This is a genomic window from Nocardia violaceofusca NBRC 14427 (assembly GCF_963869435.1).
Lineage (GTDB): Bacteria > Actinomycetota > Actinomycetes > Mycobacteriales > Mycobacteriaceae > Nocardia > Nocardia aobensis.
The window spans coordinates 56,329-168,720 of record NZ_CAWMPM010000012.1 but is presented as its reverse complement, the minus strand read 5'-3'; the positions used below and the strand labels follow the sequence as shown (position 1 = coordinate 168,720).

Genomic DNA, 112,392 nt, shown 5'->3' with positions numbered 1-112,392 from the left:
ACCGACGGCGTGCGCGACGTCGCACCCGAGGCGTGGCGCCGGCATCTGACGGTCCTGCTCGACGGCTTACGCGCCGAGGCCGCCCACCCCCTGCCGGGCAGCGCGCTCGATCCCGAACAGGTCCGCGCGGCAATGACTCTCGGGTGAAAGACATTCGGCCGAAGACCCCCGGACAGAGCAGTCCCCGGTAGTCTCCATCGATACCTGAACTTCAGTCGTCGCTGATTGTTCTGGATATTCGACTGGCTTGCCGGGGGCCTGGCCAGATCCTGGAAACCATCTCGTGAGTCGTTCGACGTCTCGTCCGACTACGTGGTGATTTCCGGTGTTCCGGTGTATCACCTAGTTTCCTCCTGATTTTTCTCCAGTCAAGAGCTCAGGAAGGAAAAACTACAGCTTGGCGAGCACTTTTTGGACGGTGAGCCAGGTGCGGGTAGTGATGTCCTTGCCGTAGACGGTCTCCAGCCACGCCATGTGATTGGGAGTCCCGGCGACGGAGTTGTCGATGACCGCCAGCAGGGCCCGCGCCGGTTCGTCGAAGCGCACGATCCGCACGGCCGACGCCAGGTCGCCGGGGAGTTCAGGCGGCGCGGAGCCCGCGCGGTCCTTCACGAACGTCGCGGTGAGGTAGGTGCCGCGGCAGTGCGTGAGGCCGGGAAAGGGATCCGAATCGACCAGTTTCTGCACTTCCTCGCGGCTGCGGATGATGGTGCCGCCGGCGATGCCCAGCTCGGCCTGCAACGCCGCCTGAATACGCGATTCCATTGCGGTGATATCGGTTTCGGTGCTGCCGAAGACGATGTTCCCGCTCGCCAGCACCGACCCGACGCCCTCGTAGCCGAGTCCCTCGAAGACCGCCCGCACCTTCTCGTTGCGCATATTCGGGTTGCTGGGCATGATTCCCCGCAACCAGGCCGCATACCGGTTCATGAGCGGAAGGCTACCCGGCGCCACCGACACCGAAGCCCTCGATTCGACTCCGCGGACGAGGCTCGCGCGACGGCGTAGGTGAGGTGGGCCAGCCCCGCGCCCACCGTCCGGATACCGGTGAGACGCAGGGGCCGCGGTGTCACCGGCAGCGCGTCGTCCCCGTGCTCGAAGAGGCGACTGCCGGCGCCCACCACCACCGGGAACACGGCCAATCGCAGCTCGTCGACCAGGCCACTCGCCAGGAGGGCATGGACCAGTTCGGTGCTCGCGTAGACCCGGATCTCACCGTCGAGCAGATACCTCAACTTCGACACCTGCTCGGTGAGGTCGCCCCGCAGCACGGTCGTGTTGTTCCACTCGGGATCCGACAGCGCCGCGGACACAACGTATTTCGGCATACCGTTCATCCGGTCCGCGGTCGCGCCGGTGCGCCGCGGATACCGGGCGGCGAAGTATTCGTAACTGCGCCTGCCCAACAGCAGTGCCTGCGCGTCCAGCACATCCTCGTGAATCAGCCGGGCCCATTCCGCGCGGTCTTCCGGCGACAGCGCCGCACGCCAATCCGCGGTGCTGAAACCCTCCTCACCCGTCGGATCCTGGGTCACTCCATCGAGCGACACATTCTCGAAGACGACAATCTTTCCCATGGCGGTGCTCCTCTCGTAGGTGGCGAACTGCCACAGAGACAGACACCGCCGCATCGGCGGAAATGGTCGCGTCCGGACCGACACTTTCACCGCCGCCGCGGTGTCCATATTCGGTGGAGGTGTGTCATGACAGACGAAGAGGGTGACGTGGTGGCGACGGGCGACCTGATGGCCGCGGCGCGCGCCGGGGACGGTGCGGCGTTTCGGGCCTTGACCGGGCCGTACCGGGCTGAGTTACAGGTGCACTGCTATCGGATGCTCGGCTCGTTCCAGGATGCCGAGGACGCCCTGCAGGACACGCTTCTGGCCGCGTGGCAGGGCATCGGCGCATTTCAGGAGCGCTCCTCGTTGCGCACGTGGCTGTATCGGATCGCCACCAACCGGTGCCTGAACGCGCGCCGGGCCGCGGGCCGGCGCCGGGCGAAGGAGTGGGACGTGCCCGATGTGGAACCACCGGAGCCTTCCCGGCTCGGCGAGGTCGTGTGGTTGCAGCCCTGCCCCGACGCACTGCTCGAGCAGGCGCCTCCCGGCCCGGAGGCACGCTACGAGCAGCGCGAGTCCGTCTCGCTGGCATTCCTGACGGCACTGCAACTGCTGCCGCCGCGGCAGGTCGCCGTCCTCGTGCTGCGCGATGTCCTCGGATTCCGCGCGACCGAGACCGCCCGGATGCTCGACACCACCGCCGACTCGGTCAACAGTGCCCTCGCCCGGGCCCGCGCGGCACTCGAGCGCCGCCGCCCGACCGGCCGATCACCGGCCCCGGGATCGGCGGACGAGGAGGCCATCGTGGCGAGATTCGCGCACGCGTGGGAATCGGCCGATGTGGACGCGCTCGTGCGACTGCTGACCGACGACGTCTTCATCTCGATGCCGCCGATCCCGTTCGAATACGTGGGGCGTGCGGTCGCCGGGCGCTTCTGCGCCGACATCTTCGCCGCCGGGCGGCGATTCGACCTGGTTCCGACGCGGGCCAACGGCCAACCGGCGTTCGGCGCCTACCTGCGCGGCACGGACGGCAGCAGTCACGGGACCGGACTGTACGTACTGTCGCTCGCCGGTGAGAGCATCAGCGCCCTGGCCCGATTCGAGAGCACCGTGTTGCCGTGGTTCGGCCTGCCCCGCACGCTGCCGAGTCGTTAGGGCTTCGAGTACGACCGCGCCGCAGGTTCGCCGGATCAGTCCGATCCGGCGCCGACTCCAGCCTTCTTGCGTTCGATATCGGCCAGGGCGGCGGCATGCCGGGCCCGCTCCTCGGCGGCGTCGTCCCAGGCCTTCTTGCGGTTCTTGACCACCCGGGCCGGAGCGCCGACGGCGATACTGAAGTCGGGGATCTCACCCTTCACCACGGCATGGGCGCCGAGCACGCAGCCGCGGCCCACCCGGGTCTCGCGCAGCACGGTCACCTTGGCCGCGATCCAGGTGTCGGGGCCGATGCGGACCGGACTCTTCACGATGCCCTGATCCTTGATCGGCATCGTCACATCGTCCATCCGATGGTCGAAGTCGCAGATGTAGCACCAGTCCGCGACCAGGGTCGACTCGCCGATCTCGATATCGAGATAGGTGTTGACGACGTTGTCCTTACCGAAAACCACCTTGTCGCCGATGCGCAGCGAACCCTCGTGGCAGCGCAGCGCGTTGCCGTCGCCGATGTGCACCCATTTGCCGATCTCCATGCGGCCGAGCTCCGGGGTGGCGTGGATCTCCACATTGCGGCCCAGGAAGACCATGCCGCGCAGCACGATATGCGGATTCGCCAGCCGGAATTTGAACAGCCGGTAGTACCGCACCAGGTACCACGGCGTGTACGCCCGATTGGCGAGCACCCAGCGCAGCGACGCCACGGTCAGAAAGCGCGCCTGCTCCGGATCCCGGCGGCGCGAACCCCGCCAACGCGAACGCAACGGTGCGCCCCACATGCTCGTCACGGGCCAGCTCCCTTTCCTCGGGCGACGGTTACCTCGGTGGTCACCTGATCGAGGTACCAGCGTACTTTCGCACCGCGGACGCGCGCTTGCGCCCCGGGAAATCGGGTCGCCGCCACTCCCCGGCGGCCGGGGGGCCGGTCGCATTCTCACCCAGCACGCTGTCACGGCGGTGAATGTTCTAGTCTCGTGCAGGCCCGTTACGAACAGATGGGAGTCCAGCAGGTGCGAAGCGGCAGCCGGCGACCCGAGCGCAGCGAGCACGACCGCGGCGGACACCACCCGACGATCTTGCGCCACTCGGTGATTCGGGGAGGCGCCCCGAGGCGCGTGATCGCGGCGGTGGGCACCCTGGGCCTACTGATGCTGACCGGATGCGGCAGCAGCACCGTCGACGACATCAAGGTCGGCTCCGGCAAGGGCTGGCAGTCGGCGTTCCACGACGCCCGCAACAGCGGCGCGAGTTCGGTCACCGGCGCCCGCCATCTGAGTCTGAGCTGGTCGCGGCCGATCGGCGGCCCGCTGGCGAACGCGACCACGATCGGCCCGGACGGCCAGCTGTTCGTCACCTCCCGCACCACCACCGACTGTGTCGGCAAGCCGGGGACCACCGGCATGATCTTCTCCTTCCAGATGCCCACCGGGCGCAAGCGTTTCTGCAATGCGCTGGGACCGGATGCCGTCGCGGCGGCCTCGGCAGTCGACGGGGCGAGCAATGTGTACGTGGGTGACGACGGCGCGGTGTTCTCGTTCAACCCGCTGGGGCAACCGCGCTGGCGCACTCCCGTTGCCGGCGTTCCGGTCTCGGTGCAGTTCACCCACGACGGCACCGTGTTGTCGGTGTCGCAATCCGGTCAGGTCGACGTCCTTGACCGCCAGACCGGCGACCGCGAGGTGTCGACCTATCAGGTGCTGGGCGACCCCGACTTCCTCGCCCACCCGAATGTCACGCGCCCGCCGGACGGGCAGGGCATCGACGACTGCGCCGTCGGCGGTCCGCAGTGCGCGGTGGCGAACGTGTCTGCGCTCGACCCGAATTCGGGCCGCTTTTATCTGACCGCCTGGCGCACGGGCGCCCCTGCGGCGTCCCTGGTGGCGCTGCACTACGCCGACAAGAAGGTCACCCAGGACTGGAGCGTCGACATCCTCACCGACGGCAGCGCCACGAGCCCGGCGCTGTCGGCGGACGGGAAGACGCTGTACGTGGGTGACAACAGCGGACGGCTGCTCGCCGTCGACACCGCCGACGGCCACACGAAGTGGACGCAGCCGCTGGGCTTCGCTCCGCGCGGCGGCATCTCCCTGCTCGACGGCCTGCTGATTCCGGCCGGCGACGACGGACATCTGATGGCGTTGCGCGACACCGGCGACCGCGTCGATATCGCCTGGGAGCGCAAGGATCTCACGCTGCGCGGCCGCCCGGTGCAGACCGCCGGCGACACCGGCTACGTGGTGGTGCCGATGGGCGAGGCGCTGCACCTGCTGACCTTCGACACGAAGTCGGGTAAGACGATCGCCTCCGCCCCGCTGCCGGGTGCGCAGGGCACGACGGTGTCCACCGCGATCGGGCCCGACGGTCAGGTCGTGGTCGGCACCCGGATCGGCGAACTGTTCGCCTTCACACCGGACCGCTGATCTCCCCGCTCACCGGGCCGGCGGGGTTTCGCAGACGAATGCCGTTGCGGTCCGGCCGATCCGGGTGATCACCACGGTGTGCGGAGTGTCGCCCCGCGGTTTGATCCGGCGGCGCAGCGCATCGGGGTCGACGTCGACGCCGCGGATCAGGATCTCGAGCGGACCGCAGTCGCGGCGGTGCAATTCGGCGCGCAGCGCCTTCTCCCGGAATTCCAGCCGATCCAGGACACGAAACCCGCGCACCCCCGGCGGCACGATGTCGCCGGTGAGGTAGGCGATGCGCGGATCCAGTTGCCACAGGCCGTATCTCGCGGCGTAATGGCGGACCAGACCGGCCCGGACCACCGCGCCGTCCGGGTCGACGAGCCAGGTTCCGGGCTCCCGTTCGGGAAGGTCGTCGGGCTCGGCATCGGTCAGCGACCACGACGAACCGTCGCTACGCAATACCGTCGCCCGCCTGGTCACCCCGGCTTCGGTGAGACCGCGCGACCACAGGCAGGCTTCGCGCACGGCGCCGTCGAGGGAGACCACCTCGACCTCACCGTCCCAGGAGAGCCCCGCGTAGCCGTCGGCCGCCGTCCGGTCCGTTCGCGCGGGGAGGGGTTGCGTATCCGGCCGGCGCAGCGCGAAACGGTCGAAATCCAGTCCGGGAGCGCATTTCACGACCAGATGCCGGTCACGATGGACGGCCAGCAGCCGCTGTAACGGTGGTTGCAGCCGATCCGGATCGTGGGTACGTCGGCCTCCCTCGCGCCGCGCCGGATCGGCGATCACCACGGTGCCGGAACTGCACGGCCGCAGCGCATCGGCCTGCAGCAGAGCGACATTCGGCGCGTCGGCCAGATTGTGCGCGGCCATCGCCAGCCGCACCCGGTCCAGATCGCTGCCCAGCACCGCCGGGCATTCGCGCCGCAGCGCGGCCAGTTCCGCGCCGACCGAGCACGTGACGTCGTGCACGGGACGCCCCGCCAGCCGCCGGGCCCGATGCCGCGCCACGAGACTCGGCGTCGCCTGTTGCAGGGCGTCGTCGGTGAACAGCCACCCGGCCGCGTCGTCGAGTTTGGCCGCCGCGCGCCGGCGCAGCCGCACGGTCTCCACCAGTGCGGCGGTGCGGTCGCCGTAGTCACGCCGCAGAGTATCCAGATCCCGCAGCATCGTCGCGGGAGTCAGCGCGTGTTCTCCGACCGCGGACAGCGCGTCCCGGCCGGCCGCGCTGTCCAGATAGTCGACGTCTCGCGAGGTGAACGAATATCCCATCAGCGCGGCCCCGGCCGGTGCGAAACAGCCTGCCGCCCACTACTTTCCGGCGGCACCCGGCTTCACGCCGGTGATCATGGCGTTGTAGAAGAACTGGCGCGGCACCACGTGGCGCAGCACCTTCTCGTCGAGCTTGCTCAGACCGAGCCACGCCTTGTACTGGGCCATCCGGTAGCGCCAGGTCAGCTTCTCCTCCGGCACCGCGGCCTCGAAGGTGCGCACCGGCCAGCCCCACAGCGCGGCGGCGAATTCCTCGGTCTCGGCGTGCACCTGCACGGCGCCCGCGCTGCGGGCGATCTCCTCGAGTTCGGAGGGATCGAAGGTGTGCAGGTCGACGACGGCCTCCAGGGCCGCGGCCCGCGACGACTCGTCCAGTTCGGCCTGCGGTCGCCGCCAGTCGGACAGGAACGGCAGCTTGGTCACCTCGGTGGTGACCTTCCAGGTGATCTGGCCCAGTTTGCGGGCGTAGAAGTTGCCGATGGTGGTCGGCTCACCGGCGAAGACGAAGCGGCCGCCCGGCTTCAGCACCCGCAGGCATTCCCGCAGCGCCTGCTCCACGTCCGGAATGTGATGCAGCACAGCATGTCCCACGACCAGATCGAAGGTGTCGTCCTCGTAGGGGATGGTCTCGGCGTCGGCGACGCGGCCGTCGACATCCAGCCCCAGGTTCTGCGCGTTGCGGGTGGCCACCTTGACCATGCCCGGCGACAGGTCGGTCACCGAACCGGTTTTCGCCACTCCGGCCTGCATCAGATTCAACAGGAAGAAGCCGGTGCCGCAACCGAGTTCGAGGGCTCGCTCGTACGGCAGCGGCGCATTCGGGGCGACGGCGTCGAAGCGACCGCGCGCGTACTCGATGCACCGCTCGTCGTAGGAGATGGACCATTTGTCGTCGTAGGTCTCCGCCTCCCAATCGTGGTAGAGGACCTGCGCAAGCTTGTTGTCGGTGAGCGCGGCCTGGACCTCGGCCTCGGTGGCGTGCGGGTTCGGCGCGGGGTCGTCAAGACGTGCGGTCATGGTCGCACAGCGTATCGAGTGATCATGCGGAGTGGGTCAGCGGCCCAGGAATTTCGCGGCGCCCGGACCGGACGCCGAATAAGAACGTGTTCCTACGCTGCGGTCTTCTGTTTCGAACAGCTCCGCCCACTCGGCGCGGGCGCGGTCGAGGCCGTGCGGACCGGCCTCGAAGACCCGTTTCGCGGCGGCCAGCGCGCGGGCCGGACCGCTGGTGAACTGCCGCGCCCACCGCAGCGCCGCACCGAAGACGTCGTCGGGGGCGACCACCTCGTCGACCAGCCCGATCGCCGCCGCCTCCTCGGCATCGACATAGCGGCCGGTGTACACCAGATCCTTGGCCGGGCCCGGGCCCACGAGCAGCCCCAGCCGACGGATGCCCGCCACCGGGATCAGGCCCGCCCGGATCTGCGGCAAGCCCAGTTTCACGTTGTCACCGATCAACCGGCGGTCGGCGCCCAGAGCGAACTCGAGTCCCGCACCGACCGCGTACCCGGTGATCGCGGCGATCGTCGGCTGCGGAATCCGGGCCAGACAACCCAGCGCCTGCTGCAGATCCGCGGCCACGGCGCCGGCCTGCCCGGGCGTCCAGCGCGCGAGTTCGTCGACGTCGTCGCCCGCGCTGAAGATTCGCTCGTCGCCGTAGACGATCACGGCCCGCACCTCGTCGTCCGCCGCGAGGGCGTCGGCGGCCGCCGCGAGTTCCAGCGCCAGCTGCAGATCGATGAGATTCAGCGGCGGCCGCGCGAAACGCAGTACGGCGATTCCCGCCTCGACACGGTCCACGGTCACGAATTCGGCCACGGCGGCGAGCCTACTGTGCGCGGCGGGACGCACCGTACGTCGGGATGTTCGCGCCGGCTCAGTCTCGCTTCGAGCCCTGCAGCCGCGACGCGTCCGGCATATCGGCGAAATAGCGGGTGTTGTTCGGGAACTGCAGCATCGGCTGACCGTCGACCGGTTCGAAGATCGGCATGATCGGGCTGATCGCGCGGTCGGCCGCGAGAATCTCTGCCGTGGAGGCGAATTCGGCGATCGAGCTCAGCTGCGTCCAGGTCGGCGGCAGCAGGACGTCCTCGCCGGCCCGCCAGCGATCCAGCGCCTGCGCCGGGGTCCGCCACGCGACGTCGTGCGCCTCGGTGGTGGCGCCGTCGGCGCGCTGCCCCTCGGGCAGGACCGCGACGAAGAAGTAGGTGTCGTAGCGGCGCGGTTCCACCACCGGGGTGATCCAGTTGTCCCACGGGCGCAGCAGATCCGCGCGCAGGATCAGATTCTCGTTCGCCAGGAAATCGCCGAACGACAGTTCGCGGCGCTCGAGCTTCTCCCGGGCACTGCGGTAGGCGACGGTGTCGGAGACGACGGTGTCGGCGGTCGGGCCCGCCAGCAGCACACCGCATTCCTCGAAGGTCTCCCGGACCGCGGCACACACCAGCGCCTGCGCGCGAGCGCGGTCGACCCCGAAACGCTGCCCCCACCAGGTCGGGTCCGGCCCGGCCCAGCCGATTTCCGCATCGGCGTCGGAGGGGTCGACACCACCGCCGGGAAAGACCGTCATGCCGGCCGCGAAGGCCATCGCCTTGACCCGTCGTTGCAGGAAAACCTCCGGACCGGATGCGCCGTCACGCACGAGCACTACGGTCGAAGCGTCCTTCGGCGCCGGTGGTTCGGCCGGGGTTTCCGCAACAGATTCACTCACAATCGCACCATAACGCGCGCTCGGTACCGATCGGCAGCAGGTGTGGCGAAAGCGGCACCGGCGCCCGCCGCGCGATCGGGGTTCAGGCGCGGTGGCGGCCGAAGCGTTGCGAGCGCCTCGCGAAATACCGTCCGTCGATGCGATCGAGGGCGATGGACTGGCGGAAGGCCTCGCTGAGATTCTCCGCGGTCAGCACATCCGAGAGCAGGCCCTGCGCGATCACATCGCCCTCGTTGAGCAGCAGCGCGTGGGTGAAACCGGGCGGAATCTCCTCGACGTGATGGGTGACCAGCACGGTCGCCGGAGCATCCGGGTCGGCGGCCAGATCGCCCAGTTGCTCGACCAGTTCCTCGCGGCCACCCAGATCCAGGCCGGCCGCCGGTTCGTCGAGCAGCAGCAGTTCGGGATCGGTCATCAGGGCGCGGGCGATGAGGACGCGTTTGCGTTCACCCTCGGACAGGGTTCCGTAGGCCCGGTCGGAAAGGTGTTCGGCGCCCAGGCTTTCCAGGATGTCGACGGCGCGGTCGGTGTCGACCTCGTCGTAGCGCTCGCGCCAGCGGCCCATCACGGCGTACCCCGCCGACACCACCAGATCCGACACCTTCTCGTCCACCGGGATCCGGCTGGCCACCGCGGCCGACGACAGACCGATGCGCGGGCGCAGTTCGCTGATGTCGGTCTTGCCGAGCACCTCGCCCAGCAGCGTGGCCGACCCCGAGGTCGGATACAGCTCGGCGGCGGCCATCCGCAGCAGCGACGTCTTCCCGGCGCCGTTGGGGCCGAGCACGACCCAGCGTTCGTCGAGCTCCACCTGCCAGGTGACGGGACCCACCAGCGTGTGGCCCGACCGCCGGACGGTCACCTCGTTGAAGTCGATGAGCAGATCGGGATCCGGTTGCGGCACGAGCTCCATCTTTGCCGACGCGCTCGATCCGTTGCCAACGTGGTCGGTGTGCACGCTATCCGTCATAGTCGGCCTCCCGCTCCCTCACGATCCGAATCGGCCATTGCCGCAGTGAGATTCCGCACGTTTGAGCACCCTACGGTGCCACCGCGATCACCGTCATCGAACCCGGCGCCACTTCGGTGAATCCGGCATCCCGGACCGCGGCGATCGTCTCCGGCCCGGCGCCGGCGTTCACCCGGGCGCACAGCCGGGCCCAGTGATCCGGCTCCGCGTCACGGACCGCGCAGCGGAATCCGCGCTGCGCCCAGGCGAAGGCCTGTTCCACCGGCAGCGCACCGGCCAGCAACATGCTCGCGTGACCGACCTGCGCCGCCGCCTTGCCGACGGTCATCCCGAGAGCCGAATTCACCCACAGCACAGGCGATCCCGGGTCCGGTGGGCCGGGTTCGTCGTGTTCGAGGTCGGTGCCGCCGATCTGCAGTTTGCGGATGCGCGGGTCGACCTCGCCCACCGGGCCCGGCACCAGGGCGCGGGCCTGGGCGCCGTCCACGTCGATCGTGATGCCCTCGACATCTCCGGCCGAGATCCACTGCGCACCCCGAGCTCGCCGCGCCACCTTCCGGATCCGCGACCGCTTCCACGCGAGATAGCGCGGCTCCCACTCCCCGCCCGGGCCGACGCGTGGATCCAGGCACAGCGCGACGGCCGCAGCCGCGGCCGCCTCCAGCACCGCACTGCGCAGCGGCGGTTCGGCTTTCGGAATGTGCAGGACCATCTGCATCGCCTGCACCTGCGCGGGATCGTCCGGATCGCCGCCGCCACCGTAGCCGAGCGCCAGCTCCGCATGCCGGGCGCGGAAACCGGAATCCAGCACGAGCGGCGGTGCGGCGCCGGGGCCGGGCGCGTCGAGCTCGGGTTCGGTCATCAGCTCAGCGGCACCCGGCGCAGCAGACCGTCGCGGGCGTCCGCGGCCTCGACCTCGTCGCGGGTGACACCGAGGATGAACAACACCGCGTCCAGGAACGGGTGCGACAGCGCGGTGTCGGCGACCTCTCGCAGTGCGGGCTTGGCCTGGAAGGCGATACCCAGGCCGGCCGCGTTGAGCATGTCGATGTCGTTGGCGCCGTCGCCGACCGCGACGGTCTGTTCCATCGGCACACCGGCCTCGGCCGCGAAACGCCGCAGCGCCACCGCCTTTCCGGGCCGGTCGACGATCTCGCCGATGACCTGACCGGTGAGCTTGCCGTCGACCACCTCGAGGGTGTTGGCGTGCACGAAATCCAATTCCAGCTCGTGCGCCAGCGGTTCGATGACCTGCCGGAATCCGCCCGAGACCACACCGCAGCGGAATCCGAGCCGGCGCAGGGTGCGAATGGTGGTCCGCGCGCCGGGGGTCAGTTCGATCCGCTCGGCGACCTGATCGATCACCGTCTCGTCCAGCCCGGTGAGGGTGGCGACGCGCTGGCGCAGCGATTCGGCGAAGTCGATCTCCCCGCGCATCGCGGCCTCGGTGACCTTGCGGACCTCCTCCTCGACACCGGCGTGCGCGGCGAGCATCTCGATCACCTCGCCCTGGATGAGGGTGGAGTCGACGTCGAAGACGATGAGCCGCTTGGCCCGCCGGGCCAGCCCCGCACGCTCGACGGCGACATCGACCTTCTCCTTCGCGGCGACCTCGGCCAGCGCCGTGCGCAGGCGGGTCTCGGCCAGCGGGTCCTCGGTCGCCGGTGCGGTGACCATCAATTCGAGGCCGGTCACCGGGTAGTCGGCGATGCCGCGGATGGAGTCGATGTTGACCTCCTGCGCGGCCAGCGTGCGGGCGATCGTGCTGAACGCGCGAGCGGTCACCGGGCTGCCGAGCACCACCACCGCGTGCGTGGACAGCGGCGCCCCGGAGACCGAGTTGGCGCCGATCTCGACATCGACCTGCATGCCGACCGTCGCCATCGCGTCCTCGAGCTGATCCTGCAGGTCCTCCGGATCGCCCGGACTCGTCACCAGCACACCGAGGGTCAGCCGGCCCCGGATCACGACCTGCTCCACGTCCAGCAGGCTCACGCCGTGCCGGGACAGCGCCGCCAGCAGCACCGAGGTCACGCCCGGTTTATCGGGTCCGGTGACCGTGATCAGCACCGTCGTCTCGGTGGCGGTGCCACGATCGGACTCGGACGTGCCCACGCGCAACTCCATCTCTTCGTCACAGCTCCTCGCGCCGGCGATCGCGGTCCGCCGGCGGCCAGCGAACATTCTCTCAGGTCGGGTGCGGCCACCGGCGCGCACCGGTCACCGGAGGCACCACCACACCCTCCGGCCCGGCGTGGCACCCCCGAAACGCCGAACGCGGCGGCCGTCGCACTGGACGGCCGCCGCGCCGGGACTTCGCTACTCGATGCGGGGTACTAGCTCGACACCTTCTCGAGCTCGGCCACGTGATGGGACTTCGAGCCCCAGCCCACGTGCGCCTCGGCCCGCATGCGCTCCACCATGTGCGGGTAGTGCAGCTCGAACGCCGGACGCTCGGAGCGGATCCGCGGCAGCTCGTAGAAGTTGTGCCGCGGCGGCGGGCAGGTGGTGGCCCACTCCAGCGAGTTGCCGTAGCCCCACGGATCGTCCACGGTCACGACCTCGCCGTAGCGGTAGCTCTTGAAGACGTTCCAGATGAACGGCAGCGTCGAGGCACCGAGGATGAAGGCGCCGATCGTGGAGATCGTGTTCAGGGTGGTGAAACCGTCGGTCGGCAGGTAGTCCGCGTACCGGCGCGGCATGCCCTCGTTACCCAGCCAGTGCTGCACCAGGAAGGTGGTGTGGAAGCCGACCATGGTCGCCCAGAAGTGCCACTTGCCCAGGCGCTCGTCCAGCATGCGGCCGGTCATCTTCGGGAACCAGAAGTAGATACCGGCGAAGGTGGCGAACACGATGGTGCCGAAGAGCACGTAGTGGAAGTGCGCGACCACGAAGTAGGTGTCGGACACGTGGAAGTCCAGCGGCGGGCTGGCCAGGATGACGCCCGACAGACCACCGAAGAGGAACGTGACCAGGAAGCCGACCGAGAACAACATCGGTGATTCGAAGGTCAACTGCCCCTTCCACATCGTGCCGATCCAGTTGAAGAACTTCACACCGGTCGGAACCGCGATCAGGAAGGTCATGAACGAGAAGTACGGCAGCAGCACCGCACCGGTGGCGTACATGTGGTGCGCCCACACCGCGATCGACAGCGCGGCGATGCCCAGGGTCGCGTAGACCAGGGTGGTGTAACCGAAGATCGGCTTACGGCTGAAGACCGGGAAGATCTCGGACACGATGCCGAAGAACGGCAGCGCGATGATGTACACCTCGGGGTGGCCGAAGTACCAGAACAGGTGCTGGTAGAGCAGCGAACCGCCGGTGGCCGGGTCGTAGATGTGGCCGCCCAGGTGACGGTCGTAGGCCAGCGCCATCAGCGCGGCGGTCAGCAGCGGGAAGGCCAGCAGCACGAGGACGCTGGTGACGGCGATGTTCCAGGTGAAGATCGGCATCCGGAAGAGGGTCATACCCGGGCAGCGCAGGCAGACGACGGTGGTCAGCATGTTGACACCACCGAGGATGGTGCCCAGACCGGAGACGGCCAGACCCAGAATCCACAGGTCGGCGCCGACACCCGGGGAGTGCACGATGTCCGACAGCGGGGTGTAGGCGGTCCAGCCGAAGTCGGCGGCGCCACCGGGGGTGATGAAACCCGCGGTGGCCATGGTCGCGCCGAACAGGTACAGCCAGTAGCTGAACGCGTTCAGACGCGGGAAGGCGACGTCGGGCGCACCGATCTGCAGCGGCAGCACGATGTTGGCGAAGCCGAACACGATCGCGGTCGCATAGAACAGCAGCATGATCGTGCCGTGCATGGTGAACAGCTGGTTGAACTGCTCCGGCGACAGGAACTGCAGACCCGGACGAGCGAGCTCACCACGCATCAGCAGGGCCATCAGACCGCCGATCATGAAGAACGACATCGCGGTCACCAGGTACATCACACCGAGGACCTTCGGGTCCGTGGTGGTGACGGCCTTGTAGATGAACGAACCCTTCGGGCCCAGTCGTGCCGGATACGGCCGTGTCGCTTCCAGCTTGGGGACTGGCTGGGGCTCTACAGCAGTCACTGATCCTCCTGAAGGTGTGCCTTCTGCTCGTTTCGCACGCTCGTGCGTTCCGGCGCATGACGAAACGACGGTGGCTTGCGCTAGAGGCATCGTAAACCGTGGCGTCGCAGGCGTCCGACGGGGTCCTACTCTGTGTCGTATTCGCCGCGCGGACGGTGCCGCAATCATCCTGCACGTGGGCGCATGTACCCTACGCTGCATGCCGGTGAGCGAACGCGTCTCCACCCGAAAGCCCAAGACCCGCAAGCGCACCAGTGCGCGCCGGCTCGCGCTCGGCGGTGCGGCCGCGGGCGCCGTGGCCCTCCTGGTCACCGGCTGCGGCACCGGGGGCGACGACGCGTCGAGTTCGATCGTCCGGACCACCACCAATATCGCCGGCGCGAGCGTGGTCGGCATCGAGCGCGACACCACCCACGCCTGCGCCCTGCCCAGCGCCCCCGACCAGGCCTCGGGCACCCACACGGTGGCGGGAACCCAGGTGCCCGCGGATCCGAAACGCATTGTCGTGCTGGATACCGCCGCGCTGGACGCGGTCTGCGCGGTGGGCCTGTGGGAGCGGGTCGTCGGCGCGACCACCGCGGCCGGACCGGCGCCGCAGCCGAACTATCTGGGCACCGGCGTCCTGAAGATCCCGAGCGTGGGGTCCTCGGGGGCGGTGGACACGGCCAAAATCTCCGCGCTGCAACCGGATCTGATTCTCGGCGCCGCGGGTGACGGGGATCTCGCCGCACTGCGCGGGATCGCCCCGACCGTGCTGGTCGACCATCGCGGCTGGCAGGACGATTTCACCGCCTACGCCGAGGCTCTGGGACGCGGTTCGGCCGGCGCGAAGGCGCTCGCGGACTACCGCACCGACGCCCGCGAAACCGGGGCCTCGATCGCCGCCAACCTGTCGCAGGCATCGGTGATCCGCTTCTCTCCCAAGGATATTCAGGTCCAGGGCACCGACACGTTCGCGGGACAGGTACTCACCGACGCCGGCGTGCAGCGCCCCGGCGCCCAGCGCGATCGCTCGTTCACGGTGGACAGCCTCGCCACCGAAAGCGACCGCAACAAGATCGAGGGCGACATCATCTATCTGATGTTCGACGGCCCCGACGGTAAGAGCCACGGCGAATCAGTGATGAAGGGCGACGACTGGAAAGCGCTCGGCGCCGTCTCCGACAAGCGCGATTTCGCCGTCGAGGACGACCTCTGGCACGGTTCCGGGCTCACCGCCGCGCGGGCGATCCTCGACGACCTGCGCAAGACGCTCAACGGGTATGTGACGGACTGAGCCGGTGAGGCGCGGCACGCGGCGCGCCCCGGTTCAACGACCGTCCGCGTCGCCCGCCTGTCTCTCGATACGCGAGGACGTTTTCGGCCGGCCCGGCGGTGGTCGGCGCGGGTCGTCGACAGCCGCGCGTGGGCGTAGCGCGTAGGCGGGCACCAACTGGTCGGTGAGATGCAGCGGCGCCCGCCCGTCCGCGTAACAGACCGAGAAATTCACCCGGCCCAGCCATTCGCCGCTGAACGAGGGCACCCAGTGCGTCAACGTCCCCGGCCGCTCCCCCGTCATATCCAGCCCCGCCCCGTTGACGTGCCGGGGCGTGCCCGGATCCCGGATGAGAATCGCGTCCAACCGCACCCACACCGGTTTCGGCGGCTGCACGAGCACCCGGTAGTAATAGCCGGCCTCGTTCGGATACTGCAGCTGCGGTTCGGTCCCCTCGGTCCGCGGAACGCCGTCCGGAAGCCGTCGCGGCGCCCGGCCGGAGAACCCATCGCCCGTCCCCTCCGACGACACACCCCTACCGGCACTCGAACACATATTCGAATAATACCGAGCGGTCGGCCTGATCGACACTCACCCCACAACATCCGGGCCGCACCTCGTCCGCGCACGTCATGATGGGACGGGTGGGCAGACTTCTCGTGCTGGTGAACGGTCTTCCGGGTGCCGGCAAATCGACCGTCGGACAGGCGCTGGCGCGGGTCCTGGGCGCCCGATTCCTCTCGAAGGACACGGTCAAGGAGGGGCTGGCAGCCTGCGTCGACGACCCCGCCGATCTCCCGGATCTGGGCGGTGTCGCGATGGACGCGGTCTGGTCACTGGCGCGAACCAGTCCCACCTCGGTCGTCATCGATTCCTGGTGGTTCGCACCGCGCGAATCTCGTTCCACCCCAGCGCACTTGACCGATCACAGCGTCGGCGGCGCCCGGAACCTCCGCCCACCCGAGCCCCTCGGCGACGCGGACAACGTCGGAGCGCTTGCGCACAGCGCCTCAGCCTCGACTACACCTGTTGCCGCCATCCGATCGTCGACCGCGGAGCCCTCGGGATGTCACCAACCTCAGGCGCGGTCGTGAATGGTGACGGCATATCCGTCGGGATCGGCGAAGGTGAAGGTTCGCCCGAAGGGGCCGTCGACGGGTGCGGCGAGGATCGAGACTCCGGCCGCGGCCAGATGATCGTGCATGTGCTGCGCGTCGCCGGCGTGCAGCCACAGTGCGACACCGGCGCCCGGGCGCGGCGCGACGGCATCGAGATCGACGCCCGGCAGCGGCGTCCGCACCGCGAAAGACACCGGGACCGTGTCGAATACGACCGCACCGGGCGGGCTCGCCGGAGCGCGGCGCAATCCGAGATGCGTCTCGTAGAACTCGGCCGCCGCATCCACATCACGCACCTGCAGGGCGATGAAGTCGGGTCCGGTCACAGTAGACATGGGCTTTCTCCTTCTATGTCAGGGTTCTGACATAGAAGGATATGTCAGAATCCTGACATGTCGCAAGAGCAGGTGGACCTCGATTCGTCCGTGGGTTATGTCCTCAAACAGGCCGCCGCCGCCTTGCGCGGCGCCATGGACACCGCCCTGCGGCCGTTGGGCCTGAGCGTGCCGCAATACGCGTGCCTCGAACTGCTGGGTCAGCGACCGGGCCTGTCCGCCGCGGAGCTGGCTCGCGGCGCGTTCGTCACACGCCAGTCCATGCATACGGTGCTGCAAGGTCTGGAGGATCGCGGTCTCCTGGAACGTCCGTCCGCCGCACCGCACGGGCGGGCCTTACCGACTCGGCTCACCGACGAGGGCACCCGCCTGCTCGCACGGGCCAGTCACCTCGTCGCCGAGGTCGAAGGCCGGATGATCGCGGCCCTGCCCGCCGGCAACGCAGCACGCCTGCACCGAGACCTGACCACGTGCGCGGAAGCACTCGATCCGACGAAGCACTGAACGACTCCATCCACCCCGAGGGCCGACCGGCACACCGGCCCTCCCTACATAAGCGAAACCCGGACGTACGCAATGCGATACGCCCGGGTTCTCATGTGAGAGCGAAACTCAGAACTCCCAGTCCTCGTCTTCGGTGTTGACCGCCTTGCCGATGACATAGCTGGAACCGGAGCCGGAGAAGAAGTCGTGGTTCTCGTCGGCATTCGGGGACAGCGCCGAGAGGATCGCCGGGTTGACGTCGGTCTCGTCGCGCGGGAACAGCCCCTCGTAGCCGAGGTTCATCAGCGCCTTGTTGGCGTTGTAGCGCAGGAACTTCTTGACGTCCTCGGTGAGGCCGACCTCGTCGTAGAGGTCCTGGGTGTATTCGACCTCGTTCTCGTACAGCTCGAACAGCAACTCGAAGGTGTAGTTCTTGAGTTCGTCACGCTCGGGCTGAGTGAGATCCTCGAGACCCTTCTGATACTTGTAGCCGATGTAGTAGCCGTGCACGGCCTCGTCGCGGATGATCAGGCGGATCAGGTCGGCGGTGTTGGTGAGCTTGGCGCGCGAGGACCAGTACATCGGGAGGTAGAAACCGGAGTAGAACAGGAAGCTCTCCAGCAGCGTGGAGGCCACCTTGCGCTTGAGCGGCTCGTCGCCCCGGTAGTACTCGAGCACGATCTCGGCCTTGCGCTGCAGATTCGGGTTCTCCTCCGACCAGCGGAAGGCGTCGTCGATCTCACGGGTGGAGCACAGCGTGGAGAAGATGGAGCTGTAGCTCTTCGCGTGCACCGACTCCATGAACGCGATATTGGTGTACACCGCCTCCTCGTGCGGGGTGCGCGCGTCCGGAATCAGGCTCACCGCGCCGACGGTGCCCTGGATGGTGTCCAGCAGGGTCAAGCCCGTGAACACCCGCATGGTCAGCTGCTTCTCCTGCGCGTTCAGCGTGGCCCACGACGGAATGTCGTTGGATACCGGAACCTTCTCCGGCAACCAGAAGTTGCCGACGAGCCGGTCCCAGACCTCGGCATCCTTCTCGTCGGGCACCCGATTCCAGTTGATCGCAGACACTCGATCGATCAGCTTCACGCCCGCTCACTCACCCTTCCCGCTTCGCCGGTCATTGTACGCTCGGACACTACTCCTAGTGGACCTCCGCTCAGCACAGCACAAGAGCTTGTGTCTCCCATGTCCTGGGCAAATGCGTTCCGGGGTGGGAAGTTCCACACCGCGGCCGCGAGCGAATGACGAGCGCGCGATGCACAGGCTACTGCCGCCGCCACGATCGCAGCAATGATGCCGAGAGTTTGCCGGGGACGTGCCTGCCATTCGGCGCAGACCGCCACATGCCCGCAGGCATCGATGGTCCCGGACGGGGTTCGCTCCCGACCGAGACTCGGCACCTCGACCCGGCGACCGTTTCGCACACCGGTGGTATGCACTAATCGTGCAAACCTCGTCGGCTTCAGCAGTTTTCTCACATTTTCGCCGAGGTTTGCACGAAAAGTTCGCCCTACAGCACAGTTCGTTCCTACCTGTCGTGATGACACCCCGTTCATCGCGCCCCCGCGCCGAGAGGATGCCGTATGAACCCCGATCTCCGCGTACGTTTCGCTGTCGACGACGAAGCCCTCTCGCGGCTGCACGCGGACGCATTCGGCGGTGACCGGACAGTGGTGCCCTGGCAGGCGCGCCTGGAACGGCACAGCCGGTCATGGGTCGGCGCGTTCGTCGGTGAGCGACTCGTCGGGTTCGTGCACGCAGTATGGGACGGGGGAAACCACGCGTTTCTCCTCGACACCGCGGTCGCCCCGGATCTCCACCGGCAGAGCATCGGATCCGACCTGGTGAAGACCCTGGTCGGCGACCTGCGTGAACTCGGTATCGAATGGCTCCACGTCGATTTCGAACCTCACCTGCACAGCTTCTATCGCGACGCATGCGGATTTCGCGCCACCGACGCCGGCCTGCTACGACTGAACTGACACCGAACTCCGTTCGCCGAGCAGCAGTTCGGCCACGGCGTGCGGGGCCTCGTGCATCGCGTCGTGGCCGGTCGGGAGGTCGTGGACCAGCCATTCGGGGTCGGCTTGCAGGCGGGTGCGGAGGCCGGCGAAAGGGGTGTGGTCTTCCCAGCCGGAGCAGTAGACGAACTCTCGGCGCGGGACTCGGGCGAATGCCCCGGTGAGCCGGATCGTCTGCATGAAGGACGCGAGGGGGTGGGGGCGGCGGCGGGCGTCGCCGTTGCCGGGCGGGCGGACCGCGTAGCCGGTGGTCGCGGCGCCCGCGGCGAGGACCTCGCGGAAGTAGTCGTTCGTTGCGGACCAGCACGATTCGCCGTCGCGGGGGACGTACGCGTCGAGATGCACCAGGCGCGAGATCCGGCCGCCGGCGCGGTCGGCGGCCGCGGCGATCACCATTCCGCCGTAACTGTGACCGACCAGCGTCACGTCGGTGAGGCGGGCGCGGTCGAGGAACCGCACGACGTCGTCGGCGTGGGTGTCGAGGGTGGTCGTCGCGACCGTCGCGGCGTCGTCGTCCGGCCGCAGACCGGTCAGGGTCAAGGCGTGGACGGTGTGACCGGCTTGCTCCAGGAGTGGAACCACCGTCTCGAACGACCAGGAACCCTTCCAACCGCCGGGCACCAAAACGTATGTCCCCATGTGCTTTTCCCACTTTCTCCAGCCGCGGAGTCGAGGCACGCTACCTCGATCACTTCGCGTGGAGACAGTCTCACCGGCGAGGAGTGTGGCTTGCTACCGATAGAAAGCCATGTGATACCTGTTCGCCGCCAACCTCGGCGGGCGCCCTGTACCTGCTCCCGAAGTGCGCAGTCCCGGTTCAGATTCCCAGTACGAGTTTCGCGGTCGTGAAGTAGATGATCAGCCCGGTCGCATCGACCAGCGTCGTCACCATGGGCGCGGAGATGACCGCCGGGTCGATGCGTAATTTCTTGGCCAGCAACGGCATCGTGCCGCCGATGGTCGCCGCCCAGCCACAGATGATCACCAGGGTGATGCCGACGACCAGCGCGATCTGCGCGCCGACGAACGCCGCGCCGATGACCATGCCGACCACCGCGAGCATCGAGCCCAGCACCAATCCGACCCGGCATTCGCGCCAGATGACCTTCAGCAGATCCGACACCCGCACCTCGCCGACGGCCAAGGCCCGCACGCACGAGGTCGCCGCCTGCGCACCGGCATTGCCGCCAGCGCCGATCAGCAGCGGAATGAACAGCGCCAGATGCGCGGCCTGGGCCAGCGTCGCCTCGAACGCGTCGGTGACCGTGACCGTCAGGGTGGCCGCGACCAGCAGCAACAGCAACCACATCGCGCGGTAGCGGGCCAGCTGGAACACACCGGCGGCCATGTAATGCCCGGACCAGGGGCTGGCACCGGCCTGCCGTGCCACATCCTCGCTGTCGGCGGCCTCGATGACCTCGACCGCGTCGTCGATGGTCAGCAGTCCGACCAGCCGGTCCTCACTGTCGACGACCGGCAGGTTGATCAGGTTGGTCTCGCGCATGAGCCGCGCCGCCTTCTCCGCGGCATCGGTCGCGCGGGCGAAAACCGGTGCGCTGACGACGAGTTCGGTCAGCATCGTGCCGGGATCGCTGAGGACCAGTTCACGCATCTCGACCACGCCGGTGAGCCGGCGACCGCCGTCCACCACCGGCAGCGTGTACACGGTCTCCGCATGCGCGCCCTTGGCGCGAACCACCCGCAGCGCCTGTTCGACGGTCAGATCACAATGCAGCGCAACGACTTCCGGCGTCATGTAGCGACCGACCGAACCCTCGGGGTAGCCGAGCAGCGCCGCGGTCATCCGCCGTTCGCGCGGGCTCAGCCCGGCCAGCACCTTCTTCGCGACCGTGGCGGGGGCCTCGCGCAGCATCCGGGCCCGGTCGTCGGGGTCCATGCCTTCGACCAGTTCCCGGAAGCTCTGGTCGCGCATTCCGGACAGGATCTGCTGCTGGTCGACCGGCTCGAGCTCCTCGAACACCGCCAGCGCCCGGTCCTTGTCGAGCAGCCGGAACGCGATGCCGGCGTGCACGGCGTCCATGCGCGCGAGTTCGTCGGCGATCCGATGCGGGACGTGGTCGTCCAGCCAGTTCAGCGCGGCATCGACACGACGGTCGTCGATGAGGTCGCGGAGCGAGATGTGATCCGAATGCTGTTCGGTGACAGTCGTTTCGGCGGTGGCGGCACTGCGGACCGCCGTATCGGCCTGCGTAGGGGTGGCCGCGTGTCCGTCATCCGGGACATCAGGGCGTGCGGGCGCGGCAAAGAACAGATCGGTCGACATGACAGAACCTCGGCATACTGCGAGTGGGTACGGGGTCACGGATCACACCGCGAGGCACCGACCTCGCCACCGAAAGCTCTACCGGCAGAACAGGAGGACGGCGCCGCGCGGCCTTCGACTCGGGGGTTCGCTACGCACAGCCACCCACCTCCTCATCGCCAGCACTTCACCGTCAGAGAATTTTCCGATGCCATCCCGGCACCCCGATGACCTGCACCGTCGCCTGGTCACCGCCCGGACGCAGAGCGCCCGCATGCAGGTTACACCTCCGGTCGCCGCCGCGCCGAACCACGACAGTCGGCACGTGCCGTCGAACTACTCGGTGCCGTCGAACTACCCCGTGTTCGGTCATACGAACGGGCGCCCCGGCCGGAACCGGGGCGCCCGTCGACAACGTCACAACATGCAGCTGACGCAGCCCTCCACCTCGGTGCCCTCCAACGCCATTTGGCGGATGCGGATGTAGTAGAGGGTCTTGATTCCCTTGCGCCAGGCGTAGATCTGGGCCTTGTTGACATCGCGGGTGGTGGCGCTGTCCTTGAAGAACAAGGTCAGCGACAGGCCCTGGTCCACATGCTGGGTGGCCGCGGCGTAGGTGTCGATGATCTTCTCGTAGCCGATGTCGTAGGCGTCGGCGAAGTAGTCGAGATTGTCGTTGGTCAGGTAGGGGGCCGGGTAGTAGACGCGGCCGATCTTGCCTTCCTTGCGAATCTCGATCTTCGACGCCACCGGGTGAATCGAACTGGTGGAGTGGTTGATGTAGGAGATCGATCCGGTCGGCGGCACCGCCTGCAGGTTCTGGTTGTAGATGCCGTGCTCCATGACCGAGGCCTTCAGCTCGCGCCAGTCCTCCTGGGTCGGGATGTGCACGCCCGCTTCGGCGAAGATCTCCCGCACGCGGTCGGTCTTCGGCTCCCATGCCTGGTCGGTGTACTTGTCGAAGTATTCGCCGCTGGCGTACTTCGATTCCGGGAAACCACCGAAGGCGGTGCCGCGCTCGATGGCGAGCTTGTTGGACGCCCGCACCGCGTGGTAGGCGACGGTGTAGAAGTAGATGTTGGTGAAGTCCACACCTTCTTCGGATCCGTAGTGGACCCGTTCGCGCGCCAGATACCCGTGCAGGTTCATCTGGCCCAGGCCGATCGCGTGGGATTCGTTGTTGCCCTGTTCGATCGAGGGCACCGAATAGATGTGGGTCTGATCCGAGACCGCGGTGAGCGCCCGGATCGCGACCTCGATGGTCTGCCCGAAATCCGGTGAGTCCATGGCCTTGGCGATATTGAGCGAACCCAGGTTGCAGGAGATGTCCTTGCCGACCTTCGCGTAGGACAGGTCGTCGTTGAACACCGACGGCGTGGAGACCTGCAGGATCTCCGAGCACAGGTTGGAGTGGGTGATCTTGCCCTTGATCGGGTTGGCCCGGTTCACCGTGTCCTCGAACATGATGTAGGGGTAACCGGATTCGAACTGCAGCTCGGCGATGGTCTGGAAGAACTCGCGGGCGTTGATCTTCGACTTGCGGATGCGCTTGTCGTCGACCATCTCGTAGTACTTCTCGGTGACGTCGATATCGGCGAACGGCACACCGTAGATGCGCTCGACGTCGTAGGGCGAGAACAGGTACATGTCCTCGTTCTTCTTCGCCAGCTCGAAGGTGATGTCGGGAATCACCACACCCAGCGACAGCGTCTTGATGCGGATCTTCTCGTCCGCGTTCTCCCGCTTGGTGTCGAGGAAGCGGTAGATGTCGGGGTGGTGCGCGTGCAGGTACACCGCGCCCGCGCCCTGGCGCGCGCCGAGCTGATTGGCGTAGGAGAAGGAGTCCTCGAGCAGCTTCATGATGGGGATGACGCCGGAGGACTGGTTCTCGATCTTCTTGATCGGCGCGCCGTGCTCGCGAATGTTGCTCAGTAGCAACGCCACTCCGCCGCCACGCTTGGACAGCTGCAGCGCCGAGTTGATGGAGCGCCCGATGGACTCCATATTGTCCTCGATGCGCAGCAGGAAGCACGAGACCGGTTCGCCGCGCTGCTTCTTGCCCGAGTTCAGGAACGTCGGGGTGGCCGGCTGGAAGCGGCCGTCGATGATCTCCTCGACGAGCTGCTGGGCGAGGATCTCGTCACCCGCGGCCAGGGTCAGCGCGACCATGCAGACCCGGTCCTCGAACCGCTCCAGATAGCGCTTCCCGTCGAAGGTCTTCAGCGTGTAGGACGTGTAGTACTTGAAGGCGCCGAGGAAGGTCGGGAACCGGAACTTCTTGGCGTAGGCCTGCTGGAACAGCTTCTTGACGAAGGCCCGGCTGTACTGGTCGAGCACCTCGGGCTCGTAGTAGTTCTCCTCCACGAGGTAGTCGAGCTTCTCGTCGAGGTTGTGGAAGAACACGGTGTTCTGGTTGACATGCTGCAGGAAGTACTGCCGGGCGGCGGCGACATCCTTGTCGAACTGAATCTCGCCATTCGGTCCGTACAGATTCAGCATCGCGTTGAGCGCGTGATAGTCCAAGCCCTCCGTCGAGGTCTCGGTGCTGACCGGGCGCTCTAGGCGGGCCGTCTTTCCGGCCGGTGCTGTTGTCGTTGCCAAAACAATCCCAATCCCTCTCGGACGCGCTCGACGTCCTCGGCGGTTCCCATCAGTTCGAAGCGATACAGGTACGGCACCCCGCATTTGCGCGAGATCACCTCTCCCGCATAGCAATACGTATCGCCGAAGTTCGTGTTGCCGGCCGCGATCACCCCGCGCAACAGCGCACGATTATGCGGATCGTTGAGGAATTTCGCCACCTGCCTGGGGACGAATTCCTTGTCCGAACGCCCGGCTGCTCCCTCGCCGCGCTGCGCGTCGAACACATGCCGGCCGCCACCATAGGTGGGGCAGATCAGCACATAGGGCGTGTCGACGCGCAGCGAATCGGCGGTGTGGAGCGGAATGCGAACGGCCGGCAAACCCAGCCGTTCGACGAAGCGGTGCGTGTTCTCCGAAGCGCTCGAGAAGTAGACCAGAGCGGGCGTCGATTGGGTCCCTTCCCCGGACAACCCAGCCATCCCACTCTCCCTTCCCACGTCGGACGAACGGGCGACCGAAGCGGATCAGGCCGCGGCGGTCACCAGGGACTTGATGCGGTCCGGACGGAAACCGGACCAGTGCTCGTCGCCGGCGACGACAACGGGGGCCTGCAGATATCCCAGCGCCATCACATAGTCGCGGGCCTCGGGGTTCTCGGAGATATCGACGACGTCGTACTCCACACCCGCCTTGTCGAGCGCGCGGTAGGTGGCGTTGCACTGGACACAAGCGGGCTTGGTGTAGACCGTGATACTCATGGGTGACCCTCTCTCCTTGCCTTATCCGATGCAGCCTTGAATCGGTACGCCATCTGCTGTGAGCATCCGTACTGAGCACGATCCATCTGGTACTGCGCAAACCCCTGGAAGATGGAGCAGTAGGGGCAATCACGCTGCGGCGATCGGCTCGGAATCCCTCTCCCCTTCCAGTGCCGTAGACACTACACCTAGTGGCCGACAGATTCCTACAACACGACATGTTGCGAACCACAAAGATGAAATTCGGCGGCCGTAAGTACCAGGACAGTCGATTCGCAACCCGACACGACAGTGGCGCAGATCACGATTTCATGTCGCAGCTCTCTCCCAGCAAACCCAATGCCACCTCTGGTCACACCGGTCACACCGACCTCAGCAGGCGCGTTCGTGCACACCCGAAACGGCCGAATGCCGCGCCCGCCCGAGGGACGAACGCGGCATTCCGCCACCTACTCCGGCGTGTCGCAGCCGGACCGGATCAGCCCTGGCGAGCCTTGAACCGCGGCTCCTTCTTGTTGATCACATAGGTCTTGCCACGGCGTCGCACCACCTGGGCGCCCGGCTTGTCCTTCAGCGAACGCAGCGAGTTCCGCACCTTCATGACGACCTCCTATTGGAAATGGTTTTCATATCCTATAGCGCCGTGAGACGCGGCCGTTAGGACGCCCGTCACGTCACGCCCGACCTATGACCGGCCTCAACGCCACAGAGGGGCCGCACCGCCGGGTGCGACCCCTCGAAAGCTCGAGCCGATTACCGTCTCACACTCAGGCGTTGACCGATTCCCGCGCTGCGACCAGTTCGGTGATCGCGGCGGCGAGCTGGGTCAGAGCCTCGGCGTCCTCGCGCGGATGGGCCTCGCCGAAGCGCTGGCCGATGGTGCCGAAGTGCAGGTGCGCGCTCTCCACGACGGCGCCGCCGGCCACGCCGACCGCCTTCACCGTGTCACCGTGCGCCCACTTCGCGGCGTTCTGGCTGATCGAGGCGCTGATCACGGCGACCGGCTTGGCCTTGATCGAACCCGCGCCGTAGGGACGCGAGGCCCAGTCGATGGCGTTCTTGAGCACGGCCGGAATCGTGCCGTTGTATTCGGGCACGAACAGCACCAGCGCGTCGGCCGCGGCGACGGCGTCACGCAGCGCCTGCGCCGGCGCGGGCACCTGACCCGGTACGTCGATGTCCTCGTTGTAGAAAGGAATATTGCCGAGACCGTCGTAGATATCGACCTCGACACCTTCCGGTGCGGTCTGGGCGGCGGCCTCGGCCAGCTGCCGGTTGATCGAACCGGCACGCAAGCTGCCGACGAGAGCCAGAATGCGAGTCTGTGACATGATCACTCCTTGGGCGGTGGGGCGGCGGTGGCTTCCGCTTTCACGACACGTTAACCGGACTACGGTCCGCTTTCATTCCCGGGTCATGGGGTAACCGAACTGTGAACTGCGACACTCCGGATTCGCCATCGTCGAATTCGTCCCATTCGTCCGATCCGCACGCCTCGGATCCGGTCTTCGCCGCCGCGCCGCGTCCCGGCATGCTGCCGCTGGAGGCCGTGGCCATCGAACTGCCGCCGTCCGCGATCACCACCGCGCTGCCGGTAGCCGAACACTCCGAGCGCAGCGATGCCGTGCGCAACCGGCAACTGCTGCTCGACGCCGCCGAGGAACTCGTCCGCGAATTCGGCGCGGACGGCGTCACGATGGACGCGGTCGCCAAACGCGCGGGCGTCGGCAAGGGCACCGTGTTCCGGCGATTCGGCAATCGCTCCGGTCTCATGCTGGCGCTGCTCGACCAGTCCGAGCAGAAACTGCAGGCGGCGTTCATGTTCGGCCCGCCGCCGCTGGGTCCGGGCGCCCCGCCGCTGCAGCGGCTGATCGCCTACGGACGCGCCCGTCTGGCCGGGATCGAGGTGGAGGGCGAAATGCGCCGCGCCGCCGACGAATCCGGCCGCTACGCGAGCGCCCCGTACAACATCTCGAAAACCCATGTCTCGCTGCTGCTTCGGCAGCTCGAGGTGGGCGGCGATATCGCGCTGACGGCCGACACACTGCTGGCCATCCTCGACGCCGGCCTGGTGCTGCATCAGCTGCGGGTTCTGGGGTATCGGCCCGAACAGATCGCCGACCACTGGGAAAACGTGGTGCGCGCACTCGTGGCGCCCGCCCAGTAGAGTGGCCCCATGGGGAACCTGCGCGAACAGATCATCGCCGAATTGGGTGTCGCGGCCGGGATCGAGCCGAAGGTCGAGGTGCGACGCCGCGTCGAATTCCTGGCCGACTATCTGAGTTCCACGCCGGCAACGGGTTTCGTTCTCGGCATCAGCGGTGGTCAGGACAGCACCCTGACCGGCAAACTGTGCCAGCTGGCGGCCGAGGAGCTGCGGGCCCGGGGCCGGGAAGCCACCTTCGTCGCGGTCCGGCTCCCGTACGGCAGCCAGGCCGACGCCGAAGATGCCGAGGTGGCACTGGATTTCATCCGGCCCGATCGCTCGGTCGAGGTCAACGTGAAACCGGGCGCCGACGCGGTGGCGGCCGCCACCGCCGAGGGTGTGCGTGAGCTGCTCGGCGATCAGGCCCAGTTGCGCGATTTCGTTCGCGGCAACATCAAGGCCCGCGAGCGCATGGTGATCCAGTACGCGGTTGCCGGACAGCTGAATTTGCTGGTCGTGGGTACCGACCACGCCGCCGAAGCGGTGACGGGGTTCTTCACCAAGTACGGCGACGGTGGTGTGGACATCACTCCGCTGACCGGCCTGACCAAGCGGCAGGGAGCGGCGCTGCTGCAAGAGCTGGGCGCGCCGCCGCGGCTGTGGCAGAAGGTCCCGACCGCCGACCTCGAAGACGACCGCCCGGCCCTGCCGGACGAAGAGGCGCTGGGGCTGAAATACAGCCAGATCGACGACTACCTCGAGGGTAAGGACATCTCACCGGAGGTCGCCGAGCGCGTCGAGGAGATCTACCGCAACACCCGGCACAAGCGCGCCGTTCCGGTGTCGCCGCTGGACACGTGGTGGCAAGAGAGCTGATCCGGCGTCAGCCGCCCGCGAACGGCGGTAGTACGTCGACGCGAGCGGTCAGGCGCGTGCTGTCGTCGCGGGTGAGTTCCTCGCCGACGAGGTAGGCGCAGACCTTCAGCATCGGATCCAGGTCGGCGCCGTAGGCCGAGCGCAATGCGGAGCGCAGATCACCGACCGTTGCCGACTCGGGCAGGTCGAGATGTTCGCTGGATTTGCCGACCGCGTCGGCGATCGCGGCGAAATATCTGACCTCAACCACCGATGGCTCCCATCGTGCGTTCCGGGGGGACGAAATCGGCGGCGTCGATGCCGTGCCCGGCCCATTTGTTCCACATCGCGCCGCGCCACAGCTGCGCCAGGTCGTCGTCGCTCGCGCCGGCGCGCAGCAGTGAACGCAGATCGTATTCCTGGTCGCTGAACAGGCAGGATCGGATCATGCCGTCGGCGGTCAGGCGGGTGCGGTCGCAGTCGCCGCAGAATCGGCGGGTGACCGAGGCGATGATGCCGACCGTGGCCGGACCGCCGTTCACCAGCCAGGTCTCCGCCGGCGCGGACGGGTCGGCGCGCCCGGCCTCGGTGAGGGTGAAGGCCGTGCCGAGAACGTCGAGCAGTTCGGCCGCGGTGACCATGTTGGTCCGCGCCCATTCGTGATCGGCGTCGAGCGGCATCTCCTCGATGAAGCGCAGTTCGCATCCCTCGTTCAGACACCACCGCAGCAGATCGACCGCACCCGAGAGGGTTTCGCGCATCAGGACGGCATTGACCTTGACCGGGTAGAGCCCGGCGGCATGGGCGGCGCGGATGCCGGTCAACACCGAACCGAGCCGGTCCCGGCGGGTGAGGCGGGCGAATCCGGCAGGGTCGACGGTATCGAGGGAGATGTTGACCCGGCCGAGTCCCGCGGCCGCCAGCGCGCGAGCGCGATGTTCCAGCCCGACGCCGTTACTGGTCATGGCCAGCGGTGTGTCGGGAACGGCGGCATGGCATCCGGCGATGATCTGCTCGAGATCGCGCCGCATCAGCGGCTCGCCGCCGGTGAAGCGCACCTCGCGGACACCCAGCCGCCGCACCGCGAGTTCCACCAGCCGCACGATCTCCGTGGCCGAGAGCAATTCGTCGGCCGGAATGGCCGGCAGCCCCTCCTCCGGCATGCAGTACGTGCAACGCAACGAACACTTTTCGGTGATCGACACGCGCAGATCCCGGGCCGTGCGCCCGAATCTGTCGACGAGCAGGTCCGTGTCGGGCCGTCCGTCCAGCGAGGGCCGCCCGCCCCGGACGGCGGGAATCCCCATGAGAACGACGGTCACTCCTCCATTATGCGGGCCACCCCCACCTCACGTCCCGCAAGTCACCACCTGTGAGGTATGCGGGGCTCTGCCCGAAACCCCGCCGGAGCGAAGCGAAGGCCATATACACAGCTAGGCTGACCGTATGAGTCAGCCTGCCAAGACTGTGGCTCGGTCCGTCGAGGATCATCGGGAGCGGATCGAACAGTTGCTGCGACCGCTGGCGGCGCGGCAGGTGGAGCAGTTGGCGTTGCACGGGGCGCGGGGGCGGGTGCTGGCCGAGGATGTGCGGTCGCCGCTGGATCTGCCGGTGTTCCGCAATTCCGGGATGGACGGATATGCGGTCCGGGCGGAGTCGGTGGCGGTCACGCCTGTGACGCTGCCGGTGGCCGGTGTGGTGGCCGCCGGTCAGGGTGGCCCGGACCGATTGCCGGACGGGGCGGCGGTCAAGGTGATGACGGGTGCGCCGATTCCGCCGGGCGCCGATTGTGTGGTGCCGGTGGAGGACACCCGCGCCGTCGACGGCGGGGTATCGATCGAACGCGGCCGCAACGCGGGCGATTTCGTGCGCGAGGCGGGTACCGATATTCGGCGCGGCGAGTTGCTGGTGGCGGCCGGGTCGTCGTTGTCGCCGCATCGGATCGCGGCGCTGGCGGCGGTGGGCATCAGCTCGGTGGCGGCGGCGCGGCGGATCCGGGCGGCGGTCCTGACGACGGGCGACGAGCTGGTGTCGGCGGGTGTCGCGTTGCGCCCCGGTCAGATCTACAACTCGAACGGCATCGCGCTGGCTGCGGCGTTGGGCGCCAACGGTATCGATGTGGTGGACGTGTCGCACAGCCGTGACGATCCGGGCGAGTTCCGCCGCAAGTTGTCGGTCGCGACGGCGGCCGCGGATGTGGTGTTCACGTCGGGTGGGGTGTCGCAGGGCGATTTCGAAGTGGTCAAGGAGGTGCTGGCCGATTTCGGCGGCGAGTTCGGTTCGGTGGCCGTACAGCCCGGCGGTCCGCAGGGCGTCAGTGTGGTCGACGGGATTCCGATTCTGAGTTTTCCGGGTAATCCGGTGAGCACGATGGTGTCGTTCGAGGTGTTCGCCCGGCCGATCCTGCGGCAGCTGAGCGGTTTGGCTCCGGTGCCGAATTACGATGTGGCGCTGTTGGATCCGGTACGTTCCCCGGCGGGCCGGCGCCAGTTCCTGCGGGGCCGGCGCGAAGGTGCGGGGGTGCGTTCGGTGTCGGGCCCCGGGTCGCATCTGGTCGCGGCCATGGCCCAGGCGGATGTTCTGATCGAAATTCCGGCCGAGGTCACGTCGGTGGCGGCCGGCTCGCTGGTGAGGGTGCGCGAACTGTGAACGACCTGCCTGATACCGCGGCTTTGTCGCATGTCGATGCGGAAGGCCGGGCGCGCATGGTCGATGTGAGCGCCAAGGCCGAGACGACACGGGTGGCCGTCGCCGCCGGCCTGCTGCGCACGACGCCCGAGGTGGTGGCGCTGGTGCGCGCGGACGATTTGCCGAAGGCCGATGTGCTGTCGACGGCCCGCATCGCCGGTATCTCCGGGGCGAAGAAGACCTCGGAGCTGATTCCGCTGTGCCATCAGCTGGCGCTGTCGTCGGTGGATGTGCGCTTCGGTTTCGCCGAATCCGCCATCACCATCGAAGCGCGAGCGAAGACGAAGGGCCCCACCGGCGTCGAGATGGAGGCGCTCACGGCGGTCGCGATCGCCGGCCTCACGCTGCACGACATGGTGAAGGCGGTGGATCCGGCGGCCGTCCTGGACAGTGTGCGCCTGCTGACGAAAGACGGTGGTAAGCACGGTCATTGGGAGCGACCGGATAGGCCGCACGCCGCGCCCACGGCGGATACACAACACCACGCGCACCGAGCGGCGACCGAGGACCGGCCGATTCACCGTGACACGGAATCGCCCCGGGGCGCACACTCCCCTGCTGACCCGCGCCACGCGACGCACGCCGAGGGCTCCCGGACCGCGGTCGTGGTCGTCGCCTCGACCGGCGTCGCGGCCGGTACCAGGGTCGACAAAACCGGTCCGGTTCTGACGGAATGGCTTGCGGGACTGGGCTTTTCCGTACGCGGCCCGCTGGTCTACGCCGATGCCGAGATCGAGGCCGGCCTGCGCGACGCACTCGACGGCACGCCGGGACTGGTGATCACCACCGGCGGCACCGGCGCCTCGCCCTCCGATGCCACTCCGGAGGCGACGCTGGCGGTACTGGATCGGGAATTGCCGGGCGTGGCCGAGCTGATCCGCCAGCGCGGCACGGCCGCGTTTCCGTTGGCCGCCTTGAGCCGTGGCGTCGCCGGCCTGTCCGGCACTACGGTAATCGTGAATCTGCCCGGTTCGCCGGGTGGGGTCCGCGACGGGATCGCGGTCCTGGAACCGTTGCTGGATCATCTGCTGGCCCAGGTCGCCGGAGGAGACCGCCATGAGTGAGTACACGCCGCTCACCCGCATCAGCGATCAGCCGTTGCAGCCCGAGGAGGTCGAGCGCGCGGTCACCGGACCCGAATACGGCGCGGTCGTCGTCTTCACCGGCAAGGTCCGCGATCACGATGGCGGACAAGCGGTTTCGGCCCTGGAGTATTCGGCCCACCCCGAGGCGGGGAAGTTCTTGGCCCGGGTGTGCTCCGAGGTCGGGAAGTCCGCCGGCCTGCCGGTCGCGGCGGTGCACCGGGTGGGCGCGCTGACCGTCGGCGATCTGGCGATCACCGTGGCGGTCGCCGCACCGCACCGCCGCGAGGCCTTCGAGACGTGCGCGGAATTGGTCGACCGCATCAAGCACGAGGTGCCGATCTGGAAGCGCCAGCTGTTCGCCGACGGCATGTCCGAGTGGGTCAACGCCTGCGGCTAGGCCGGCGCAGTCAGCGTGCCTCCCGGTCGGGGTTCGCCTCGGCGGCGGGCGCGGTCTCGGTGAGATTCGCTTCGATGCGGCGCAGCGCCCGGAAGAGCGCGGCGCGTTCGGCGGCGCTGAACGATATCAGCGCCCGTTCGGTCAGCCGCGCACTCTCGGCTTCGATCTCGTGCTCCAGGTCGCGCCCGCGCGCGGTCAGGTGCAGACGGACCAGTCGGCGGTCGGTGGGATGCGGTTCGCGCCGGACCAGGCCGGCCGCTTCCATCCGGGTGGTCGCCCGGGTGACCGTGGGCGTCGCCAGGCCGAGTCGTTTGGCCACCTGACCGGGCGTCAGACCGTCTTCCTGCCAGAGCTGTCGCAGGATGAACTGCTGACCCTCGTACACACCGTGCCGGGCATAGGCGGCGGCCGCCGCCACGGCGAGGGCGTGTTTGGTGGACCAGAACGCGGTCTGGAAGTCGTCGTCGGTCATGGTGTGTTCAGCGTAGAGGTATTGTTTTCGTTAGCCGACTCACGTTATAGTCGTTGTCCGGCTAACAACATTGAACGGAAGACATACGTGAAAATCGGCATCGCACTCACCGACTTCTCCTGGCCGGTCCCGGGCAGCGGCATCGGTCCCGCGGTCTCGGAACTCGCGCAGGCTGCCGACGCGTCGGGAATCGACAGCCTCTGGGTGATGGACCACTTCTTCCAGATCGGCATCAGCGGCCATCCGCCGGAGTCGCCGATGCTCGAGGCCTATGCCGCGCTGGGATTTCTCGCCGGAATCACCGACCGCATCCGGCTCGGCACCCTGGTCACGGCGGTGCCGTATCGCCACCCCGGCGTGCTGATCAAATCCGCGACCACCCTCGACGTGCTCAGCGGCGGCCGCCTGATCTTCGGCGTCGGCGCCGGAGCGCCCTTCGATCCGGAACCGATGGGACCACGCACCACATTCGAGGCCGAGGGCCTGGGCATTCCGTTCCCGCGCCTGCCGCGACGCTTCGAACAGCTGGAGGAACTCCTGCAGATCGCACACCGCATGTGGAGCGAGGACGAGACGCCGTATCGGGGCAACCATTACGAATTGGCGCGGCCGCTCAATTCACCGAATTCGATCCAGCGCCCGCATCCGCCGATCCTGATCGGCGGCAGTGGCGAACGCAAAACCCTGCCGCTGGTGGCGCGATATGCCGACGCCTGCAATCTCTTCGACCTCCCCGGTACCGGCTACGCCGACAATCTCGCGCACAAACTCACGGTGCTGCGTCGCCGATGCGACGAGATCGGCCGCGACTATTCCACGATCGAGAAGACCGTCACCACGGCCCTGGATATCGACGCGGATCACGGACCGGTGCTGGAGCATCTGAAAACACTGGCCGCCACCGGTATCGACCACGTGATTCTCGGACCGGACGGGCCGTGGACCCCGCCGCGCCTGGAACGCCTCATCGAAATAGCGCCCGATATTCACGCCCTCTGATATTCAGGCGCTCCGATCCGTATCGTCCCTCGGCACATACCGCCACACCGGCAGCAACGCCTGTTCGTCCAGCGGTTCGGGTCCGGTGTGGGCGGTGGCGTGCAGACGGGCGGTCGCGGATTCCGGATCGAGACCGGATCCGATGAGTACCAAACGGGTTTCGCGGGTTTCGCCGCGCGACCACGCCGCCGGCTCGAAGACCACATGCCGGCCGACCATGTGCAGCAGGAACTTTCGGCTCTCACCGCCCACACCGAAGGCGGTGGCGCCCTTGGCGCGGAACAACCCCGGCGGCGGATCCTCCAGAAAACCCACCAGGCGGCGCGGATCGAGATCGGTTGTGGTGGTGAAGGATACGCTGTCGTAGCCGTCGTGCAGATGGCGGTGGCCGGCTTCCTCGTGATCGTGATCGTCGAGCAGTTCGTCGAACGACAACTGCCGGGCGACCGTCGATTCGCCGCGTTCGGGGACATCGAACAGCAGCGGCGGATCGATGCGGCCGTGCGCGGTGGCATAGACCGGCGCACCCGCGCTGATCCGCTCGATCTCGGCGCGCAATGCGTCCAGCCGCGCGGCCGGTACCCGGTCGGCCTTGTTCACTACGATCAGATCGGCCAGGCGCAGATGTTTGGCCAATTCGGGATGGCGGGCGCGGCTGTCGTCGAAATGCTCGGCATCCACGACCTCGATCAGTCCGCCGTAGCGGATGCGCGGATTGTCGCTGCCGATGACCATACGAATCAGATTGCGGGGTTCGGCGAGGCCGCTGGCCTCCACCACGATCACGTCGATGCCGTGGCGCGGCTCGGCGAGCCGGGCGAACATCTCGTCGAGTTCGGTGACGTCCACCGCGCAGCACACACAGCCGTTGCCCAGCGAGACCATGGCGTCCACTTGGGCCGCGACCAGCATCGCGTCGATGTTCACCGCGCCGAAGTCATTGACCACGACCCCGATCCGGGCCTCGCGTCGCCGCAGCAGATGGTTCAGCAGCGTGGTCTTACCGGCTCCCAGAAATCCCGCGACCACCAGAACAGGTATGCGCCGATCCATTCGGCCGAGCTTACCCAGGCCCGGACGAGGACGTGCCCGCCCCTTCGTGCGGAGGGGCGGGCACGAACGGGGCCGATTACTTGCTCGGCCCCAGGAGGGTGGAGACCAGGGTGTAGGCGAGATTCACCAATTCGGAATCGAGCGCACCGTCGCCCAGGCCCAGCGATTTCGCCAGCGGCAGCAGCAGCCGCATCGCGGTGGTGGCGAGATTACCGGCGGCGGAACCGGATTGCGGCGTCTTCTGGGTGCCGTTGTTTCCCGGTGCGGTCGAGGTCTGCGGCGAGGCCCCCGACGTGCCCGGATCGGTGGTCGAATAGGTCCCCGGCGCCGTGTGATAGGTGCCGGCCGGAGCGCCCGCCGGATTCGATCCCGGTTGCGTCGTGTTCGGCGTGGTGGACGCCGGTGCGGACTGCGTGGTGCCGGAGTTCGGCGCGCCACGCAACGCGTCGGTTGCCGAATTCTGCTGCGGTGCAACCGAATTCTGAGCGCCGGGACTCTGACCGCCAGAACTCTGGGTGCCGGAATTCTGGGTGCCGGAATTCTGGGTGGCCGAATTCTGGGGGGCCGAATTCTGGGCGTCCGAATTCTGCGTCGTCGCCCCCTGCGGGGACGCACTCTCCGGCGCGGCATTCTGCGGTGCCGGACTCTGCGGGGTGGTGCTCGGCGACGTGGTGCCCTCCGAGGCACCGGCCTGCGGCGCGCTCGCGGGATTGTCGGCCGGCGATGCGGCCGGAGACGTACCGCCCGGGGCCACTCCGATCAGATAACTCACCAGCCCGGTCGTGATCGCGATGGCGTGTTTGAGTTGCCCGTCGGGCGACTCGAGCATTGTCGCGTCGTCGACATTCGCGCCGTTGCCCATTTCGATGAAGACATCGGGCACCTCGGTCAGCGCCGGACCCGCGATATCGGACCGGGTCTGCAGACCGTCGACCGCGCCGGCGTAGTTCGCGGGCGTGAATCCGGCCTGTTTGTAGGCGTCGCGCACGGCGTTCGTGGCGACCTGGCCGGGGCCGGATTGCGCCTGATTCGCCCTGGCGTCCGGGACCGGCAACTGCGGCACGATCAGATGGAATCCGTGATCCTGTTCCGGGGCGCCGTCGGCGTGGATGCTGACGGCCACCGCGGCGCCGGAGCTGTTGGCGGCGGCCGCGCGTTCGTCGACGCATCCGCCCCAGCCGGTGTCGTCCTGGCGGCTCATCACGACATGCGCGCCGAGCGCCTCGAGCGACTGCCGGACCAGCTGCGCCACATTCCAGTTGATGGTGTGCTCGGGCACGCCGCCGCGGCTGGTCATTCCCGTCGTCTGGCACTCCTTGGTGCCGCCGCGCCCGTCGTTCACTTGACGATTGAGGTCTTCGGAGTGGTTCGTACCCTGATGGCCCGGGTCCAGAAATACCGTCTTATTCGCCAATCTGGTCGACATATCGGGATCTGCGGGCGCGGCCGGCGCGGCGAGAGCGGCGGCGGGCGCCAGCACACCGGCCGTGGTGACCGCGGCGACGGCGAGCCTGACTCCGGTCTTGATGATGCGTGGATGGTTCATGTTCGGACGGCGCACCCGGGACGGGCACACCCCTCCCTTCCCACTAGTAACATCAAACCCAGTGGTTCACTGTTGCAACGGCAGCATCACATGCGCAAGCTCAGTTACTGAACCGTTACCCCTATCAGAGCAGTAGTGACACGCCATTTCCGCAGACACGCCGGTCGCACGGCGAATCCGATGTCAGCCCCGGCGAGAAACGGACATTTCAGGGCTATCTCACTGTTGCCCGGACCGCCCGCGTCGCGGAACAACCGGCAGGTTTGTGTCGCTGGCCACATCCGGCGGGATCCGAACCGAATGCGCATCATTGCCCGAATGTCGCTGCCGCCGTTCGATTCCGCGTAATCCGCCGATATCCAGGCCCGCGAGCGAAAAAACCGGAATGCTGAATCGGGATGATTCGCCAGAGTAATTTAATTCTGAAATACCGTTGTGTTGCACTCGCTGTCGACGCTGCAGTACGTTCCCATCTCGCACCTCGGCGGTCGAACCGCATGTGGGTGCCGTCCCCGTGGGCGCGAGGGGATCCCGCGGGGACGTTCAGCGACGGCATTTCCGGACCTCCCACACGCCGTTCCCCGGGCGTTGTCGAATCTCCAGATATTTCATCGATCCGGTCCGCGCCTATCGGAATTCTGATAGACCAAGGCCCCGGAAGATGCGGGGATCTTCTCCGGCCGCCCGATAGTCGACGGCCGTCTGCGAGATCGAGGAGGACCGCCGTGCGTGGACGCACGTTTGTGATCGCCGGGACCGTCGCGTCCGCGGTGACGATGCTCGGATCAGGCTCCGCGGCCGCCGATCCGGCGACGACCATCCCCGGGGACGGGACGTACCGGGTCGGGGTCGATATCGCGCCCGGTATCTATCAGTCCGCGGGGCCGGCGGACCCGGCGCACGACTGTTCCTGGGAGCGCCTGTGGAAGATCCCCGAACCCGGTGATCCGCCGGACCCGAACGCCGCCATCGTCGCCAGCGACCGCACCCACATCACTCCGGTGCGGGTGCTGATCAAATCGTCCGATGTCGCGTTCGCCTCGGCCAACTGCGGCGGCTGGGTGATGATGCCGGCGCCACCGCCGACCGGTTCCTACGGGCCGGGCGGGCTGTTCGGCAGCGAGTACTGAGCGCGGCCGATCCGGCGCGGTTCGTCCGATCGGATGCGCCGCGCCGGATCCGGCACCCGCCGGCCACCGCGGCCGCGGTGTTACTGTCCGCTGAGATCCGGTGGATCGAGCGGAGGGATGCGATGGCGCGGCCGAGTCCGGTGGTGAGTCGTCGGTCGCTGGCCGACGGCCGCGAGATCATCTACTTCGACAGCGAGGCGGTGCCGCGCACCGCCACCGACACCCGGGATCTGCCCCGGACCAGCACGCATTCCCAGGCACGTTTCGATCCCCTGCTGGACGAGTGGGTGGTGATCGCCTCGCACCGCCAGAGCCGGACCTTCCTGCCACCGGCGGATCTGTGCCCGCTGTGCCCCTCACGCCCCGGCCATCCCACCGAAATTCCCGAGGCCGACTACCAGGTGGCGGTGTTCGAGAATCGCTTTCCGTCGCTGTCGACCGGCCGCGCCGAACTTCCCGACCATGTCGAAGGGTCGCCGGAGACCTTGCTGCGCAACGGGTTCGGCCGCTGTGAGGTGGTGTGCTTCACCAGCGACCACGACAGTTCGTTCGCCGGGCTCGATCCGGGCCGGGCACGGCTGGTGGTGGACGCGTGGGCCCAGCGCAGCGCCGAGCTCGGGGAGCTCGACGGCGTGGCCCAGGTGTTCTGCTTCGAGAATCACGGCGAGGAGATCGGCGTCACGCTGTCGCATCCGCACGGCCAGATCTACGCCTACCCCTTCCCCGCCCCGCGCACGGCGACGATGGTCGCCAACGCGGCCCGCCATCGAAAGGCGCACGGCAGCAATCTGTTCGGCGATCTGCTGGGCGCCGAGCGGGCCGCCGGCATCCGAGTGGTCGCGGCGAACGAGGAGTGGACCGCCTTCGTACCGCCGTTCGCTCGCTGGCCCTACGAGGTCCAGCTCTATCCGCACCGCCGGGTGGCCGACATCCCCGACCTCGACGATGCTCAGCGCGACGGTTTCGCACATCTGTACCTGGATGTGCAGCAACGCTTCGCGCGCCGATTCGACACCCCCATGCCCTATGTCGCGGCGTGGAACCAGGCCCCGAAATCCGGTGTCCCCGGTGATGATTGGTGGCTGCACCTGCAGCTGTTCTCGATCCGGCGGACGGCGCGCAAATTGAAGTATCTCGCCGGTTCGGAATCGGGGATGAACGTGTTCATCAGTGACACCACCCCCGAGACGGTGGCCGCCGAGTTGCGGGAGGTGCGGTGAGCGCGGCACCCGGGCGCGGGGTATGGGTGGCGCCCGGCCGGGTCAACATCATCGGCGAGCACACCGACTACAACGACGGTTACGCCCTGCCGATCGCGCTGCCCCAGGTCGTGACCTGCACCGCCGAGGTCACCACGGACGGCGCGGTGCGGGTGAGTTCGAAGCAGCACGCCGGGCAGGTTCGCGAATCGCTCGACGGCCTCGCCGAATCCGCGGTCACCGGCTGGGCCCGCTATCCGCTGGGTGTGGTGCACGAATACCGGCGCCGCGGACACGAACTGTCCGGGGTGGTGCTGCAGATCGACGGGGCGGTGCCGGTGGGCGCCGGACTGTCGTCCTCGGCGGCGCTGGAATGCGCTGTCGCACTGGCGATTCGCGATCTGTTCGGGATCGACGCCGACAGTGCGGAGCTGATCGACATCGGTCGGGCCGCGGAGAACTCGTACGTCGGCGCCGCGACCGGGACCCTGGACCAGTCCGCGTCGCTGCTCTGCACGGCGGGGCACGCCCTGTTCCTGGACTTCGCCACCGGCGACTCCGCCCAGGTTCCCTTCGATCTCGCCGCGGCCGGGCTGCAGTTGCTGGTGGCCGACACCGACACCCCGCACCGGCTGGCCGACGGCGGGTACGGCCGCCGCCGGCGCGAATGCGAGCAGGCCGCGCACGCCCTGGGCGTCCATTCGCTGCGGGCCGTCACCGATCCGGCGGAAACCGAGCGCCTGGCGGATCCGGTGCTGCGGCGGCGCGCCCGCCACGTCGTCACCGAGAACGCCCGGGTGCTGACCGTCGTCGGACTGCTGCGCGACGGGTGCGATCCGCGCGCGATCGGGCCGCTGCTGACCAGCGCCCACGCCTCGCTGCGCGACGATTTCGAGGTCTCGACGCCGGAACTGGATGCGGCGGTGGCAGCCGCGCTCGACGCCGGCGCCCACGGTGCGCGCATGGTCGGCGGCGGCTTCGGCGGCAGCATCATCGCCGTGACCGATATCGACCGCACCGAGTCGATCGCGGCCGCCGTCCGGCGGCGATTTCGCGACGACGGTTTCTCACCACCGCGATTCTTCGCCGCCGTGCCCGCCGCCGGAGCCCGCCGGATTTCCTGATCACGCGGCCGTGCCGCAATGGCCTTGGCGCGCACCGAACCTCGTGCTGCCGCGACCGCCGCGCGCGGTCATGGCACGGCTCGGCCGAGCCGGGGCACGGCAGCCCCGGAGCCGGTGAGGTCTCTCACAATCGACGGCCCCGGCCGATGTGAAGTTTCACCAATAATCCGACACTCTGCCAGTTAGCGGGATACTCGATGCGCGGCCCACCTCGGCAAAGTGCCGTCGTAGAGGCGACTCACATCGATAGCTGAATAGTTACTATTTTCTGCGACTTGCTGTCACAAATACATCTTCTGCGCCCGCACCGCGTCGAAGCCTCGAGATGCGGATCAAGAATGCGCTAGTTACTCTCGGGTAGCATCACGTCCCGAACAAATTCCGCAAGCATTCGTCATGTCAATTCAGGAGGCGGCGTGCCGCATTCTCGTTTCGAAGCGATCGGCGCATATCTACCCGAAAAAAGGGTCACCACCGAGGAATTGATATCGCGCCTCGCCGTACCGCCCGCCTTCGATCTCGAAAAGATCACAGGTGTGCGCGAGCGCCGTGTTCACGACACCCGCCCGGAATCCTACGAGGACTCGTTCGTCCTGGCCGGCAAGGCAATGGACGAGTGTTTATCCAGGTCACGGTACTCCGGTTCGGAGATCGAGGTGGTCATCTCCACCTCCATCACCCGTAGTAGGGATGCCGGCAAAATATATATGGAGCCGTCGTTCGCCTCGGCTCTGGCACAACGGATCGGCGCGCAGAACGCGATAACCTTCGACCTTTCCAACGCTTGCGCGGGAATGCTCAGCGGAACCTACATTCTCGATCGTATGATTCGATCCGGAATGGTGCGCAACGGCATCGTGGTGAGCGGCGAAGCCATTACTCCGATCGCCGATACCGCAGTGCGCGAAATTTCCGACAAATACGATCTGCAATTCGCGTCGCTCACCGTGGGAGATTCCGCGGCCGCGGTGGTGCTCGATCGTTCCGTCGACGAGGCCGACCGTATCGACTACATCGAGCTGGTCACCGCCTCGGAGTTCTCCCACCTGTGCCTGGGCATGCCCAGTGACAAATCCCAGGGCGTCGCGCTCTATACCGACAACCGCAAGATGCACAACGAGGCGCGTTTCCTGCTGTGGACCGACACCCAGCGCATGTTCTACGACAAGCGCGGCACCACATTCGCCGAGGAGAACTTCGACTTCGTCATCCACCATCAGTTCGGCGCGGCGGCGATCCCGTACATGAACGCCATCGCCGAACGGGAATTCGGCGCACCGATGCCGCCCGACCTCAATGTGCTGACCGAATACGGGAATACCTCCAGCACTTCGCATTTCATCGTGCTGCACGACCATCTGAGCCGCGGGGAGATCCCGGCCGGCTCGAAACTGCTGATGGTTCCGGCCGCCTCCGGTGTGGTCGGCGGCTTCCTGTCCACCACGATTTCGTCGCTGAAGGTCTGAGGTACTGGTCATGGGCGTTGCCATCACATCCACCGGAATCAGTCGCGAGGGCGACACATTCAGCATCGTCGAGCACAGCGGCCGGGCCGCGCGCCGCAGCCTCGAACGCGCCGGGGTGGCGCCGGAGCAGGTCGGGGTGCTCATCAACGCGGGCATCTTCCGCGACTCCAACACCGTGGAACCGGCGGTGTCGGCGCTGATCCAGAAGGAGGCGGGGATCGGACTGGACTACCGGTTCGGCGATCCGCGCTCGTTCTCCTTCGACCTGATGAACGGCGCCACCGGTGTGCTCAACGCGGTCCAGGTCGCCCAGTCGATTCTCGAGACCGCCGGGTCCGGCCACGTCCTGATCGTCTCCGGGGACACCCATCCGTCACTGGCCCGATCGGCGGCCGACGACGAATTCCCCTACGCCACCGCCGGTGCCGCGCTGCTGCTCGAGCACACCGACGAGCCGGTCGGCTTCGGCCGGGTGCACACCGTCGCGGGTTCGGGCTCTCCCGCGGTGCAGTCGTATGTCGACGTCACCACGATGGGTACGGCCGGGCGCGGACTGATGACGGTGGAACGCGAACCCGGATTCGAGGATCGGCTGCTGGAAATCGCGGCCGAGGCCGGCCGCCGCGCCCTCGACGCCGACGAAATCGATGCCGAAGCAACGGTTCTCATCGCGTCCACACCCACGCCGAAGTTCCCGCAGTTGCTGGCCGAGACCCTCGGTATCGGGGCGGTCCGCACCCCCGACCTGTCAGCCGGCGATCCGCACACCGCCTCGCTGCCGCTGGCCTATCACCGTGCGGTGGAGGAGGATTCGCTCATCGGCTTCGATACCGTGCTGTTCGTCGCGGCGGGCGCGGGACCGTCCGCGGCGGCCGCGGTGTACCGCTTGCCGGTGGCGGCCGGTGCGGCGGCGTGAGCGGTACCTACTGGCGCGCGATCGACCGGTTCCGCGTGGTCGCCGCCGCGGCACCGGACCGCACCGCGGTGTATTTCGCCGACGCCGGGCATACGCCCACACCGCACTATCGGCGGCTGAGCTACGCCGACCTGGACCGCTGGTCCGACGCGATCGGTGAGCGGCTCACCGCCGCGGGCGTGGGCAGCGGAACCCGCACCATCGTGCTGGTGCTGCCCGGGCCGGAGCTGTACGCGATCATGCTGGGCCTGTTGAAGATCGGTGCGGTTCCGGTGGTCATCGATCCGGGCATGGGACTGCGCCGTATGCTGCGGTGCCTGCGGGCGGCCGACGCCGAGGCGTTCATCGGCATTCCGCAGGCGCATGCGGCGCGAGTGCTGTTCCGCCGCTACTTCCGCGGCGTGCGGGTCGCCGTCACGGTCGGGCGGCGCTGGTTCTGGGGCGGAGCGACCTTCGACACCTGGGGGCGCCACCCGTCCGGCACCGCGCAGGACCGCGCTCCGGCGCCCGACGGCGCCCCGCTGATGATCGCCTTCACCACCGGGAGCACCGGACCCGCCAAGGCCGTGGAGATGACCCACGGCAATCTGTCGGCCATGGTCGAGCAGGTCCACGCCGCGCGTGGCCACGTACCGCCGCAGACCTCGCTGATCACGCTGCCGCTGGTCGGCATCCTGGATCTGCTGCTCGGCTCCCAGTGCGTCCTGCCGCCGCTGATCCCCAGCAAGGTGGGTTCGACCGATCCGGCGCACGTGGCCGACGCCATCGGCCGATTCGGAGTGCGCACCATGTTCGCCTCCCCCGCCGTGCTGATCCCGCTGCTGCGCCACCTCGAGCAGACCGGCACCCGGCTACCGACGCTGCGCAGTATCTATTCCGGGGGCGCGCCGGTCCCGGACTGGTGTATCGCCGGCCTGCGCGCGGTGCTCGACGAGGATGTGCTGGTCTACGCCGGATACGGATCCACCGAGGCGCTGCCGATGTCGACGATCGAATCGCGCGAACTACTGGACGGCCTGTCCGAACGCGCCCGCGCCGGTGCGGGCACCTGCATCGGACGCCCCGCCGACCGGGTGCGGGCGCGCGTCGTGGCGATCACCGACGACCCGTTGCCCACCTGGGCGGACGCCCAGGCTCGCGAGGGCGACGTGGTGACCACCGGCGGCATCGGCGAACTGGTGGTGGCCGGGCCGAATGTGAGCACCCGCTACTACTGGCCCGCCGCGGCGAACGCGACAGGCAAGATCGTCGACGGCGAGACCGTCTGGCATCGCACCGGCGACCTGGCGTGGATCGACGATCAGGGACGAATCTGGTTCTGCGGGCGCAAATCCCAGCGGGTACGCACCGCCGACGGGCCGATGTTCACGGTGCAGGTCGAACAGATCTTCAACGCCGTCGCCGGTGTGGCGCGCACGGCGCTGGTCGGGGTGGGCCCGGCCGGAGCGCAGCGCCCCGTGCTGTGTGTGGAACTGCGTCCGGGCGCCGATCGCGACGACGTGACCGCCGCCCTGCGTGCGCGTGGCGCGGAATTCGAGCTCACCACGAAGATTTCGCAGTTCCTGTTCCATCCGAACTTCCCGGTCGATATCCGGCACAACGCCAAGATCGGACGAGAACAGCTCGCGGGATGGGCGGCCCGGCAGATCGCGAAGGCGGCGCGATGACGATGAAAGTGGTTGCGCTGCGGTCTGTTCCGATCGCGGGCTGGTTGTTCCTGCTGGCCGGTCCGGCGGTCCGGGGCTCCGGCCGCCGGTGGCTGCGAACGCTGTGGTGGATCGACGCGGTGCTCAGCATCGGTGTGCACGCCGCCCAGATTCCGGTCGCGTTGCGCGCCGCACGGAGCAGCGGCCGGTCCCGCCTGTACACCGCCGTCATGACGCAGCTGTTCGGCCTCACCTGGTGGCGTACCGAAACAGTGCGCAGCACGGCATCTTTCGAGGAGAACCAACGGTGAAGGCACTCGTCACGGGCGCATCCGGATTTCTCGGCGGCGCACTGGTCCGCCGCCTGGTACGCGAGGGCGGCCACGAGGTGACCGTGCTCGCGCGGCGCACCAGCAACCTCGGCGATCTGCCCGATCTCGACGGGGTGCGGGTCGCCTTCGGCGACCTCACCGACGAAGCGTCGCTCGAACGTGCCTGCGCCGGAGTCGATGTCGTGTTCCACAGTGCCGCCCGCGTCGACGAGCGCGGCACCCGCGCACAGTTTCGCGCCGAAAATCTGCGCGCCACCGAAGTTCTGCTGCGCGCCGCCGGGGCCGCGGGCGCGACGCGATTCGTGTTCATCTCGAGCCCGAGCGCCCTGATGGATCGCGACGGCGGCGATCAGATCGACATCGACGAATCCGTGCCGTATCCGCGCCACTATCTGAACCTCTACTCCGAGACGAAGGCCGCCGCCGAGCGGGCCGTATTGGCCGCCGACACCGAGGGTTTCACCACCTGTGCGCTGCGGCCGCGTGCGATCTGGGGAGCCGGCGACCGCTCCGGGCCGATCGTGCGCCTGCTCGGCCGGACCGCGCAGGGGCGCCTGCCCGATCTGTCGTTCGGCCGCTCGGTCCAGGCATCGCTGTGCCATGTCGACAACATCGTGCACGCCTGCCTGGGCGCCGCCACCTCCGACCGGGTCGGCGGCAAGGCCTATTTCGTCGCCGACGCGGAGAAGACCGACGTGTGGGCCTTTCTCGCCGAGGTGGCGAGCGGGCTCGGCTACCCGGCGCCCAGCCGGCGACCCGATCCGCGGGTGCTGGCGGCCGCCGTCTCGGTGATCGACACCGTCTGGCGCGTACCGGCGATCGCACGGCGCTGGTCGCCACCGCTGTCGCGTTACGTGGTGGCATTGCTGACCCGCACCGCGACCTACGACACGGGCGCGGCGGCACGGGATTTCGGTTACGCGCCGATCATCGACCGTGAACAGGGCCTGGCCCGGTTCCTGTCCTGGCTCGAATCCGAGGGCGGCATCGAGCAACTCACCCGCGAGCTGCGGTAACGCATAGTCAGGAGCCGATCATGAGCACCGTCTTCCGGCGGCGGATCTCGCCCACCGAGCGCATGTACTTCCCCATGCGGGATATGGCGCCGCCGTTTCTGATGCAACTGGCGATTCCGGGAACCGGAACCCTCGACGCGGAGCGGTTGCGCCGCGCGGTCGCGGTCGCGGCTGCCGCCTGCCCGGGCGCGCGGCTGCGGCGCGAGGGCAAGTACTGGGTGGACACCGGTGTGCCGCCCGCCGTGCGAGAGATTCCCGGTCACGTCGTGAACTACGATCGCCTCGAGGCGGATCCGGTCCTCGCGTCAGCGATCGGCCCCACCCAGGAGACCACCTGTGAGGTGCTGCTCCTGACCGGCGACCCGGTCACCGTCATCTTCCGGGTGTTCCACGGCGTCATGGACGGGATGGGCATGGTGCTGTGGGCCCGCAACGTCCTCGCCGCGCTGCGTGGCGAACAGCCGGAGGAGCTTCGCGACCCGGTCGCCGATCGGGAACTGGTGCGGCGCCTCGGCGCACCCGGCCGCCCCACCGCGATGATTCCCCGCTTCCGCTCGGCGGTCGGCCACGGCCGTCAGGAGGTGGGCAGCCCCCGGCATCTGCTGCGGCACCGCAGTATCGCCGCCACCGGTTCCGGTGCGGTGGCGCGGGTGTCGGCGCTGCTGGCCGATGCCGCGGGCAGCACGCAGCGGATCATGGTCCCGGTCGATCTGCGCCGTCACGACCCACAGCTGCGATCGACGGGGAATCTGGCGTTGCCGCTGTTCCTCGATATCCGGCCCGGCCAGGATTGGCGGCAGGTGCGCGAAGGCATGCGCGCGGGCCTGCGGGAACGCACCGAACTCAACCAGTTGGCCGCCAGCGCGATCGCCAACGCGCCGCATGCCGTCGGCCGCACCATTCTGCGCACCACCAATGCGCTCGGCGCTCGCTTCGGGCGCAATCTCGCCTCGGCGACGGTCTCGCACATGGGCCGCTTCGATCTCGGCGCACTGGCGGTGCCCGGCTGGTCGCCTACGGCGGTGCGGGTGCTGCCGCAGCACAGCGTCGCGATGCCGCTGCTGTTCGCGATGGTGGAGGCCGGCGGTCGCACCGAGCTGACGGTCTCCGCGCGCAACGGCCACGGCATCGAGGATCGGCTCGAAGGGCTCCTGGACCGCATCGCGGCAGCTCTGGAAAGCGAACTGCCGCAGCCGGATCCGGTCCTCGCATGACCCGCTGGGCGCGGCTCGTCGGTACCCGCCCGACCCTGGTGCTGCTGGCGGCGATCGGTGCGGCGATCGTGTGCGGACTGTTCGGCGCCGACGTCCAGCAGCGAGTGAGCGCGGCCGGATTCGCCGATCCCGGCAGCGAATCCGCGCTCGTCGACCGGGTGGTCACCGCGCATCTGGGCCGGCAGAACCCGGATGTGATCGCGATCTACACCGCGCCCGACGGACAGGACCTCACCGCACTGGGCCCGCGCGTCCAGCAGGCGGTGGACCACATCGATGCGGCGCTGCTGGCCCAGCCGGTGCAGACCTATTGGAACAACGCCCCACCGCGCCAGGGTTTCCTGCGTTCGGCGGACGGCCGGCAGGGGCTGGCCGTGGTGTTCGCCGCCGGCGACGACAATCAGCGCATAGCGGCCTACCACGACATCGCCGCGGCGCTGACCGTCCCCGGCGTCTCGGTGCGCTTCACCGGCTACAGCGCACTCGCCGACGAGATCGACCGCCAGTCCCGCCACGATCTGATTCTCGCCGAATCAGTCTCGCTACCCATCACATCGGCGATTCTGGTGCTGGTGTTCGGCGGGGTGGTCGCCGCCGGCCTGCCGCTGCTGGTGGGTGTGCTCGCGGTCGTGGGCTCACTGGGCGCGGTCGGAGTGATCGCGCACGTCACCGAGGTGAGCGTGTTCGCCGTCAACGTGGCCTCGCTGCTGGGGCTCGGCCTGGCCATCGACTACGGGCTGTTCGTCGTGACTCGCTTCCGGGAGGAACTCGCCGCGGGCGCCGCGGTCCCCGAGGCGGTGACCCGCACCCTGGCCACCGCCGGTCGCACCGTCGGATTCTCGGCGCTGCTGCTGGCCTGCGCCTTCGCCGGGACGTTCGTCTTCCCGCAGGCCGTGCTGCGATCGCTGGGCTTCGGGGCCATCGCGGCGGTGCTGCTTGCCGCGGGGCTGTCGCTGACCGTTCTGCCGGCCGCGCTCGCGCTGCTCGGTCACCGCGTCGGCGCCTGGAGCTGGCGCCGAGACGCCTTCGACCGCGGACAGCGGCGTGCCGAGCGATGGTGGGGCCGGGTGGTCGACGCCGTGGTGCGCCGGCCCGGAGTCGTGGCCGTCACCGTCGGCGGACTGCTGCTCGTACTCGCCACCCCGGTGCTGGGCGTCCGGCTCGGCGATGTCGACCACACGGCCCTGCCTGCGGGCAATGGCGTGCGCGCCGGCGTCGATGAACTCGCCACCCGTTTCCCGGAGGCCGGCAGCGGCGCGACCGTCCTGCTGCGCGGTGACGGCGCCCCACCCGACTCCCGGCCCACCGCCGCCGCGATCCGCGCGCTCGGCTCGATCCCGGGTGTGCACGACGTGCAGCGACTCGCCACGGTGGACGACGCGATCGTGCTGCACGCCGCGCTGAACGACCCCGACCGCTCCCCCGCCGCCACCGAAACCGTCACGCGCATAAGGGAACTCGACCCACCCGACGGTGTCGACATCCAGGTGGGCGGCGACACCGCGGCCACCGTGGACAGCGTCGCGGCCATCACCTCCCGGATGCCGCTGATGATCGCGGTGATGGTGCTCGCCACGCTGATCCTGCTCGGCGCGGCGTTCCGCTCGGCGGTGCTGCCGGTCAAGGCGGTACTGCTGGCCTTCCTCAGCCTGGCGGCGACCTTCGGCGTCCTGACCTGGATCTTCTGCCGGGGCCATCTGGCCGATCTGCTGCACGTGAGCGTGGGACCGCTCTCGGCGGGAATGATGGTGCTGATCATCGCCGTCGTCTTCGGGCTCTCCACCGACTACGAGGTCTTCCTGCTCTCACGCATGGTCGAGGCGCGCCACGCCGGTTGCGACACCGTGTCCGCGGTCCGCACCGGCACGGTTCGCACCGCACGCGTGATCACCGCCGCCGCAACGCTTCTGGTGTTCATCACGGGTGCCTTCACACTCTCCCCGCTGACCCCGATGCGGTTCCTCGGTCTCGGCATGATCCTGGCGCTGATCATCGACGCCACGCTGGTTCGGATGCTGCTGGTGCCGGCGCTGGTGCGATTGATGGGCCCGCTGAACTGGTGGCCGATGCGGTCCGCCCGCGATCGTTACCCCGAAGGTAATGGACCTCGCGCACGCGTACGGGCAAGCTCGACATCATGATCGATACCGAAGGAACCCGGCTGTTCCACAGCACCATGCCGTTCACCGAGAAGCTCGGCGTCGAGGTGCTCGAGCACGGGCCGAAGCTGGTGCGCAGCCGGCTCGCGTGGGACGAGAGCCTGTGCACGCTGGGCGGCGCCCTGCACGGTGGGGTGCTGATGTCGCTGGCCGACGCCACCGGCGCGGTGTGCGCGTACCTGAATCTGCCGGAGGGCAAACAGGGCACCACGACCGTGGAGTCGAAGACGAACTTCCTGCGGGCGGTACGGTCCGGGTACGCGGTGGCCTCCTCGACGCCGCTGCACGCGGGGCGCAGTTTCATCGTGGTGGAGACCGAAATCCACGACGACGCCGGCAAACTCGTCGGCAAGGTCACCCAGACCCAAGCGGTGTTGTGAGCGCGAGCGCGCTCATCACACGCCGGGCCCGGCGCTGATCGCCATCCGCCCCACGGTGCGGCGGGTGGCGATCAGATCGACGACGGCATCCAGTTCGGTCCAGTCACGCACCTGCACGTGCGGCCGTAACACATTCTGCTCCAACAGCTTCCACAACTCCGCCCGATACCGCTCGATCAGTTGGGGTTCGGTCCGAGACAGCAGTCCCATCGAGAAACCGGTGACCGTTTTGAGTTCACCCAGCAGCGTGGAAGTGTCGACCGCGCCGCCGCCCGCACTGAAGGCGACCAGCGTGCCGTGTGCTCCCAGGCTGTCCACCCCGCGCTGCACCATTTCGCCGCCGACACCGTCGAGCACGATGTCGAAGGTCTCGGACCACGGACGGTCGTAGTTCAGCGCGGCATCGGCGCCGCACTCCCGCACGAAATCGAACTTGCCGGCCGATCCGACCGCGCCGACCACCCGGGTCGCTCCGGCCGCCCGGGCGAGCTGCAGCGCCAGATGTCCGGCCCCGGAGGCAGCGGCGGTGATCAGAACCGAGCTGCCCGCAACGGATTTCGCGGCCCGCACCACGCCCATCGCGACCAGGCCGCCACGCACCACGGCCAGGGCGTCGGCCGCCGGCACACCGGCCGGGATCTCGGTGACCATCGCCGGTGTGGCACAGACGTATTCGGCATACAACGAGGCGAACACCACACCGCCCACCCGGGTGCCGATCCACGTTTCCTCGAGGCCGGAGCCCACCGCGACCACCGTTCCGACCATCTCCCCACCGGGATTCGCCGCGGCGTCGGCCCGCAGCATCCGTACCAGTCCGACACTCACACCGGTCAACTCGGTGCGGACCAGCAATTGCCCAGGGCCGGGCGCGGGACGCTCGATCGCCACGATCCGGGCCTCGGCGATGCGATCCGCGGCGGGAGTGAACTGAATTGCGCGCACTGACAGCGCCTTTCGACCTGGGCGGCATGCGGCCGCGAACTGATACTCGGAGATGACTCGGCAGCTGTTACGGCAGCCTCATCGAATTCTTACTACCGACGTAAGATTAGGCAGCGGTCTCAACATACGTCAAGGCGAATTTTACGTCGGTGGTAACCTTCTTTCATGACCAGCGCACCCCCGGGACTGCGGGAGACCAAGAAGCAGCGGACCCGCCAGGAGATCTCCGACACCGCGACCAGGCTGTTCATCGAGCGCGGATTCGAGGCGACCACGATCGCCGAGATCGCCGAGGCCGCACGAGTGGCGAAGAAGACCGTCACCAACTACTTCCCCCGCAAGGAGGATCTGGCGCTGGACCATCACGAGCAGTTCGTCGGAGCTCTCGCCGCAGCGGTGACCGCCCGCGCCGCGAACGAATCGGCCCTCGACGCGCTACGGCGCCGGTTCCGTACCGCGGCACAGGATCACGCCGCCAACCTCGGCTTCTCGGGGCCGGAATTCAGCCGCATGCTCGCCGACAGCCCCACGCTCACCGCGCGGGTGCGCGAACTCCACGAGCTGCGCGAACAGGCCCTGGCCGAGGTACTGCCCGGTGACGATCTGCTGCGCCGCGCGGCCGCCGCCCAGTTCACGGCGGCCTGCCGCCTGCTGTTCCAGCGGATTCAGCAGCTACAACTGTCGGGCGCGTCGCGCCACCACGTCGCGGCCACCGTCACCGCCGAGGCCGAGCGGATCTTCGATCTGCTGGAACCGGCCTTCGGCGAGTACGGCCGCGCATCCGGGTGAACCCATCAGAGTGAACAAATCAGAGTGAACGCAGCCGCGGCACCAACTCCGCCGCACGTTCGGCGTATTCGACCGGATCCCGGTCGGGCATGATGTCGAATTGCGTAATCCCCAGTGCCGCATAGCGTTCGGCGTCGGCGACGAAGGCATCGGGATCGTTGACGACCGGGCCGATATAGGTGGCGGTCTTGCGGATCGCGTCGTAATCGCGTCCCTCCGCCGCGCAGTGCGCGCGCAGCACGTCGAGTTTGTGCGCGACATCCTCGGGCGAGGAAGCGAACAGATTGCACGCGTCGGCGTAGCGGGCGACCAGCAGCAGAGTCTTCTTCTCTCCGCCACCACCGATCAGGATCGGCGGCCGCGGACGGCTCAACGGTGCCGGTACACACAGTGTTTCGTCCAACCGGTAGTGCGTCCCCTGGTACGGGCCGTTGTCGTCGCTCCACATCTGCAGGCAGATCTGCAGGGTCTCCTCGAGTCGTTCGAAACGCTCCCCCATCGGCACCAGCGACACACCCAGCCCGCGCTGCTCCCGCTCGTACCAGGAGGCGCCGATACCGAGCTGCGCCCGCCCGCCCGACAGCACATCCAGGGTGGTGACGATCTTGGCGAGCAGACCGGGATACCGGTACATCACCCCGGTCACCAGTACCGCCAGGCGCATCCGCTCGGTCAGCGCGGCGACGTACCCCAGGGTCGTATAGGCCTCGAGCATCGGCTCCTCGGCCACCCCGGTGTGTTCCATCTGGAAGTAGTGATCCATCACCGTGAATTCGGTGAAACCGCCTTCCTCGGCGATCCGCGCGGTCTCCGCGATGGCACCGGCGGTGCGCGCCGGATCGGCGGGAGTCGAGAAGTTCCAGTAGTGCAGACTCAGTTCCATGACGCCTCGATTCTGCGCAGCGGTGGACAGGTGTCGATACCCGCACCCAGCCTATCCATCGCCGCCGCGCCGACCGCCGACGACCGGTGCGGCCGGCGTGAATCCATTGCGGCCGTGGCCTATTCGAAATCGGCGCGATGGTCGCGGGCCCATTCCCGGAAGGTGCGGGCGGGGCGGCCGGTGATCCGCTCCACGTCCGGATGGATCACCGAGGTGAACGAATCCAGCGCGGTGGCCCGCAGCGCCATGATCGCATCGGCCATGACCTCGTCGACCCCGGCGCCGAGCAGGGCGGCATGCGCCTGCGCCGGTTCGGTGGACACATAGCGCAGCGGCCGCCCCAGAACCTCCGACAGAATCCCGGTCTGCTCCGCCGGCGTCAACGCCTGCGGCCCGCTCAGCGTATGGATACGGCCGTCGTGCCCCGCCTCGACCAGTGCGGCGACGGCGACCGCGGCGATATCCGCCGGATCGATCACCGCGATACGCCCGTGCCCGTAGGGCGCGTAGACCGTATCGTGCTCGCGGACCGTCGGTGCCCAGTGCAGAGCGTTCGACATGAAGCCCAAGGGGCGCAGGATCGTCCACGCGAGCCCGCTGCCGACAACCGCACGCTCACCGGCGCGATGCCAGGCCGGGATCGGATCGGTCGCCTCGGAATCGCCGGCGCGCCCCGAGGACAGCTTCACGACGCGCTCGGCCCCCGCCCGCGCGGCCGCGGTCACGATATTGCGGTCGTGTTCGGCGAGCTCGGGCCCGGACGACAGTAGAAATACCCGCGATACCCCGCGCAGGGCGCGCGACAACATGTCCGGCCGCCCGGGATCGCCGCCGATGACCTCCACCCCCGGTGGCAGTGCGGCGGCATCGGGGCGACGCGTCAGGGCGCGCACCGGTTCACCCGCGGCGAGCAGGTGATCGATCACGGCACGTCCGACGGTTCCGGTGGATCCGGTCACGAGAATCATGAGCACTCCATCTCCCGGTAAGGGGTCTCGACCGCGGGACTGCGGCCCGCGCTCGATCAGGGTCCGATCCGGGAGGCATATCCGGCCATCCAGCGCAGCGGCCGATGCGAAAACCGCCGCCTGGGCAGGGCGCCGCGCCGATTTCGTGCATCGAGGGGCATTCCGGCACGAATTCTCGCCATCGCCGGTGCCGCGCCCGCGGCGCTCGCTCGCACAACGTAACTCGTTCGATACTGGTTAATTGCCCGCTATCGAGCCCACTGGACTTATCCTGCCCACATGACAACCAGCAAAGAGGGAGTTTACGTGGGGCCATTGCACCAATTGGCCCGTGGCGCATGGCAATCATTGCTGGTCATCGGCCTGCTGTCGGTGATCGTCGGGATTATCGTGCTCGTCTGGCCCGGTCCGACGCTCGCCGTGGCCGGCATTCTGTTCGGCGTCTACCTGCTGATCTCCGGAATCCTGCAGTTGATCGCCGCCTTCGGCCCGCACGTCAGCACCGGCTACCGGGTGCTGACCCTCATCAGCGGCATCCTGTCGTTCATCCTCGCCTTCTTCGCCTTCCGCAGCATCGGCAACTCCCTGGTGCTGCTGGGCCTGTGGATCGGCATCAGCTGGCTGTTCCGCGGCATCGCCGCCATGGTCGCGGGAGCCGAGACGCCGCAAGGGGTTCCGGGTCGCGGCTGGTCGATCTTCTTCGGCATCCTGCTGTTGATCGGCGGTATCGCACTGGTGGTCTGGCCCATCCACTCGATCACCGTGCTGGCACTGGTCGTCGGCTGGTGGCTGATCTTCATGGGCGTGATGGAGATGATCTACGCCATCGAGGTCCGCAGCGTGGCCAAGAAGACTCCCGTCGACCTGTAATCGGCCGGCACACCCCTTCGCCCCGGGCGCGAATTCGCCTGGGGCGACGTCGTGCGCCTGCGAACCGGGCCTTTCCCCTGCTACCGTCGGGTCCCCTACAGGTTGCCCGCAAGGAGATTCACCATGGGTATCATCACGATGATCATCATCGGCCTCATCGCCGGTGCGATCGCTCGCCTCCTGGTTCCCGGTAAGGAGAACTTCGGCTGGATTCTGACCATCGTGCTGGGCATCGTCGGCGGTTACGTCGGCGGGACCCTGGGCAGTCTGGTCTTCGCGCCGCACAAGTTCAGCGTCCACCCGCCCGTCCAGCACACTTTCCTCGGCGCGATCGTCGGTGCCGTGATCATTCTGGTCATCTACAAGGCGATCCGCAGTCGCGCCTGAGCGCACGAACAACGGGCCCGGCTCCTGCTTCGGAGCCGGGCCCGTTGCCGTCCTGGGTCAGGGGCGGCAGACCGCCGACTGGTTGTGTCCGCCGATCTGCGAGAACAATCCACGCGGAAACAGGATGCCGTACAGCGAGATGTCGAGAGAGCACAGATACGCGGTGGCGTAGGTCCCGTCCCCGGAGAACTTGCCGACATCGGACAGGATTCCGGGCAGATCGATCGCGGCCTGATCCAATTTCGCGCCGTTGTTTATCAGCAGCGTCAGCGCGTCCCGGGTGGAGTTCTGCGCGGGGACCAGCTTCGGCTGCACCTGCGAGACCATCGCCACCAAACTATCGGTGGCACCGGCGATCTGCTCCGTCGAGGCCAGCAGCGACTGCCCCTGTTCGTAGAGGCCGCTGACCAGCGCGCGGGTCTGGGTGATCAGGGTTTCCAGTTCGTCGCTGCGCCGGGCCAGGCCCGACATCACTCCGGACAGGTTCGTGATGATGTCTTTCAGAATCGCGTCGCGCCGCTCGAAGTCGGTGGCCAGTGCGGCGGCCTGGGTGATGAAGGTGGACAACGACACCCCGTCGCCCTGCAGCGCCTGGATCAACGTCGTCGACAGGTCGTTCACCTGCTCCGGGAGCAGATTCTCGAACAGCGGCTGAAAACCGTTGAGGAAGGCCGAGATATCGAAGGAGGGTTCGGTGCGTTCCAGCGGGATCCGCCCACCGGCCGCGAGAAGGCGCGAATCCGGCGCGGTACCGGGCGCCAGCGCGAGATACCGCTGACCGATCAGGTTCTGATAGCGGACCAGCGCCTTGGTGTCGCTGTAGAGGTGCTGATCGCGCTGCACCTCGAAGGTCACCTTCGCCAGATGCTTGTTGGTCTGGGGGTTGACGTCGAAGCCGATCGCGGTGACCTTGCCGACCCGCACCCCGGCGATGCGCACGTCGTCGTTGGGCCGCAGCCCGAGCACATCGCTGAAGATCGCCGAATAACGGTCGGTCGGGCCGTTCACCGTGCGCGCCAGCGTATTCCAGATCACCACCGTGACCAGAACCGAGACGATGGCGAATGCGCCGAATCCGAGCGCCTGCTTGCGGATGCTCACCACGCCTCCTCGAACTTCCCCACGAAACCCGAAAACGCCGGCAATGATTGCGCTGACCGCAGGCACTGTAGCCGGAGGCGGCCGGTTGTGATCTATGCCACGCCGGTCGGGAACGACAACAGCCCGGCGCTGGTCGCGCCGGGCTGTTGTGCAGACGGTACGAGGGGACGTACCGGGGTATGGATCAGTCGATGATCGAGCCGTTGGAGGCCGCGCGCTGCTTCGCGGCGCGGGCCGCCTTCCGCTCGGCACGGATCTGTTCGAGTTCCTGCTCGAGGCTGTCCGCGATGCGGAACTGGCCGGTGTCGTAGGCGCTCAGCGGATCCGAGTCGTCGTCGGCGGCATCGGATTTCGGTGGCTTGCTGGCCTTGCCGTCGGCGACCGAATCCGCCGCATCGGTATCGGACCGGCGAGTCGAGGACTTCTTCGGCGTCCAGATGTCCGGCTCGACGATCGGATCGACCGTCTCCACCGTGCGCGCGGATTCGGTGGCCGGCGCCTCGGTGGTGGTGTCGCCGGCGCCGGGCAGCGCGGCCATCGGGGCCGGGCGGGTGTCGGGCGCGGACTGCCGGATGAAGCTGACGAAGGTCGGCATGCTGCGGCGGATCTGTTCGGCCGGGTCGGGCAGATCGCGGATCTGATCGGTGGCCTGGGTGATGGCCTGGCCGTAGCGCTGACTGGCCGCGTCGTGCACCAGCAGCGCCACACCGATCATCACCGGCGCCACCGCGTGCACGCCGACGTTGTACCAGTCGCCACTGCGCAGGTACGGGTAGGTGTTGAGGCCGACGGTCAGCGCCAGCAGGGCCAGTTCGGCGAGCGCGACCTGACGGCGGCTCTCCAGGATGCCCCATTCGGCGACCTTGTTGGTGCCGATCATGATGATGACCAGGCAGACGCTGATCATGCCTTCGAGCAGGTAGCTGAACCAGTACAGCGGATCGGTGGGGCCACCGGGGGCGATGTTGTGCTGCACGTTGACGGCCGACCACAGCATGCCGGCGATGACCACACCCGCGAGAGCACGCATCGACCAGGCGCGATGCCGATACAGCGACGCCACCTTGGCGTGCGGGCTGGATTCTCGTCTCTGCGCCGCAATTGCCTTGCGGGCCATCAACAGATCTCGCATATCGGCCTTCGCGATCGCTTCGGAGGTCTGCCTGGCGCGGTCGGACGTCGATGCCGCCGCCTGTACATTTTTCCAGCGCTGTTCGCGTTCCTGCTCGCGGATCTTCTCCGCGAGTTCACGTTCGGCCTGCAGCTCGTTCTCGGAGAGGGCCTCGGTCAGCGCCGGATCGAACTGGTACGCAAGCCGCCCGCGGGCCTTCTCGACCCGTCGCGCGAGCTGCCTGACCTCATCTTCTCCGGGGTGTTCGACGGTCAACTAGACCACCGCCCGGTGAGATACGGTGGCCGGCAAGTGTTCACGAAGTGGGAACGGCACATGCCATTCATAGTCGATGAACCGCCATCTGCGAAACTGCGGATTAGCCCCAATGCCAGACTTATTCGGCGTGTCGCGCGCGGCACGCCGATTGGGCGTGTCGCAATGGGCTGTGAGGCAGCGGGTTTCACCCCGTTCGGGGTGCGCGGGCGGGGGCTCAGGCGGCAGCGGCGCGCGCCAGCATCCGGCGCACCTCGTCCGGCTCCTCCACGTCGACGACGATCCGGCTGAATTCGGTGCCGGTCAGTTCGATCCGCACCCCACGGCCGTCGAAACGGGTATCCCAGAACTCCTTGCGGCCTTTGCCGCGGAAGACACCGGCCGCGATCACGCCCGGGAAGAAGGTGCCGGGCGCGCGCATCCACGGCGGCCGCAGATCGACCTCGGCGGGCGCGACGGCCACGATATGGGACAGATCGAAGCGCACCCGCTCGCACAGCGAGAGCAAACGATGGGTGCCACGGACATGGACGGTCACCGTCGTACCCGTGATCTCGATATCGACCATCGCACACCTCATCTCGCCGAGTGGGTCCTCGGGTTCCATGGTGCCGATCGGTCCTGATCGGAATCTGTGCCGATCCTTTGAAATCTCTCAGATTTACGAACCCGGTTACCGGCCGCGATCTGCGAGGATGCGCTGTTCGAGCCGTTGCGTCAGCGAGCGCACCCGCTCGTCGACGCTCAGCTTGTGATCCAGGGCCACGTTGACCGCCCCCCGCAGCAGGGCGTACGGCTCCCACCCCGCGGGCGCCACGGTGCGCGCGGACCGGCGTTCGATGGCACCGGCGATCACCTCGGCGGCCCGCCGCGCGGTGATGCGCTGATTCAGCGGCCAGGGCAGCAGCGCGCCGAATTCGGCGCCCAGCTCGTCCGCGTCCAGGGTGTCGTGGGTCATCGCCGTCTCCACCACGCCGAAATAGGCGATTCCGGCCGAGGCGCCCGTTCCGCCGAGTTCCACCCGCAGCGCGCGCCCGAGCTGTTCCACCCCGGCCTTGCTCACCATGTACGGCGAACCGCCCATTCCGGGCGCGAACGCGGCACACGAGGAGACCACGACGACGTGACCGTGCGCCGCGATGACGTCGTCGAGGGCAGGTTGGACGGTGTTGAAGGCGCCGGTGAGGTTGATCGCCAGCACCCGGTCGAACTCCTCGGGATCGAGCAGCCGCACGGTGGCCGGGCGCGGGACCACCCCGGCGTTGGCCACCACCACATCGATGCGCCCGAAGTTCTCCCGCACCTGTCCGACAGCCAACCGCACCCCCTCCCGGTCGGCCACGTCGACGGTGATCGCGACCGCCCGGATGCCGAGCGCGGCCGCGCTCGCGCGCACGGCCTCGGCGTCGATATCGAACAGCGCGACGTAGGCGCCGCGGTCGTAGAGCAGCCGGGCCAGCTCGTAGCCGATGCCGGCGGCGCCGCCGGTGATCACCACGACCTTGTCGCGCACGTCGAGTCGCTCACCCCCGCCGAGCACCGGGGCCAGCAGCGTGCGCACCATATCGAACGGTCCTGTGATCATCGGATACTGCTCATCTCTGCGGTGGTCGGATCCGGTACGTGGCGCGACAGCAGGTAGGAGTCCGCGTCGAAACTCGCTACGCGGCGGCGGTATTCGAAACTCCAGTTCGGATACAGCCCGGCGTTCTCGCCCTTGTCGGTGGTGTAGTAGCTGTCGCAGCCGCCGCCCAGCCACACGGTATCGCGACTGCGCTGCCGCATCTCGTCGAGGAACCGGTCCTGCGCCGAGGCCCGGACCTCGACGCGGTCGACATCATTGTCGCGCAGGGTTTTCAGAGCGTCGACGATGTAGGCGATCTGCGATTCGATCATGAAGATCGCGGACTGGTTCCCGGCGGCGCCGAACGGACCGAGGGTCAGGAACATATTCGGGAAGCCCGCGATCGCCGCACCCAGATAACTACTGGGCCGGCGACGGTAGTGATCGGCCACGGTCAGTCCGCCCACACCTTCGATCCGGTCGTAGAGTTTCGGTATCGCGCCGAACCCGGTGCCCCAGACGATGGTGTCGACCGGATGTTCCGCGCCGTCGGTGGTGACGATCGATCCGGGCCGGATCTCGGCGATGGATTCCGTCACCACGTCGACGTTGTCGCGGGTGAGGGCCGGATAGTACGCGTCGGAGAAGATCGCGCGCTTGCATCCGATCATGTAGTCCGGGGTCAGTTTCCGGCGCAGGGCCGGATCGCGGACCTGGCGGCGCAGTTGCATCCCCGACAACGCCTGGAACGGATGGCGGAAGCGACGGTCGACGAATCCGACCAGTCCGAAGCTCTCGATACCGGCGTAGTAGGCGCCCCGCAGCGCGGTGCCCAGCAGCGGCACCCGGCGCAGCAGTGCGCGCTCCACGCCGAGGGTGGACCGATCCAGGCGGGAGACGATCCACGGGGCGGAGCGCTGGAAGACCGTGAGCCGTCGCACCTTCGGCGCGATCTCGGGGATGAACTGCACCGCCGAGGCGCCGGTGCCGATCACGGCGACGCGCTCGCCGGTCAGATCGTGGTCGTGGTTCCAGTGCAGCGAGTGGAACTGGGTGCCGCGGAAGGTCTCGCGCCCCGGCATATTCGGAATCTTCGCCTCGCTGAACGGGCCGACCGCCGAGATCAGCACATCCGCGCTGAGCACGCCCCGGTCGGTGCGCACGAGCCACCGCCGCCGCGATTCGTCCCATTGCGCGCGCACCACATCGGTGCCGAAACGCATATGCCGCACCACATCGTGGCGCTCGGCGACATCGCGCAGATAACCCAGGATTTCGGGCTGCCGTCCGTAGGTGCGCGACCAGTCGGGATTCGGCGCGAAGGAATAGGAGTACAGGTGCGAGGGCACATCGCAGGCGCAGCCGGGATAGGTGTTGGCCTGCCAGGTGCCACCGAGATCGTCGGCGCGTTCGAGAATCAGGAAGTCCTCGAATCCGGCCGCGCGCAACGCCACCGCGAGGCCGATTCCGGCGACTCCGGCGCCGATCACCGCGATCGGCGTGTGTTCGGCGGGGACGCTCTCGGATACTGCCATCGTCGAATTCCTTTCGGTGCGGGCGTCGTTGCCCGAAACAACCGGTCTCGTGCTCACAGGTCGAGTTCGAGAATGTCGCCCGCCGCACGGGAGACGCAGGTGAGCATGGTGGTCTCGCGTTCGGCGGGACTCAGCCGGCGATCGCGATGGTCGACGGCGCCGGCGTGCACGGTCACCGCGCACGTGCCGCAGAATCCCTGCCGACACGAATAGGCGACGTCGGGCAGGGCCCGGCCGATGGCCGCCAGGGCCGACTCGTCGGCGGCCACGTCCACGGTGTGACCGCTGCGCCGCAGCCGGATCCGGAACGGCCGGCCCTGCTGCACCGGCAGCGGCGAGAAACGTTCGGTGTGGACCGAGACGGTCGGCTCGTGGGCGGCGTCGGTGTCCAGCGCGGCGGCCATCAGTGGCGGCGGACCGCAGACGTAGATCGCGGTCCCGCGCGGTACGTCGGCCAGAATCAGATCGAGGTCGGCGATCCCGAATTCGTCGTCGGGCCGGATCTCGAGCCGTCCGCCGCGATGAGCCGACAGCTCGTCGAGGAACGGCATCGTCGCCCGGCTGCGGCCGAGATAGACCAGCCGCCAATCGATTCCGCGCCGTTCCGCGTCGGCCACCATCGGCAGCAAGGGGGTGATACCGATGCCGCCGGCAACGAAGACGTAGTGCGGGGCGTCGATATAACCGAAGGCGTTGCGCGGCCCGCGCACGCGCAACCGGTCCCCCACCGCCACGTCGCGATGGATCTCGTCGGATCCGCCGCCGCCCTGGGGCAGATGGCGCACGGCGATGCGATAGCTCCCGCGATCGGCCGGGTCACCGTTGAGCGAATACTGCCGCTGGCGCCCGGAGGGCAGGAGCACGTCGATGTGCGCGCCCGGAACCCAGCGCGGCAACTGCCCGCCGTAGGGCGCGACCAGAGTCAGCACCACCACGTCTCCCGCCTGCGTCTCGCGCCGGGCGACGATCAGTTCGCGTTCGAAACCACTGCGCCGCACCGGGTTCGGCCGCGACAGCACCTCGATCGGCGGTTGCGTGGTGACGCCGCGGCGATACAGGTCGAACACGGCGCCGACCGCCCGCAGCGGCAGCGGCGGCCGATACTCCGGCCGGTCGGCGGCGACCGGGTACGCCACCGCCGTCATCGCCGGCCCTCGCGCGCCGCCGGCGACTGCGCGAGATACCGCAGCGCGTTGTCCATGCTGCCGAGCTGGGAGGGGTGGAATCCGGGTCGCAGATATCTCGGAATCTCGGTCAGGAAGGTCGACATGCTCGGCACCACGCCACGGACGGAGGCACTGAGGAACTGCAACGGCCAGAACCGTCCCTTGCGGGGGTCGGGATCCTTGCCGAACAGATAGCCGCCGGCCACCACGAACAGCACCAGCAGCGACGAGCTGGCCAGCACGGCCGTGCGGGCTTTGCGCAGATATCCGCCGTCGACGTGCATATACGCGTCGTAGACCACGCTGCGGTGTTCGACCTCCTCCGCGCCGTGCCAGCGAATCAGGTCCAGCATCGCCGGATGCATGTTCTTGGCCTCGAGCACGTCGTTGGTGAGCAGCCATTCGCCGATGACGGCGGTGTAGTGCTCCATCCCGGCGAACAGGCCCAGCCGCTCGCACAGCCACTCGTGTTTGGCGCGGCCGGTTAGGCCGTGATCGCCGAGTATCCGATCGACCAGCCAGGCCACCGTCTCCACCATCGGGGCCACGTCGAGCCCGAGCGACTCCAGGTGACGACGTGCCTGCGCGTGCGAGGTGGCGTGCTGATTCTCCTGGCCGATGAAGCCCTGCACCTCTTCGCGCAGCCGCTCGTCATCGATATAGGCCAGCGCCTCGGCCAGGGCCGCGGCCATCGCGCGTTCCCCCTCCGGGAGAACCAGGTGCATCACATTGATGATGTGGGTCGCCATGACCTCGCCCGGAATGTAGTGCATCGGGACGGAGTCGAAATCGAATCGCACATCACGGGCCCTGATCGCGTGGGCTTGGTCGTCGTAGACCGAGGTGTTCATGGCGCGTCCTTGCGGGTGGTCGAAGCGATGCTCCGACCGTAATGTTGACATCACTAGATGTCAACAGCGGTCGATGTCAACAAAACGCCTCGTCACCGTCCCCCGGTAGCATCACGGCCATGGCCGATTCGCCGCACATTCCGAAAACGGGCAGCCGCCCCTGGCGTGGGCGCGAACCGGCCGATCGCATCGCCGCACGTCGCGAACGGCTGCTGCAGGCCGGTTACGAGCTCATGGCCGGCGCCGGCGCGGCCGAGACCTCGATGCGCGGAGTATGCCGACAGGCCGGGCTCACCGAACGTTATTTCTACGAGAGTTTCGCCAATCTCGACGATTTGATGACCACCGTCCTCGAGAACACCGTCGAACAGTGCCGGGATCGACTGCTCGCCGCACTGGCCGACGCCCCCGAGGACCGGGATCTGCTGTTCGGTCACGTGGTGCGCGCGTTCACCGACTTCCTCACCGAGGACCCCCGGCGCGGGCGCATCCTGTTCGTCGAATCGATCGCCACCCCGGCACTGACCCGGCGCGGCAGCGAACTGGTCGCGGTGATCACCGGACCGATCGCCTCGGTGATCGCCGCCGACGACACCGACACCCCGGCCCCCGACGAGACCGACGCGACGCTCAACGCGATGGCCATCTTCGGCGCGCTCGCCTATTGCTACCGCCCGTATCTGATCGGCGACATCACCATCGACCGGGAGCGGTTCGACAACCACGCCGCCGTGATCATCCGGCAGCTCAGCACCGTGCGCTCGGCGCCGGTCCTGCGCTGAGCACCCGCACCCGACGCCGTCCCGCACACCGGTCCGGCACTGCCCGAAACAGTGCCGGACCTTGCCTCGCCCACCCTTCCGTAGTACCGTCCAGACACGTGTCCATCACGGATGGATCCGGAAATGCGGAAGGATTTCTCATGACGTTGGTCAAGCCGCGGCAGGTCTCCGGGGGCGAGCACGAGCACGGCCACCTCGAAGAGTTCCGCACCGATCCGATCGCCCTGATGCGGCGGGTGCGCTCCGAGTGCGGCGATGTGGGCTCGTTCCGGCTGGCCGACAAGGACGTCATTCTGCTCTCGGGCGCCGAGGCGAACGAATTCTTCTTCCGCGCGGCCGACGAGGATCTCGACCAGGGCGCCGCCTACCCGTTCATGAAGCCGATCTTCGGTGACGGCGTGGTCTTCGACGCCAGCCCCGAGCGCCGCAAGGAGATGCTGCACAACCAGGCCCTGCGCGGTGACTTCATGCGCGGGCACGCCGAAACCATCGCGCACGAGGTGCACCGCATCCTCGAGGGCTGGGGCGACGAGGGCGAAATCGACCTGCTCGAGTTCTTCGCCGAGCTGACCATCTACACCTCCTCGGCCTGTCTGATCGGCAAGAAGTTCCGGGAGGAACTCGACGAGCGGTTCGCGCACCTGTACCACGAACTGGAACGCGGCACCGACGCGCTGTGCTACGTCGACCCCTATGCGCCGATCGAGAGTTTCCGCCGCCGCGACGAGGCGCGCGCGAAGCTGGTCGAACTGGTCCAGGAGATCATGAACGGCCGCATCGCGAATCCGCCGCAGGGCAAAGAGGATCGCGACATGCTCGACGTGCTGGTCTCCATCCGGGACGAACAGGGCGAGTTGCGGTTCTCCGCCAGCGAGATCACCGGCATCTTCATCTCGATGATGTTCGCCGGCCACCACACCACCTCCGGCACCGCGGCCTGGACGACCATCGAACTGCTGCGCAATCCCGAGGTGCTGGCCGGGGTCGTCGGCGAACTCGACGAGCTCTACGCCGACGGCCAGGACGTGAGTTTCCATGCGCTGCGCCAGATTCCGCAGCTCGAGGCGACGTTGAAGGAGACGCTGCGGCTGCATCCGCCGCTGATCATCCTGATGCGCGTCGCGCGCGGCGAATTCGAGGTGTGCGGGCACAGCATCGCACCGGGCGATCTGGTCGCGACCACGCCGGCGGTTTCCAACCGGATCGCGGAGGACTTCCCCGAGCCCGACCGCTTCGATCCGGGCCGCTACGTCGATCCCAACCAGGCGGATCTGGTGAACCGGTGGACCTGGATCCCGTTCGGCGCCGGACGGCATCGCTGCGTCGGCCAGGCGTTCGCCCTCATGCAGTTGAAGGCAATCTTCTCGATCCTGTTGCGGGACTGGGAATTCGAGATGGCGCAGCCCTCCGACAGCTACCGCAACGACCACTCCAAGATGGTGGTGCAGTTGCAGCAGCCGTGCACCGTCCGGTACCGGCGGCGCGGGTGAGCACCGGACTGCCGGGAACGGTGGTCGCCGTCACCGGCGGCGCACGGGGTATCGGCTATTCGATCGCCGAACACCTGCGCGACGCCGGTGCGCGGGTGGCGCTCGGTGATATCGATGCGGCCGCCGTCGCCGAGGCCGGATCGCGGCTCGGCGCCGCGGCCGCCCTGGCGCTCGACGTGACCGACCCGGGATCGTTCGCGGACTTCCTCGCGGCGGTCGAGACCGAGGCCGGCCCCGTCGACGTCCTGATCAACAATGCCGGCATCATGCCGGTCGGCCGCTTCACCGACGAATCCGACACCATCACCCGCCGCATCCTCGAGGTCAATGTCCTCGGTGTCATGAACGGCACCAAAGCCGCACTGCCACAGATGCTTTCGCGCGGGCACGGCCATATCGTGAATATCGCGTCGCTGGCCGGGGAGAATCCCACGCCCGGCATGGCGACCTACTGTGCGAGTAAACAGGCCGTCCTCGGCTTCACCGAGGCCATGCGGCTGGAATGCCGCGGCAGTGGAGTGCACTTCTCGGCGGTGTTACCGACCTTCACCCGCACCGAACTGATCGCCGGAACCAAGGCGCCGATGGGCCTGCTGGCCGAACCCGAGGATGTCGCCCGGGCGGTGGTGCGGCTGATCGCGCGCCCGCGGCGACGGGTCACGGTCACCCGCCTGGCCGGGGTGGCGATGGCGTTCGACAAACTCACGCCGCGCGCATTCGGTGAATTCACCGCCCGCCGCATGGGAGTGCACCGAATATTCACCGACGAGGTCGATCGAGCCGCCCGCGCGGACTACGACCGGCGGGTCGGCAACACGCCGGAAGGCTGAAACCGCAAAATTCCGGCTCGCGCCGGATATATTCGAATCGGCGTATGCCCTGGTCATCGCCTGGAAATAGGCGAATATTCCGGCGTGCGCCGGTCGACGTCTTTTGAGAGCCGCACCAACGGGTACCCAGTCTGGGTCGGATTCAGTTGGAAGCGAGGTATCTCGAATGACACATGAACCGATCGCCCGTAGTGCCGAAACCGCCGCACGCCACGGTGCCAACAGTTATGACAACATCGAACCCTGGTTCGAGAAACTGGCCGCTCTGGATCATGCCGATCCGCATCGGGAGTCGGTCCGAGCGGAAATCATCGAACTCTGCCTGCCGCTGGCCGAGCATATCGCCCGGAAATTCTCCGGCCGCGGCGAGACGTTCGACGATCTGCACCAGGTGGCGAGGCTCGGTCTCGTCCTGGCAGTCGATCGATTCGATCCGGCACGGGGGAATTCATTTCTCTCCTTCGCCGTGCCGACGGTGATGGGCGAGGTTCGCCGTCACTTCCGCGACTACACCTGGTCGACCCGGGTACCGCGCGCAGTCAAGGAATTGTGGCTGCGCATCGGTCCGACGACCGAACATCTGGCTCACGAACTCGGACGCATGCCCACGGCCCGCGAACTGTCCGACGCCCTCGACGTCGACGGTCCGCAGGTGGTGCAGGCCATGATCGCCGGCAACGCCTACCAGCCGAACTCCATCGACGCCGTCGTCGACACCGACGACGGCGCGATCATGGACAAGCTCGGCGCCGAGGAACAGTGCTACCAACTGACCGAGGACGCGATGGCGGTGCGGCCGCTCATCGATGCGCTGCCCACCCGCGAACGCAGAATTCTGATCATGCGCTTCTTCGAATCCAAGACGCAGAATCAGATCGCCGAGAAACTGCAGATCTCCCAGATGCACGTCTCCCGAATTCTGTCGCGCACGCTGAAAAGTCTTCGGCAGCAGGCGCTCTGCGAGCCGCAGCCGACCTAGGGATCGAACCGTCCATCCACACGACCGAAAGGTGTAGTCATGCCCAAGGAATGGTCTGCCAAAGAAGAACGCCAATACGAACATGTGAAGTCCTCGGCTCGGAAACGGGGTGCGAGCGAAGGCCGTGCAGAGGAAATCGGCGCACGCACGGTCAACAAGAATCGCGCGCAGGCGGGCAAAACTCGTACCGCGAGCCGCAGTTCCACCAACGATATGTCTCCGCAGCGCCGCGGCGGCCAGCGGTCCGGCAAGGGGTCACAGGGCCCGACCCGTGATCAGCTCTACAACGAAGCGCGCCAACGCAATATCAAGGGCCGCTCCAAGATGACCAAGAAACAACTCGCCAGCGCGCTGGGCCGGTAATACCGAGGATCACGAATCCCCGGTGCGAATCCGATTCTCGCGCACGACGTTCGAATGGAGAAGGGGTGCCCGGCCGATACGGCCGGGCACCCCTTTCTTCGGGTTACTCTCCTCACGTCGCCGTCAGGAGCCGCCGTTGCCTTGGTAGGCCTGCTGCCGCTTCTCCTCCACACCGGCTTCCGCGCGGTGCTTCTCGGCCTCGGCCTCCTTCTGGGCGGCCTCGCGCTGCGATTCGGCGCGGCTCTGCTGGGCCTTGCCCTCCTCGCGCAGGTCGTCCTTTCCGAATACCTGGCCGGCGGCTTCCTTGGCCTTACCCTTCGCGCCTTCCACGACGCCTTCGAGGCCTTCGCGGCCTCCGCCCTTCTCGTGCTCCGACAAGGGATTCACCTCCAACGCGTCGAAATCACTGACATCGGGCGCGATACCCGGCCACCCCGGCACGAAACGCCCTCCGACCGCTATTTCGGGCCGCTGTGGGCGTCCTCACCGCGTCCGGCCACCGCGTCTGCGCTCCCGCCACGGGTGAGCGAACCAGGTCAGGACAAACAGCACCGCGAAGCACACACCGATGACGGTGGCGGCGACCGCACCGGCCACCGTGTCGAAGATCAGCACCGCGACTCCGGTGAGCGCGATGCCGAGCAGCGCCAGCCCGACCAGCGCGAACGTGTGGGCGGTGCGCACCACGCTGCCGAGGCGATGCTGACGGAACAGGATGCGGTGGGCTGCGACCGGCGCGATCAGGAAGACCGTCGCCGCGATCGAGGCGGCCACCACCGCCAGATACAGACCGCGCATCGGCGTGGACATCACGGTGAACCTGGCCTGGAACGGCAGCGTCAGCAGGAAGCCGGTCAGCAGCTGCACACCCGTCTGCACCACCCGCAATTCCTGAATCAGGCTGGTCAGATTGCGGTCCAGCTGTTCGGTTTCCGTCTCACCACCACGGACCTCGCGGTCCCATTCCCGATCGCGGTCTTCCCGGCCGCCGGCGGACTGCGCCTGCTCCATCCGACAACCCTATCGGTTCGTTCCGAGTGATCAATACTTTCGGCCATAATGGTGTCATGCACACCGTCGAGGCGCCCGAGGTCCGCACCTGGAACTTCCCCCGCGGGATCGCCAGCGTCGCGGTGATGATCGAATTCGCCGCCGAACACGGGGTGGACCGGGCGCGGCTGCTCACCGGATCCGGTATCGGACCGGCCGCACTCACCGATCCCGGGGCCCAGATCCCGGCCGAGGCCGAACTGGCGGTGGTACGCAATCTGGTCGCCGAACTCGGCGAGATCCCCGCGCTCGGCGTCGAGGTCGGGCGGCGGTACCGGCTGAGCACCTTCGGCATCTTCGGCTTCGCCTGCGTCACCAGCCCCACTCTGCGCGAAGCGATTTCGCTGGCGATGCGGTACTACCGCCTCGGATTCGCCTTCTGCACACCGATCGTCGAGTACCGGCGCGACGATGTGATCGCCTGGATTCACCACGAGCTCATCCCGCCCGATGTGCAGACCTTCCTGGTGGAACGCGACATCGTCGCCATGCATCGGGTGATGGCCGATCTGCTCGGCCACGACTTCTCCTTCGCCCGGATGGAATTCGGTTACGACGAACCCCCCTACGCCGACCGGCTCGAGGCCGTGCTCGGCGCGCGGCCGCGCTTCGGGCGCGCGCACACCATGTTCACCGTCGCACCGGAGATCCTGGCCCAGCCGCTGCCGCAGGCGAATCAGCAGACCTGGGCGGTCTGTATCGCCCAGTGCCGGGATCTGGTGCAACGCCGCAGCGCGCGTACCGGTATCGCGGCCGAGGTCCGGGAACGACTGCTGCCCGGCAGCGGCGCGACCGGTATCACCACCCCGCCGCCGATCGAGGCCGTGGCCCGGGAGCTCAACATGAGCGTGCGGACGCTGCGCCGCCGCCTCACCGAGGCCGGGACCAGTTATCGGGCGCTGCTCGACGAGGTGCGCCGCGCGCTCGCCCAGGAGATGCTCTCGGGGACGCCCCTGACCATCGACGACATCGCCATCCGGCTCGGCTACGCGGAGGCGACGCCGTTCATCCACGCCTTCAAGCGCTGGACCGGGACCACGCCGGCCGCCTACCGGCGTGACCGGAACTATTGATTTTCTGGCCGTCGATCTCTGCGTCCGCCCCCTGATCTGCCCATACGGTACGGGAGGACGATCGGCACCAGGAAAGGGCGCGGCGATGGGGTTCGACTACGACGTGGTAGTCATCGGGTCGGGATTCGGGGGCAGTGTCAGCGCGCTGCGCCTGACCGAGAAGGGCTACCGGGTCGGCGTCCTCGAGGCCGGCCGCCGCTTCGCCGACGACGAGTTCGCGAAGAACTCCTGGCGCGCGCGGCAATTCCTGTGGGCGCCACGCCTGGGATGTTTCGGCATCCAGCGCCTGACCCTGTTGAAGGACACCTTCATCATGAGCGGCGCCGGTGTCGGCGGCGGCTCCCTCGTCTACGCGAACACCCTGTACGAACCGCCCGCGAAATTCTTCGCCGACCCGCAGTGGGCCCACATCACCGACTGGGACGCCGAACTGGCGCCGCACTACGACCAGGCCAAACGCATGCTCGGCGTCACCACGAATCCGGCGACCACGGCCTCGGACCGGGTGCTACGCGAGGTGGCCGAAGAACTGGGCGTGGGAGCGTCGTTCCGGCACACCCCCGTGGGAGTCCTGTTCGGCGGCAACGGCACTCGCGCCGGACAGGAGGTGCCCGACCCCTACTTCGGCGGTGTCGGACCGTCCCGGCGCACCTGCACCCACTGCGGCGAATGTATGACCGGATGCCGCCACAACGCCAAGAACACGCTGGTGAAGAACTACCTGTATCTCGCCGAGAAGGCCGGAGCCACCGTGCATCCGCACACCACCGTGGTGGATGTGGTGCCGCTGCCGTCGGGTGGGTACCGTGTCGACACCGTTCGCACCGGGCGCTGGATTCGCAAGGCACGCCGCAGCTTCACCGCCGACCAGGTGATCTTCGCCGCCGCCGCGCTCGGCACCCAGCGGCTGCTGCACCGGCTGCGCGATCGCGGCTCGCTACCGCACATCTCCGCGCGCCTGGGCTATCTGTCGCGCACGAATTCCGAAGAGTTGCTGTCGATCCGGAGCCGGCGCGCCGATACCGACTTCACCAAGGGCGTGGCCATCACCTCCTCGATCCATCCCGACGGCGACACCCACATCGAACCGGTGCGCTACGGCAAGGGCAGCAATGTGCTGTCGCTGATGACGACCGTGATGTACGACGAGGACGGCAGCACCTCGCGTACCCGGCTGTGGTTGCGGGAGAACTGGCGGCGCCGCCGCGATCTGGCGAAGGTGCACAATCCGCGCCACTGGTCGGAGCGGATGATCGGGCTGCTGGTGATGCAGTCGGTGGACAACTCGCTCACCACCTACACCGAACGCGGGCTGTTCGGCCGCCGGATGACGACGAAACAGGGTGAGGGACAACCGAATCCGACCTCGATTCCGGCCGGGCACGAGGTAGCCCACCGCGTGGCCGACAAGATCGACGGCATCGCGACCGCCGGTTTCACCAGCCTGTTCGGCATCCCGATGACCGGACATTTCATCGGCGGCTGCGTGATCGGCGATTCCCCGGAGACCGGCGTCGTGGACCCCTATCAGCGCATGTACGGCCATCCGGGCCTGCACATCGTCGACGGCTCGGCGATTTCGGCGAATCTGGGCGTCAATCCGTCGCTGACCATCACCGCACAGGCCGAACGGGCGCTGGCGCTGTGGCCCAACAAGGGTGAGCCGGATCGGCGTCCGGCCCTGGGCGCACCCTACCGGCGGCTGGCCCCGGTCTCCCCCACGGCGCCGATGGTTCCCGCCGACGCCCCCGGTGCGCTGCGGTTGCCGATCGTCGACATCACCTAGTTGCCCCGATCCGTCGGCACCACCGCTTCCGACGGTAGCTCCGGCGCGAGCGGTCCGAGCCGCAGCGACGCCTCCAGCAGCATCGCGTGCACGAACGCCTGGGGCAGATTGCCGCGCAACTGCCGCTGCCGGACGTCGAATTCCTCGGCGAACAGGCCCGGTGTCCCGCACGAGGCGCGATTGCGCTCGAAGAAGCGCATCGCGGTCACCGGGCGGTCGAGCTGGGCGGCCGCCATCGCCATGGTGAAGCCGCACAGCAGGAACGCGCCTTCACTCATCTCGAGCGGACGATCGTCGTGACGGTAGCGGTAGACGCAGTAGTCGGTGGTCAGATCCCGCTGGATCGCGAAGAAGGTGGCCGCGTAGCGCGGGTCGTCGGCCGGTATCGCACCGCGGATCAGCGGCAGGAGCAGCGCGGCATCCACACCCGGCTGATCGGGAGCCCGCTGCCAGCGACCGGTCGGATGCACTCCGGTGCGGGCGGCCTCGGCCACCAGCGTATCGGCCAGCGAACTGCAGTAGGCGGTGTCGGCGCCGGTGTCGGCACAAGCCGCGACCGCGCGTAGCCCGGCCGCGCAGATCAGCCGGGAATGGGTCCACAGCCGGTCCTCGATCTCCCAGATCCCCGCGTCCGGGCGGTGATGGTTGTCCGCGATCGCCGACACCGCGATATCGACCGCGCGGCGGTGATCGCTGCCGAGCCGGTCGTGGTGAGCGGCCGCGGCGAACAACAGCAACGCCTCGCCGAAGATGTCGAGCTGGAACTGCCCGCGGACCCGGTTCCCGATGACGGGCCGCGCGCCCGGATATCCGGGAAGCTCGATCTCGCGCACCCGCGGCACACTCTTCCCGTCGATGGTGTAGGCGGGCGCCAGCGTGGGACCGTCGTCGAGCAGGCGGGCGGCCGTGAAACCGACCGCGGCGTCGAGCAACGGGTGGGGGCCGCCGATCGCGATCGCCTGCCCGGCCAGGCATTGGTCGCGGATCCAGACATAGCGATAGTCGTAGTTCTCGCCCCGGTCGGCGCGTTCGGGCAGGCTGGTGGTGGGGGCCGCCACCATGCCGCCGGTATCGGCGGTCATCCCGCGCAGGACCGCGAACGCGTGGGCGCTGTCGCGCGGCGCGGCCGTGGCACCGAAATCCGGCCGATCGCTCCGCCAGGCGTTTTCGGTTGCCTCCCAATAGGTTTCGGGGTCCGGTAGATCATCGGGCAGGGTGCGATCGGACAGTTCCAGGATCAGATCGTGGTAGCCGCCCGCGGGCACCGACAGGTGAGTCGTCCATCCCCGGCCGGAACCGTCCTCGTCGATCTCGGCGCCGGGCGCGCCGGTCCAGCGCATCCGCAGCCCGCCCGCGCGAGCCGTCCACACCCCCTCCGCGCGGCGCGGATGGTGTATCGGCGCGGTGCCGAACCGCGCGACCGGCCGCAATTCCACATCGACCTCGGCATCCTCCTGTACCGCCACGACGCGCCGCATCAGCACCGCCCGATGCCGATCGCCCGGAAAGGCCAATGCTTCCCGGCATTCGATCACCGCACCTCCGGACAGCCACCGCGACCGCCAGATCAGCGTGCCGTCCTCGTAGTAGCCACCCCAGACGAACGGCCCCGACGGCGTGACGGCATACATGCCGGAACCGCCCAGCAGGCTCGCGAAGACCGCGTCTCCGTCCCAGCGCGGCAGGCACATCCACGAGATATCGCCGCGCGGACCGACCAGGGCGCCGCGCTGACCGTCCGCGATGAACGAGTACTCCCGCAGGACATGGGGGGCGGCAGCGGAATTCGCGATCACCGCATTCGCCTTTCCGGATCCTCCTCAAGCCTTGTGCTGAGCGGCGGAGCGGGCTGGGTTGCCCTGCGCGGCCGCCTTCGGATCCTTCTCGTCCTGTTTCGCCCGGACTCCGGATTCCACCCGGTCGCCGAGATCCTTGTCGACATTGCGCCAGTATTCGAAGGCGCGCGCCAGGACCGGCTCGGACACCCCGTTGAGCAGATGGCCGACGATATTGTCCACCAACCGTTCTCGCGCCGCGTCGTCGAGTACCTGGCGCACGAGAGTGCCCGCTTGGCCCCAATCGTCGTCGTCGCGGCGCAGTGTGTAGGCCTCGCGCACCATTTCGCCGTCGGTGTACCAGCCGGCGGTCGGACCGGCCCGGCCGGGTTCGGCGTGCGGACCGCCCTTGGAATTCGGCACGTAGACCGGGTCGCCCGGATTGTGGTGCCGCATGTGGCCGTCCTTGGTGTAGGAATGCGACGGCGACTTCGGCGCGTTGACCGGCAATTCCTTGTAGTTCGCGCCGATCCGGTAGCGGTGGGCGTCCGGATACGAGAACCACCGGCCCAGCAGCATCTTGTCCGGGCTCGGTCCCGTGCCCGGCACCGCGCTGCTCGGCTCGAAGGCGGCCTGTTCGATCTCGGTGTGATAGTCGGACGGATTGCGGTTCAACGTCATCCGGCCGACCTCGTAGAGCGGATAGTCGCCGTGCGGCCACACCTTGGTCAGATCGAACGGGTTGAACCGATAGGACTTTGCCGCCTCGAACGGCATGATCTGCATCTTCAGCGTCCAGCTCGGATAATCGCCGCGTTCGATCGCCTCCCACAGATCCCGGGTGTGATAGTCGGTATCCATCGAGGCCATCTGATCGCCCTCGTCCTGGGTGAAGAACTCCACACCCTGGTCGGTGAGGAAGTGATACTTGACCCAGTGCTTCTCGCCCTCGGCGTTGACCCACATGTAGGTGTGGCTGGAGTAGCCGTTCATGTGGCGCCATGTGCGCGGGATACCGCGATCGCCCATCAGCCAGGTGACCTGGTGCGCCGACTCCGGCGACAGCGTCCAGAAATCCCACTGCATGTCGTGGTCGCGTAAGTTGTTGTCCGCCCGGCGTTTCTGCGATCGGATGAAGTCCTGGAACTTCATCGGATCGCGGACGAAGAAGATCGGCGTGTTGTTGCCGACCAAGTCGAAATTGCCGTCCTCGGTATAGAACTTCAACGCGAATCCACGCGGATCACGCCAGGTGTCCGGGCTGCCCCGCTCACCGGCCACGGTGGAGAACCGCGCCAGCATCTCCGTTTTCGCCCCGGGCTGGAAGACTTTCGCGCAGGTATAGGCACTCATATCCTGCGTGGTCTCGAAGACCCCGAACGCGCCGCCGCCCTTGGCGTGCGGCTGACGCTCGGGGACGCGTTCGCGGTTGAACGCCGCCATCTTCTCGATCAGATACGCGTCGTTGAGCAGGATCGGGCCGTCAGGGCCTATCGTCAGCGAATCTTCGTCGCTTGCCACGGGAATTCCGGCGTCGTCGGTGGTGAGACCGCCGGCGCGAGTCTTCTCGACCATCTCTCTCCTCTCCCGGACCGGATCGGTGCGGTGGTCACGCTCCGCGGCGGACCCGCGGTTCTCCCGCGATCAGTGCCCCTGTCGCTGATGCGGCTCCCACTGGTCGCGAGCCTGCGTCCGCTTGCTCTCGAGCGCGATCCACGCCACGCCGCTGATCAGGCACACCGCGCACACCACACCGGCCACGATCGCCCATCCGCCGAAGCCGTATCCGGCCGCGGTCAGCGCGAGCGCCAGCGCGACGAAACTCAAGGCACACAGCACGATGCCCGGAATGTTGTACGTGTCCTCGATTCCCTCACCGGCATGCTTGCGCGGCGCTCGCAGCACCCGCCGCCGCTGCGCCTGCTCCTGCGATGTACTTCCACGCGTCATCCGCGGGTCCGTCATCATGGCACCTCCGTTTCCCGGTGTCGGCCGCACAGGGCACACTCCTCCCTGCTTGCAGGCGTACTACCCGGCTTCGGCGGTTCGAATCAGGCAAATCCCACCGGCCCGGCGCCCCTCAGCCGATCGATTCGACGATCTTGACCACGACCAGCACGACCGCCACCAGCAGATATCCGCGCAGGGCGAGCATGCCCGCGGTGCGCAGCGGGGTGAACGACGGACGCTCGAGGGTGTGCAGCGCCGGGGTGCGGAAGCTGTCGCGATCCCCCGCGAGTTCGGCGCGTTCGGCATCGCGGTCCAGATCCCTCACCTGACCGGAATCGAGGTCACCGAACCGAGCCGCGGTCACAGCGGCACAGCGGCGCCGGGTTCGCCCGTGCGCGAGCAGTGCGACCGCACCCGCGACCAGACCGGCGAGGACGCCCCCACCCAGCCCGAACTCGAGGGTTCGGGCACTCAGGCCGGGAAAGAACGTGGCTGCGGTGAGCGCCGCCGACAGCAGTACCAGCGCCCAGACGATGATCGCGGCGCAGATGTTCTGCCGCAGTGTATTCACCCAGGGACCGAGTACGGCACGGTCGTTGCACAGCAGCACCAGGAATACCGTCGCCGAGGGCAGCAGCACCCCGGCCAGTGCCTGCACACCCTGCGTGATCAGGCCCAGCACATGGTCGGGGCTGAACGAGATCGCGGCCGCGACAGCCAGCAGGGCCGCGTAGCCGGCATAGAAACCGGGCGCTTCAAACACCTTCCAGTGCAGTGAATGCCGCCGGCCGAGCGTATCGCCGAGGGTGTAGGACGTCGCCAGCCCGACCGCGTTGGCGCCGATCAGCGAGGCGTCGAGCAGGACGATCGCGAACAGCGCGCCGACCACCGGGCCCGCGTGCGCGCGCAATCCGGCCGCGACCGCTCCCGCATCGGTGAAGCCCCCGGCCGGACCGGTTCCCGACAATCCGTAGGCGGCCGCGGCCATGATCGCGGCCGCACCGGCCATCACCACCACGATTCCCAGCCACAGGTCGATGCGCTCGTAGCGGATCCAGCGCGGGGTGATGCGCTTGTCGACGATGTTGGACTGCTGGAAGAACAACTGCCACGGCGCGACGGTGGTGCCGACGATCGCCACGATGATCAGCAGCAGGGTCGACGAGAGCCCTCCCGGCAGCGACGGGATCAGGCCGTGCGCGGTCCCCGAGAAGCTGGGATGGACCAGCAACGCCATCGGGAACAGCACGATGTTCACGGCGATGAGGGTCATCATCAGGCTTTCCCACCGCCGGAACGACCCACCCGCGACCACCGCGAACAGCGCGACCGCCGCGAGCGGCACCGATACCGCCTTAGGCAGGCCGAAGTAGCTCAGAGCCATTGCCACACCGATGAATTCGGTGACGATGGTCAGGGCGTTGACCACGAACAGGTCTCCGACGCTGAACGCGCCCCAGAACTTCCCGAAGCGCGCGAAGATCAGCCGGGCATGGCCGACCCCGGCCACGGCACCGAGCCGGACCACCATTTCCTGGTTGACGTATAGCACCGGAATCAGCAGCACCAGCGTCCAGAGCAGGGCCATCCCGTAGTTCTGCCCGGCCTGGGCGTAGGTGGCCACGCCGCCGGCATCGTTGTCGCCGACCATGACGATCAGGCCGGGCCCGATCACCGCCGCCAGCATGCGCAATCTCTGCGTCCGGCTGCGGCCGGCGAGGCCGTCGTGCTGCCGGATCACGCCCAGCGCGCCGACGATATCGCCGACGTGAGCGTGATCGGCGACCGCGCCGGGCGGTGCGGCCGGGGTGCGGGTGTCGTCGGAGAAGGTGGTCATTGCCGCGCTCGCTTCCTGAAACTCGGTGCAGTTCTGTGGATTTTCGAGTTCCAGGGCTAGCGGAACGCGCCCGGACGACGGCCGGCGAGCCGACGGAAGACGTTGCGGTGCATGGGATCTCCTCACAGGGAAACCCGGCTGTGGGCAGACCGCGGCACCCCGGAACCCCGCACCGGTGACGCCGATGCGGTGGATCGGGGGATGAGTTCAGGCGGACAGGCAGCGAGCCGGGAACGATACGGTTCGTGAACTCGGATACGGACTATCTCCGGATGGCATCGCCCCTCACCTCCTCGCTGCCGGGACGCACGCGCACGTCGTGTTCGGGTGATCGGCACCACGCGAGAGGGAGACCCGCCGGACGGCGGATCGCGCACCCCTCTCGTCAGAGCTTCGGCACTGTACGACGTATCCCCTTGCGGGAGAAGCCACTTCGGGTCATCCCTTAATCCGGGAAGACCTGTCCTAACCCTGGGCGTCTCTCGACGTCGTCGGATCAGTGGCCTGTGTTCGTACAGGAGCCTCGCCTAGCGAGGTGCTAACGACAAAAGGGTGAACCCGGAGTTCGCGATTGTCAAATCGGTGGCCGGCGGCAGGTTGCCAGGATCGCGATGCCGGTGTTTACTTCCTTCCCGGCGCCGGTGCCCGGCGCTGTCTACGCGGTTCGTGTCCCGGAAGGAGGTGGTCGCGGTGCCCGACGACAGTCATATACGTCGTTTTGCCAAGAATTCACTCGGCGACCATTCTCGTGTCGACGCGGCCGTGCGGATGTCGCGGTAGCCTGCGCGCGCGAGTTCTCGCCCTCCATCGAAGGGTTGTTTTCTCATGTCGACGTGGGAGATGCTGCTGCGCCTGACCACCGGTGTCGGTCTCGGTGCGGTGATCGGTTTCGAACGGCAGTACCGGGCCCGGATGGCCGGATTGCGGACCAACGCTCTGGTCTCCGCGGGCGCGGCGTTGTTCGTGCTGTTGTCCGCGCACGGGTTTCACGGTGGTGCTGCCGACCCGACGCGGGTCGCGGCCCAAATCGTTTCCGGTATCGGCTTTCTCGGCGCGGGTGTGATCATCCGCGACGGATTGAACGTGCGGGGTCTCAACACCGCCGCGACGCTCTGGTGCGCGGCGGCGGTGGGCGCGCTCTCCGGTGCCGGGATGTACGGCACCGCGGCGGCCGGGACGGTCGCGGTCGTCATCGTCAACATCGCGTTGCGGGCGGCCGGGCGCAGGGTCGACCGTCAGCCGGAATCGGGTCACGAGCAACCCGCGCACTACGCGTTCACCGCCGTCACCGACGACGCGCACGAAGCGCATGTGCGGGCATTGCTGGTACAGGCGTTGACCCGCACCGACTTTCAGCTCGTGTCGGTCGCGAGCGCCAATGCGGAGGATGCGGGCCGGGTGGAGGTGCGCGCGGATCTGGCCGGCGATCAGCGCGACGACCGGCAGATGGAGTCGGCCGTCAGCCGGTTGAGTCTGGAACCGTCGGTGACCAGCGTCGGATGGCGCACGGTCGAACCGGTCGCGCCTGGGGTGTAGGGCGCACATCGGTCAGAGCCCGCTGAGAGTTCCCTGGTAGAGCGGTCGCGACCCTCGCCCGGAGGCCGGTGTGGCACCTACCGTGAGGGTGATCGACCGACCGATGAAGGAGAGCTCGTGGGTTCCACCGATGCCGCCGAATGGGCCGATACCGCGGCCGCCAGCGCGGGCCGAGCCAGTGGCTATGCCCGCGACACCGCCACCCGTGAGCTGGCCTACGCCGTGGAAGCGCTCGGCAAGGCGGTGGGAGCGCTCGCCCGCGAATTGCACAGCTGAGCGGCAACGACGCTCCGACCTGCACCGATGCCCCCGATCACTATGCTGACGCCGTGAGCAGTGTCGCGCCGATGGTTTCCGTCCCCGCCGATCCGGACACCGTGACCGCGGTGGGTCCCGAGGACGACCCCACCGCGGTCGGTCTGCGACGCGGCGACATCGACGCGGTGTGGGAGTCGGTCCGCGCGTGGTATCGGATGGGAACCACTCCCGCGATCCAGATCTGCCTGCGCCGCCACGGCGCCATCGTGCTGAACCGGGCCATCGGTCACGGCTGGGGTAACGCCCCCGGCGACGGGCCCGACGTCGAGCGCACACCGATCACCGTCGACTCCCCGTTCTGCGGTTTCTCCACCGCCAAAGGCGTCGCCGCGACGGTGATGGCGATGCTGATCGAGCAGGGCGCCTTCGCACCGGAAGACCGGGTGTGCGACTACATTCCGGAATTCGCGGCGCACGGCAAGGGCCGCATCACCATCGCCGATGTGCTCTCCCACTCCGCCGGGGTGCCGTTCATGCCGGCGGGCTACCGCGGCTTCGACGCCGTCGTGGACGAGGAACTCGCGGTCCGGGCGCTGATCGAGCTGCGGCCGAGCTGGCCGCCCCGGCGGTTCCGTGTCTATCACGCCCTGACCAGCGGGTTGATCCTGCGCCTGCTGGTCCAGCGCGCGACCGGCAAGCGGATGCGCGACCATCTCGCCGACCAGGTGCTGAATCCGCTCGGTTTCCGATGGACCACGTTCGGCGTGGCCCCCGAGGACGTCGACCGGGTGGTGCCGAGTGTGCGCACCGGGCCGCGGCCTTCCCGAGCCTTTTCGATGGTGGCCGGGAAGGCGCTCGGTGGCGGCATGAGCGCCTCCACGTCGGCGGAATCGGTGCGCGCGTTCCTCACCGCGGAGCTGCCCTCCGGCAATCTCGTGACGACCGCCTCGGAACTTTCCCGCTTCTACGAAATACTGTGTCGCGGTGGGGAACTCGACGGTGTACGGATCCTGTCCCCCGACACGCTGCGCAGTGCGATCGCACCGGCGCCCCGGATCCCGGGCATCGCGGGCCGGGTCAGTCGCGCCGGATTCGAGCTGGGCGGGCGCCGGTCGAAATTCGGCGCCCACACCGAAACCCATTTCGGCCGTAGCGGTCTGACCACCCAGTACGGCTGGGCCGACCTCGACCGCGGACTGTCCGGCGCGATCTTGACCAGCGGGAAATCGACCGTGGACACCGAGCGACCTTGGCAGTTGTGCGCACAGATCTCGGCGGTCGTTTCGCGCTCGCCCATCGTCCGGCCGCAGGGGTAGCACCGTCCGGCCGGCTCTCTCACCCCTGGCGCTCCGGCAAGCGAAGTCGTTTGAGCGACACCGCGTTCAGCGCGACGATGATGCTGGAGCCCGACATGGTCAGGGCGGCGATCTCCGGACGCAGGGTGAAGCCGAAGGCAGGCTCGAACACACCTGCCGCGATCGGGAGGGCGACCGCGTTGTACCCCACTGCCCACGCCAGGTTCTGATGCATCTTGCGCAGGGTGGCACGCCCGATCCGTAACGCGGTGGGCACGTCGAGGGGGTCCGATCGCATCAGAACCACATCGGCGGTGTCGATGGCCACGTCCGTACCGGCGCCGATGGCGATACCGAGGTCGGCCCGCGCCAGCGCGGGCGCGTCGTTCACGCCGTCGCCGACCATCGCGACCCTCCTTCCGCCGGACTGCAATTGCGCGATGGTGTCGGCCTTGTCGCCGGGCAGCACCTCCGCGATGACGGTGTCGATACCCAATTCGGCCGCGATGCGGTCGGCGGTCGCGCGATTATCACCGGTGAGCATCACGACTTCCACGCCCAGATCGTGCATTTCGCGCACCGCCGCGGCGGCGGTCTCGCGGGGCGCGTCGGCGATGCCGACGACCGCGACCGCCTTGTCGTCGACCGCCACCAGCACCGCGGTCTGCCCGCCGTCCGCGATCCGGGCCCGAGCGGCGGCCAAGTCGCCGAGTTCGATCCCCTCGCGGTCCAGCAGTCGCCGGTTGCCGACGACGACGCGCTGCCCGTCGACCGTGGCGACGGCGCCGTGGCCGGGTACGTTCTCGAACTTCTCGGCTCGCGCCGGCGCGGCGCCGCGTTCCTCCGCGTAGCGGACGATCGCCTGGGCCAGCGGGTGTTCGGACTCCCGCTCGACGCCGGCCACCGCCGCGAGCAACCGGGGTGAGGGCTCGGCGGCCGAGGTCACGAATTCGGTGACGGCCGGTTCGCCCTTCGTCAGGGTGCCGGTCTTGTCCAGCACCACCACGTCGACGCGGGCCGCGGTCTCCAGCGCGAGGGCGTTCTTGAACAGCACGCCCCGGCGAGCGCCGAGTCCGGTGCCGACCATGATCGCCGTCGGCGTGGCCAGGCCGAGCGCGTCGGGGCAGGTGATCACCACGACGGTGATCGCGAACAACATGGCGGTGGCGAAGGTGGCACCGGCGAGCAGCCATCCGGCCAGGGTGGCCGCACCGCCGATCAGCGCGACCAGGACCAGCCAGAACGCCGCGCGATCGGCCAGCTTCTGGCCCGGCGCCTTCGAATTCTGTGCCTGCTGAACGAGATTCACGATCTGCGCCAGCGCGGTGTCGGAGCCGACCTTGTCCGCACGCACGCGCAGGGTGCCGTCGACGTTGATGCTGGCGCCGATCACCGGAGCACCCGGTTGTTTGTGCACCGGCAGACTCTCTCCGGTCACCATCGACTCGTCGACCTCGCTGTCGCCGTCTTCCACGACGCCGTCGACCGGGATCTTGGCACCGGGCCGCACGAGCAGCAGATCGCCGACGGCGACCTCGGCGGTGGGAATCTCCACCTCCTCGCCGTCACGCAACACCACCGCGCGTGGCGGCGCCAGATCCAGCAGCGTGCGGATGGCGTCGGTGGCCCCGCCGCGGGCGCGCATCTCGAACCAGTGGCCGAGCAGCACGAAGGTGGCGAGCATGGTCGACGCCTCGTAGAAGACCTCGCCGCCGCCCGTGAGCGTGATGGTCAGCGAATACAACCAGCCCGCGCCGATGGCGACCGCCACCAGCACCATCATGTCGAGGGTCCGCGCCCGCAGCGCCTGCCACGCACCGGTGAAGAAGATGGTCGAGGAATAGCCGATCACCGGCAGGCTCAGGATCAACGCCCACACATCCTGGCGCAGCCCGAAGGGCACCGGCAGGTCGATGCCGAACATATCCGTCGCCATCGGCGACCACATCATGACGAGCACCGAGAAGACCAGCGCGACCAGGAATCGGTTGCGCATATCGGCGGCCATCGCGGCCATCGACATGTCGTGATGATCGTGCGTGCCGTGATGATCGTGCGGCGGTTCCGCGGGTTCGTGCCGGTGCGCGCCGGCCGGTTCCGACGGCTCGGCCAGCGGGTCGCAGACGTGCCGGGGCACCGACAGTCCGGAGCAGTGGATTCCGCAGTCGCGCAACCATTCCCGCAGTTCGTGGACCGAGGTCCGGGCCGGGTCGAAGCCGACCGTCGCGGTCTGGGCGGCGGGATTGACCGTGGCCTCGAGTACACCGGGACGGGCTTGCAGGACCCGGGTGGCGACCTGCTGGCGACTCGCCCAGTGCAGGCCACTCAGATCCAGCACCACGGTTCCGTGACCGTTGTCCCGCATGTGCACGACTCCTCTCGACCGACTACCACGACCATATACCCACAGGGGGTATATGCCAAACAACGCGCCTTCACCTGCCCCGGAAGGTCGGGGCTCGCCACCGTCACGGGCCGTCGTTAACATGGTCGGTTCGGGGGGCGACTATTCGGCGAAGGATGTTTTGGGCGGCGGAGGTTCCGGTGAGGGTGTCGAACTCCCGCGGCGGGCGCGACACCGTCGATATCGCGCTGGTGGTGCCCGGTAGCGGACCGGCGGGCCTGTTCGGCCCGTCCTGTGAGGCGTGCGCCGCGCTGGCGGTGGAGGACATCAATCGCGCGGGCGGAATTCTGGATCGACCGGTGCGATTGCACACGGTCGACGCGGGCGCGCCGCTGCCGATGCTGGCCGAGCGCATCGATCGCATGATCGGCACCGGCGCCGTCGACGGCGTCGTGGGCTGGCATCTGTCCAACGCCCGCCGGGTGCTGACACCCCGCACGGCCGGACGGGTGCCGTACGTCTACACCACGTTCTACGAAGGCGGCGAGAATTCCGACGGCGTGTACATGGTCGGCGAGACGCCCGATCATCAGCTCTTCCCGGCGTTGCGCTGGCTGCGCGCGGAACAGGGCATCCGCCGCTGGTGCATCGTCGGCAACGATTACGTGTGGCCGCGCGAAACCGCCCGGGTCACCCGTGAGGCGGCGGCATTCGGGGATATCGACATCGTCGGCGAGACATTCGTCCCGCTCGGCAGCCGCGCCTTCGGGCCGGCCCTCGACCTGATTCGACGCTCGTCCGCCCAGGGGGTGCTGCTGCTGATGGTCGGCGCCGACTGCGCGGCGTTCAATCGCGCCTTCGCCCGCGCCGGGCTCGACGAGGACCGGCTGCGGCTGAGCATGATGATCGGCGAGGACGTCCTGTACGCGGGCGGCCCGGACAGCACCCGCGGATTGTTCACCGCCTCAGGCTATTTCGAGAGCGTGGTGTCGCCCGAGGCGATGGAATTCGGCAGCCGCTACACCGCCCGGTACGGCACCTTCGCTCCGGCGCTGAACAATATCGGCGAATCCTGCTACGAGGGTCTGCTGCTGTTCGCCTCACTGGCGGAGGCGGCCCGCAGCCTCGACGTGCGCGATATCGAGCGCCATGCCGCCCGGGTGCGCTACGGCGGCCCGCGCGGTGAGGTGAAGGTGCGCGGCGCCCACACCACCCAGCCCGTCTACCTCGCCGATGCCGACGGCGTGGACTTCGACGTGGTGAGCGAATTGCGCCGCGCCTGAGCCGGATTCGGCCTGGGCTCGCGCGCACCGACGACGGAATGCCGGCCGAAGGGATCACCCGGCCGCAGCCGCCCGATCAGTAGCACGATGCCCGCACAGCCGATGCCGATCGTGGCGGCGACGATGCCCGGCACCGCGGTGACAGCGGCCTCGGCGCTGCGGAACCAGGTGTGCGAATACTCGATCCGGCCGAGATCGCGGCCCTGCAGCGCGACTCCCGCGGAGGGTACGAAAAGGATCACGATTCCGACGACCGCACTGGTCGCCCGCGGGCCGATCGCGCATCCGACGGCATAGCCCGCGGCCGCCGCCAACGCGATACAGCTCGGCACGGTCACCGCCGCGGTCGGCACGTCCACCAACGCGGAACTCACCGCCGCGGCGATCGACAGCGCGACGGAGCCGGCGACCGCGGGCAGCGGCAGGCGAATTCGCCATCCGGCGTAGAGCCCGGCCCCCGCGGCCGCGACGACCAGCACCGTCGACCAGGCCGGCCGGGGCACGGTGAGCAGCGCCGAGCCCGCCGAGGCGAAGGCCACCATGACCACCACCAGCATTCCGTCGCGCCCGGGCAGCAGCAGCGCCGACACCGCGGTGGCGAGCAGCAGTACGACGACGCCGAACACGATCGGCACGATCGCGCCGCCGCGGGCCATCCACACGGAGGTGGCCAGTGTCGCCGAGACGATCACCACCGCGGACACCACCGGTTTCAGCGGCACCATCGCACTGTCGTCGGGTTCCGGTTGCTGCTCTTGACGGAACAGCACGGCCGTGAACAGCATCAGTCCGAGTGCCGCGAGAATCAGCCAGACCGGCGGCGCCCCGCGCATGATGCCCTCCCCCGGGACACTGGACGCGAAGTCCGGCGCCTGGGTGAGGTCGGCGAACAGGATCGAGGCCAGCGCACCGAACAGATAGCCGCCGGCCGGGGCACGGCGATGCCAGACCGCCGCGGCAAGACAGCCCAGGATCACCCCGGCGAGCATGGAGTCGACATAGTTGAGCGTCGACAGCGTCCGGGTCTCCAGTCGCACGAGCAGGGTGTGGTTGATCAGCATCGCGACGGTCGCGCAGAAGACCGTGCACCACGCCAGGCGACTGTTGCCGATCGCCGCCGACACCGAGACCGCGATCACCGCGATCAGCGCTCCGGCGGTCAGGGCCAGCGGCATATTGAAGATCAGCAGGTCGACCTGCAGCGCCGACCCCGGCGAGAGCCAGGACTGGCTGATCGGCATCATCATGGCCAGCCCGGCGACCGCGGCGGTAATGCAGGCGGCCGAGGTTTCCGCGGCCACTCGCAGCCATTGCGCGTCGGTGATCCCGGCCGACAACCGTTGTACGTGCCCCCGGATATCCGGAGAACCGAAAGTCACAGCACTCATGCCGGACTCCGTCCCCAGCAGGTAACGCCTGGGCGTGACTACCCCGCCGATTCGTTAGCCGAATGATTGCGGGACCGACACTACCGGAGCACGGAATCGCTCCTCGGGCCTCTGATCGGTATCTGAGGCCGGAAATCGGCAATTCGGTGAGGATTTGCTAACGGTTCGGTCGCGACGGATATCGCTTTCGTGTCAATTCCGTCCGCCACCGCGTGTCACCACCCGTTCGCCCAGGTCGCGCCCGGTTCACACGGGCGCGCCCGTTGCCGGATCGTGTCCGAGGTCCCCGGACCGATCGGCGACGGGCGCCGCGTAATTCATCGGGCTACGTCGTCGGCGGGCGCCTCCCCGCCCTCGGGTCCGGCCGAGGAACTCGCACTGCGAAACAGCGGACGATGCGCCACCCCGCCGGCGGGCGCCGGCGTCTCGATGGGTACCGGACTGTGGCTGAACAGATTCGGCTGCTCACTCATATCGGATGTCCTTCAGATTCTCACCATCGACGGCCCGTCCGGCCAGCGAATCGGCCGCACCGCTCGCGCGCACAGCGCACTGTGCGATTACCGACAGGACTTACAGTACACCCCCGATAACCGACCGCGGGCGCGACGAGCCGGACCGGTCATTCGAGTCGCGGCGCGGAATCGGTTCGGCGGGCACACATTCCGCGACCGCGCGGCCGTCAGCCGCGGCCGTGCCGCAGTTCGTACTGCTCGCGTTCGGCCGCCGCACGCTGCCGTTCGGCGACATCGGCCAGTTCGGGATCGAGTCCGTGCTTGAGCAGGCGGTGGCGCCGATACACGTACATCAGCGCGATGGTGAAGTAGACCAGCGGCACGTACAGCAGCGCCGCCATCGACAATCCGATCCACAACGGGCCCGGAACCAGCAGGAACAGGCACAGCACGGGGATGATCGGCACCAGGAACCGCAGCAGATAGCGGCGGGCGGCGCCCGGCCCGGTCAGATCGCGAAGCACCCACTGCTGCATCGAGGGCGGCAGGGTGGCGCCGCAGATATAGCGCACGCGCTGAACCGGATTCGGCTTCTGCTCACTCATCGGTAGCTCCCTGGGTATCGGCGAGCGCGGCTCGCCGTGCGGCCTCGTTGACGCGGGTCAGCACCTCGCGTAGTTCCTCCAGATCGCCCAGGCTGACGCCCAGCCGCCGCACGACCGCCGGTGGGATCTGCTCGGCCTGGCGGCGCAGTGCCCACCCGGCCTCGGTCAGATCGATCAGCAACGTGCGTTCGTCGCGCGGATCGCGGCGGCGGGTGATGAGGCCCGCCGACTCGAGCCGCTTGAGCAGGGGGGACAGCGTGGCGGAATCGAGTTGGATCGCCTCGGCGATGGCCTTCACCGACATGGGCGCCTCACCCCACAGGGCCAGCATCACCAGATACTGCGGATGGGTCAGTCCCAGCGGCTCCAGCAGCGGGCGATACACCGTCAGCACCGATCGGTTCGCGACGGCCAGCGCGAAACACACCTGCCGGTCCAGCCGCAGCGGGTCCTCGACGTCGGTCGTCATGGCGCACCTCCTCGTGTCGAGGCCAGATTAGCGCGCTAATCGTTAGTGCACAAACTATTAGTGCGCTATCACACACCCGCCCGCGGCGAACGGTCCCCGAAACGACTCGGGCACCGAATCGAGTTCACCGGGCGGAATGTGCGGCGGATCGGCCGGATCCGCCGCACCTGTCACGGTGAGCAATCGCTGTGCCGCACCGGTGAATTCAGACGAGAACCTTCTGCTTACGGATCCGCCGCTGCACATCCCGCATCATCATCTTCGTCCCGGAGAACCGGATGAACTTGGGGATGAACCGGTTCACGAATCCCACGAACAGGAACAGATGCTCGAATCGGCGCTGATCGGCCGCGCTCCACTCCACGCCCATCTGTTCGCGGAAATGCGGAGGCAGGAATCCGGCGGTGAGGAAGCGCAGCAGCCCGCCGAAGAGCAGTCGCATGTACCAGTGGATCATCCGAAGATGCAGCAGGTCACCGATATACGCGCGGAAGGCGTCGTCGACGATCACCTGCCGGCAGGCCTCGACCCAATACTCGTCGAAGTCGGCGCGCGTCTTCGGCCACATGTCGGGATGCACCTGCAGCGTGGTGCCGAAGGTATCCGCCCCCTGATAGAACGCCTCGAGTTCCTCCGGGGACATCTTGCCGTTGATCAGCTGGTGGGAGTCCTCGAACCCGATGTAGATACAGGCCGCGACATACAGCTGCAGATTCCGGTCGAAGGCGTTGTACTTCACCTTCGCCCCGGGCTCGGACCGCACCTGCCGGTGCGCGACGTTCACCGCCTCGCGGAATTCCTTCTTCTCCTCGGGCGTACCGAGAATCGCCACCGCCAGATACGAGGCCGTGGTGCGCAGTCGTTTCCACGGATGCACCATGAGCGCACCCGATTCCACGGTGCTCTCCATGACACCGGCCGCCACCGCGGGGTGCGCGAACTGCATCGCGACGTTGGCGGCCGCGCCCGCGAACATCCAGAAATCCAGAGAGTCGGGCAGCTGCGCGGGGCGCTTGCGCGGCGAGCGATGGAAGTCCGGGATGTGGATGCGCGTCCGCTCCAGCGTCAGCGGCGGCGTCTGCGCGAGGTCGGGGTGTGGAGCTCGCTCGCCCTCCGTCCGGCCCCGACCGACCGGCACGGATTCCTCCGGGATGTAGGAATCACTGTGCGGGTCGGTGTAATTCGGCTCCCAAGGCTGCGTTGCCGTTGTCATGCGAGTCCTCTCTCGGAACGTTTCGCCGGCGCGACCGGAGATGCGCCGGGCCCCGCGCTTCGGGGCGCGGGCGGCGCCGCCGGGATCGGCGGCACCATGCGACACGGGAGACCGAGGGGCACACCCGGCAGACCGGCTCGTCTCGGAGCCGACGCGACAACCACCGATGCGCGGTTACCGGCGCTCTCGCGGATTTCTCCCTCTGCCACGGCGACACCCCCTCGGGTACTCCGCAGGGTCGGCCCGGCCATCACTATGTTACTCACAATTCTCATTTGATCAACGGGTGGGGAACCGCGATATTCGGTTCTTCAGCCCAGGTCCGCCGACTAAGTTGTCGAACATTCCGACGGCTACACGTTCACCGCGAGGTGAGTCGCCCGAACAACGTCATCTCCATCAGCCTGACCACATGGGCGCGAGGACACATCTGCTGGTTGTTACCGAACAGCCGCCCCAGACCGACGACGAGCCCGAACCCGGCATGGACGAGGATTCGAGCCTGCGCCCGCGCCAGCTCCGGCCGCGCATCCACCAGCAACTCCACCCATTCGGCCACCACCAGCCGCTGGATATTGCGCAGCACCGTGCGCTCGTAGGCGCCGACATTGCCGAATTCGGCGTAGTAGACGAACGTCAGCTCGCGCTCGGCGAACGATCCCGCGACATAGAGGTCGATCAGTTTCGCCAGCGCCTCCTCGGAGGTCCGCGACGCCTCCACCGCGGGTGCGATCGCGGCGGCCATCCGGTCGGCCACCCGCCGGAATGCCGCCGCCAGCAGGGCATCCTTGCTGCGGTAGTACCGGTACACCGCCGAGGCCGCCGACAGTTCGGCCGCCGTCGCGATCTCCTCCACGCTCACATTCGGGTAGCCGCGCTCGTGGAACAGCTCGACCGCCTTGTTCAGCAGCACCTGATGTTTGAACGATGGCGGAATATCGTTCGCCCGCACGGGTTCCGGCGGGTCGGCGGCAACCGGCAGGTCGGTTCGGATCAACGACCAGGCGGCCTCACTCAGCACCACTGCGAGCGATTTCGCCGGCAGATGCGCGTGGTGGTCGCCGATACTGCTCACCACACTGAAGATCGCGACCGCGCGCACCAGGCCCTCGCGGCGGGCCGATTCCGGGCGCAGTTCGCCGATCAGCGCACGCAGCGCGGAGATCGCGGTCTCGAACCGTTCGTCGAAGGTCCGGCGATCGTCGCGATCGAGGTAGCGGGCCTCCCACCGTGCCAGCGCTGCCGTCGGACGGTTGGCGATGGTATCGGCCACGATGGCGTCGACGACGAGTCCGAGTCGCGCTTCGGCGCTGTGGCCCTGCGCCTCCGCGGGCAGCGTCACCGCCGTCACCGCGGCGGCGGACAAACGCAGCAGCTCCTCGCGGAACAGCGCGTACTTGCTCGGATAGTGCCGGTACAGCGCCGCCGAGGAAATCCCCAGCCGGGCGGCGATATCCTCCATGCTCACGCCGTGATAGCCCAGCGATCCGAAGGCCGCCGCCGAGGCGGAGGCGATCTGCGCCCGGCGGTTCTTGGGCCGGCGGCGAATCACGCGTTCGGGGTTGTGCGTGGCCGGCGCCGTCGCCTTCGCGCGACCGTCCTGTGCGCGACTCAAATTGTCTGCCAATCCTTTTCGCCGAGGACCGCTACGATTGCGGCGGCAGCGGAGTCAGCGGCGTACTGATCTTGTCGACCAGCCAGCGGTCGCCCTGCTTCTGCAGTCGCATCACCGTCGACAGCTGTCCCGGTTCCGGTTTGCCCTGAGTGCCCAGGCTGGTGATGGTCTGCCCGATCACCACGATCGCCTCCGCGGAATTCTTGTCCCCGGAACGGATCGCGCACTGCACATCGGTCGACTTCGCGACGACCTCGCCCTTGGCCAGGACGTCGCTGAGGTCCTTGCTGTTGGATTCGAACTGCTTCTTCCACTCACCGGACGCGCCGGCCAGCACATCGCGAACGTACTGGTCGAGATGTTCGGAATCGTAGGTCGAGACCACGGGGCCATAGGCGCAGGCGGCCTGGCGGGCCTGCGCCTGCGCGTCCAGCACCTCCTCGTGATCCTTGTTCTGCAGGTAGAAGTAGATGCTCGTGCCGATCGCGGCGCCCAGAACCACGGCCACCGCCGCCCGCAGACCGATCCGCGCACCGCGTCCGCCGGCGGCCGGACGCAGTCGCGACAGTGGCGAAACCTTCGCCGCGGTGGACGTTTCGGCGGGATTCGTTTCGGTGGGATTCGACTCGCCGGTATCGGATGTCCCCGCCGCATCCGATCCGGCCGTGCCGGGTTCCACAGCTGCCGCGGTCTCCGATTCGTCGACGGCGTCGACCGTGGGTTCGCGCTTCTGGGCGCCTCCGCTTTCCTTGTCACTCATCGTGTTCGCTTCCTAGTTGTCGGGTATGGGGCCGGACGGGATGGGCCGCGACATCTCGTTGCCGGTGACTCCCGGCGGCGGTCCGGATCCGTTGTCGGGGAGGTTCGGCCGCGGCGCATTGGCCGAACCACGCACCTGCAGTGCGGGATCGGCGGTGAGGCAGTAGTTGTACAGCCGCACCCGGGTATCGGTCATGATCTTGGTCGGGGTGACCGGAATCGTGTCGTAGTCGCACGTCGGACGCGGCCAGAAGTCGGCGAGCGTGTGATACGCGCCGTCGTGGGCGGGAACCCCGAGCGCCTGGATGCCTTGGCGCAGTGCGGGAAACAGTGCTTCGATCGCCGGCTGACGCAGTTTCGCGGCCTTGGTGATGGCGACGAAATTGGTGACCAGATCGGTCAGCGGATCCTGATTCTTCGCCACCACGTCACCGAGGGTCGCCAGCTCACCCGGGCCCTGATCGAGGAACTTCCGGATTTCGTTGTCGGCGGCGGTGGCCTGCTGGAACAACGCGCTGCCCGCCGCGGTGAGGGTGCTCAGGTCGGGCTGGGCGTGCGAGGTGGTCTCCGCGATAACCTGTAGGTTCTCGAGCAGCTGCTGGGTCTGCGGCAGCAGATCGGACAGCCCCGCCATCGCACGGCTGATCCCGGAGATCATGTTGCGCAATCGATCCGGGCCCCCGCCGAGCGCCGTGTCCAGCTCGTCGACGATGACGGTGAGCCGGTCCGGATTCAATCCGCCGATGAATCCGCTCAGGTCGGTCAGCAGATTCTGCACCGGGATCGGCACGCTGGTGCGTGCGCGCTCCACCACGGCGCCGTCGGACAGATACGGACCGGTATCGGCGTCGGGCCGGAAGTCCAGGTACTGCTCGCCCGCCGCGGACAGCCGGCCGACGTGCACCGCACCGCCGACGGGAATCTCGGCGCTGTCGTCGATTTCGGCGATCGCGTCGATTCCGTCACCGGAGACCCGCACATCGGCGACCTTGCCGACCCGGGTGCCGCGGAAGGTCACGTCGTTGCCCGGGAGGATGCCGCCCGAGGTCGCCAGTTGCACGGTGACGGTGAAGGTGTGCGGAATCGGATTGAACCGCAACACATATCGGGCCAGATATCCGGACCCGATCACCAGCACCACGATCAGGCTGAGGTTGGCCAGAGCGATGCGCCGCCGCACCACCCAGTTCCACAGCGGAGTATTCATCGCTCACCACCCTGCTGGGAAGGTTCGGTCGGCGCACCGGGCGCGTCCGGCGGATTCGCGCCGGGAGGCGTCGTACCCGGCACCGGCTGCGGCGGACTGATGACCCGGCCGAACACTTTCTCGAATACCTGCGCCAGACTGCCGGCGAATGCCGGAACGTCACCGATTTCGGGCCACCGGCTGCCGTGCGGATCACTGAGCGCGCCGATACTCAGATACGACACCACGGGCATGACGGCCAGTCCGGAACCCCGCAGGCTGGCCATCAGCGGCGGATAGATGTCGTTGAGCCCGTTGAGCGCTTCGGTGAGATTGCCGCCCATTTCGGTGAAGCCCGACATCAGTTTCTGAATGCTGTCGAACAGGCTCAGGAACTGCGGGCTGGTGGTATCGGTGAAATCGCCCAGCGCTGCCATGGTGGTCGACACCTTCATCGTGAGATCCACGATGCGCTGATTGTTCTCGTTCACCAGCCCGAGCAGTTGCGGGAAAGTATCGGCCGCCGCGCCGAGTTCCTTTTTGCGCCTGGCCAATTCATCCGAAAGCGTATTCAATCCCTGGAGGGTGGCGTCGATATCGCCGGTGCGCTGATTGAGCGCGGCGATCACGCCGGTCATCTCGCTCAGCAGATGCGCCAATTGCGGTCCGCGTCCGGCGAACATCGAATTCATCTGCGTGGTGATCTGCGCGGCCTGGTTGATACCGCCGCCGTTGACCAGCATGGCCACCGACATCATCAACTGCTCGACGGAAGCGGCGGTGCCGGTGTGATCGACGCCGATGGTGTCTCCGTCGCGCAACGGCGGACCCGCCTCTTGCGCGGACGGCAGGGTCATGGCCACCGACATATCGCCCAGCGGCGTGGCCTGGCGCAATTCCACCGTCGTCCCACGTGGCAGCACGATGTCGGATCTGATCCGCATCCGCACATCGGCGACGAAATTCGTCGTCTCGATGCCGGTGACGGTGCCGATATCGGTGCCGCCGATGCGCACGTGCGCGTGATCGGGCAGATTCAGCACATCGGTGAACGCGGCGTGCACGGTGTAGCCGGGACCGCCGATACCCGGCTTGGGCATCGGCACATTCTCCAATGTCAGCCCACATCCGCTGATGCCGAGTGTGGTGGCGGCCGCGACGGCGGTGACGACGAGGCCGCGACGGGATGTTCTGCGCTGTGATCGTGTCATTTTCCGCTGATCCCCAGAAGTGCGGCGGTGAGTCCGAAATCGGGCCCCATATCGGCGATCCTTCCGGTCCGGCAGCCGTCGAGGCGCATCATCACCCGCTCACAGAAGGTGGACAGCGCTTCACCGTCGAGCACGGATTTGTCGAGCAGGCCGTGCAGGCGCAGCGCCTGATGTTCGTAACTGGTGGCGTTGGCCAGGTTCTCGAACATCAGCGGTGCGACATCCACGATTTCGGTGAGATTGCGGGCATTGGCGCGCATCTGGTCGCTGATCGCGACGAACCGGGTCAGAGCTCCGGCGAGCTGGTCCTTGTTCTGCCCCACCACCGTGGCGGTATTGGCGACGAAATCGTTGAGCTGGGTGAGCACCGCCTGCAAGCCGGGCGCCTGATCGCCCATCAGCTTCAGCAATTCGGTGAGCCGGCCGCTGAAATCCCGTACCGTCTGGTCGTTCTGGGCGATGACCTGAGTGACGTCGTTGAGTTTGACGATCGTATTGGAGATCTGGTCCTTGTTGGCGAACGTCGTCTCGAACGCGCCCGAGAGCGCGTCCAGGGTTTCGCGCAGTTTGTCGCCATTGCCGTTGAGCAGCGGGAACAACACCCGGCTGGCCATCGGCCCGGTGTCGCTGTCACCCTTCAGCGATGCCCCGAGCTGGTCGAAGGTCTGCATGATGCGGTCGAGCTCCACCGGTGTCCTGGTGCGCGGCAACGGAATATGCGCGCCGTCGGCCATGGTGGGTCCGGTTCCGTCGTAGGCCGGCGCCAGTTCGACGTGGCGGTTGGTGATCAGCTGCGGATTCACCAGTGCGGCCATGGCGTCGGCGGGCAGTTTCACGCTCTTGTCGACCTTCATGACCACCTGCACGTAGGTGCCCTTGGCCTCCACCGATTCGACGGTGCCGACCGGCACACCCAGCACATCGACCTCGTTGCCGGCGTACAGCCCGGCCACATTGTCGAAATCGGCGCTGATGCGCATGTTGTCGCCGAGCACCTCGTCGGTGGCCGTGCCGAGCGAACCCGGCAGCAACGAACAGCCAGAGCCGGCGGAGGCGACCAGGCACGCCGCGGCGAGTTGGGCCAGTGCGCGCAGTTTCATCACTTACACCCCTGAACGACCTGTGCGAAACAGATCCAGTTGTCGGGGAACAGCCCCCACGGCACATACACATCGCCGTACGGTCCGTTGCCCAATACGTTGTTGAACTGCCGCAAGGTGACCGGCATGATCTCGTAGAGCCGGTCGAGGTTGGTCTTGTTCTTCTCCAGCCCCTCGGACATGGTGTTCAGATCCCGGATCATCGGGCCGAACTGGTTGTTGTTCTCCAATCCCATGTCCTGCAGCAACTTCGACAGTGCGGCGACATTGTCGAGCAGGTTCTTCAGCAGTTGCCGGCGCTTCTGCACCGCCTGGCCGATGGCCTCGCCGCGGGTCAGCAGCATCAGCACGCTGTTCTGGTTGTCGGCGACCAGCTGGGAGACCTGATCCATCCCCTTCAGCAGGGTGTCGACCTCGTCGCGGCGGTCGTTGATCACCTTGGCCAGCGAGCCGATGCTGTCGAGCGCCTGCACCGCCAGCTGCGGCGAGTCGCCCATCTGCTGGTTCATGGTGTCGAGCGCCTCCCGCAACTTCTGCGGGTCGATCCGCTCGATTCGTTCGAACGACGCCTTGTACTGCGGGTCCTGGATGACCTTGCTCAGGTTGTAGGGCACGCTGGTGTGATCGAGCTCGATCCGGTTGCCCGGCAGGCCTTTTCCGTTCCCCGGCACGAGGTCCACGTGCAGCCGCCCGAGGATGGTCGACATCTTGATCGCCGCCCGCGCGTCCGGTCCCAGCCGCAGATCGCCGCGCACCTTCAGGTCCGCGACCACCTTGGCGCCGTCGAGCCGCACCGCCCGCACCGCGCCCACCTCGATCCCCGAGACGTCGACGGTCGCACCGGGACGCAGCCCCGCGGCTTGCGCGAATTCGGCGTGAATCGTCTTGTCCCCCAGGCGCGCCTGGGTCAGCGCGCTGGAGCCGAGCAGCAGGATCAGCACGGTCGCCGAGGCGATCAGGCCGAGCCGCAGATACCGGTTGCGCAGGAAGCCGAACATCTTCGGCAACCTCGGTCGCGCGAACCTCGCCATCACCGGCACACCTCCGAATGCGCGTTGCCACCGATCTGGGAGAACAGGCCCGGCGGCAGGAGCACGCCCCACAGCGAGACGTCGAGACCGCAGAAGTAGGCGTTGCCGTAGGCGCCGTAACTGGAGAACTGGGCCACCCGGTTCAGCACGTTCGGCAATTGCACCGCCGCCCGGTCCAGCGACGCGCCGTTGAGCAGCAGCAGCGCCACACCGGTGGTCGCCTTGTTCTGCGCGGCCGCGATGCCGGGCTTGACCTGGGCCACCAATCCGACCAGCGAATCGGTCGAGGTGGCGACCTGGTCGACCGACGACTTCAGCGCCTCACCCTGGGCATAGAGCCCGTCCATCAGCGAGCGGGTCTGAGTGATCAGTGTCTCCAGCTCGTTGCTGCGATGCGCCAGGCCGGACATCACGCTACTGAGGTTCGAGACCACATCACCGAGGATCTTGTCGCGCTGGCCGAAGGTTCCGGCCAGCTGCGCGGCCTGGGTGATCAGGGTGCTCAGCGAGACCTGATTGCCCTGCAGCGCCTGAATCAGCGTCTCGGACAGCGAATTCACCTGATCGGGTTGCAGCACCGAGAACAGCGGTTCGAAGCCGGACAGCAAGGCCGAGACGTCGAACGAGGGCTCGGTGTGCTCGAGGGGAATGCGCCCACCCGCCGGCAACGATGTGCCCGCTTCCTTCCCCGGCGCCAGCGCGACATAGCGCTGGCCGATCAGGTTCTGGTAGCGCACCATCGCCTTGGTCGTGGTGGTCAGATGCTGGTTGCTCCGGATGCTGAACTCCACACCGGCCTTGTAGTCGCCGACGAAGTCGATCTTGTCCACCCGGCCGACCCGCACCCCGGCCATGCGCACGTCGTCGCCGACCCGCAGTCCGAGCACATCGGAGAAGACGGCCGAATACCGGCTGGTCGAGCCCGGCACCGTGCGTTGCAGGGTGCCGTAGATGGTCGAGGTCAGCGCGATCGCGACGACCGCGAAGATGCCGAAACCGATCAGTGCCTTCGTCGATTTCACTGCGTCACACCGCCTTCCGGCGTCTCACCGACGGTCAGATAGCCCCCGGCGAGGACCGGCCCCAGCAGCAGCAGCTGCGCCAGATTCGGCGGACCGCCGACCACCGCGGCGACCGCGGCGGGCCCACGCAGGGCGGCGGGACGGGTGGCCGCCGGATCACCGGGCGTGGCGCGGTAGGCGGCCGGTGCGGTGATGCCGGGAATCAGCGGCAGGCTCGGCAGACCGGGCAGCGCCGGAACACCGGGCAGGGCGGGCAGGCCGGGGATCAGCGGCTGTTGCGCGGGTGCGGTCGGCGCCGCGGGAGCCGGCGTCGGACGGGGTCCGGCCGCGTCGAGCCAGCGCGGCAGCTGCTGTTGCGGATACTCTTGCGGCGGAGCCACATTCGGCACCGTCGCACCACCGCAGCGCGGACCGTACTCGTCGCCGTAGTGCGGGCAGTCCTTCGCCGTGTACTGCTGGAACGGAGTGAGCGAGGCGTCCATCGCCCACACCATCTGCTGTTTCGGACCCCAGTGGAACGTGGTCTTCAGACGCTGCAACGCGATGTTGAGATTGGCGGCGGTGAACGGAATCGCCTCGGGATCCTTGGCCAGGCCGCCGAACAGATCGTCAAGACCGGCGACCAGGAATTTTCCCGAATCCGGATTGCGCGCGAACAGATGGTTGACCGAGTCGACGGCGCCGCCCGCATTCGTCAGCAGCGCAACGAGATTCGAGCGGCGCTCGGTGAGGGTACGCGCGGTCGTCACCGAATCCGACAGCACTCCCACCAATTCCGGCGCCGACTGGCTCAGTGCGGTCGCGGCACGGCCCAGATCACCCAGCATGTCTCCGATACCGGGAATGTCGTGCACCTGGGTGAGCCAGGTGTCGAGCCGCTCCACGGTCGAACCCGGCACCCGCGCCGACGGTTCCAGCGCCGCGGACAGCGTCGCCAGCACCCGGCCCAGCTTCTCGGGCTGAATGTTGCTCAGCACATTGCGCAGCACGTTGAGCGTGGTCTGCAGTTGGATGGTCGCGGCACCGGTGTCCTGCGCGATGGTCGAGCCGGAATGCAGTGTCGCGGCGTCGGGCCCGTTGTCGACCAATTCGATCGCGGTCACGCCGAACAGGTTGTCGGGAATGACACGCGCGGTGACGTTGGCCGGAATCGCCTCGGCGACACGCGGTTTCAGTGCGATGTCGGCGCGCTGACGCTCCCCTTTCGCCACCACCTCGACCGAATCGACGGTGCCGACGACCATGCCGCGGAATTTCACGTCGGCATGTTTGGGCAGCCCGTCTCCGGTACTGGTGAGAACGGCGTGGACGGGAACCTTCTCGGTGAAACGACCGGTGTAGCGCAGCGCGAGCAGATACAGCAGCGCGGCCACCACGAGCAGCATCGCGAGACCGGCCAGCGTGAGCTGGCGAGCGGTCGCACCGCGGCCACTGGGATCGAGAATCACGAACGACACCTATCCTGAGATCCGGAATCCGGGGTCGATGCCCCAGATCGCCAGGGTGAGAAAGAGATTCGCGAACACCATCACGACGATCACCATCTTGATCGCTCGCCCGGCCGCCACTCCGACTCCCTCCGGCCCGCCGCTGGCGACATAGCCGTAGTAGCACTGGATGAAGGTGGCGAGCAGGGTGAAGATCACGACCTTCAGCAGTGAATAGAACACGTCCGGCCCGATGAGGAACTGGAAGAAGTAGTGGTCGTAGGTCCCCGCGGTGGTGCCGCCGAGGAACAGCACCGTGAGTTTGGTGGTCAGGTAGGCGGCGGCCAGACCGACGCTGTAGAGCGGGACGATCGTCACCGTCGCCGCGATCATCCGGGTGCTGACCAGATAGGGCAGCGGCCGGATCGCGCACGATTCCAGCGCGTCGATCTCCTCGGAGATCCGCATCGAGCCCAGCTGCGCGGTGAACCGGCAGCCCGATTGAATCGCGAAGGCCAGGGTCGCCAGAATGGGCGCCAGTTCCCGGGTGGTCGCGAAACCGGCGATGGCGCCGGTCAGCGGGCTCATGGTCAGGAGGTTCAACGCCGTGAACGACTCCATTCCGACGATGATCCCGCCGAACGAACACAGGATGAAGACGACGCCGATGGTGCCGCCACCGACGATCAGCGACCCGTTACCCCAGCTCACATCGGCCGTCAGCCGGGCGAGTTCCTTCCGATAGTGCTTGACCACGAACGGGATCGCGGCCAGCGCCTGGAAGAAGGTGATGGCCTGATGCCCCAGGCGCTGGTTCGCGTGCACCGGGGCCAGCGCCGCATGTCCGACGGCCCGCAGCGGCCGGGCCGCGGGCGGCGTGTAGGAACTGGCCATCTCAGGCGACCTTCGTCGGGAGCAGGGTATTCGACAGCTGGGTCAGAATGATGTTGGTGGCGAACAACATCAGCGCCGAGCTGACCACCGCGGAGTTCACCGAATTCGCGACACCGGCCGGGCCGCCGCTGGTGTGCAGACCCACATCGCAGGCGATGATCGCGGTGAGCGCGCCGAAGATGGCGGCCTTCGTCAAGGCGATCAGCAGATCGCTGGCCACCGCGAACGACGCGAACGATCCGATGAACGATCCGGGAGTGCCGGATTGGGCGTACACATTGAACATGTACGCCGTCGCGAATCCGACGAAAACGATGAAGCCGCAGAGCAATACGCTCACCAGCACCGCCGCGGCCAGCCGCGGAGCGACCAGCCGGCGCACCGGATCGACACCCATCACCCGCATGGCGTCGATCTCCTCGCGGATCGTCCGCGAGCCGAGGTCGGCACAGATCGCCGAACCCACCGCGCCCGCGATCATCAGCGCGGAGACCAGCGGCGCGCCCTGACGGATGATCCCCAGTGCGGCAACCGAACCGATGAACGTCGTCGCGCCCACCTGGTTCACCAGCGCACCGACCTCGATGGACACCACGACCGCGATCGGGATGGCCACGAACACCGTCGGGGCGGCCGAGACGTTGGCCATGAAGGCGCACTGCCTGATGAATTCCTGGTACGGAAACCGGCGCTGGATCATCGCGAGGAAGAGCTGAACGAACGCCTCTCGCCCCAGCGCGACCTGCCGGCCGAGGGTTTCCAGCGAACGTTGCGGATGCCGGCGCCAGAGGCCGCCGGCCGCCTCGACGAGTCGCCGCAGTTCGCCCTCGTCGGTGGTCCGCCAGGGCGGAGCCGGCGGGTCCGGCCGATCGGAGGCTCGGGTCGACGTCACAGCGGTCGTTCCTTTCTCACGCTCACCGCTTGTCACGGACAGCCGCAACCGAGCTGCCGGGCGTTGAGCGTGTGAAGTGTTACACACCGATTCGGTGCAACACAAGATAGTAAGTTATCGACTGTTCTCGCATTATCGAATCAGATCGAGTGCGAGATTACACAGTATTCAGCGCAGACTGGGCGGCACCAAGTTATGGAATATTCCGTCGTCAGACGGCCGCCACCGGGTCTATTCGGGGAGATTCTCCAAATAGTGCTGCAGTAGCACCACCAGCGCGCCGAGCAGTGCGATCCCGGCGCCCACCGCACACGACACCGCGACCCACAGGCCGAATCGGAGAACAGGATTGACCTTGATTCGCCCACCGAGGATCTTGACTCCGATCACCACGATGTCGATGAGCCACACCAGCGCCATCATGACTAGGTCATGCAGACGTTCGAGAAGGTGAGCACGGGCCAGCACACGATCGATCCCAGAAAGGAGATGACCACGTCGATGCCGTGCATCTGCTTCAGGTGCGAGGTGTGCGTCAGGGTCCAGATCACCCCGACGATGCCGTAGGGCACGGCGAGAATGATGAGCGTCCCGAGGAATTCGGACACCTTCATCTCGTAGCTCAGTAGCCGATCGAGTCGCTTCAGCATTGCGACGCAAGTCCTTTCACCCATCGGCCGGACATCCGGTGCACACGCCTCTGGCAGGCACCGGATACGGGCACCCTTGCCCGTCGGCCGCGGTCCCCGGCGATTCGCGGGTCCGCAGATGCGTATGTTACTGGAAATTCACGTTTTGTGAAGTTGTCGCCCGGAACTGGTCGGACGGTGAATAGTCGGTGCTCATACGATCAGCGGCGGCAGCTCAGGAAGTCGGCCGCAGGGGGGAAGTTACCGATAATTCCTGTGCATCCGGAGTCGCAGGGATTAGCATGGAAGGGTGCCGCCGACCGTAGGATGCGAACGGCCCACGGGTGTGACCACGGCGGGCCCGGCACGACCGGTGCGTGAGCCCGGCGATGTCGCAGGGGGATCGCCGGTCTCGGCAGCGGATCCCGGCCGGCTCGATTGTCGTTCACCGCCGCCACCGGGACCACCGAATCGAAGGATCACCGTGCCCAGCGAAATCATCCATCCGGACGGCGCATCCGGGCGGCGCAGTATCGCCGCTGTCCGATCGCGCGAGATTCTCAACTACTTCGGCAAATGCCAGGCCTGCGGCTACCCGGCACAGGCCGTCCTGCGCACCACCCTCTACAGCGACGGCACGATCACCGATGCGGTCATCGCGACCTGCGCCTCGCCGTGCGGGTGGTCCGGCGCATCGGCGCCCACGGTGATGACAGTGCGCACGGAGCTTTGATCTCTATTGTGCTGGGCGCCAACGTACCTCGTCAGCGGGCCGGCGGCCCGACCCAGCGCAGGGCCGCGGCCGGGCAGAGTTTGATCGCCTCGGTCGCGAGCGCGGGGTCCGGTTCGGAGCCGGTGAGGATGGGATAACCCCAGTCGTCCAGAACTATCTGCTCGGGCAGCACCTGCGCGCAGATGCCGTGGCCGGTGCAGGCGATGCGATCGACCGCCAGGACGCCGGACGGGGGCCGGGTGATACCGAGGGCTCGAGTTGTCAGGGACACGATTCATCCTTGTGGGCCGAAAATCGTTCGCTCCCTGGGCTTTCGACGAGCTGCGGGGTGCCGAACACGTCCAGGGCGGAAGCCAGGAACCGCGCCACGCCGTCGGGAAAGCGGCAAGCACCTCGCCCCGGAACACGGGTGAGCCTGCGCAGGAGCCGCTCGGCGGTCGCGGCCGAGGCTCGCCGCTCGAGCAGGTCGCTCAGATCGTCGCGCAGCGCGGGTAATCCGAACATGCACGGGCCGCACTGGCCGGCGGATTCTCCCGCCGCATAGGTCAGCGCGGACAGCACCACCTGCCACGGATCGCTGCCGGCGGCTAGGACGCGAAACGTGCCGACGCCGGGCCCGAGTCCGAACGGCGCCAAGGTTGATCGCGACCACAGCGTATGTCGCGCCTCGGCGGGCAGGAATCCGCCGCTCAGACCGTTCACCCACAGCGCCTGCGGGGAGGCGGTGAGACCGCCTGCCCGATCGAGGATTTCGGAGACCGGCAGGCCCGCCTCCGCGGCGTGGACACCGGGTGCGCGGACGCCGTCGGCAACGGTCACCAGCCGCGGGCCGGGCTCGTCGGCAGTGCCGTAGGAGCGGAACCAGCCCGGCCCGTATTCGGCGATCTGCTGGATCCGCCACACCGTTTCGACGTTGAGTACCAGTGTCGGCGCGAGTCGGCGCCCACGTGGGTCCCGGCCGCCGCCCGTGATCGGTTCGAACCGCATCACCGGTCGCGCCGGACCGCCGTGCGCCAGCCGGACCAGCGCCGACTCCTCCGAGGACACGTACCGCCGGGGCACGGCAAGGGTGTCGACCCCCGCCGCCTCCAGTACGGCCAGCGTCCGCGAACCGCGGTGCGCGGCCACCCGCACCCGCTGCGCCGTAATGCGCCGGGCGCCGTCGAGCACCTCGGGCAGATGATGCGCGACGACCCAGGCGTCCTTGGCCGAATCCCATTCTCCGTCACAGGCATTGACGATCAACTCGGCCCGGTGGCGGGCGGCGAGTTCGAGTTTGGCGGCGGTGGGAAAGTTCGCTCCACCGCGGCCGCGCAGCCCGGCGGCCGCCAGCATCTCCGGTAGTCCGGTCACGTCCACTCCTGAGCAGCGATGTCCGAGCGGCGATGTCGGTCCGCGTCGGGAAGGACCCAGCGCCATACGGCGCCGACCGCCAGCGCCACACCACAGGCGACGGTGACGGCGAACAGCGCCGGATCGCGCGCCGAGGCCATCGTCAGTCCGTGCACGACCGCCAGCGGCGCCATCGCGTACGCGAGCAGGTGCACCGCACGCCACATCCGGGTCGGCAGCCGGTGGCGCAGCACGGATGTCGTGACGACCGCCAGCAGGATATCCAGCGCGAGGGTGCCCAGCGCGACCCATTGCCGTTCGTAACCGGCGGTGAACGGCACCACCATCGACAGCCATCCGAGATGGACGTACGTATCGACCGTCGCGGTCACGATGTGCGCGGCCAGGAAGACGATGGTGCCGAGGGCCAGCGTGCGATGCAGACCCATCGCCACGGCCGATATCGCGAGCCGCGGACGCACCCGCGCGGCCGTGAACATTCCGAGCAGCGCGACCAGGGTCAGGAGCACGAGGGTGACCACTCCGGCGGCGCGCGAGACGTACCACAGCCACGGACCGGTCATGACACGTGCCGCTTCCGCGTCGCGGTCGGGGCGGGCCACCCCGGAGTCGTCACCACCTCGTGGCCGACGGTCATCAGGCAGGCGGGCACGCCGCGATCGGCCAGCCATCGCGGCGCCTGATCGTCGAGGATGATCGCGGCCGTCGAGGCCGCATTGGCCTGCACCGCATCGGGTCCCGCGCAGGTGACCTGTGCCCACCGCGTCCGGGCGGACCGGCCGGTGCGCGGGTCGATGATGTGATGGCGGCGAATGCCGCCGCGCACCCACGTGCGCAGCCGCGTCGACGAGGTCGCGAACGCCTGCCCGGTCGAGGTGACGACCTGCACCACGGCGTCGTTCCAGTCCCGCACCCCGATGGACCAGCCCTGCGGCGGTCCGGTGCCCGCGACGGCGATGTCGCCGCCCAGATTCACCAGATAGCCACCGGGCCCGGTCGCGGCCAGTTCGGCGGCGATCGTATCCGCCGCCCACGCCTTCGCACTCGCGCCCAGATCCAGTACGGTTCCCGGGGACAGCGCCACCTCCCCTCGCTGCTCGTCGAAGATCATGTGCCGCAAGGGAATCGAGTCCCGATCGGCTTCGGGCGGGCCCACGTCACCGCGGGCGCGCACCGCATCCAGATCGTCGTCGTAGCCGCAGGCGATCAGCGCGGCCCCCAGGGAGGCCGAGACCAACCCCGAGGTCAGGCGCTGGGTGCGCATCGCCGCCCGCAGACACGACCCGAGGGTCGCGCCGACCGGAATGCGCACCTGCTCCGAACGACCCGCTCGGGCCGATTCGGCGCTGCGCGAATTGATCACCGCGAGTTCGGAATCCGCGCGAAAGCGCGAGGCGGCACGATCGAGATCGTCAAGCCGCGCGCGGACCAGGTCGGCCGCGCGAGCCAGCTCCCGGGCATCGGTGCAGACGACCACGACCGATGTTCCGATCGCCGGAAACGTCTCCGAGGCCGCCGCCGCGCCTCGCGCGGTGCTCATGACCCGGCGGTGTGCTCGTGCGGCTCGCTGTCGGAATTCTGCACCGGTGGCGTGGGCGTCCACTCCCCCGGCCGGCTGCTTTCCGGTTGCGGCGCAGGGGAAGTCGGCGCCGAGACCGGATCGGCCGTGTGCACCTCCACGGACACCCGCTGCACGGTTCCCGCGGGTTTCGCCGCATGCCCGATGGTTCCGTCCTGCACCGCCAATTCCACGGCGAGTCCACCGACGGCGATCGTCGCGGCGACGAATATTCCGGTTGCGCCGCGCCGGATTCGGGAGAGATTCGGGTTCGTTGTCATCTCTGTTCTACCTTCGCCTCTGATACCGCTGTCGCCCGCGAAGTCGGCGAATCACCGGTTGGTCTGCGGGATTTCGATGCTCAGCGGCATCCGCAGTTCGGCCATGTACCACAGCACGAACTGCCGCAGGAATTCGTCGAACAACCAGGTCGCGTCGGCGGTCGGCGGGATCACGCCCATCACGCCCTCGCGCACCGCGACGAACGGTCCCCAGCTGAACTTCAGCAACGGATCCCACACCGGCTCGCGCGCGATCCGCAGATCATCGGCGATCTTGTCGCCCAGGATGAATCGGGTGAACGCGCCCAGAATGGGCTTGCTGAGCAGTGTCAGATCGAGGTCGAAGCCCAGGTCCATGAGGTTGTGCGCGAGCTCGATACCTTCCGGCGTCGCCTCGATGATCGGATCCAGTTGCTGCTTGGCCTGGGCGTCGGCCTGCTCCCACGTCGCGGGAATGTATTCGTCGCGAATGCCGAGGAAGTGGCCGGCCAGCTGCCACGTGTGCAGGTAGCCCTCCGCTTCGGCCACCGGGATCTGCACATTCCAGGTCCGGAAGGTCCGCATGATGGTCGTGGCGAGGCTGTGCCAGGTGACCATCTTGTCGTCCTGGCTGATCGGGGTGTGCTCGGACGGCCAATGCGGCGACCGGGGCAGCAGATGCCGGACCGCGGCATGGATGATGCGGGTCTTGACGCAGGTCACGATCATTTCGCCGCCCGGCTGATAGGCGTTGACCGTGCCGATGTCGTAACCGAATTTCGCGGTTTTGGCGATGCGGTCCTTCAGGTGCGAACCGCCCCGGGAGTAGTAGACCGCGCGCGCCTCGTGCGGGATGACGTTCGCCATCATGCCGCTGGCGAAGGCGTAGAGCACGCCCAGATACGTTCCACGCTTCTTGTTGAATTCGAAGCCGGCTGCCATCTTGGCCTCGTCCGCCCACGACGGCAGCTGCCGTGCGTACTCCATGAAGTCGCGCATATTCTGCGGCAACCCGGCCGGAATGGGCTGCTCGTTGCGCACCCAGGTCCGGAGCAGATTGTTGATCCGCGGAATGTCCTCGTGGTCCATGACGTCGGCGATCACCGGATCCGCCTCCGGATCCCACACGGTCAGCGGGTCGGCCCCGCCGCCGCTGCCGACCACGGAACCGCTCGGCGACCATGTCCACGGCTCCGCCCGCGCGGTCCGCGCGCCGAGTGCCAGCGCGCCCGCAGCGCCGATCAAACCACTGCCTGCTCGCAGGGCATCGCGCCTGCTGAGACCCAGTCCGTCCATGCTATTGTCCCTCTTCATTGAGAAGCAGATACAGAGATACAAACTCTGTTTCTGAGTATCTTGATGAGACCACACCGTGGCCGCGATCACAAGAAGTTGTCAGGATTTTCGAAACGAAGCGCGTGAGAGGACACCGTGAAGCTGGGATCACCGCCCTCGAAGGGTTCAGGAAACGGCACGTCACCACTCGAACGCGCGTACACCGACGCGGTCGACCGCGTCGACGAGGGTGACGACATCCGCTCCCGCATACTCGACGCGGCGGTCGAACAGTTCGGCGCCCTCGGCGTCCGCCGCTCGACCATGGACGATGTGGCCCGGCGGGCCAATGTCTCCCGCATCACCGTGTACCGCCGTTTCGCGACGAAGGACGCCCTGGTCGAACAGGTGATCGTGCGCGAATACCGGCGCTATTTCGACCAGTTCCTGATCGACATCCGGCACGCGCGCACGGCAGCCGACCGGGTCGTCCTGGGTTTCGTCAGCTCGTTGAAGGTGATCCGCAAGAACCCGATCATCGGCGGCCTGCTCGCCGCCGAACCCGACATGCTCGTCGGATCCATGATCGGCGATCAGGGCCATACGGTCGCCATGGTGCGCCGGTTCGTGGCCGACCAACTCCGCCGCGAGCAGCGCGCCGGCCATGTCGCCCAGGAGGTCGACGTCGATCTGGTGGCCGAGTTGATGGTCCGGATCTCCGCCTCCTATCTGGCGGTCCCCAGCCAGGTCATCGACCTCGACGACGACGATCAGGTAGCGGCCCTCGCCCGGCAGTATCTCGTTCCGATGCTCGAGCCGCCCCTCGACCCCGGCGCGGATGCGCCCGCTACTGGGCGCTGATCCCCGCGGATCCGAGATCGAGCTGGTTGAGCAGATTCTGAATCAGGACATAGGGGTTCATCGTCGAAGCCTCCGTCTCCACGGTGAGCGGGCGGCTGCCGCGAGCGGTGCGGGCCCCACGGTCGGGCCCGCCTCTTGGCAGCTCAGAATATTGATTAACATACATAACTAAGCCCAGGGCTGTCTACACTTTCGACGAAGAATGGCGAGCAACTTAGTCGCGGTGCGGAAGCCATGGGTGGGCAGCCGAGAGCCGGTCTGGCACAGCAGGTGAGCGGCCGTCATCGCGCGCCCGGCGAACCGGCCGAGCAACCGATGCGCGACCGCGGAATCAGGGGCGACATCAACGACACATAGAGAGAGGGGCATCGCAGGGCGAGAACGGAACCGACCGATGCCCCGAAGGATCCAACCTCGGAAACGACTGTGGGCCTAACGCTCCACAACCCGAACACTATGACCGTCGAGGGGCCGGCGATTCGGATGAGGCCAGTAGGCGTTCGACAAGTTGAAACAGGGCGCGACGGCGATGGGCATACGCCTCGTCGGCCGGCACGGTGAGAGGATGTGGTGCGCTGTCAGCGATCGTGATCGACCCGCTTCCCTGCACCCGGTACCGCTGCCAGCGCCGCGTTGGCCGCGGTACCGTCGGTGGTGGAGGGGATAACCCGCAGTATGACGACGATGCCGTGCGCGCTGCATACGTGCATCGTGTTGAAAAGCTCGAAAGGATAGGGGTCCAAGTGGGTTCGATGACTGCCGAGCTGCAGGTGCCGAGCAGAGGGTGACCATCCGGTCGGGTCGTAGACGACCTGTCGCACCAGTCCGAGGCGCGGCCGGAGGGCGGTGAGCAGTCCTGGAAGTTCGGCGGCCAGGTCTTGTGTGCGGGGCCACCAGACACCGTCGATGTGGCCGGTGCCATCGCGGCGCGGACGCAATCGCAATCGTGGTGTACAGAGCGGTGGGCGACGAGGCGGTGCGGGATGCAAGGTTGCCGATGGCTGCGCCATGAGACGCTCCTGTCACAGCCCGCCAGGGCCGGAATCCGAATCGGAGACGACGCGACCTCGACTGGTCGACATGCGGGATGCCTCCGGATACGGTCCAGCCTACTCGCTGACATCTGCCGGACGACCTGCGCGAATGGAATCGAGGGATGGCGCATGCCGCATCGCCTGTCGGATTCCGCGCTTATGTTGATCATCATCGGTGAACTGGGTCGGCTCGGCTGGCAAGGCCCTGATCGTCGCCCGGCCCGCCGGGCCGCACCGCGCTGGGGGGACACCCACCAGCCGACCGCGTTCCTCACCTCTCGGGTCGATACAACTGGTTCGCGCCATATATACCCGGATACCGTGCGGGAGCGAATCTGCAGATATGCGAGTTCGAGGCCCACACCGAGTGTCTCGACGACGGCCGGCACACGCTGCATCAATTGCGGCATTCCCGGCTGCGGAGCCGGATCAGTGGTGCGGATTACTGCGCGCGCTCACGGGCACGATGGTCGGTGGTCCACACCGGTTGCAGCATGTGCCAGTCGGCCGGGTGCGCGGCGATACCGGCGGCGAACCGGTCGGCCAGGGCTTGGGTCGTGGCCTGCACACCATCGGTGGTGTCGATCGGCGCGCCGACGTGGAAACCCCAGCCGTCGGGGGTGAACCAGCAGTGCACCGGGAGCAAGGGTGCATCGGTGTCGATCGCCAGCCGAGCCGGGCCGGCCGGCATGCAGGCCGGTTCACCGAAGAAGGTGACCGGCACACCCGCGCCGGTCAGGTCGCGTTCACCGAGCAGCCCGACGATCCGCCCGTGCCGCAGCCGCGCGGTCAGCTGCGCGAACGGCGGTGCGGCGCCGCCGGTGAGAGGGACGATCTCGAATCCGAGGCTTTCCCGGAATCGGACGAAGCGGTGGAACAGCGATTCCGGTTGCAGCCGCTCGGCGACGACGGTCGGTGTGCCGACCCGCTGGACCAGCCACACTCCCGCCAGGTCCCAGTTGCCGCTGTGCGGTAACGCCAGCACGGCCCCGCGCCCGTGCCCGACCGCCTGGTGGATGTGTTCGAGCCCGGTGGCCGCCGAGTCGATGGTCGCGGCGAGCCGCACCGGATCCATCGACGGCAGCCGGAACGCTTCACACCAGTAGCGAGCGTAGGAGCGTAGGCTCGCGCGCACGAGATCGTCGGGCACCTGCGCCGCGGTGGTGGACAGCACCCGGGCCAGATTTCGCCGCAGCTGAATCGGACCACCACCGCGAGCAGCGCGATCGGCCGCGACCTCGAACGATCGCATCGCCCACTGCTGCGGCAGGGCCCGCACCAGCCGCCAGCCGGCCGCATACCCGAGATCCCAGGCTCGGTCCTTCGTGGTCATCGGCCACCACCGGCCGATAACGTCACAGTTCTCGTAGCCGCGGCCGTCGGGAGGCATGCAGCAGCCGGCAGCACGCCGAGCCCGAAAGTGATGATCATGACGGCCTCCAACGCCGGTCGGGTGCGGGCCTTATGAGTCGGAGATACCCCATCCGACGGGACGACACCCCGCGGAGGAAGTTACCTGCGATGCTTCGAACGTCGGCTTGTGCGTACGCGCGCTATCGGCCCGGTGGGCGCCGCGGGCGTGGGTAGGATGGAAGATGCCGGGGGCTTTTCGTACGAAACCACCCGTGATCTCGTCGTCGCCCGGCCAATGAACAGGGCCCGCCACGCGGCCCCGGTCAGGAGCGTCGTGATGACGCGACAACACGAGCCGATCCCGCAGGACCGCTCGCCACGCTTTACCCTCCACAGCCGACCGGTATCACGCCGGTTACCGACACCGCGAGCACCGCGCCCGGGTTCGGTGGATGGGGCCCGGTGGCCCCGCACGACCGACTTGGTCGCCGAACTGTCCGATCTGGAGGCGCTGGGCCGGCGGGCAGGCAGCATCGACCGAATCATGTACAGCATGGACGCCTGGCAGCCGGCACCGAGGCGCGCGATGATCGGCGGACGATCGGTTCGCCTGGACGGATACCGGCACCTGCCCGCCCACACACTCTGTGTCCTGAGACCGGACCCGACGGACCCGGCAGACCGCGGCACACGCAGCCCATCCTGCGCCCGATCCGCGTCCCGTGTGGGAGGCCTGATATGACACAGAACCCACCGCAGGACAGCGGCGGTGCCGCCGCCGACCGCGGCCCGGGCCGATTCCGGGCCGGCGCCGACGGTGGGCAACCATTCGACAAACCGACCCGCACACCGCGGCTGCTGCTGCGCGAGGGTGACGAGGAATCCGGCGGCGTAGACGGCGCATGGTGGCCCAGAACCGACAACCTCACCACCGAACTGCACGACCTGGTCACCGCCCTCACCGCGCGACTGGGCGCGACCGCCCGGATCAGCTTCGACTGGAATGCGCTGAGCCTGTCCCAACGTCGCATCGACGCGCCCGACGGGATCGAGGTCACCGGCCCGCTTCCGGACCAGCCACCCCAAGTGATGTATGTCTTCGGCCCACACGATCGGCACCTTCGATTGCTGGTGATCAATCCCGCCACCCCCGCAGACCAGGCACACGCGCAGATGCGCAGGGCCGTAAGCGCCGGCGCCGACAAGCCGGAATCATGAACTACCCCGGGTGGCGACATTGCCGGCCACCGTGCCATGCCGCTGCCCGCCGCTGTCCGATGGTTTCTCGATCGGGACCCCTGTATCTCCGCGGCACCGACATGGACGGCTCGGTCGTCGCGCCTCGTCGCGGCATATTCGTGACGGAACGTGGTCGCGATTCAGGGTTCGCGGCCGTCACTGCCGGGCAGCGTCGTTCCGAGCGGTTCGCCCGGCCGCCGCGAGTACCGATGTCGCGAGGGCAGGATCGGTGCTCTCCGGGATGGCTCGCAACACGATCACGGTGCCGTTGGTCGCGCACAGATACATGATGCCGAACAACTCGAACGGGTACCGGTCCAGTCGCACAGCGCGTCCCGCGACGATGGGATGCCGGTCGGTGGTCGACCAGGTGCGCGGATCGTAGACGATGCGCCATATCTGTTCTGCTCGCGGCCGAACTGCGGCAATCAGATCGGGCAGCTCGGCTGTCAGATTGCTCGATCGTGGCCACCAAGTCGCATCGATATAGCCGCTCGCGTCAGAATCCGGGCGCGGACGGAATCGAGGGGGGTCGGTGAGCGTTCGATCACGGACGGACACAGACGCGCTCAGTGATGGTGGCGTCATGGGACGCTCCTGCCGCGGCCTCCGCGAAGACCGGATATCGCATTCGGGGGACGTCGCTACCTCTGCTGGTCAGCGCACGTGATGCCGCCGAATGCCTCGACTCTACACGCAGCGCTCGGCGCAAGTCCGCTCCCGCAGACCCGTCCCCCTGTTATCCGCCCCGGGCGTGGCAGCGAGCGCCTTTCGGCGAGTGCGGGCCTGCGGATCGGCACAATTCACCGGATGGTGCGGGCGATCCGGTTCCGGCGGCCGCTCGCATAAATTCTCGGTAGCCAGACATCGAAATCAGCGGCGAACCGGTGTCGGTCCGGTAACGACGCCCCTCACGCTGCTAACACCCGGCATCCTTGAGCGATGGTGTAGGTGTCGCCGATCCGACGACGCAGTCCGGCCGCTTCTGCCGACCCGGACGTGGACCCTCGATACGCGTCGGGGCGAATTTCAGCGGTGCGCGGCGCCAGTATCAGCTCGGCGGTTCGGCCAGGTGGCACGCACCTTCGCCGCCCGGCATCACCTATTTCGCGAGACGAACGGTGTGCGATGAAGGACGAGCTCCGTCCCCGTGACGGTACTTCGACGACCAACTCTGCAAGTTTGACTACCTTGCTGCAAGAGACCGCGAACGGCAACACCGATTCCTTCGCCGCGTTCTATCGATCGACCAGACCTCGGTTGCTCGCCAGACTGACCTTCATCCTGCACAGTCCGGTTCTGGCCGAGGAAGTCAGCCAGGAAATATATCTTCACATCTGGATCGCGGCCGGGGACTACGATGCCGACCGCGGAAGTCCGATGGCATGGCTGATGATGTTCGCGCATCGTCGCGCTGTCGACCAGGTGCGCTCGGAGCAAGCGCTGGCCGACCGCGAACGCGCTTTCGGCCGCAGACAGTTCTCACCCGACCATGACGTGGTCTACGACGAGGTCGGCCAGCGCCTCGAACAACGCGCCGTCGCCGGGGAAGTGTGCAAACTTCGCAGCCGCCAGCGCGAAGCCATCGAGCTGGCCTTCTACGGTGACCGCACCTACGCTCAGGTCGCCATCGACCTCGACATCCCGCTACCGACCGCCAAAGCGCGGATCCGCGCCGGACTGAAAACCCTCGGCCGCCGCCTGTCATCAAGCTCGCACGACCTTCCGTGAAAGGCGGTCATCCTTCCTCCGCCCCGCGGGCAGCGGCATCGCGTGTGGCGGGATCCGCGCGGGGATGTGACAGTGTGGCCGTGAGGCCGGCCAGCAGGATGTCGAGTCCACGTTCCAATTCGGCGCGGCCGTCGTAATCGGCCAGCAGCGGGGCGAGTCGGCGTAGCAACGGGAATTCTGTGACCGGCAACCGATGCAGACCGAGACGCAGCACTTCGTCGGTCTCTTCCGGGCGTTCCACCAATTCTTGGAGCTCATTGAGCACATGGCCGTAGAGGAAGCCGAACAATGCACGATAGATGTGCAGAGCATCGGCTCCGGAGAAACCGGCACGGGTCAGCAATGCCAGTACGTCCTCGAGCGGCCGTACCACCGCTGGGGAACGTTGCCCGAGCGGTGTCGCCAGCGGCCGCGTCACCAGCAACGGCACCACCCGGGGATGCGCCAGCGCCAGGGCACGGAAATCGCGAGCGACCTTCCGTAGCCCGCCGGCCCAGTCCGGGTCGGCGCTGTCCACTCGCAGCTGCGCGAAGACGATCTCGGCGACACCGTCGAGCACCGCCGCCTTGTTCGGTACATGCCGGTAGATAACCATCGGGTCCCGGCCCACCGCCTCGGCCAAGCGGCGCATCGACAATCCCTCGACGCCGTCACTGTCGATGATCGCCAGCGCCGCCGCGAGTACTCCCACGCGGGTGACCCGACCGGCGCCACGACCATTCGCGGCACGACCCATGCGGGCACCACCTGTCGGATCTTGGACCTCCGATGACGTTTCGTTCATGACGCGGGCTCATTTCCTCCGATGCCGACAACCGTAGATATAAACTGTATACCTACAGCGTTGACATTGTCTCGACATGGGCGTCTACTGGAGTAGTCACTCCCATTCGAGCGTCGGCACCCGCGTCCCTCTTCTTTCGGCGAGTCGGCAGCCACGGATTCGGGCACAGGCAACAGTCGACATGCCGATCATTGCCACCACATCCCGCCTCGACGAGTAAGGACCGGTCCATCATGACCATCGCTCACACAATCGCAACGAAGACCAAGGCTTTTCCGGAAGCAATTCGCCGCTACCTCGATCCCCTACCGGAACGCGCCTCCCCCGCCCCGGCTCCCCTCTCGACCGGCCCGCCCGAAGCCGCGGTGACCCACCACCCACCGCGACTGAGCCTGAAGCCGAAAAATCGTCACTCGGACTACATCGACGGTGCGTGGTGGCCCGAGTCCACCGACCTCGCTACCGAACTCCCGGATCTCCTGGCTGTCTTGACGATTCGGCTGGGTCCGGTCGATCGGATCGTCTACGACCCGGACGGCTGGTCACCCCCACCCCGGCAGATGACGGTCGGAAGTCGTTCGATCAGCCTCGAGCCCTATCCGTTCCACTTGCGCAACACGATGTATGTCGTCGGCGCCGACACCGCCGTCATGGTGCTCCGCGTGATCCTTCCATCCACCGACGCCCGCGCCGCCCACTCCCAATTGGTGGCCGCCGGCACTCCACGGGAGGGATAGATCATGCCCCGCCTCCATACACGACGTCCGATCGTCAACCACTTCGAGACGGACACGTCCGCCTCGGACGAGCGACAGCCCTTCCGCACACCCACACGCACACCCCGTCTGATGCTCCGCGAACGCGGTGCCGTCCCCGGAAACGTCGACGGCGCCTGGTGGCCGTGGACCCCGAATCTCACGTCGGAACTGCACGACCTGATCAGCGCCGTCACCCCACGCCTCGGGACCACGATGCGCGTCGGATTCGAATGGAACGCAACAAGTCTCGCCCAACGACGCATCGGTACCGACGACCACATTCGCATACAGGGCCGCAGCGACGACCAACCGCCCGAGGTCATGCATCTCTACGGAGCGCACAACACCGCACTCGCACTGCTCGTCATCCCCGCCGCCACCGCGCCCGAGGTCGCCCGGGAACGCATGCGGCTTGCCGCGGCCGGCCATCTCGGCCCACCACCCGGACCGTGACACCCGCAACGGACCGATACCCGCTCGAGACAGGAGCGTCGACCATGACACCGGACAATGTTCACCCGAACAGGGAGAACTCGGGCTCGGTCGGGGAATTGGTACCGCGGCTGCGGCTGAAACCGGACTCGGCGAAGACCGGCTACGTCGACGGAGCGTGGTGGCCGCGCAGCGACGACCTCGCTGTCGAGTTGCCCGCGCTGCTGGCGAGCGTGTCGGGCCGGCTCGGACCCGTCCGCCGGATCACCTATCGCCTCGGTGAGTGGGCGAACGCGCCCAGCGATCTGGTCGTCGAAGGGCTGGCCATCCGCCTCGAAGGCCACCGCAACGGGACCGTCAACACGATCGAAATGCTGGGCACCCGCGACCGTCGACTGGTCATCCTGGTCGTCCCGCCCTACACCGACGACGATCGGGCCCTCGCCGCGATGAACGCCGCCGCCACCACCGGCGACGCGTCAACCGTGGACGAACTGTTGATGATCACCCCGCGAGAACGGCGCAACCGCACCGCACAAGCGGACGCGGTGCGGCGATGGCGAACCGGCGACCCGAATCCGCACGACCGATGAAAAATCGCAGCGGGCGCGTGCCCGCCGCGCCGACTCGTCGCGGGCTCGTCAACCGGCACACACACTGGGCCGGTCGAACGCGTCGGCTACTCGTTTGAACCGACGCGTTCTCGATCGCTGCATATTCCCGGGAAGATGCGGTGACCTGCCCAGCCCATACCCGAACGGAAGCGACCCAAACCGACTGTCCCTCGTCGAGGGCCTGCTGCCGCAACCCGCGCACAGGCACATCGACCCCAGCGAAGCATCCGCAGTGATCGCCGGCTTCGTCGTACTCATCTTCGGCGATCAACTAGCGCAACGAGTTCGCGCGATGCCACATAACAGCGAATCCGCAGGTCAGTGACCTGCGGATTCGCTGTGAAGTGGAGCTAAGGGGACTCGAACCCCTGACCCCCACACTGCCAGTGTGGTGCGCTACCAGCTGCGCCATAGCCCCAGATTTTCGCACCCCGGGGGTGTTCCCCGCGTGCTTGAAAGAAGTTACACCACCTGAGTTCGGCGCACCAAATCGCCTGCATACAGGGGTGGTGGAACACACGTTCGAACGATAGACTCGAACACATGTTCGATGGCAGAGAGCTTCAGGCGATGAGCGACGAGGGGCTGGTCGATGCGCTGCGACGGGCACATGGGGCGGCGGCATTCGCACAGGCGGCGGAG

At 67.6% G+C, this 112,392-nt stretch carries 117 protein-coding genes, 1 tRNA gene and 1 riboswitch (2 of these 119 cut by a window edge); of the genes, 47 read left to right on the top strand and 71 right to left on the bottom strand.

Features of this window, described 5'->3' with window-relative positions:
* Window positions 1-147, top strand: the final stretch of a protein-coding gene (locus AC5592_RS10625; protein WP_063064068.1) for a TetR/AcrR family transcriptional regulator. 519 nt of this gene lie to the left of the window's left edge; 147 of the gene's 666 nt are visible here — the last part of the coding sequence; the start codon falls outside the window, past its left edge; it ends in the stop codon at window positions 145-147.
* A gap of 243 nt (window positions 148-390) precedes the next feature.
* Here the strand turns inward: AC5592_RS10625 and AC5592_RS10620 are convergent, their stop codons facing one another.
* Both AC5592_RS10620 and AC5592_RS10615 read right to left on the bottom strand, forming a co-directional pair.
* A complete protein-coding gene (locus tag AC5592_RS10620) occupies window positions 391-930 on the bottom strand; it encodes a DUF1697 domain-containing protein (RefSeq protein WP_036504060.1) in 540 nt (179 codons plus the stop codon).
* Window positions 927-1,577: a dihydrofolate reductase family protein gene (locus tag AC5592_RS10615; RefSeq protein ID WP_063064189.1), complete on the bottom strand. Its 651-nt coding sequence runs from the start codon at window positions 1,575-1,577 to the stop codon at window positions 927-929. Before AC5592_RS10615 ends, AC5592_RS10620 begins: the two co-directional genes overlap by 4 nt.
* A 150-nt stretch (window positions 1,578-1,727) precedes the next feature.
* On the opposite strand from AC5592_RS10615, the gene AC5592_RS10610 reads away from it, so the two are divergent.
* Window positions 1,728-2,717 carry an RNA polymerase subunit sigma-70 gene (locus tag AC5592_RS10610; protein WP_157121763.1) on the top strand — a complete coding sequence of 330 codons (990 nt, stop codon included), beginning with the start codon at window positions 1,728-1,730 and terminating at the stop codon, window positions 2,715-2,717.
* 35 nt (window positions 2,718-2,752) lie between these two features.
* Here the strand turns inward: AC5592_RS10610 and AC5592_RS10605 are convergent, their stop codons facing one another.
* Window positions 2,753-3,496: an acyltransferase gene (locus tag AC5592_RS10605; protein ID WP_174372322.1), complete on the bottom strand. Its 744-nt coding sequence runs from the start codon at window positions 3,494-3,496 to the stop codon at window positions 2,753-2,755.
* A gap of 336 nt (window positions 3,497-3,832) precedes the next feature.
* On the opposite strand from AC5592_RS10605, the gene AC5592_RS10600 reads away from it, so the two are divergent.
* Window positions 3,833-5,137, top strand: a complete 1,305-nt coding sequence (locus AC5592_RS10600) for an outer membrane protein assembly factor BamB family protein (RefSeq protein ID WP_232329292.1) — start codon at window positions 3,833-3,835, stop codon at window positions 5,135-5,137.
* Window positions 5,138-5,146: 9 nt separating this feature from the next.
* Here AC5592_RS10600 and AC5592_RS10595 read toward each other — a convergent pair whose 3' ends face one another.
* The 8 genes from AC5592_RS10595 to ctaD form a co-directional block, all read right to left on the bottom strand.
* Complete coding sequence (locus AC5592_RS10595; protein ID WP_063064066.1) at window positions 5,147-6,394, bottom strand: THUMP-like domain-containing protein; 1,248 nt, start codon at window positions 6,392-6,394, stop codon at window positions 5,147-5,149.
* A gap of 39 nt (window positions 6,395-6,433) precedes the next feature.
* Entirely contained in the window at window positions 6,434-7,411 is a 978-nt protein-coding gene (locus tag AC5592_RS10590; protein ID WP_063064065.1) for a class I SAM-dependent methyltransferase, read from the bottom strand.
* Window positions 7,412-7,447: 36 nt separating this feature from the next.
* Entirely contained in the window at window positions 7,448-8,212 is a 765-nt protein-coding gene (locus AC5592_RS10585) for an enoyl-CoA hydratase-related protein (protein ID WP_063064064.1), read from the bottom strand.
* A 58-nt stretch (window positions 8,213-8,270) separates the two neighbouring features.
* The gene (locus AC5592_RS10580; RefSeq protein WP_063064063.1) at window positions 8,271-9,104 is read right to left on the bottom strand and encodes an NUDIX hydrolase; all 834 of its coding nucleotides are present in this window, start codon (window positions 9,102-9,104) and stop codon (window positions 8,271-8,273) included.
* An 82-nt stretch (window positions 9,105-9,186) separates the two neighbouring features.
* On the bottom strand, window positions 9,187-10,017 hold the full coding sequence (locus AC5592_RS10575) for an ABC transporter ATP-binding protein (protein WP_036504070.1): 831 nt from the start codon (window positions 10,015-10,017) through the stop codon (window positions 9,187-9,189).
* Window positions 10,018-10,144: 127 nt separating this feature from the next.
* Window positions 10,145-10,936, bottom strand: a complete 792-nt coding sequence (locus tag AC5592_RS10570) for a peptidyl-tRNA hydrolase (RefSeq protein ID WP_063064062.1) — start codon at window positions 10,934-10,936, stop codon at window positions 10,145-10,147.
* Entirely contained in the window at window positions 10,936-12,189 is a 1,254-nt protein-coding gene (gene serB / locus AC5592_RS10565; protein WP_036504167.1) for a phosphoserine phosphatase SerB, read from the bottom strand. Before serB ends, AC5592_RS10570 begins: the two co-directional genes overlap by 1 nt.
* A gap of 221 nt (window positions 12,190-12,410) precedes the next feature.
* Complete coding sequence (ctaD, locus tag AC5592_RS10560) at window positions 12,411-14,147, bottom strand: aa3-type cytochrome oxidase subunit I (protein WP_036504073.1); 1,737 nt, start codon at window positions 14,145-14,147, stop codon at window positions 12,411-12,413.
* Window positions 14,148-14,346: 199 nt separating this feature from the next.
* Here ctaD and AC5592_RS10555 point away from each other — a divergent pair, with 199 nt between their 5' ends.
* Window positions 14,347-15,423 carry an iron-siderophore ABC transporter substrate-binding protein gene (locus AC5592_RS10555; protein WP_063064061.1) on the top strand — a complete coding sequence of 359 codons (1,077 nt, stop codon included), beginning with the start codon at window positions 14,347-14,349 and terminating at the stop codon, window positions 15,421-15,423.
* Between the two features lie 33 nt (window positions 15,424-15,456).
* Here the strand turns inward: AC5592_RS10555 and AC5592_RS10550 are convergent, their stop codons facing one another.
* Window positions 15,457-15,957: a hypothetical protein gene (locus AC5592_RS10550; protein ID WP_198163802.1), complete on the bottom strand. Its 501-nt coding sequence runs from the start codon at window positions 15,955-15,957 to the stop codon at window positions 15,457-15,459.
* 89 nt (window positions 15,958-16,046) lie between these two features.
* Here AC5592_RS10550 and AC5592_RS10545 point away from each other — a divergent pair, with 89 nt between their 5' ends.
* Window positions 16,047-16,496 (top strand): P-loop nucleotide/nucleoside kinase family protein, encoded by a 450-nt coding sequence (locus AC5592_RS10545; protein ID WP_198163801.1) that lies wholly within the window; start codon window positions 16,047-16,049, stop codon window positions 16,494-16,496.
* Here AC5592_RS10545 and AC5592_RS10540 read toward each other — a convergent pair.
* Window positions 16,481-16,855, bottom strand: coding sequence for a VOC family protein (locus AC5592_RS10540; RefSeq protein ID WP_063064059.1), 375 nt, complete (start codon window positions 16,853-16,855; stop codon window positions 16,481-16,483). The two genes, AC5592_RS10545 and AC5592_RS10540, sit on opposite strands and share 16 nt — an antisense overlap.
* 57 nt (window positions 16,856-16,912) lie before the next feature.
* Between AC5592_RS10540 and AC5592_RS10535 the strand changes: the two genes are divergently transcribed.
* A complete protein-coding gene (locus AC5592_RS10535) occupies window positions 16,913-17,359 on the top strand; it encodes a MarR family winged helix-turn-helix transcriptional regulator (protein WP_063064058.1) in 447 nt (148 codons plus the stop codon).
* A 108-nt stretch (window positions 17,360-17,467) separates the two neighbouring features.
* Here AC5592_RS10535 and nrdF read toward each other — a convergent pair whose 3' ends face one another.
* Window positions 17,468-18,430 carry a class 1b ribonucleoside-diphosphate reductase subunit beta gene (gene nrdF, locus AC5592_RS10530; RefSeq protein WP_036504083.1) on the bottom strand — a complete coding sequence of 321 codons (963 nt, stop codon included), beginning with the start codon at window positions 18,428-18,430 and terminating at the stop codon, window positions 17,468-17,470.
* Between the two features lie 497 nt (window positions 18,431-18,927).
* On the opposite strand from nrdF, the gene AC5592_RS10525 reads away from it, so the two are divergent.
* Window positions 18,928-19,326, top strand: coding sequence for a GNAT family N-acetyltransferase (locus AC5592_RS10525; RefSeq protein ID WP_036504085.1), 399 nt, complete (start codon window positions 18,928-18,930; stop codon window positions 19,324-19,326).
* Here AC5592_RS10525 and AC5592_RS10520 read toward each other — a convergent pair.
* The 7 genes from AC5592_RS10520 to AC5592_RS10490 all read right to left on the bottom strand — a co-directional run bounded on the left by AC5592_RS10520 (window position 19,312) and on the right by AC5592_RS10490 (window position 26,300).
* Entirely contained in the window at window positions 19,312-20,004 is a 693-nt protein-coding gene (locus AC5592_RS10520; protein ID WP_036504087.1) for an alpha/beta fold hydrolase, read from the bottom strand. The two genes, AC5592_RS10525 and AC5592_RS10520, sit on opposite strands and share 15 nt — an antisense overlap.
* 178 nt (window positions 20,005-20,182) lie before the next feature.
* Window positions 20,183-21,649: a magnesium transporter gene (gene mgtE, locus AC5592_RS10515; RefSeq protein WP_084506536.1), complete on the bottom strand. Its 1,467-nt coding sequence runs from the start codon at window positions 21,647-21,649 to the stop codon at window positions 20,183-20,185.
* Window positions 21,650-22,045: 396 nt separating this feature from the next.
* Window positions 22,046-24,127: a class 1b ribonucleoside-diphosphate reductase subunit alpha gene (gene nrdE / locus AC5592_RS10510; RefSeq protein WP_232329314.1), complete on the bottom strand. Its 2,082-nt coding sequence runs from the start codon at window positions 24,125-24,127 to the stop codon at window positions 22,046-22,048.
* Between the two features lie 59 nt (window positions 24,128-24,186).
* Window positions 24,187-24,690 (bottom strand): class Ib ribonucleoside-diphosphate reductase assembly flavoprotein NrdI, encoded by a 504-nt coding sequence (gene nrdI, locus AC5592_RS10505; protein ID WP_051756104.1) that lies wholly within the window; start codon window positions 24,688-24,690, stop codon window positions 24,187-24,189.
* 45 nt (window positions 24,691-24,735) lie between these two features.
* Window positions 24,736-24,969 carry a redoxin NrdH gene (locus AC5592_RS10500; RefSeq protein ID WP_039780008.1) on the bottom strand — a complete coding sequence of 78 codons (234 nt, stop codon included), beginning with the start codon at window positions 24,967-24,969 and terminating at the stop codon, window positions 24,736-24,738.
* Window positions 24,970-25,447: 478 nt separating this feature from the next.
* The gene (gene ykgO, locus AC5592_RS10495) at window positions 25,448-25,570 is read right to left on the bottom strand and encodes a type B 50S ribosomal protein L36 (RefSeq protein ID WP_036504093.1); all 123 of its coding nucleotides are present in this window, start codon (window positions 25,568-25,570) and stop codon (window positions 25,448-25,450) included.
* A gap of 166 nt (window positions 25,571-25,736) precedes the next feature.
* Window positions 25,737-26,300, bottom strand: coding sequence for an NAD(P)H-dependent oxidoreductase (locus AC5592_RS10490; protein WP_063064187.1), 564 nt, complete (start codon window positions 26,298-26,300; stop codon window positions 25,737-25,739).
* A 200-nt stretch (window positions 26,301-26,500) separates the two neighbouring features.
* On the opposite strand from AC5592_RS10490, the gene AC5592_RS10485 reads away from it, so the two are divergent.
* Both AC5592_RS10485 and nadE read left to right on the top strand, forming a co-directional pair.
* Window positions 26,501-27,136: a TetR/AcrR family transcriptional regulator gene (locus tag AC5592_RS10485; protein ID WP_051024853.1), complete on the top strand. Its 636-nt coding sequence runs from the start codon at window positions 26,501-26,503 to the stop codon at window positions 27,134-27,136.
* A gap of 9 nt (window positions 27,137-27,145) precedes the next feature.
* On the top strand, window positions 27,146-27,991 hold the full coding sequence (gene nadE, locus AC5592_RS10480; protein WP_036504095.1) for an NAD(+) synthase: 846 nt from the start codon (window positions 27,146-27,148) through the stop codon (window positions 27,989-27,991).
* A gap of 7 nt (window positions 27,992-27,998) precedes the next feature.
* Here the strand turns inward: nadE and AC5592_RS10475 are convergent, their stop codons facing one another.
* Window positions 27,999-28,241, bottom strand: a complete 243-nt coding sequence (locus tag AC5592_RS10475) for a MoaD/ThiS family protein (protein ID WP_036504097.1) — start codon at window positions 28,239-28,241, stop codon at window positions 27,999-28,001.
* Window positions 28,234-29,292, bottom strand: a complete 1,059-nt coding sequence (gene moaA / locus AC5592_RS10470) for a GTP 3',8-cyclase MoaA (protein ID WP_063064057.1) — start codon at window positions 29,290-29,292, stop codon at window positions 28,234-28,236. Before moaA ends, AC5592_RS10475 begins: the two co-directional genes overlap by 8 nt.
* 124 nt (window positions 29,293-29,416) lie before the next feature.
* Between moaA and AC5592_RS10465 the strand changes: the two genes are divergently transcribed.
* From AC5592_RS10465 to AC5592_RS10455, 3 genes are read left to right on the top strand one after another with little or no spacing between them, the layout of a single operon-like run.
* Window positions 29,417-30,619, top strand: a complete 1,203-nt coding sequence (locus AC5592_RS10465) for a molybdopterin molybdotransferase MoeA (RefSeq protein ID WP_036504099.1) — start codon at window positions 29,417-29,419, stop codon at window positions 30,617-30,619.
* A gap of 56 nt (window positions 30,620-30,675) precedes the next feature.
* A complete protein-coding gene (moaCB, locus tag AC5592_RS10460) occupies window positions 30,676-31,722 on the top strand; it encodes a bifunctional molybdenum cofactor biosynthesis protein MoaC/MoaB (protein ID WP_063064056.1) in 1,047 nt (348 codons plus the stop codon).
* On the top strand, window positions 31,715-32,140 hold the full coding sequence (locus AC5592_RS10455; RefSeq protein WP_063064055.1) for a molybdenum cofactor biosynthesis protein MoaE: 426 nt from the start codon (window positions 31,715-31,717) through the stop codon (window positions 32,138-32,140). Before moaCB ends, AC5592_RS10455 begins: the two co-directional genes overlap by 8 nt.
* 10 nt (window positions 32,141-32,150) lie before the next feature.
* Here AC5592_RS10455 and AC5592_RS10450 read toward each other — a convergent pair whose 3' ends face one another.
* A complete protein-coding gene (locus AC5592_RS10450; protein WP_063064054.1) occupies window positions 32,151-32,612 on the bottom strand; it encodes a MarR family winged helix-turn-helix transcriptional regulator in 462 nt (153 codons plus the stop codon).
* 87 nt (window positions 32,613-32,699) lie between these two features.
* Between AC5592_RS10450 and AC5592_RS10445 the strand changes: the two genes are divergently transcribed.
* Window positions 32,700-33,611 carry an LLM class F420-dependent oxidoreductase gene (locus AC5592_RS10445; protein ID WP_036504105.1) on the top strand — a complete coding sequence of 304 codons (912 nt, stop codon included), beginning with the start codon at window positions 32,700-32,702 and terminating at the stop codon, window positions 33,609-33,611.
* 3 nt (window positions 33,612-33,614) lie between these two features.
* Here the strand turns inward: AC5592_RS10445 and AC5592_RS10440 are convergent, their stop codons facing one another.
* Window positions 33,615-34,664, bottom strand: coding sequence for a CobW family GTP-binding protein (locus AC5592_RS10440; protein WP_036504107.1), 1,050 nt, complete (start codon window positions 34,662-34,664; stop codon window positions 33,615-33,617).
* 76 nt (window positions 34,665-34,740) lie between these two features.
* A complete protein-coding gene (locus tag AC5592_RS10435) occupies window positions 34,741-36,210 on the bottom strand; it encodes an N-acetylmuramoyl-L-alanine amidase (RefSeq protein ID WP_063064053.1) in 1,470 nt (489 codons plus the stop codon).
* A gap of 725 nt (window positions 36,211-36,935) precedes the next feature.
* Between AC5592_RS10435 and AC5592_RS10430 the strand changes: the two genes are divergently transcribed.
* From AC5592_RS10430 to AC5592_RS10380, 11 genes are all read left to right on the top strand, one after another.
* Window positions 36,936-37,340, top strand: a complete 405-nt coding sequence (locus AC5592_RS10430; protein ID WP_036504112.1) for an Rv1352/Rv1906c domain-containing protein — start codon at window positions 36,936-36,938, stop codon at window positions 37,338-37,340.
* A 158-nt stretch (window positions 37,341-37,498) separates the two neighbouring features.
* Entirely contained in the window at window positions 37,499-38,560 is a 1,062-nt protein-coding gene (gene galT / locus AC5592_RS10425; protein WP_063064186.1) for a galactose-1-phosphate uridylyltransferase, read from the top strand.
* Entirely contained in the window at window positions 38,557-39,663 is a 1,107-nt protein-coding gene (galK, locus tag AC5592_RS10420) for a galactokinase (RefSeq protein ID WP_084506532.1), read from the top strand. The genes galT and galK overlap by 4 nt, the downstream gene beginning before the upstream one ends.
* 416 nt (window positions 39,664-40,079) lie before the next feature.
* Complete coding sequence (locus tag AC5592_RS10415) at window positions 40,080-41,129, top strand: 3-oxoacyl-ACP synthase III family protein (RefSeq protein ID WP_063064052.1); 1,050 nt, start codon at window positions 40,080-40,082, stop codon at window positions 41,127-41,129.
* A gap of 10 nt (window positions 41,130-41,139) precedes the next feature.
* On the top strand, window positions 41,140-42,045 hold the full coding sequence (locus tag AC5592_RS10410) for a beta-ketoacyl-[acyl-carrier-protein] synthase family protein (RefSeq protein ID WP_063064051.1): 906 nt from the start codon (window positions 41,140-41,142) through the stop codon (window positions 42,043-42,045).
* Window positions 42,042-43,712 (top strand): fatty acid CoA ligase family protein, encoded by a 1,671-nt coding sequence (locus tag AC5592_RS10405; protein WP_063064050.1) that lies wholly within the window; start codon window positions 42,042-42,044, stop codon window positions 43,710-43,712. The genes AC5592_RS10410 and AC5592_RS10405 overlap by 4 nt, the downstream gene beginning before the upstream one ends.
* Window positions 43,709-44,002 carry a hypothetical protein gene (locus AC5592_RS10400; protein ID WP_051024677.1) on the top strand — a complete coding sequence of 98 codons (294 nt, stop codon included), beginning with the start codon at window positions 43,709-43,711 and terminating at the stop codon, window positions 44,000-44,002. Before AC5592_RS10405 ends, AC5592_RS10400 begins: the two co-directional genes overlap by 4 nt.
* The gene (locus AC5592_RS10395) at window positions 43,999-45,039 is read left to right on the top strand and encodes an NAD-dependent epimerase/dehydratase family protein (protein ID WP_063064049.1); all 1,041 of its coding nucleotides are present in this window, start codon (window positions 43,999-44,001) and stop codon (window positions 45,037-45,039) included. Before AC5592_RS10400 ends, AC5592_RS10395 begins: the two co-directional genes overlap by 4 nt.
* A 20-nt stretch (window positions 45,040-45,059) precedes the next feature.
* The gene (locus tag AC5592_RS10390; RefSeq protein WP_036502248.1) at window positions 45,060-46,253 is read left to right on the top strand and encodes a peptide synthetase; all 1,194 of its coding nucleotides are present in this window, start codon (window positions 45,060-45,062) and stop codon (window positions 46,251-46,253) included.
* Complete coding sequence (locus tag AC5592_RS10385) at window positions 46,250-48,394, top strand: MMPL family transporter (RefSeq protein WP_063064048.1); 2,145 nt, start codon at window positions 46,250-46,252, stop codon at window positions 48,392-48,394. Before AC5592_RS10390 ends, AC5592_RS10385 begins: the two co-directional genes overlap by 4 nt.
* Window positions 48,391-48,792, top strand: a complete 402-nt coding sequence (locus AC5592_RS10380) for a PaaI family thioesterase (protein ID WP_036505766.1) — start codon at window positions 48,391-48,393, stop codon at window positions 48,790-48,792. The genes AC5592_RS10385 and AC5592_RS10380 overlap by 4 nt, the downstream gene beginning before the upstream one ends.
* 15 nt (window positions 48,793-48,807) lie before the next feature.
* Here AC5592_RS10380 and AC5592_RS10375 read toward each other — a convergent pair whose 3' ends face one another.
* Window positions 48,808-49,737 carry a quinone oxidoreductase family protein gene (locus AC5592_RS10375; protein WP_063064047.1) on the bottom strand — a complete coding sequence of 310 codons (930 nt, stop codon included), beginning with the start codon at window positions 49,735-49,737 and terminating at the stop codon, window positions 48,808-48,810.
* A gap of 165 nt (window positions 49,738-49,902) precedes the next feature.
* Between AC5592_RS10375 and AC5592_RS10370 the strand changes: the two genes are divergently transcribed.
* A complete protein-coding gene (locus AC5592_RS10370; protein WP_063064046.1) occupies window positions 49,903-50,526 on the top strand; it encodes a TetR/AcrR family transcriptional regulator in 624 nt (207 codons plus the stop codon).
* A 19-nt stretch (window positions 50,527-50,545) separates the two neighbouring features.
* Here the strand turns inward: AC5592_RS10370 and AC5592_RS10365 are convergent, their stop codons facing one another.
* Both AC5592_RS10365 and AC5592_RS10360 read right to left on the bottom strand, forming a co-directional pair.
* Window positions 50,546-51,409 (bottom strand): LLM class F420-dependent oxidoreductase, encoded by an 864-nt coding sequence (locus tag AC5592_RS10365; protein ID WP_063064045.1) that lies wholly within the window; start codon window positions 51,407-51,409, stop codon window positions 50,546-50,548.
* A gap of 119 nt (window positions 51,410-51,528) precedes the next feature.
* Window positions 51,529-52,377 carry an NAD(P)H-binding protein gene (locus AC5592_RS10360; RefSeq protein WP_036505763.1) on the bottom strand — a complete coding sequence of 283 codons (849 nt, stop codon included), beginning with the start codon at window positions 52,375-52,377 and terminating at the stop codon, window positions 51,529-51,531.
* A 279-nt stretch (window positions 52,378-52,656) separates the two neighbouring features.
* On the opposite strand from AC5592_RS10360, the gene AC5592_RS10355 reads away from it, so the two are divergent.
* Window positions 52,657-53,247, top strand: a complete 591-nt coding sequence (locus AC5592_RS10355; protein ID WP_036505762.1) for an HdeD family acid-resistance protein — start codon at window positions 52,657-52,659, stop codon at window positions 53,245-53,247.
* A 123-nt stretch (window positions 53,248-53,370) separates the two neighbouring features.
* Window positions 53,371-53,634, top strand: coding sequence for a GlsB/YeaQ/YmgE family stress response membrane protein (locus AC5592_RS10350; RefSeq protein WP_036505761.1), 264 nt, complete (start codon window positions 53,371-53,373; stop codon window positions 53,632-53,634).
* A gap of 57 nt (window positions 53,635-53,691) precedes the next feature.
* Here the strand turns inward: AC5592_RS10350 and AC5592_RS10345 are convergent, their stop codons facing one another.
* The 7 genes from AC5592_RS10345 to AC5592_RS10315 all read right to left on the bottom strand — a co-directional run bounded on the left by AC5592_RS10345 (window position 53,692) and on the right by AC5592_RS10315 (window position 61,238).
* Complete coding sequence (locus AC5592_RS10345) at window positions 53,692-54,735, bottom strand: MCE family protein (protein WP_036505780.1); 1,044 nt, start codon at window positions 54,733-54,735, stop codon at window positions 53,692-53,694.
* A 184-nt stretch (window positions 54,736-54,919) separates the two neighbouring features.
* On the bottom strand, window positions 54,920-56,122 hold the full coding sequence (locus AC5592_RS10340; protein WP_036505760.1) for a hypothetical protein: 1,203 nt from the start codon (window positions 56,120-56,122) through the stop codon (window positions 54,920-54,922).
* A gap of 217 nt (window positions 56,123-56,339) precedes the next feature.
* Window positions 56,340-56,690 carry a hypothetical protein gene (locus AC5592_RS10335; RefSeq protein WP_036505779.1) on the bottom strand — a complete coding sequence of 117 codons (351 nt, stop codon included), beginning with the start codon at window positions 56,688-56,690 and terminating at the stop codon, window positions 56,340-56,342.
* A 105-nt stretch (window positions 56,691-56,795) separates the two neighbouring features.
* On the bottom strand, window positions 56,796-57,707 hold the full coding sequence (locus AC5592_RS10330; protein ID WP_036505759.1) for a short-chain dehydrogenase/reductase: 912 nt from the start codon (window positions 57,705-57,707) through the stop codon (window positions 56,796-56,798).
* The gene (locus AC5592_RS10325) at window positions 57,704-59,221 is read right to left on the bottom strand and encodes a flavin-containing monooxygenase (protein WP_063064044.1); all 1,518 of its coding nucleotides are present in this window, start codon (window positions 59,219-59,221) and stop codon (window positions 57,704-57,706) included. Before AC5592_RS10325 ends, AC5592_RS10330 begins: the two co-directional genes overlap by 4 nt.
* A gap of 53 nt (window positions 59,222-59,274) precedes the next feature.
* Window positions 59,275-60,366 (bottom strand): PDR/VanB family oxidoreductase, encoded by a 1,092-nt coding sequence (locus tag AC5592_RS10320; protein WP_063064043.1) that lies wholly within the window; start codon window positions 60,364-60,366, stop codon window positions 59,275-59,277.
* On the bottom strand, window positions 60,363-61,238 hold the full coding sequence (locus AC5592_RS10315) for a metal-dependent hydrolase (protein WP_051025156.1): 876 nt from the start codon (window positions 61,236-61,238) through the stop codon (window positions 60,363-60,365). Before AC5592_RS10315 ends, AC5592_RS10320 begins: the two co-directional genes overlap by 4 nt.
* Window positions 61,239-61,357: 119 nt before the next feature.
* On the opposite strand from AC5592_RS10315, the gene AC5592_RS10310 reads away from it, so the two are divergent.
* From AC5592_RS10310 to AC5592_RS10290, 5 genes are all read left to right on the top strand, one after another.
* Entirely contained in the window at window positions 61,358-62,020 is a 663-nt protein-coding gene (locus AC5592_RS10310; protein WP_063064042.1) for a TetR/AcrR family transcriptional regulator, read from the top strand.
* Window positions 62,021-62,160: 140 nt separating this feature from the next.
* Window positions 62,161-63,510, top strand: a complete 1,350-nt coding sequence (cyp51, locus tag AC5592_RS10305; protein WP_063064041.1) for a lanosterol 14-alpha demethylase — start codon at window positions 62,161-62,163, stop codon at window positions 63,508-63,510.
* A complete protein-coding gene (locus tag AC5592_RS10300) occupies window positions 63,507-64,340 on the top strand; it encodes an SDR family oxidoreductase (RefSeq protein ID WP_063064184.1) in 834 nt (277 codons plus the stop codon). The genes cyp51 and AC5592_RS10300 overlap by 4 nt, the downstream gene beginning before the upstream one ends.
* A 166-nt stretch (window positions 64,341-64,506) precedes the next feature.
* Complete coding sequence (locus AC5592_RS10295; RefSeq protein ID WP_063064040.1) at window positions 64,507-65,319, top strand: RNA polymerase sigma factor SigF; 813 nt, start codon at window positions 64,507-64,509, stop codon at window positions 65,317-65,319.
* Between the two features lie 39 nt (window positions 65,320-65,358).
* Complete coding sequence (locus AC5592_RS10290) at window positions 65,359-65,682, top strand: hypothetical protein (protein WP_063064039.1); 324 nt, start codon at window positions 65,359-65,361, stop codon at window positions 65,680-65,682.
* Window positions 65,683-65,805: 123 nt separating this feature from the next.
* On the opposite strand, the gene mbp1 is transcribed toward AC5592_RS10290, so the two are convergent.
* Window positions 65,806-66,060: a microaggregate-binding protein 1 gene (mbp1, locus tag AC5592_RS10285; protein ID WP_063064183.1), complete on the bottom strand. Its 255-nt coding sequence runs from the start codon at window positions 66,058-66,060 to the stop codon at window positions 65,806-65,808.
* A 105-nt stretch (window positions 66,061-66,165) separates the two neighbouring features.
* A complete protein-coding gene (locus AC5592_RS10280; protein WP_063064038.1) occupies window positions 66,166-66,693 on the bottom strand; it encodes a DUF6328 family protein in 528 nt (175 codons plus the stop codon).
* 56 nt (window positions 66,694-66,749) lie between these two features.
* Between AC5592_RS10280 and AC5592_RS10275 the strand changes: the two genes are divergently transcribed.
* Both AC5592_RS10275 and AC5592_RS10270 read left to right on the top strand, forming a co-directional pair.
* Window positions 66,750-67,805: an AraC family transcriptional regulator gene (locus AC5592_RS10275; protein WP_036505754.1), complete on the top strand. Its 1,056-nt coding sequence runs from the start codon at window positions 66,750-66,752 to the stop codon at window positions 67,803-67,805.
* An 85-nt stretch (window positions 67,806-67,890) separates the two neighbouring features.
* Window positions 67,891-69,591: an FAD-dependent oxidoreductase gene (locus AC5592_RS10270; protein WP_063064037.1), complete on the top strand. Its 1,701-nt coding sequence runs from the start codon at window positions 67,891-67,893 to the stop codon at window positions 69,589-69,591.
* Here the strand turns inward: AC5592_RS10270 and AC5592_RS10265 are convergent.
* The 4 genes from AC5592_RS10265 to AC5592_RS10250 all read right to left on the bottom strand — a co-directional run bounded on the left by AC5592_RS10265 (window position 69,588) and on the right by AC5592_RS10250 (window position 75,153).
* Complete coding sequence (locus tag AC5592_RS10265) at window positions 69,588-71,387, bottom strand: glycoside hydrolase family 15 protein (RefSeq protein ID WP_063064036.1); 1,800 nt, start codon at window positions 71,385-71,387, stop codon at window positions 69,588-69,590. The genes AC5592_RS10270 and AC5592_RS10265 overlap by 4 nt on opposite strands.
* A 24-nt stretch (window positions 71,388-71,411) precedes the next feature.
* A complete protein-coding gene (locus tag AC5592_RS10260) occupies window positions 71,412-72,941 on the bottom strand; it encodes a catalase (RefSeq protein WP_063064035.1) in 1,530 nt (509 codons plus the stop codon).
* A gap of 69 nt (window positions 72,942-73,010) precedes the next feature.
* On the bottom strand, window positions 73,011-73,334 hold the full coding sequence (locus AC5592_RS10255) for a hypothetical protein (RefSeq protein WP_232329290.1): 324 nt from the start codon (window positions 73,332-73,334) through the stop codon (window positions 73,011-73,013).
* A 112-nt stretch (window positions 73,335-73,446) separates the two neighbouring features.
* The gene (locus AC5592_RS10250; RefSeq protein WP_063064034.1) at window positions 73,447-75,153 is read right to left on the bottom strand and encodes an NRAMP family divalent metal transporter; all 1,707 of its coding nucleotides are present in this window, start codon (window positions 75,151-75,153) and stop codon (window positions 73,447-73,449) included.
* Window positions 75,154-75,523: 370 nt separating this feature from the next.
* Window positions 75,524-75,695, bottom strand: a riboswitch (M-box (ykoK) riboswitch).
* A gap of 283 nt (window positions 75,696-75,978) precedes the next feature.
* Here AC5592_RS10250 and AC5592_RS10245 point away from each other — a divergent pair.
* From AC5592_RS10245 to AC5592_RS10235, 3 genes are all read left to right on the top strand, one after another.
* Complete coding sequence (locus AC5592_RS10245; protein ID WP_063064033.1) at window positions 75,979-76,689, top strand: MgtC/SapB family protein; 711 nt, start codon at window positions 75,979-75,981, stop codon at window positions 76,687-76,689.
* A 117-nt stretch (window positions 76,690-76,806) separates the two neighbouring features.
* The gene (locus AC5592_RS10240) at window positions 76,807-76,965 is read left to right on the top strand and encodes a hypothetical protein (RefSeq protein WP_157121725.1); all 159 of its coding nucleotides are present in this window, start codon (window positions 76,807-76,809) and stop codon (window positions 76,963-76,965) included.
* Window positions 76,966-77,018: 53 nt separating this feature from the next.
* Complete coding sequence (locus tag AC5592_RS10235; protein ID WP_232329289.1) at window positions 77,019-78,263, top strand: serine hydrolase; 1,245 nt, start codon at window positions 77,019-77,021, stop codon at window positions 78,261-78,263.
* Window positions 78,264-78,282: 19 nt separating this feature from the next.
* Here AC5592_RS10235 and AC5592_RS10230 read toward each other — a convergent pair whose 3' ends face one another.
* Window positions 78,283-80,607, bottom strand: coding sequence for a heavy metal translocating P-type ATPase (locus AC5592_RS10230; RefSeq protein ID WP_063064032.1), 2,325 nt, complete (start codon window positions 80,605-80,607; stop codon window positions 78,283-78,285).
* Between the two features lie 179 nt (window positions 80,608-80,786).
* Between AC5592_RS10230 and AC5592_RS10225 the strand changes: the two genes are divergently transcribed.
* Window positions 80,787-81,869 (top strand): substrate-binding domain-containing protein, encoded by a 1,083-nt coding sequence (locus tag AC5592_RS10225; RefSeq protein ID WP_232329288.1) that lies wholly within the window; start codon window positions 80,787-80,789, stop codon window positions 81,867-81,869.
* On the opposite strand, the gene AC5592_RS10220 is transcribed toward AC5592_RS10225, so the two are convergent.
* The 17 genes from AC5592_RS10220 to AC5592_RS10140 form a co-directional block, all read right to left on the bottom strand.
* On the bottom strand, window positions 81,809-83,257 hold the full coding sequence (locus tag AC5592_RS10220; protein ID WP_157121723.1) for a hypothetical protein: 1,449 nt from the start codon (window positions 83,255-83,257) through the stop codon (window positions 81,809-81,811). The genes AC5592_RS10225 and AC5592_RS10220 overlap by 61 nt on opposite strands.
* A gap of 317 nt (window positions 83,258-83,574) precedes the next feature.
* Window positions 83,575-83,730 (bottom strand): hypothetical protein, encoded by a 156-nt coding sequence (locus tag AC5592_RS10215; RefSeq protein WP_157104334.1) that lies wholly within the window; start codon window positions 83,728-83,730, stop codon window positions 83,575-83,577.
* Between the two features lie 209 nt (window positions 83,731-83,939).
* Window positions 83,940-84,317 (bottom strand): DUF5313 family protein, encoded by a 378-nt coding sequence (locus tag AC5592_RS10210; protein ID WP_036505747.1) that lies wholly within the window; start codon window positions 84,315-84,317, stop codon window positions 83,940-83,942.
* Window positions 84,310-84,786, bottom strand: a complete 477-nt coding sequence (locus AC5592_RS10205; RefSeq protein ID WP_063064031.1) for a MarR family winged helix-turn-helix transcriptional regulator — start codon at window positions 84,784-84,786, stop codon at window positions 84,310-84,312. The genes AC5592_RS10210 and AC5592_RS10205 overlap by 8 nt, the downstream gene beginning before the upstream one ends.
* Window positions 84,787-84,991: 205 nt before the next feature.
* Entirely contained in the window at window positions 84,992-85,999 is a 1,008-nt protein-coding gene (locus AC5592_RS10200; RefSeq protein WP_083871287.1) for an oxygenase MpaB family protein, read from the bottom strand.
* Window positions 86,000-86,360: 361 nt separating this feature from the next.
* Window positions 86,361-87,614: a TetR/AcrR family transcriptional regulator gene (locus tag AC5592_RS10195; RefSeq protein WP_063064181.1), complete on the bottom strand. Its 1,254-nt coding sequence runs from the start codon at window positions 87,612-87,614 to the stop codon at window positions 86,361-86,363.
* Window positions 87,615-87,645: 31 nt separating this feature from the next.
* A complete protein-coding gene (locus tag AC5592_RS10190; RefSeq protein ID WP_063064030.1) occupies window positions 87,646-88,374 on the bottom strand; it encodes an Rv1363c family protein in 729 nt (242 codons plus the stop codon).
* 12 nt (window positions 88,375-88,386) lie between these two features.
* Window positions 88,387-89,580, bottom strand: coding sequence for an MCE family protein (locus AC5592_RS10185; RefSeq protein WP_063064029.1), 1,194 nt, complete (start codon window positions 89,578-89,580; stop codon window positions 88,387-88,389).
* Window positions 89,577-90,770 carry an MCE family protein gene (locus AC5592_RS10180; RefSeq protein ID WP_063064028.1) on the bottom strand — a complete coding sequence of 398 codons (1,194 nt, stop codon included), beginning with the start codon at window positions 90,768-90,770 and terminating at the stop codon, window positions 89,577-89,579. The genes AC5592_RS10185 and AC5592_RS10180 overlap by 4 nt, the downstream gene beginning before the upstream one ends.
* Window positions 90,767-91,870 (bottom strand): MCE family protein, encoded by a 1,104-nt coding sequence (locus tag AC5592_RS10175; protein WP_063064027.1) that lies wholly within the window; start codon window positions 91,868-91,870, stop codon window positions 90,767-90,769. The genes AC5592_RS10180 and AC5592_RS10175 overlap by 4 nt, the downstream gene beginning before the upstream one ends.
* Window positions 91,870-92,901 (bottom strand): MCE family protein, encoded by a 1,032-nt coding sequence (locus AC5592_RS10170; RefSeq protein ID WP_036505768.1) that lies wholly within the window; start codon window positions 92,899-92,901, stop codon window positions 91,870-91,872. The genes AC5592_RS10175 and AC5592_RS10170 overlap by 1 nt, the downstream gene beginning before the upstream one ends.
* Window positions 92,901-93,923 (bottom strand): MlaD family protein, encoded by a 1,023-nt coding sequence (locus tag AC5592_RS10165; RefSeq protein WP_036505741.1) that lies wholly within the window; start codon window positions 93,921-93,923, stop codon window positions 92,901-92,903. The genes AC5592_RS10170 and AC5592_RS10165 overlap by 1 nt, the downstream gene beginning before the upstream one ends.
* On the bottom strand, window positions 93,920-95,371 hold the full coding sequence (locus AC5592_RS10160; protein WP_063064180.1) for an MlaD family protein: 1,452 nt from the start codon (window positions 95,369-95,371) through the stop codon (window positions 93,920-93,922). Before AC5592_RS10160 ends, AC5592_RS10165 begins: the two co-directional genes overlap by 4 nt.
* A gap of 9 nt (window positions 95,372-95,380) precedes the next feature.
* Window positions 95,381-96,244 (bottom strand): ABC transporter permease, encoded by an 864-nt coding sequence (locus tag AC5592_RS10155; protein WP_036509797.1) that lies wholly within the window; start codon window positions 96,242-96,244, stop codon window positions 95,381-95,383.
* A gap of 1 nt (window position 96,245) precedes the next feature.
* Window positions 96,246-97,064 (bottom strand): MlaE family ABC transporter permease, encoded by an 819-nt coding sequence (locus AC5592_RS10150; protein WP_063064179.1) that lies wholly within the window; start codon window positions 97,062-97,064, stop codon window positions 96,246-96,248.
* Window positions 97,065-97,367: 303 nt separating this feature from the next.
* On the bottom strand, window positions 97,368-97,559 hold the full coding sequence (locus AC5592_RS10145) for a hypothetical protein (RefSeq protein ID WP_036509799.1): 192 nt from the start codon (window positions 97,557-97,559) through the stop codon (window positions 97,368-97,370).
* A gap of 2 nt (window positions 97,560-97,561) precedes the next feature.
* Entirely contained in the window at window positions 97,562-97,786 is a 225-nt protein-coding gene (locus tag AC5592_RS10140; RefSeq protein ID WP_036509801.1) for a hypothetical protein, read from the bottom strand.
* Between the two features lie 463 nt (window positions 97,787-98,249).
* Here AC5592_RS10140 and AC5592_RS10135 point away from each other — a divergent pair, with 463 nt between their 5' ends.
* Window positions 98,250-98,498: a hypothetical protein gene (locus AC5592_RS10135; protein ID WP_063064026.1), complete on the top strand. Its 249-nt coding sequence runs from the start codon at window positions 98,250-98,252 to the stop codon at window positions 98,496-98,498.
* Between the two features lie 31 nt (window positions 98,499-98,529).
* Here AC5592_RS10135 and AC5592_RS10130 read toward each other — a convergent pair whose 3' ends face one another.
* Genes AC5592_RS10130 through AC5592_RS10105 form a run of 6 tightly spaced genes read right to left on the bottom strand, consistent with a single transcriptional unit; the run spans window position 98,530 to window position 102,965 of the window.
* Window positions 98,530-98,769: a ferredoxin gene (locus AC5592_RS10130; RefSeq protein WP_036509805.1), complete on the bottom strand. Its 240-nt coding sequence runs from the start codon at window positions 98,767-98,769 to the stop codon at window positions 98,530-98,532.
* Window positions 98,760-99,851 (bottom strand): NADH-ubiquinone oxidoreductase-F iron-sulfur binding region domain-containing protein, encoded by a 1,092-nt coding sequence (locus tag AC5592_RS10125; protein WP_063064178.1) that lies wholly within the window; start codon window positions 99,849-99,851, stop codon window positions 98,760-98,762. Before AC5592_RS10125 ends, AC5592_RS10130 begins: the two co-directional genes overlap by 10 nt.
* Window positions 99,848-100,414, bottom strand: coding sequence for a ferric reductase-like transmembrane domain-containing protein (locus AC5592_RS10120; RefSeq protein ID WP_036509896.1), 567 nt, complete (start codon window positions 100,412-100,414; stop codon window positions 99,848-99,850). The genes AC5592_RS10125 and AC5592_RS10120 overlap by 4 nt, the downstream gene beginning before the upstream one ends.
* On the bottom strand, window positions 100,411-101,391 hold the full coding sequence (locus AC5592_RS10115) for an FAD:protein FMN transferase (RefSeq protein WP_063064025.1): 981 nt from the start codon (window positions 101,389-101,391) through the stop codon (window positions 100,411-100,413). Before AC5592_RS10115 ends, AC5592_RS10120 begins: the two co-directional genes overlap by 4 nt.
* The gene (locus AC5592_RS10110) at window positions 101,388-101,690 is read right to left on the bottom strand and encodes a hypothetical protein (protein ID WP_063064024.1); all 303 of its coding nucleotides are present in this window, start codon (window positions 101,688-101,690) and stop codon (window positions 101,388-101,390) included. Before AC5592_RS10110 ends, AC5592_RS10115 begins: the two co-directional genes overlap by 4 nt.
* Window positions 101,691-101,741: 51 nt before the next feature.
* Window positions 101,742-102,965, bottom strand: a complete 1,224-nt coding sequence (locus AC5592_RS10105) for an oxygenase MpaB family protein (RefSeq protein ID WP_036509811.1) — start codon at window positions 102,963-102,965, stop codon at window positions 101,742-101,744.
* Window positions 102,966-103,100: 135 nt separating this feature from the next.
* Between AC5592_RS10105 and AC5592_RS10100 the strand changes: the two genes are divergently transcribed.
* A complete protein-coding gene (locus AC5592_RS10100) occupies window positions 103,101-103,805 on the top strand; it encodes a TetR/AcrR family transcriptional regulator (protein ID WP_083871485.1) in 705 nt (234 codons plus the stop codon).
* A gap of 578 nt (window positions 103,806-104,383) precedes the next feature.
* Here AC5592_RS10100 and AC5592_RS10095 read toward each other — a convergent pair.
* Window positions 104,384-104,815 (bottom strand): DUF5994 family protein, encoded by a 432-nt coding sequence (locus tag AC5592_RS10095; protein WP_063820489.1) that lies wholly within the window; start codon window positions 104,813-104,815, stop codon window positions 104,384-104,386.
* A gap of 466 nt (window positions 104,816-105,281) precedes the next feature.
* The gene (locus AC5592_RS10090) at window positions 105,282-106,172 is read right to left on the bottom strand and encodes a phosphatidylinositol mannoside acyltransferase (RefSeq protein WP_063064022.1); all 891 of its coding nucleotides are present in this window, start codon (window positions 106,170-106,172) and stop codon (window positions 105,282-105,284) included.
* Between the two features lie 255 nt (window positions 106,173-106,427).
* Here AC5592_RS10090 and AC5592_RS10085 point away from each other — a divergent pair, with 255 nt between their 5' ends.
* Both AC5592_RS10085 and AC5592_RS10080 read left to right on the top strand, forming a co-directional pair.
* The gene (locus AC5592_RS10085) at window positions 106,428-106,934 is read left to right on the top strand and encodes a DUF5994 family protein (protein ID WP_371507174.1); all 507 of its coding nucleotides are present in this window, start codon (window positions 106,428-106,430) and stop codon (window positions 106,932-106,934) included.
* A complete protein-coding gene (locus AC5592_RS10080) occupies window positions 106,931-107,410 on the top strand; it encodes a DUF5994 family protein (RefSeq protein WP_063023213.1) in 480 nt (159 codons plus the stop codon). Before AC5592_RS10085 ends, AC5592_RS10080 begins: the two co-directional genes overlap by 4 nt.
* 177 nt (window positions 107,411-107,587) lie before the next feature.
* On the opposite strand, the gene AC5592_RS10075 is transcribed toward AC5592_RS10080, so the two are convergent.
* Window positions 107,588-108,019: a DUF5994 family protein gene (locus AC5592_RS10075; protein ID WP_232329287.1), complete on the bottom strand. Its 432-nt coding sequence runs from the start codon at window positions 108,017-108,019 to the stop codon at window positions 107,588-107,590.
* A gap of 540 nt (window positions 108,020-108,559) precedes the next feature.
* On the opposite strand from AC5592_RS10075, the gene AC5592_RS10070 reads away from it, so the two are divergent.
* On the top strand, window positions 108,560-109,162 hold the full coding sequence (locus AC5592_RS10070) for a sigma-70 family RNA polymerase sigma factor (protein WP_084506528.1): 603 nt from the start codon (window positions 108,560-108,562) through the stop codon (window positions 109,160-109,162).
* 7 nt (window positions 109,163-109,169) lie between these two features.
* Here AC5592_RS10070 and AC5592_RS10065 read toward each other — a convergent pair whose 3' ends face one another.
* On the bottom strand, window positions 109,170-109,898 hold the full coding sequence (locus AC5592_RS10065) for a TetR/AcrR family transcriptional regulator C-terminal domain-containing protein (protein WP_051025538.1): 729 nt from the start codon (window positions 109,896-109,898) through the stop codon (window positions 109,170-109,172).
* 281 nt (window positions 109,899-110,179) lie between these two features.
* Between AC5592_RS10065 and AC5592_RS10060 the strand changes: the two genes are divergently transcribed.
* The 3 genes from AC5592_RS10060 to AC5592_RS10050 all read left to right on the top strand — a co-directional run bounded on the left by AC5592_RS10060 (window position 110,180) and on the right by AC5592_RS10050 (window position 111,729).
* Window positions 110,180-110,683 (top strand): DUF5994 family protein, encoded by a 504-nt coding sequence (locus AC5592_RS10060; protein WP_063064019.1) that lies wholly within the window; start codon window positions 110,180-110,182, stop codon window positions 110,681-110,683.
* 111 nt (window positions 110,684-110,794) lie between these two features.
* Window positions 110,795-111,157, top strand: a complete 363-nt coding sequence (locus AC5592_RS10055) for a DUF5994 family protein (protein WP_232329286.1) — start codon at window positions 110,795-110,797, stop codon at window positions 111,155-111,157.
* A 44-nt stretch (window positions 111,158-111,201) separates the two neighbouring features.
* A complete protein-coding gene (locus AC5592_RS10050) occupies window positions 111,202-111,729 on the top strand; it encodes a DUF5994 family protein (RefSeq protein WP_063064017.1) in 528 nt (175 codons plus the stop codon).
* A 366-nt stretch (window positions 111,730-112,095) separates the two neighbouring features.
* On the opposite strand, the gene AC5592_RS10045 is transcribed toward AC5592_RS10050, so the two are convergent.
* Window positions 112,096-112,168, bottom strand: a tRNA-Ala gene (locus AC5592_RS10045).
* Between the two features lie 125 nt (window positions 112,169-112,293).
* On the opposite strand from AC5592_RS10045, the gene AC5592_RS10040 reads away from it, so the two are divergent.
* Window positions 112,294-112,392: the beginning of a DUF222 domain-containing protein gene (locus tag AC5592_RS10040; RefSeq protein WP_084506526.1), read on the top strand. Its footprint extends 1,425 nt past the window's final position; the window shows 99 of its 1,524 coding nt (coding positions 1-99); its start codon is at window positions 112,294-112,296; the stop codon falls past the right edge of the window.

Coding starts and splice junctions, on each gene's coding strand:
- AC5592_RS10550 (WP_198163802.1), bottom strand. CDS start 15,957: ATGTGTTCGAGTGCCGGTAGGGGTGTGTCGTCGGAGGGGACGGGCGAT.
- AC5592_RS10055 (WP_232329286.1), top strand. CDS start 110,795: ATGCTCCGCGAACGCGGTGCCGTCCCCGGAAACGTCGACGGCGCCTGG.
- AC5592_RS10090 (WP_063064022.1), bottom strand. CDS start 106,172: ATGACCACGAAGGACCGAGCCTGGGATCTCGGGTATGCGGCCGGCTGG.
- AC5592_RS10555 (WP_063064061.1), top strand. CDS start 14,347: ATGCCGGTGAGCGAACGCGTCTCCACCCGAAAGCCCAAGACCCGCAAG.
- mgtE (WP_084506536.1), bottom strand. CDS start 21,649: ATGTCGACCGATCTGTTCTTTGCCGCGCCCGCACGCCCTGATGTCCCG.
- AC5592_RS10230 (WP_063064032.1), bottom strand. CDS start 80,607: ATGCGGGACAACGGTCACGGAACCGTGGTGCTGGATCTGAGTGGCCTG.
- cyp51 (WP_063064041.1), top strand. CDS start 62,161: ATGACGTTGGTCAAGCCGCGGCAGGTCTCCGGGGGCGAGCACGAGCAC.
- AC5592_RS10280 (WP_063064038.1), bottom strand. CDS start 66,693: ATGGAGCAGGCGCAGTCCGCCGGCGGCCGGGAAGACCGCGATCGGGAA.
- AC5592_RS10370 (WP_063064046.1), top strand. CDS start 49,903: ATGACCAGCGCACCCCCGGGACTGCGGGAGACCAAGAAGCAGCGGACC.
- AC5592_RS10490 (WP_063064187.1), bottom strand. CDS start 26,300: ATGTCACAGACTCGCATTCTGGCTCTCGTCGGCAGCTTGCGTGCCGGT.
- AC5592_RS10250 (WP_063064034.1), bottom strand. CDS start 75,153: ATGACCACCTTCTCCGACGACACCCGCACCCCGGCCGCACCGCCCGGC.
- nadE (WP_036504095.1), top strand. CDS start 27,146: ATGGGGAACCTGCGCGAACAGATCATCGCCGAATTGGGTGTCGCGGCC.
- AC5592_RS10620 (WP_036504060.1), bottom strand. CDS start 930: ATGAACCGGTATGCGGCCTGGTTGCGGGGAATCATGCCCAGCAACCCG.
- AC5592_RS10520 (WP_036504087.1), bottom strand. CDS start 20,004: ATGGGGACATACGTTTTGGTGCCCGGCGGTTGGAAGGGTTCCTGGTCG.
- AC5592_RS10455 (WP_063064055.1), top strand. CDS start 31,715: ATGAGTGAGTACACGCCGCTCACCCGCATCAGCGATCAGCCGTTGCAG.
- AC5592_RS10465 (WP_036504099.1), top strand. CDS start 29,417: ATGAGTCAGCCTGCCAAGACTGTGGCTCGGTCCGTCGAGGATCATCGG.
- AC5592_RS10410 (WP_063064051.1), top strand. CDS start 41,140: ATGGGCGTTGCCATCACATCCACCGGAATCAGTCGCGAGGGCGACACA.
- nrdI (WP_051756104.1), bottom strand. CDS start 24,690: ATGGCTGGGTTGTCCGGGGAAGGGACCCAATCGACGCCCGCTCTGGTC.
- AC5592_RS10070 (WP_084506528.1), top strand. CDS start 108,560: ATGAAGGACGAGCTCCGTCCCCGTGACGGTACTTCGACGACCAACTCT.
- AC5592_RS10355 (WP_036505762.1), top strand. CDS start 52,657: ATGACAACCAGCAAAGAGGGAGTTTACGTGGGGCCATTGCACCAATTG.
- AC5592_RS10110 (WP_063064024.1), bottom strand. CDS start 101,690: ATGACAACGAACCCGAATCTCTCCCGAATCCGGCGCGGCGCAACCGGA.
- AC5592_RS10535 (WP_063064058.1), top strand. CDS start 16,913: ATGTCGCAAGAGCAGGTGGACCTCGATTCGTCCGTGGGTTATGTCCTC.
- AC5592_RS10605 (WP_174372322.1), bottom strand. CDS start 3,496: ATGTGGGGCGCACCGTTGCGTTCGCGTTGGCGGGGTTCGCGCCGCCGG.
- AC5592_RS10330 (WP_036505759.1), bottom strand. CDS start 57,707: ATGATCACAGGACCGTTCGATATGGTGCGCACGCTGCTGGCCCCGGTG.
- AC5592_RS10595 (WP_063064066.1), bottom strand. CDS start 6,394: ATGGGATATTCGTTCACCTCGCGAGACGTCGACTATCTGGACAGCGCG.
- AC5592_RS10320 (WP_063064043.1), bottom strand. CDS start 60,366: ATGACGGCGGTGGCGTACCCGGTCGCCGCCGACCGGCCGGAGTATCGG.
- AC5592_RS10050 (WP_063064017.1), top strand. CDS start 111,202: ATGACACCGGACAATGTTCACCCGAACAGGGAGAACTCGGGCTCGGTC.
- AC5592_RS10440 (WP_036504107.1), bottom strand. CDS start 34,664: ATGGATCGGCGCATACCTGTTCTGGTGGTCGCGGGATTTCTGGGAGCC.
- AC5592_RS10080 (WP_063023213.1), top strand. CDS start 106,931: ATGACACAGAACCCACCGCAGGACAGCGGCGGTGCCGCCGCCGACCGC.
- AC5592_RS10175 (WP_063064027.1), bottom strand. CDS start 91,870: ATGAAACTGCGCGCACTGGCCCAACTCGCCGCGGCGTGCCTGGTCGCC.
- AC5592_RS10085 (WP_371507174.1), top strand. CDS start 106,428: ATGGAAGATGCCGGGGGCTTTTCGTACGAAACCACCCGTGATCTCGTC.
- AC5592_RS10500 (WP_039780008.1), bottom strand. CDS start 24,969: ATGAGTATCACGGTCTACACCAAGCCCGCTTGTGTCCAGTGCAACGCC.
- AC5592_RS10115 (WP_063064025.1), bottom strand. CDS start 101,391: ATGAGCACCGCGCGAGGCGCGGCGGCGGCCTCGGAGACGTTTCCGGCG.
- AC5592_RS10575 (WP_036504070.1), bottom strand. CDS start 10,017: ATGGAGCTCGTGCCGCAACCGGATCCCGATCTGCTCATCGACTTCAAC.
- AC5592_RS10210 (WP_036505747.1), bottom strand. CDS start 84,317: ATGAGTGAGCAGAAGCCGAATCCGGTTCAGCGCGTGCGCTATATCTGC.
- AC5592_RS10120 (WP_036509896.1), bottom strand. CDS start 100,414: ATGACCGGTCCGTGGCTGTGGTACGTCTCGCGCGCCGCCGGAGTGGTC.
- AC5592_RS10275 (WP_036505754.1), top strand. CDS start 66,750: ATGCACACCGTCGAGGCGCCCGAGGTCCGCACCTGGAACTTCCCCCGC.
- AC5592_RS10155 (WP_036509797.1), bottom strand. CDS start 96,244: ATGGCCAGTTCCTACACGCCGCCCGCGGCCCGGCCGCTGCGGGCCGTC.
- AC5592_RS10385 (WP_063064048.1), top strand. CDS start 46,250: ATGACCCGCTGGGCGCGGCTCGTCGGTACCCGCCCGACCCTGGTGCTG.
- AC5592_RS10485 (WP_051024853.1), top strand. CDS start 26,501: ATGCTGCCGCTGGAGGCCGTGGCCATCGAACTGCCGCCGTCCGCGATC.
- AC5592_RS10400 (WP_051024677.1), top strand. CDS start 43,709: ATGACGATGAAAGTGGTTGCGCTGCGGTCTGTTCCGATCGCGGGCTGG.
- AC5592_RS10220 (WP_157121723.1), bottom strand. CDS start 83,257: ATGAGTGCTGTGACTTTCGGTTCTCCGGATATCCGGGGGCACGTACAA.
- AC5592_RS10295 (WP_063064040.1), top strand. CDS start 64,507: ATGACACATGAACCGATCGCCCGTAGTGCCGAAACCGCCGCACGCCAC.
- AC5592_RS10190 (WP_063064030.1), bottom strand. CDS start 88,374: ATGAGTGACAAGGAAAGCGGAGGCGCCCAGAAGCGCGAACCCACGGTC.
- AC5592_RS10145 (WP_036509799.1), bottom strand. CDS start 97,559: ATGATGGCGCTGGTGTGGCTCATCGACATCGTGGTGATCGGAGTCAAG.
- AC5592_RS10315 (WP_051025156.1), bottom strand. CDS start 61,238: ATGAACACCTCGGTCTACGACGACCAAGCCCACGCGATCAGGGCCCGT.
- moaCB (WP_063064056.1), top strand. CDS start 30,676: ATGGTCGATGTGAGCGCCAAGGCCGAGACGACACGGGTGGCCGTCGCC.
- AC5592_RS10390 (WP_036502248.1), top strand. CDS start 45,060: ATGAGCACCGTCTTCCGGCGGCGGATCTCGCCCACCGAGCGCATGTAC.
- AC5592_RS10180 (WP_063064028.1), bottom strand. CDS start 90,770: ATGACACGATCACAGCGCAGAACATCCCGTCGCGGCCTCGTCGTCACC.
- AC5592_RS10350 (WP_036505761.1), top strand. CDS start 53,371: ATGGGTATCATCACGATGATCATCATCGGCCTCATCGCCGGTGCGATC.
- AC5592_RS10245 (WP_063064033.1), top strand. CDS start 75,979: ATGTCGACGTGGGAGATGCTGCTGCGCCTGACCACCGGTGTCGGTCTC.
- AC5592_RS10435 (WP_063064053.1), bottom strand. CDS start 36,210: ATGAACCATCCACGCATCATCAAGACCGGAGTCAGGCTCGCCGTCGCC.
- AC5592_RS10255 (WP_232329290.1), bottom strand. CDS start 73,334: ATGATGACGGACCCGCGGATGACGCGTGGAAGTACATCGCAGGAGCAG.
- AC5592_RS10270 (WP_063064037.1), top strand. CDS start 67,891: ATGGGGTTCGACTACGACGTGGTAGTCATCGGGTCGGGATTCGGGGGC.
- AC5592_RS10310 (WP_063064042.1), top strand. CDS start 61,358: ATGGCCGATTCGCCGCACATTCCGAAAACGGGCAGCCGCCCCTGGCGT.
- nrdE (WP_232329314.1), bottom strand. CDS start 24,127: ATGCTGAATCTGTACGGACCGAATGGCGAGATTCAGTTCGACAAGGAT.
- AC5592_RS10185 (WP_063064029.1), bottom strand. CDS start 89,580: ATGAATACTCCGCTGTGGAACTGGGTGGTGCGGCGGCGCATCGCTCTG.
- AC5592_RS10450 (WP_063064054.1), bottom strand. CDS start 32,612: ATGACCGACGACGACTTCCAGACCGCGTTCTGGTCCACCAAACACGCC.
- AC5592_RS10380 (WP_036505766.1), top strand. CDS start 48,391: ATGATCGATACCGAAGGAACCCGGCTGTTCCACAGCACCATGCCGTTC.
- AC5592_RS10335 (WP_036505779.1), bottom strand. CDS start 56,690: ATGGTCGATATCGAGATCACGGGTACGACGGTGACCGTCCATGTCCGT.
- AC5592_RS10525 (WP_036504085.1), top strand. CDS start 18,928: ATGAACCCCGATCTCCGCGTACGTTTCGCTGTCGACGACGAAGCCCTC.
- AC5592_RS10075 (WP_232329287.1), bottom strand. CDS start 108,019: ATGACGCCACCATCACTGAGCGCGTCTGTGTCCGTCCGTGATCGAACG.
- AC5592_RS10095 (WP_063820489.1), bottom strand. CDS start 104,815: ATGGCGCAGCCATCGGCAACCTTGCATCCCGCACCGCCTCGTCGCCCA.
- AC5592_RS10200 (WP_083871287.1), bottom strand. CDS start 85,999: ATGACAACGGCAACGCAGCCTTGGGAGCCGAATTACACCGACCCGCAC.
- AC5592_RS10140 (WP_036509801.1), bottom strand. CDS start 97,786: ATGCTGAAGCGACTCGATCGGCTACTGAGCTACGAGATGAAGGTGTCC.
- AC5592_RS10215 (WP_157104334.1), bottom strand. CDS start 83,730: ATGAGTGAGCAGCCGAATCTGTTCAGCCACAGTCCGGTACCCATCGAG.
- ykgO (WP_036504093.1), bottom strand. CDS start 25,570: ATGAAGGTGCGGAACTCGCTGCGTTCGCTGAAGGACAAGCCGGGCGCC.
- AC5592_RS10325 (WP_063064044.1), bottom strand. CDS start 59,221: ATGGCAGTATCCGAGAGCGTCCCCGCCGAACACACGCCGATCGCGGTG.
- AC5592_RS10260 (WP_063064035.1), bottom strand. CDS start 72,941: ATGGTCGAGAAGACTCGCGCCGGCGGTCTCACCACCGACGACGCCGGA.
- AC5592_RS10105 (WP_036509811.1), bottom strand. CDS start 102,965: ATGGACGGACTGGGTCTCAGCAGGCGCGATGCCCTGCGAGCAGGCAGT.
- AC5592_RS10615 (WP_063064189.1), bottom strand. CDS start 1,577: ATGGGAAAGATTGTCGTCTTCGAGAATGTGTCGCTCGATGGAGTGACC.
- AC5592_RS10290 (WP_063064039.1), top strand. CDS start 65,359: ATGCCCAAGGAATGGTCTGCCAAAGAAGAACGCCAATACGAACATGTG.
- AC5592_RS10570 (WP_063064062.1), bottom strand. CDS start 10,936: ATGACCGAACCCGAGCTCGACGCGCCCGGCCCCGGCGCCGCACCGCCG.
- AC5592_RS10065 (WP_051025538.1), bottom strand. CDS start 109,898: ATGGGTCGTGCCGCGAATGGTCGTGGCGCCGGTCGGGTCACCCGCGTG.
- AC5592_RS10590 (WP_063064065.1), bottom strand. CDS start 7,411: ATGACCGCACGTCTTGACGACCCCGCGCCGAACCCGCACGCCACCGAG.
- AC5592_RS10060 (WP_063064019.1), top strand. CDS start 110,180: ATGACCATCGCTCACACAATCGCAACGAAGACCAAGGCTTTTCCGGAA.
- AC5592_RS10360 (WP_036505763.1), bottom strand. CDS start 52,377: ATGATTCTCGTGACCGGATCCACCGGAACCGTCGGACGTGCCGTGATC.
- AC5592_RS10205 (WP_063064031.1), bottom strand. CDS start 84,786: ATGACGACCGACGTCGAGGACCCGCTGCGGCTGGACCGGCAGGTGTGT.
- AC5592_RS10540 (WP_063064059.1), bottom strand. CDS start 16,855: ATGTCTACTGTGACCGGACCCGACTTCATCGCCCTGCAGGTGCGTGAT.
- AC5592_RS10365 (WP_063064045.1), bottom strand. CDS start 51,409: ATGGAACTGAGTCTGCACTACTGGAACTTCTCGACTCCCGCCGATCCG.
- AC5592_RS10170 (WP_036505768.1), bottom strand. CDS start 92,901: ATGGCGAGGTTCGCGCGACCGAGGTTGCCGAAGATGTTCGGCTTCCTG.